Below are 114547 nucleotides of genomic sequence, written 5' to 3' on the forward strand. Positions count from 1 at the left end.
CCGCGATCCACTGCGCCCAGTGCAGCCTCTCCTGGAGCACGACGAGGCCGATGAGGGCCGCCATCGCCGGTTCGAGGCTCATCAGGATGCCGAACACGCGCGGTGGAATCCGGCGTAGTGCTTCCAGGTCCAGCGAGTACGGGATCACCGACGACAGCAACGCCACGCCGAGCCCTGCGACCAGGACCCACGGCTGCATCAGTGCCGTTCCGCTGTCGGCCACACCGAACGGCACCGCCACCAGTGCCGCGACGACCATTCCCAGAGCCAGACCGTTGCCTTCCGTGGTGTGCCGGCCCAGCGCCGCGCCGAGCAGGATGTACACACCCCAGCACGTTCCCGCGCCGAGGGCGAACAGAAAACCGACGGGGTCGAGGTCGCCCCGCCCCTCCATCAGCAGGACCACACCACCTGCCGCGAGCACGGCCCAGAAGGCGTCCAGCCATCGCCTCGACCCCGCCAGGGCCACCGCCAGCGGCCCGAGGAACTCGACGGTGACCGCGATCCCCAACGGGATCCGGGCCAGCGCCAGATAGAAGCACAGGTTCATCAGGCCGAGTACCACGCCGTAGCCGAGCACGACGATCCACGTGCGACGCTTCATGCGCAGGGACGGCCGCCACACCGTCATCAGCACGGCCGCCGCGAAGAACAGCCGCAGCGCGACGGTCCCGAAGCTGCCCACCGCGCTGAACAGATGCTTGGCCAAGGCGGAGCCCAACTGAACGCTGACGATGCCGAGCAGTACCAGTGCCGTCGGCGGGATCGCGCCGAAGGCCCGTCCGGTCAGGGAGGATCGGGCTGACGGGCCGCGTTCGGTCCGGCCGACGTTCGTGGTGGCCACGCGTGGATTATCGACGATCGGGCGCCACGGGTCACATGATTAACCGGCATGGCGTCCACCGCCCGACCCCGAGATGGCCGCACGGCAGGCGCGGCGGTTCCACCACCGTTCCCGGTCCGATTGCCCCACCGGCCGCCCCGCCTCGTGACGTCGGTTCCCGGGCAGGGGTATATCTCGAAGTGCCGTGCGTCGTAAGTGTCGTCGAGAGAAGGGCCGGCTGTGATGGAGCGGACAACGTGCTGCGTGGTGGGCGGCGGTCCCGCGGGCATGATCCTCGGTCTGCTGCTGGCCAGGGCCGGGGTCGCCGTCACCGTCCTGGAGAAGCACGCCGACTTCCTGCGTGACTTCCGCGGCGACACCGTGCATCCGTCGACTCTGGCGCTGCTGGACGACCTGGGACTGGCCGAGCGTTTCGCCGGGCTGCCGCAGCGCCGGGTGACCACGCTCCAACTTCCGCTCGGCGCCGACGATGCGCTGATCACCGTCTCGGACATCGGCGCGCTGCCGGGTCCGTACAACTACGTGGCGATGGTGCCGCAGTGGGATCTGCTCGACCTCCTCGCCGACGAGGCACGGAAGGAGCCGTCCTTCTCGCTGCGGATGAACACCGAGGCCACCTCCTTCCTGGTGGAGCGCGGACGGGTGACCGGGGTGCGGTACCGCACCTCCGACGGCCGTACCGGCGAACTCCGGGCCACGCTCACCGTGGCCTGCGACGGCCGGGGTTCGCTGGCCCGTTCCCGCCCCGAGCTGGGCCTGACGGAGTTCACCTGTCCCATGGACGCCTGGTGGTTCCGGCTGCCACGGCGGGAGGGCGACCCGCACGGGCTGGTGGGGGGCGCGGGCGACCGGTTCATCACCGCCATGATCGACCGCGGGGAGTACTGGCAGTGCGCCGCGCTGATTCCCAAGGGCACGGACGCCGAGCGCCGTGCCGACGGTCTCGACCGGTTCATGGCCGAGTTCTCCGCCGCCGTGCCCTGGCTCGGGGACCGTACCCACGCGCTGCGGTCGTGGGACGAGGTGAAGATGCTCGATGTGCGTCTCGACCGCCTCCGGCGCTGGCACCGACCGGGGCTTTTGTGCATCGGAGACGCTGCGCACGCGATGTCACCGGTCTTCGGTATCGGCATCAACCTCGCGGTCGAGGACGCGGTGGCCGCCGCGCGCTACCTTGTCGAGCCGCTGCTCAGAGGCGAGGTCGGGCTGCGCGACGTGCGCAGCATCCAGCGGCGCCGATGGCCGACCACCGCGCTGACGCAGGCACTGCAGCGGCTCGCTCATGCGCGGGTCATCGCCCCGGTCCTCGCCGGCGACCCGCCGTTCGGCCATGCGCGGCTGGCGGAGCGGGCGAGCGAACTCCTCGCCGGCTCACCCTGGCTCAAGCGCCTGCCGGCGTACTTCATCGGTTACGGCGCCCTGCGCGAGCGTCCGCCGGCGCGGTCGGTGCAGTGACCCGTGGCCGCGGGTCCCCTTCGGTCAGGAGGGCGCACCGGTCAGGACTTCCACCTTGCCGGTGTCGAGGGAGTAGTAGGCGCCGACGACGGCGAGAGAGCCCTTTTCCACGAGCGGGGCCAGGTCCTGGTTGGAGCGCAATGCGTCGGCGGTCAGCCTGACCTGGGCCCGGGCCATGGTCTCGACCGGGTCGGAACCCCCGTCCCGCGCCGCCTGTTCGTAGGCGGGCCGCAACGCCTCGGCGATCGCCTCCAGGTTGCCGGGCAGCGGCTTGCCGTCCCGAATGGACCGGTGAGCCGCCTCGACGGCACCGCAACGCTGGTGTCCGAGCACCACGATGAGCGGAGTGCCGCTCGTCATCGGTCCGTACTCCACTGAACCCGTGACCACCGGGCCGATCGCCTCGCCGCCCGTGCGCATCACGAAGAGGTCGCCCAACCCTGTGTCGAAGAGGAGCTCGGGCGGCACACGGGAGTCGATGCAGGCGAGGACCGACCCGATGGGCTGCTGCTTCCGGGCCACGAACTCGCGTCGGCTGGGGTCCCGGTCGGGGTGCTGAAGGTCCCCCCGCACCCAGCGGTCGTTGCCGTCCATGAGTCTCGCGAAGGCCTGCGCCGGTGTGGCCGACCGCGCGTCCGCCGGAGCACGGGCGGCCAGCGGTGCCGTACGGGTCGACGTACACCCCGCCAGCCCGACGGCGGCGACCGCAAGCCCGCTGCCCAGCAGGGTTCTGCGATCCGGCTGTCCCGTTGTGTCCATCGGGCGTTCCCCTCGGTCTGCTCGACACGTCCTACGACTTGACCAGGGAGATTGTTGAGCGCGCCGGGCGCGCCGGCCGGTAGGCGCAAGCGGGCGCGGAACGCTTTGCCACCAACGGCGCACGACCTCGCCTGTCACCTTTTCGACGACGATGCGCGCGGCTGAGCCGGTCGTCCCGGGTGAGCCCGCTCGCACGCCGTCGCCATGGATCCAGGTCTGTGGCCTCAGGAGTGGGGTGGCGTGTGATGGCGGCGGTAGTGCCGGGCGACACGCATGCGGTTGCCGCAGGTGGGTGAGCACCATTCCCTGCGTGCGTGGTTCTTGACGAAGAAGAGCAGGCAGTTGGGTGCCAGGCAGGGACGCAGCCGGTCGCGGTCGGGGCCGGCGAAGAGTTGGACGGCCTGGTGGGCGAGGAGCTGGACGGCGCGGTCGGCGGCCGTGCCGGGACCTCGGTAGGCCTGTGTGGGGTGCCCGTCGGTGGGCCAGACCAGCTCGGGCCAGGTCTGTGCGAGGCGGTTGAGGGTGCTGATGGCTTCCGGTCGGGCAAGGTCGGGTGCGGTGGCCGGGGGACGCGGATCCTCGCTCGTCTCCGCTGCGAGCCGTCGTAGCGCGTCGCGCAGTGCCCGCAGGGGGCCGGCGACCGCGCACACCGCGTCCTCGTCCAGTTGCTCGGCGGTGATCGGACTGTCGGTTCCCAGCCGGCCGGCGACTGCACGCAGCCAGGCAGCGGCGCCGGCGTCGCTGTCGAGGGCGTCGTGGGTACGGCCGCGGTCGGCGGTGACGGTGTTCATCAGCTCGACCGGCAGTGGTTCACCCAGCAGCGGCGCGCTCGTGATCACACCCTCGCTCCTCATATCCCCAGGGTAACTCCCTGGCTAATGGGTGCGATCGGCGTCATTCATTTGGCGGCGACGGTCCAGCCCGGTACAGGAGGCCGACTTGCCCACGCAGGAACGCCGGGCCCCACTCACCCACCCCCTGGGCTCACCCGCCCTGCCCGGCGATCGCCCGCGCCGTCCGTGCGGCCCTGTCCTCCGTTTCGGCCAGGGCGCTCTCCGTCACCCCGAAGAGGCCCTGGCGGAGGAAGACGGCAAGGCCGTGGGCGGCTCCGGCGACCCGGAGCAGCAGGTCGAAGGCGCTGTCGTGATCCGGCCTGAGGCGCCTGACCATCGGCATCACCGTCTCCGTCACCTCGCGCCCAGCGGCTTCGAGTTCAGAGTGGCGGGACTTGTCGAGCCCCGCATGGAAGGTGATGTCGAACAGGGCCGGCTCGTCCGCCGCGAAGCGCACATAGGCGGCGGCGAAGGCCGCCAGCTGTTCCACGGGGTCGTCGCCGGCGCCCACGGCCGCGGCGAAGCGTCTGCACTGCTCGCGGTAGCCCTGTGCGGCCAGCGCGGCCAACAGCGTGTCGCGGTCGGCGAAGTGCTTGTACGGAGCCGCCACGCTCACCCCGGCCCGGCGGCTCGCCTCGGCGAGGGTGAAGCCGTGCGGCCCGCGCTCGGCCACGAGCTCCAGCGTCGCTCGCAGCAGGGCATTGCGCAGGTCGCCGTGGTGGTGACCGGTGGGGCGCCGCTTGACAGGAGAACTCACGGGCCTAAGGTTAACATCACTCACCAGGTAAAAAGCATTAACCAGGAGGACTCGTGACCATCGCCCCCGCCTACCGTTTCCACCACATCAGCCTCTCCGTCGCCGACCTGCCCGCACAGGAGGGCTGGTACCGAGCCGCCCTGGGTCTTGTTCGGGTGGACGAGCGGCTCGATCTGCCCGACGCAGGTGTGCGTACCGTCGTACTGAGCGACTCCGCCGGCCTGCGCGTGGAGTTCGTCGAGCGATCCGGATCCACACCCGTCGTCCACAGCGACCCCTTCGCCGCCACCGCCACGCAGACCTTCACCCACGTCGCACTCCAGGTGCCCGACCTCGAAGCCGCCTTCGCCCGGCTGGTCGACGAGTGCGGCGCGGGGCGGGTGTCGCCGCCCTCCCCCGGCGTCACCGACGGCATGCGCTACGCCTACGTCCAGGACCCCGAGGGCAATCTCATCGAGCTGATCGAGGTCTCGGCCGCCTGACAACATGACCGTCCGCAGGGCCGGTTGACCCGGAGCGGAGGACGATCCCGGCCCTCACCGTCACCGATGCGGCGTGCCTGCAGCGGAAGTCGGCTTCCGGCGCGCTCAACCCGCCCTTTCCCGTGCGGCCTTCAGGGGCGCCGCATGATGCGCTTGTTCCCGTGCGACCCCGCTGGCAAGGTCATGCCCTGTGCCTTCCTTCTCCGCCCACGACGGACCCGAGCTCGCCTGCCACGTGTTCGGAGACGATCCTCGCCTGGTCCGCCTGCCCGGAGGAACCGTGCAGGACTCGGCGTACCTCGCCGAGCTCGGCGGGCTCTCCGCGCACCGGCGGTCGATCATGCCGGATCTTCGAGGCACAGGACGGTCGGCGGCACGGGAGGACATCGCCTCCTATCACTGTGACCGGCTCGTGGACGACATGGACGCTCTCCGTGAGCACCTCGGCCTCGAGCGGACGGATCTGCTCGCGCACTCCGCCTGTACGAACCTGCCCCTGCTGTACACGGAGCGACACCCGGCACATGTCGGCAGGCTCGGGCCGATCACACCGAGCGTCGTCGCCGTCGGCGTCCGGGGACGTGCGGCGCGAGACGGCACGGCTGCGCAGGGGCGAGGCGTGGTTCCCGGTGGCGTACGCGGCCCTGGAATCGATGGTCTCCGGCCGAGCGACCACCGATTCGCGGCAGGAGATCGCGCCGTTCCGGTACGGCCGCTGGGACGAAGCGGCCCAGACCCATCACGCCGCGGGAAGCGCGCAACGGAACGGCGAAGCCGCGGCCGTCTTCGGCGCAGAGGGCGTTTTCGCTCCGGATGCCACCCGCACGGCACCGGCGGTGTTCGGACAGCCCATGCTCCCGCTCGCCGGGAAGGTCGATCCCACTTCCCCTCCCCCGGCCGCGGCCGAGACGGCTCGGCTCTTCCCTCGTGCCGAGCCGGTCGTGCAGCCCGCGCCGGTCACCTTCCGCGGCTCGACGACGCCGACCGTTTCGCGGCCGCCATTACGGCCTTCCCGGGGTGAACGAGCCCGGCCGTGGAGACCGAGCGCTCCCGGAGGGGGGTGTCCTCCGGGTCCGTCGGCACCGGGCGGATGTACGCACGAAGCGTCCGCAGGGGCCTTCACCGGGCGGAGTCATCGAAGGGCCCGGTACTGCCGCGGGGTGGGGCGGCGGCCGCTTCCGCCGCCTCACACCATCGGTCGAACGAGCACCCGGGAGCTCCGACAAGGTTGACCCGTCACCGCCCCGGGCACCTCCGACGCCTGGAGCGGGCCGACCCGGACACTCGCGAGGACCATGCCGGCGCGGAATTCCCGCGCCCGCAGCGCACTCCCCGCACCGCTCAGGTCGCAATATCACCCAGACATGCAAAGAGTCGGACAAGTACGCATAACGTACGGTGTGTTTCACACGGTGGGCCCAGTCCGCCGTGCCGGAAGCGGCTCTGAAGCCCGCGGCCCCAAGCGGTCCGGGAAGCACCTAGGGCAGGAGAAAGATCGATGACAGCACGTGTCCGGTGGCCGCGGGGCCGCCGCTCAGCAACCCTGCGCACCGCGGTCCCCTTGGTCACTTTGGTGCTGGCCTCGACCGCCTGCGGGGAACCAGCCCTGCACGTGGGCTCCGAGGACTCCCGGCCGCCCGCCACCAGCCAGGGCGCGACCACGCCCCGCACCGCGACACCCCGGACGCTCAGCCCCACGCCCGAGCTCAGCTCCGCGACCGGTGGGGCCCCGTCCGTCACCAGCGCCGCCCCGGCGGCAACCCCCGCCACCTGCACCGACCGCTACTTCAACGGCATGACCACGGCCCAGCGGGTCGGCCAGCTCTTCATGGGTGGCGTCTCCGCGGCCCGCCCCGACCCGGCACAGCTGCGCACCCTGCGGGCCTACCACGTGGGCTCCGTCATGCTGACCGGACGCAGCACCGCCGGAGTGACGGCCACCAGGAAGGTGGTCGACGCCATCCGGAGCCAGGCGGACCAGGTCGCCGGCCGGCGGGTCGGAATGCTGGTCTCCACCGACCAAGAGGGCGGGCGGGTACAGGTGCTCAGCGGCCCCGGCTTCTCGACCATGCCCAGCGGGCTGACCCAGGGCAGCTGGTCGACCACGACTCTGCGCACCCGGGCCGCGGGCTGGGCCAATCAGCTCAAGGCCGCCGGGCTCAACGTCAACCTGGCTCCGGTCGCCGACGTGGTGCCGGCGAGCCTCGGCACCCGCAACCGCCCGATCGGCTTCTTCAATCGGGAGTTCGGTCACACCGCCGACGTCGTCTCCTCGCACAGCAACGCCTTCGCCGCCGGTTTCGCCCAGTCGGGCGTGATGACGACCATCAAGCACTTTCCGGGGCTGGGCCAGGTGATCGGCAACACCGACACCACCGCGAACGTCGTGGACTCCGTGACCACCGCCAACAGCTCGAGCATCACGCCTTTCCGGAACGGAATCCGGGCCGGCTCGCCGTTCGTGATGGTCTCGCTGGCCACCTACAAGAAGATCGACTCCAGGCACCTGGCGGCCTTCTCGCCGACGGTCATCAACCAGATGCTCCGCACCCAGCTCGGCTTCAAGGGCGTGGTCATCTCCGACGACCTCGGCAACGCCGTCGCGGTGCGGTCCTTCACTCCGGCCCAGCGCGCGGTGAACTTCGTGTCGGCGGGCGGCGACATGATCCTCACGGTGAATCCGAGCACCGTCCCGGCCATGGCTCAGGCCGTCCAGACCCGGATGCAGCAGGACGCCTCCTTCCGTGCCAAGGTCAACGCGAGCGTCCACCGCGTACTCGACGCCAAGTACAAGGCCGGCCTGCTCAGCTGCGGCTGAACCGCCGCCGAGGCCCTTCGGCGCCCCGGAACGCCCCTCCCGGAAGGTCGACCGCGCGCGAGAGGCCTGCCCCTGCCGCCGGTGCGGCAAGGTCACACCATCCGCCCGTTCCACCATGGCCCCCAGGCCGTGGCGGAACGGGCGGCCTCGTGTCCCGGCCGCCCAGAGACGAGGCGATCACCCTGTCACGTCGATGATCAAAGAAATAATGCACCTTTTAACGCCTCTTTAAGCGTAAAAGTCATAGAATCCCTATGTAATTGTTGAAATCGAAACGCGAAGGCAGCCACCGAAGGAAGCTGCGCACCCGACCCACCCGTTCCTGCGCACGGGAACCCAGCTCATGCACGAAACAGGTAGCCGACAGAGCCCCGAAGGACTCGCCGAGGCACTGGGAGACGCGGCTCTACTGGTGTTGCGCCACCTGATGACCGTCGGCGACCTCAGTCTGACCAGCGTCTCGACACTGGACAGACTCGGCCGGTACGGGCCTGCCCGGCTCACCGAACTGGCGGCGGCGGAGGGAGTCGCTCAGCCCTCGATGACCCAATTGGTCCACCGCCTGGTACAGCTGGGACTGGTGCGGCGGGTCCGGCACCCCGGCGACCGCCGTGTGGTACTCGTCGCCGTCACCGAGTCCGGCCGGGAACTGCTGTCCGAACGACAGCGGGTCCATCACGCCCGCCTGATGGAGCTGCTGACCACCCTGTCCGGCGAGGACCGGCGCGCTCTGACCGAGGCGATGCAGGCGGCCCGACCCCTGCTGCGGCAGCTGCTCCTCAACGCCACCGCACCACCGCGCCGAGTCGGCACGGCGACCGCCTCGGCGGCCGGCTCATGAACGAACCGACGTCGGACGCCGAGCGCGAGGGCGAAGAACGGAGCGGCGCCTTCCGGCCCGGGATGCGCGACTCGCAGACGGCCCGTGCGAGGCCCACCCCTCACCCGGTGCCCGATCGACGGCGCGGCGACCCCGGCGAAGAGGAGGCGCCCCTGATGGCGAGGCCCTGGCGCGGCCGACGTTCGCAACGGGGTCTTGTCAGCCTCACGGCCGCCGCCGGCGCGCTGCTCACCGTGCTGATCGGCGCCGTCTTCGCCGCTTTCATCTGGTCCGGCAACAGCGTGCGGGAAACCGGGCTGGCCGAACGGCAATCCCACGCCGCACTCAGCCAGAGCCGCTTGGTCGACTCCCTCGTCCTCGACATCGAGACCGGTCAGCGGGGGTTCATCATCACCCGAGACCCGCATTTCCTCGAGCCCTGGAAAGCGGCCCAGGCCCGATTCCCCGCGCAGGCCGCAAAACTCGTCCGGCTCAGCGAGTCCCCTGCCGAACGAAACCTGGCGGTCCAGATCAGCCGGGCGGGCCGGTCCTTCATCGACACCTACTCCACTCCCCTGGTCGACGAGGCACGGCACGGCAACCCCCAGTCGAGAAGCCTGACGGCGACGGTGATGGGTCAGCAGAAGGTCGACGCGCTCAGGCGCATGTTCGACCGCTACACCGCGACAGAGCAGTCCGATGTCGCGGCGCGTGAAGCCGCCGCCGACGCGAGCGCACGAAGGGCGACCGCCGTGGCCTCAGCGGGCTTCGGCGCCTCGGTCCTGCTCATCGGCACGTACTCGGCGTACGTCATCAGGGTGATCGTCTGGCCGGTCCGCACCGCCGCCGCGGTGGCCACGCGGCTCGCCGTCGGCGATCTGACCGCCCGCATGCCGATGACCGGACGGCGGGAGATCGAGCAGTTGGAGACGGCGTTCAACACCATGGCCGAGTCGCTGGCGAGCAGTCTCGCGCAAGCCCGGCGGGCCCACGGTCGCCTGAAACTGCTCTACGACTCCAGTGTGGCCGTCGGTACCACCCTGGACGTCACACGAACCGCCCGGGAACTGGTGGATGTGGCGATACCCCGGTTCGCCGACTTCGCCACCGTCGACCTCGCGATGTCCGCACTGCGCGGCGACGAACCGACTGTCACCGGCGACACCCCCATGCAGCGCGTGGCCGTCGGCGGCATCCGCCACGACTCACCCCTGAAGCCGGAAGGCACCATGGTGGCGTGCGACCGGCCGCCCTTCACAGGGTCCCCGTCCACGCCGCGGCCGTTGCTCGTACGCGATCTGAGTGAGTGCTCCGCGTGGCGGGGCGACAGCCCTCAGCAAGCCGAGCGCCTCCTCGCGTACGGCATGACGTCGTTGATCACGATTCCCTTGGCGACCCAGCACACTCTGCTGGGAACGGTCACCTTCTGGCGCTCCCGGTCCGCACCGTTCGAGAGACAGGACCTCATCGACGCCGAGGGGCTGGCGGTCAAGGCCGCGGCAGCCGTCGACAACGCCCGCCGCTACACCCATGAGCGGGACAGTGCGCTCGCCCTCCAGCACGCTCTGCTGCCGCATCGGCCGGCCGAGCAGCCTGCCGTCGACGTCGCCTACCGCTATCTCCCGGCAGGCACCCGGGCGGGTGTGGGCGGGGACTGGTTCGATGTCATCCCCCTGTCCGGCGTACGGGTGGCCCTGGTCGTGGGCGACGTCGTAGGGCACGGCATCCATGCCTCGGCCGCCATGGGACGTCTGCGCACCGCGGTGCGCACCCTCGCCGACGTCGACCTCCCACCCGATGAGCTCCTCACCCATCTCGATGACCTCGTACTCCACCTGGAGGACGCGCCGGCGAACGGCGAACGGGGTGCCACCTGCATCTACGCCGTGTACGACCCGGTCTCCCGGCACTGCACACTCGCCAGCGCCGGCCACCCCCTGCCCTTCGTCATCACGCCCGACGGCACGGTGGAGGAGATTGCCGGAGAGATCGGCCCTCCGGTCGGGGTGGGCGGTCTTCCCTTCGAGAACATCGAACTGGACCTGACCGAAGGCAGCACCCTTGCCCTGTACAGCGACGGTCTGGTGCACTCCGGGGAGCGCGACTTCGGCGAGGGCCTCGCCATGTTGCGCAGCGCGCTGGCCTCGTCGCCGGGCTCTCTGGAGGCCGCATGTTCCACGATCATGGACACCCTGCTTCCCGGCCCTCCGCAGGACGACGTCGTCCTGCTGCTGGCCCGGACCTGTGTGCTCACCTCGGACCGGGTTGTCACCTGGGACATCCCCGCGGATCCGGAGGAGGTGTCCCGGGCGCGCACGCTGGCCGTCGAACAGCTCGAGGCCTGGCGGCTGGACGAGTTGTCCTTCGTCACGGAACTGGTGGTCAGTGAGCTGGTGACCAACGCGATCCGTTACGGCGCCCCACCGATCCAGCTGCGCCTCATCCGCGACACCGCGCTCATCTGCGAGGTCTCCGACAGCAGCAACACCGCACCCCATCTGAGACGGGCGCGCACCTTCGACGAGGGCGGCCGAGGACTGCTGCTCGTCGCCCAGCTGACCCAGCGCTGGGGCACCCGGCACGCCAAGAGCGGCAAGACGATCTGGTGCGAGCAGGCGCTCACCGCGGCGGACCACGGGTCCCGCACGAGCGAGGAACCGGACGACGGAACGCCCCGCCCACAAGCGTGATCTGTCGCCCTGCCCTCCACCGCACCGGGCGGAGCGGTCACTGGCGTGTGTGTGCCTGCCGCCGCTCCGTCAGCACCGCGATCGCCCGTTCGCACCAGTCACGGTTGCCCTGTTCGAAGGCCAGGCCGCGCATACACGTCAGGTAGGGCCCGATGCGGTGTCCATGACGCAGAAACTCCTCTTCCGTACGCTCGCCCCGCATACCGCGCAGCAGTTGGCCGAACAGGTCGATCTTGGCTGCGGCAATGGATGCGCGTTCGCCCAGTTGTGTGATCAGCGCTCCGAGATCGACGTCGTCGGCGGCCTGCACTTTGACGAGGAGATCGTCGCGGATGAACGGGGGTTTCGCGGCGGCGGCCGTGAAGTCCTCCAGCTCCGCAAGCCCGGACTCGGTCACGCGGAACAGGCGCTTGTTGGGCCGGGCGTCCTGTACGACCTCACGACCCGCGATCAGCCCCTCCCTCTCCAGCCGCGTCAACTCGGCGTAGAGCTGCTGCGGCTGGGCGTACCAGAAGTTGGCCACACCGAGGTCGAACGACTTGGCCAGCTGGTAGCCGCTGAGCTCCACGTCGAGCAGTGCTGCCAGCACCGCGTGCCGTAGCGCCATCGCTCGCCTCCTTCACACCCCTGTCGCCGGTCCCGCCCTCCATGATAGTCATGAAACTGACTAGTCACATTCATGACTATCCAAGAGAGCGAGCCGGGCCATGGCCACCACAGATCGTTTCCGCGACGCCGTCGACAACCGCGACCTCGCGGCCCTGGAGGACCTGTTCACCGAGGACATCCGCCTCTACAGCCCCGTCAAGTTCACGCCTTTCGAGGGCAAGCAGATGGTTTTGGGGCTCTTCGGTGTCCTGTTCCGCACGTTCGAGGACTTCCGCTACATCGGCGACCTGTCCGGTACGGCACAGACCAGCGTCGACGGCACGTCCGCCCCGTCGACGGTCCTCCTCTTCCGCGCCAGGGCAGGAGGCAAGGAGATCCACGGCATCGATCTGCTGCACTTCGACGACGACGGCCGGATCAAGGAGTTCACCGTCATGGTCCGGCCCCAGTCCGCCGTCCACGCCCTGGGTGAAGCCGTTCTGGCCGGACTTGTCTCGGCCGGGCTCGCGCCTGCACCGGCCGGCCAGTAGACGCGCCTTCCCACCCGCGGCGGCGGCGCCACGCCTTCGGGACATCCAACGCCCCGGAACCGGCCGCGGCGCGCGGGCACCGAAGGCGGTCGACGCACCGCCGCCGCGAAGACCGTACGAGGGACTCCGGCGCCGCCTCCCGGCGAATGCGGCGGTGCGGCGGTGCGGCGAACCACCGTTCAGGGGACCGTCCACCGGCTCCCCGGCTCCGTTGCGCCTGCCGCCGTGAAGCCCGTAGCCACTCGCAAGGGCAGCTCACGTCACAAGCGTTCGTACCCCGCCCGGACGCCGCGGGACCAGTCACCCGGACAGAGCCGCCGGGATCGAACGGGAGCCCGCCCCGGTCAGCGGACTGCCGGGGCGAGCGGCGAACGCTGTCCCCCGGAAGTGTGTGCCGAGATGAGTAGGGTGAGCCGCGGCAGTGAAGGCGGGTGGGGATGACACGAAGGCCATCCATGGACGAGGCCGTGGGGCTGCTTGAAGGCGAACTGAGGGCGGGGCAGGGGGCCCTTGTCGGTCTCGGCACGGACGACGCCTGGGAGTCCTTCCTTCGTTTCGGCCGCCAGTTGTTCGACGTCTCGGACGCCCCTGATGCCGATGGCCTCCTCTTTCAGTACGGGACGTACTCGTTCGACGGCCCTCCGACGTTCACGGTGGACCTCACGCGACAGTTCGCGGTCTCCGACCACGATGGTGCTCACGACCATTACGTGCAGGTCCACTGCGAGATCCGATACGGCTCCGAACCTGCCCTGGAAGCCCTGGGCAGCTTCCACTCATGGTTCTTCCACGGTGCCGGTGCCGATCTCGACGAGTGGGCCCGCGAGCTGACCGAGCGATCGGCCTGGACGACCCTCGGAAAGCTCAGACCGACTCGGATCAGGGTGTTCCAGGAACAGGTGTAGTTGCTCAAGCGGCCATTACGACAGGCGGGCCGCCCCATCGGATGTGGCTCTCGCTTCGATGCGGGCGCGTTCGCGTTGCTGGGTTGCGGGGACGTCGGCACCGGCGGCGGATGGGAGACCCGCACCCCACGCGCACAACGAGCACCAGGCTTGCCGTGAAGTGGGTCGGCTCAGGCAGTGAGCGCGCTCACGACGAAGACGTTCGAACGAGATAGACCGCGTAGTCGCGCTTTTCCCCGTCGACAAGGATGTAGCCGCGAGCGTTCTCGTACGCGCCCGTGCCGCCCGTGATAGCCGTTTTCCACGGCGGCGGAGTCCCCTCACGTGTGACCGCGAGCGTGTTCTGCCAGGTGACCTGCCCATTATCGAGGTTGTAAACCCCTGAACACAGCTGAGTGGTCGGGTTCTCCGAGGTGGGTTTCAAGGGCCCTCCGACCTGGGTGCACATGGTTGCGGAGAAACCGTACTTGCTCCCGTTACGAGAGAGCTTTTCCGTGATCAGAACCTTATTGCCCACTCCGGTTTCCGGATCTCCGTCGTTGAGCCTCTTGGTTCCCGTCATATCTCCGTGCAGACGGATCACTTCATAGTGCCCCTGCACTTCATTGGCCATGGGCTGGTACTTCGAGGGTGAAGAGGCATGGCATCCGAGATCTGTCAGTGCGAGCACCGAAGCAGCCATCAAATACCACCGTGAGATGGGCACAACCGTTCCCTTTCTGAGGGCGATTACTTACCGCGATGCGAGCACGCATCACGGTATACGGCAGCATCAACACGTAAACGCAATCAGAGAGGCTGAGATCTTCGTGTCGTAAAGGACCGACAGCCCGGCACCCGGTGCCCTGTCCACAACGATCGGCGCGGCCCGTATATATGCCGCGGCGCCCCGGATCGGGAACGGCGGTCGAACAGATTCTCCGGCACCACAGGGCGAACGCGACGTAGCAGAGCCGCCGGAACCGGAGTCAGCAGGATCAGCAACGCACCCGTGGACCGGGCCCTCCCCGGCGACTGTCCGCCGTCGGCCGTGGAGCGCGCGGAAGAGACCTCGCTACGCCGGGGCCGTGTAGCAGTGGATGGAGACCGACCGGTCCGGACTCCAACGTTGCTCCACCGTGGCCATCAGCTCCCAGCCCAGCCGCTCGTACAGGGCCGCCGCGGAGGTGTCGGACGCCACGACGTCGAGCACCGGGTGCAGGCCACGACCTCGTGCTTCCTCCATGGCCCGGCCCATCAGCAGGGCACCGATGCCGTGCCCCCTGGCCTGCGGGGCGACGAACAGCCGGCTCACCACCGCGGTCAGGTCCTTGCTCACCCCACTGCGCTCACTCCACAGGCCGGGTGCCAGATCTCCCTCGCTGCCGCGCGACAGGCTGACATGACCAACGAGACGGCCGCCATGTTCGGCGACCCAGGCTGCCGACACAGAGGCCTGTGACAACCACTCCTCGGGCCGCTCAGGCCAGTTCACCGGGTAGCCGTCACATCGATGGACGTCCGCGAGAACCCGCACACATCTCTCCACATCGCCGCCGGTCCTCGGTCGGACCCGGGGCTCCGCCCCCTCCACGGCAACCGCTGCGCTCTTGATGGTCACGACGGCATGGAAGCACAGGCAGCGAAGCCACGACCAGCCACTTTCGGCACAGCTCCGAGGCGGTGGGCTTGCCGTTCCGCCGCGTCGCGTGTTCGGATGGCGGCAGCATCGCGTGCCGGTGGCGGACAGCGTCAGGCATGGAGGTGCGGAACCGAAGGGACTGCCATCCGTGGCTTCCCAGGACCGCGACCGTATGGCCGCATGGAGCCTTCAGCTCGCACAAGCACATCAGGAACTGCGTCACCGGATCAACGAGATCAGAACGGGCCTCGGACAGCGCCGGCTGAGCGACGACGCACTCCTCACCCACTGTCTGGCGTTCTGCGCCGCATTGACGACGCACCACCACGGCGAGGACGACGGGATGTTCTCGCAGCTGTTGCTCGCTCGCCCGGATCTCGCAGCGACCGTCGCGAACCTTGCCGAGGATCATGGAATGATCGCCGCGATCCTGGCCCAGGTGAGCGAACTCGCCGACCGGGCCGCCGGATCCGGCGGCGACGCCCTGGAGGCGATCGGGGGTGAGCTTGACGGATTGGCGGCGATCATGGAATCCCACTTCGGCTACGAGGAGCGGACGATCAGCGAGGCGCTCGACGAGGGAGTAGCCGACACCGGATGGTCCGCCGACGTGTTCCGGTTCGGCATGCCATGAACCAGCCGTCTGCGCGCAGGGCGGCACCACCCGAGGCGGGCGACACGCCGTCAACAGGACAGCCTGCGTCGGTCAGTTGAAGGGTCGAGCCTCTCGAGGGCGACAACACCATCAGTCACAGTCGGACGTGAATACCGGAAGTCTGCCGGCCGTAAGGCCCGTTGTCCCGCCCCGGCCGAAATCCGCGGGCACGCTCGGAGGGTACGAGGGATCATGAGGCATGCGCCCGGATGACTGGCACCTCACCGAAGACCTCGACTCCTTTCTCGCCCGAGCCGGAGACTTCCTGCACTCGCGCCCGGCCCTGCACGCCCTCCCCTTGACGGTGACCGAGACGCTTCGCACCCGCGGAGTGGACGCGTACGGCACCGAGGCTCCGGCCTTCGGCTGGCTGGAGCGTGCCGGTGAGGTTCGAGCGACCTTCTTCCGCACCCCGCCCCGTCGTCTGAACCTCACCCCCCTCACCCCCGAGGAGGCCGACGTTCTTGCCGCACACTTGGTCGGCCTCGACCGCTCCCTCCCCGGCATCAGTGCGGACCACAACACCGCCACCGCCTTCGCCGAGGCCTGGCAGCGGCACTCGGGCGCAACACCGACGCTGCACGAGCGGCAGCGCCTGTACCGCCTCGGTACGCTCACACCGCCGGAGGTGCCCCCGGAGGGTCGGGGGCGAGTCGCGGGCGAGCAGGACCGCGAGCAACTCATGCTCTGGCACCGTGAGTTCACCGCCGCCATCGGAGAGCTCACCTCCACCGACGCGGGCTCCTGGGCCGACGCCCGTATCGCCTCCGGACGCGTCACGTTCTGGGAGACCCCGGACGGCACCCCCGTCTCCATGGCGGGCGTGAGCCCGATGGTCGCCGGCCAGATCCGGGTAGCGCCCGTCTACACACCGGCCCACCTGCGCGGCCGCGGTTACGCAGGTGCTGCGACGATCGAGGTGAGCCGGGCCGCGTTGGCCGCGGGCGCGGCACATGTCCTGCTGTTCGCGGACCTGGCCAACCCCACCAGCAACGGTCTCTACCGGCGTCTCGGTTACCGCCCGGTCACCGACTTCGCGATGTATGACTTCCAGTAGGCGCGGATGAGGCCATGTTCGGCGAAGTAGTCCCTCTACGGGCCCCGTCGGGTCGGCGGAGGCTCACTGGGCCGGCGAGAAGCTGCGGACTGCGGCCGGTAGCCGGTGTGCCTGCATCAGAACGGAGGGGGAGACATGACACTGGGGCGCAAGGGATCACGGCGCAAATCCGTCGACGGTACGGATTACCGTTGGCGGCTACGGCGCAGGCCCACCTACAGCCAGGCCCTCTGCTGGTCACCGTGTACCTGTGCCGTGGAGCATGCGGACCGTCCCGGGACGACGCTCGTCGTCACCACGAACCAGCCGCACATGGGCAACTGGTGCGCCCGCGAGGCCACATCGGTACACCCCTCGGATGTCGCAAACGCCATTCGGTGCGCCCTACGACAGGGTTGGGTCCCGGCTCAGGCCGGCTCACCGTTCCACCTCGACCAGTCCGCAGGCTTCTCCCCTCGGCCCTGATCTGGATGGCGAGCGGGCACCGCTCCGCACGTCCGGCATGGAGGGCTCCGGGCCGGCCTCTCAAGTCGGCCTGTGCTGTCCATGAGAACGGTTCCGGCTCGCCTTCCCTTTGAGGGGCGCGGCTATGAGCGATCCGACCCGTCTCGGGAGCGTCTGGGACATCGAAGCAACGACGGCTGGGGTCCTCCTGGCGCTTCTTGAGGCCACACCTGACACTCACAACTCACCATTCCGCACAGCCCGGCAAGTTGCCGGCCGAACTCGGAGACTCCCAGGTCAACCACAAGGATCACCGATCGACCACAGCCTCGTAACGGATTGATCTGTGCGCGTCAAGCGAGCGGTTTCCGGCAACCTTGATCAGGTTCGATGGGCGCACACCGACGCCGTCATCCCTGGGGGGACACTCATGCACTGGATCACCGATGTCTTCAAGAAGTACGCGGTGTTCAGCGGCCGCGCACGCAGGCAGGAATTCTGGGTCTTTTTCCTGTTCAACCTGATCGTGACCAACGTGGTGACGTTCGTGGACCACGCCATCGGTTCGAACATCCCGCTCATCGTCTATACGCTCGCCATCGCGCTGCCGCTCCTCGGTCTTGCCGTGCGCCGCCTGCACGACACCGACCGCTCCGGTTGGTGGTTCCTGCTCACCTTCGTCCCGTTCGGTGTGATCGCCCTGATCGTCTTCTACGCCACCGCGGGCAAGCCGGAGGACAACGAATACGGCCCCGATCCGAAGTTCGCTGCGGCTCGGTGAGCCGACGGCAGCACCGGCAACGGCCCGCCGAATTCGCTCGGCGGGCCCGCGCTTTCGCCCCGCCCTCCCCCGCCGTCGATGCCGTCACCTCGAATCTCGGTCGTCCGCGGCTTCCGCCGCTTTCGCGGTGAGGATGTCTTCCGCCTCGCGCAGGATCCCGCGCAGCAGTTCACCTGCGGGGAGAACGTCATGGACGAGCGCGGCGGACTGGCCGGTGAACGGCAGGTATTCGTCACCGCCGCCTCGGCTGATGGACTCCATCAGCCGAGGAACGACATCCTCTTTCACTTGCTCGGGATGATGACGAAGTGTGTCCACCAGTTCCGTGCGCAGCGCGCGGGGCACGCCGTAACTCTCGGGGCGCGAGTACGGCGGGAGAATCCGTTCACTGTTGAGCACCTTTACGGCGTCCACCGCGTCGGCACCGACAATCCGTTGCTTCCAGTCGTCGGAGATACTCATCTCGGTGGAAGCGAGAAAACGCGTGCCCATCGCCACACCCTGGGCACCCAGTACGAACGCGGCGGCGACCCCGCGCCCGTCGGCTATCCCACCGGCAGCGACGACCGGAGTGTCGCCCGCCAGGTCGACGACCTGCGGAACCAGCACCAGGGTGCTCACGTCACCCCCGTGACCCCCGGCTTCGCCCCCTTGGGCAATGATGACGTCGGCTCCCGCATCGACCGCCTGAGCCGCCTGGCGGGCATCGGTCACCTGCTGGATCCATCTGATCCCCGCCGCGTGCGCCCGATCGATCAGATCCTCCGGAACCGCCAGATGGAAGGAGATGGCAGCGGGACCTTCCTCGATCGTGGCTTCGAAGGCTTCCTCGTTGAACGGCCGCATCGTGTGGTTGATCGCGAAGGGGCGATCGGTCAGTTCACGCAGGCGCGACCACTGATGCCTCAGCTCGTCGACGGTGCGCGAAGCTGTGCCCAGGCTGCCGAGCCCTCCCGCCCCGCAGAGGGAGGCCGCCAGTGCGACTTCGTCCCAGGGTCCGAACGGGGCACCGATCACGGGTGCCCCAATGCCGAGCAGTTCGCACAACGGAGTGTGAAACATGACTACCTCCGCCACGGCAAGCATTCATGTCCATGCACCGGCCATGAGGCCGCTTCGATCTCTCCAGTATGCCTTTCCGCACTGCCCTCGCCACCACACCGACCGCCTCCGCCCACAAGAGGTGAAACGTGTAGCGGTCGAATTCCGTCACCGCTCTCCCGAGTACGGCCCGGTTGTCGAGGCGGGCTTCGGCCCTGTCCCTGCGTCAGCGTGACGGGGGCTTGCCGGTCCGGCCGGGCCGGGACCGGCGACGAGGGCCTGGGCGTAAGTGCGGAAGGCAGCGACCAGACGGTTTCGGTCGCCGGCGCGTGTCGCCAGCACGACGTGACTCGGCTCGACGCCCTGCAGGGGGACCGTGGTGAGATCGGGGCGGAGGCTGTTGATGTGGGTGCCGGCCGCGATGGCCACGGCCTCCCCGGCGGCGATGAGCTCGAACTTGTCCTCGACGGCCTCGATGAAAGGGCCGTCGGGCGCGGGCCTGCCGTCGGGACGGGGGTCGATGCGCCAGAAGGCGCTCCAGGCCGGGTCGGATTGCCGCACCCGTGGGAGGGGTTCGTCGGCGATGTCGTCGAGGGTGACGGATTCCTTGCCGGCCAGCCGGTGGTCGAGCGGGATCACCAGCACCCGGGGCTCGTCGTAGAGGACGGTCACGTGCAGCCGGTCGGTGGGGAGCGGCAGCCGGGTCACCGCCGCGTCCACCCGGTGATCGAGCAGTGCCGCACGCACCTCGTTCCATGCCAGATGCAAAGTGCGCACGTCAGCGTCGGGGCGCCGATGACGCAGCTCGCGCACCGCCGGGGTGACGATGATCCCCCCGGTGTACCCGATGGTGATCCGGCTGGGCTCGGCGGCGGCCCGGGTGTCGGCCGCCGCGCGGGCGGCCGACCGCAGCAGCGCCCTGGCCCGGGGCAGGAACACCTCCCCGGCCTCGGTGAGCCGGGTGCCCTGCGGGGTCCGGTCCAGCAGGCGGGCGCCCAGCTGCTCTTCCAGGCGGCGGATCTGCCGGCTCAGGGACGGCTGCGCGAGATGCAGGGCGGCGGCCGCACGGCCGAAATGCAGGTGTTCGGCGACGACGACGAAGTAGCGCACCAACCGCAGATCGAGGTCTGCCGGAGGCGACGGCAAGTCGGGCATACCCGCATCGTATGCCGACGGCTCGCCCACTGACCCTCCGAGACGGCAGTGACCTGGGGTGATGCCTGATTCGTATGACTCGTTGCGAAACAGGTCTTGGACACGCGCAGCCGGCTGATCCAGCGTGGAGGCACGAGCCCGTCGCCTTCTGGCGCCGGGTCGACTCGGATCACCCAAGGGATATTCACCATGCGCGTATTCGTCACCGGCGCGACCGGATTCATCGGCTCTGCGGTTGTCCGCGAACTCCTCGATGCGGGGCATGAGGTCGTGGGCCTCGCCCGCTCGGACAGGGCCGCCGCGGCTTTGACGGGCGCAGGCGCCGAGGTGCAGCGCGGCTCCCTCGACGACCTCGACAGTCTGCACGACGGTGCCGATGCAGCGGACGGCGTCATCCACCTCGCCTTCAGCCATGACTTCTCGGACTACGTCGCCGCCGGCAAGCAGGACCTGCGTGCCGTCGAGGCCCTCGGGGCGGCACTCGAAGGCACCGGCAAGCCGCTCGTGGTCACCTCGGGAACATTGATGCTCCCGATGATCGCGCCAGGGCGCCTCGGGACCGAGGATGTCGTGCCCGACCCCGGGGCGACGGGACCCCGGTTGGCCTCGGAGAGCGCGGCCCTCTTGATGGCCGCGCGTGGGGTGCGGACGTCGATCGTGCGCCTTTCACCGTCCGTGCATGGCGAGGGCGACAAGGGATTTGTCCCGCGCCTGATCGGCATCGCCCGCGAGAAGGGCGTGTCGGCCTACGTCGGCGACGGGTCGAACCGCTGGCCCGCTGTCCACCGCCTCGACGCGGCGCGCCTGTTCCGGCTGGCGGCGGAAGCCGGCCCGGCCGGCTCGATCCTGCACGGAGCCGGTGAGGAGGGGGTGCCGTTCAGTGACATCGCCGAGGTCATCGGCCGCCGGTTGAACGTACCGGTCGCCGGCATCGCCGCCGAGGACGCGGGCGAGCACTTCGGCTTCCTTTCCGCCGCGGTGGCGCTCGACAACCCCACCTCGAGCGCCCTGACCCGGAAGCGGCTGGGATGGGATCCCGTGCAGCCCGCGCTCGTCCCTGACCTCGAAGAGGGTCACTACTTCAACGACTAGCACTCATCACGCAATGCTGTGATGCCCGTCCCGTGCCAGTGCGGGCCGGCGCGCCAGGGTGGCGCCTGCCCGTACAGCCGGCTGGTCCGACGTGACCCTCGTCGGGCGGCCGCCGCTCATCCTTCGGAGTTCGCGGTGTTCACCGCGGTCTTCGCGGCGTCCAGTTCGCGGAGGATGCGGGTCAGGTCGACCGGGGCCGCGGCGAGGCGCACCGGTCGGCCCTCGTCGTCGAGTTCGGCGATGTGCCAGTTCCTCGGGACGGTGTCGCCGTCGGCGCCCCGGGCGCGCCGAACGTTCTGCACGGTGATCCTCTGCGCCGGTATCCGTTTCGCCGCGAACCGGCCCGGACCGGCGTGAGGTGTCACCGCGGGCGGCCCGTCACCGAGGAGGACGTGGGTGCCGAAGCCGTGCGGGTTGTAGTCGGTGTGCTCCAGGAAGCGGGCGGCGAGGAACATCTCCCCGTCCTTCTGAACGGCTCCATCGATTGCTCGGGTCGCGACAGGTGTGCGGACCCGGGTGGCGCGCCAGGCCAGGGCGAACAGGCCCAGTGAGACAAGCGATCCCGCCGCCGACCACGTGAGCGCGACCGGGGGTTCGAGCAGGGTCGTGGGGTGCAGGTAGCAGAGCGGCAGCAGCCACAGTGCGGTTCCCACCAGCGCGCCCGCGAACGGCAGGACGGACGGGAGGACTTCGTCGTCGGGCAGTCGGCGCCCGCGCAGACGCAGCAGGACCTGGGCGCCCGGGTAGCCGGCGGCCAGGGCGAGCACGGCCGCGACGACGGCGACCTCCCCTCCCCCGGTGACATGCTCGCGCCAGATGTGCCCCTCTCCCATCACCTCCATGACCTGGTGATGCCAGACGGTCAGTGCCACCCGGTCCCCGGCCTCGAACTCCTCAGCGGCCTCCTCCGAGACCTCCAGCCTCTGCACCGGCCGGCTGTCGGTGAAGTACAGCCAGCTTCTCTGCTTGGGCTGGTGCGGTTCGGTCCGCGCGACCACGGCCGGCACGGTGGACAGACAATCACCGCTCTCCTGGACGGCCGTCTGCGTTGTGCAGGGGGCGGCCGCCTGCCACGCCTCCTCGTCGGCGGCGGCGATCGGCACGAAGTACGCGGCCACACCCGCACCAGCCAGGAGCGCCGTGCACAGTGCCAGTGACCCGACCCTGCCGCTCCCGGCGGTGCGGTGCGTGACGACCGGGAGGCGGCCCGGCTCCGCGCCCGAGTGGCGGCGGTGCAGTTCCCACAGTGAGTCGACCGTCGCGTCGAAGTCCGGATCGTTGTACGACCATGCCACCGGTAGCGGCAGGAGGCGCTTGTGTCCGTTACGCCGCGAGAGGCCGACGCGACGCTCGATGCGGGCGTTGCGTGCGGGCTTCTCGAAGATGTACAGGCCGGCGATGTCGCCCCACGGCACACTCTTCCGACGCAACAGGGTACGGACGTGAACGCCGTGCACGTCGGCGCCCACCTGGGCGAAGACATGGTGGAGCGACACCGTGCCCGCCACGATCAGGGTCAGACCGATGGTCGCTCCCACGACGAGGAGCACGCCTCCGTGGGCGACGCTCGCGGCGGTCAGGCAGACACCGAGCGCACCGAGTCCGACGAACAAGCGGAGCGTGCTTCTCCGGGGCGAGCGACAGGTCACTTCCGAGACATCGGTCATGACAGGAATCCTGCCACCGGTCCGGCCACATCTGCCGTTCGGTGTGCGGCGGCCTGCTCGCCCCCAACGCCGGTCACCCGGCGCGGCGTTGCCCTCGCGGTCGATCAGGCGCCGTCGGACACGGATTCTTCCACCGGGACTCAACCGGGCGACGCGACGGGCTCCAGCCTCACGACGGGAAACCTGCGGGACGTCTTGGTCTCGTAGTGCGCGCTTTCGGTCCAGTAGGCGGACCAGATCCCGTACAGGCGCTCCCACTCGGGCGACGGATGCAACACGACGGTGGGCATCGCCTTCATGACGCGGTCCCCCACCTCGATCGTCACCTCTGACATGGCGGCGACGTTGGCCACCCACGCCGGATCGTTCTCCGCGCCACGCGCCGAGCCGCAGACGAGATAGCCGTCACCGTCGGCGGCGTACACGAGGGGGTTCACCCGTTCCCGGCCCGTACGGCAGCCGACCGTGTGCAGGAGCAGGAGCTGGGCGCCCTCGAAGCGGCCCCCCACCGCCCCGTTCCCGCACCGGAACTCGTCGATGATCCGCTCGTTCACGCCCTGCACATCGGCCATGCCCGCCTCACTCCGTACGAAGATCCACTCGGTCCTCAGCTAACCAGCAAGCCGCCTGGCCGCACCGAGCCACGCCGCACCGTGCCCGGGATGCCGAGCAGCTCCACCCGGACCGAGGGCGGGCGCCGGCGGGCTCAGTGGGCGTCGACCCGCTTGCGCCGGAACGGATGGGAACGGCTCGAGGCGGCGGTGCCCCGTGCTGCGGCGCGGGCCGGACCGTCGGGGAGAGTGAAGGAGAAGACCGCCGTCAGCGCGGCGATCACGGCCAGGGCGAGATAGGCGTGCTGGTAGGCGGAGACGGGCGGATCCGCCGCGGCACCCGCCGGGGTACTCAGCACGAGGGCCGTGGTCACCACGGCGGGAGCGAGGGCTCCGCCGGTCTGCCGGACGACGGTGTTCAGGGTGGAGGCCTGGGCCAGGTCCGTCCGGGCGAGGGTGGCCAACGAGGCCACCGTCGTCGGCATGAAGACTCCGCCCATGGCGACGCCGAGCAGGAACATGAGGCCGCGGAACGTCCACAGGCCGGTGTGCTCGTCGCAAGCGGCGAACAGCAGCAGGACCGCACTGACACCGGCCATGCCGCAACCGATGATGACCCGGGGACCGATCCTGGCGTAGAGGGCCCCTGCGATCTGGACGGTCAGCAGGACGCCGAAGGCTTCGGGGAAGGTGCTGGTGCCGGACTCCAGAGCGGTGCGGCCCTGTCCCTGCTGAAGGAAGAGGGGGCCGAGGTACATGGCGCCGAGGATCGGCACCAGGCCCACCAGGCTGATCAGGTTGGTGTCCCGGAAGAGGCGATCCGCGAAAAGACGCAACTTCAGCAGCGGCTCGGCGATGCGCAGTTCGAAGACGACGGCGGCGACGAGCAGGACCGCGCCGAGGACCAGGGAGGTCACCACGGCGACGGAGGACCAGCCTCGGTTCGGCCCTTCGCAGATGCCGAACATCAGGGAGCCGAGGGCCGCCGCGCTCAGCAGAAGCCCCGTGAGGTCGAACCGGCCGGGCCGCGGGCCGCGTTGTTCGGCCAGGAACAGCAGCCCGAACAGCACGGCCGGCAGGCCCACCGGCAGGTTGACGTAGAAGACCCAACGCCAGGACAGGTGGTCCACGAGCAGCCCACCGAGGATCGGGGCGGCGGCAGGGGCGATCTGCTGCGGAATGATCGTGTACCGGGCGATCCGCACCTGCTCCGAGGAGGTGAAGGTGCGGAACAGCAAGGAGGCCGAGGCCGGGAAGAGCACGCCCGCGGACAGCCCCTGGATCGCACGGAAGACCACGAGCTGACCGAGGTCGGCGGCCGCCCCGCACAGCAGCGAGGAGCCGAGGAAGCCGGCGAGGGCGGTGAGCAGGACCCGTTTGCCGCCGAACCGTTCGACCAGCCAGGCCGAGGCGGGGATGGCCATGGCCAGGCAGACCGGATAGACCACCACCACTCCGTCCAGGGCTGCCGTGGTGAGCCGGAACTGGCGGGCGATCGAGGGAAGCGCCACGGTGGTGATCGCCCCGTCGACGATCGCGATGAACGTCACGCACACACACATGGCGGGGACCACGAAACGCTGGCTGAGCTGCACTGGGGGGACGGACACAAAGGGACGACGTCGGAAGGACAGCACATGCTGAGCATACTCACTATGTGCATGGTCATAGAATCGGAGGACCGGCGGGGCAGGGAAGTGACATGGCAGTGCACGGCAGCAGCGACATCCTGGTCGACGAGCTCTACGAGACGACGCACCGGCTGCGCCGCTTTGTGGAGTCCCGGCTGCGAACCCATGGGGCGTCGGTGGCCCGGCTGCGCGCCCTGCGGATGCTCGCACGCTCCGAGCAGCCCCTGCGGATGCGGGACCTGAGCGAGATGACGGGAGTCGCGGCGCGCACCACGACCAGCATCGTCGACGGCCTGGAGCGCGACGGTCTGGTGGAGCGCGTCCGCCACCCCCACGATCGCCGCGCATTTCTGCTGCGCCTCACCGACAAGGGGCTGCGACGCCATCACGAGGCGGAGGAAGTGGACCGCCTCGCCCTCGCCGAGGCGACGGCCGCCCTGGACGCGGACGACCGCGCCCGGCTACGGGCCCTGCTGGCCCGCATCCGCGAGGCCACCGCCTGACGCGTCCCCCGTGGTGGACGAGCGCGCGGCCGACACCGGTTCCGGTGGCCTCGCGCCACCGGAACCGTTCACGTCAGCCGCCCAGCGCCCGCAGAACCACGACCTTCGCCTCGTCCTGCACCTGACGAAGGTGGCCGGACCCGAGGAACGACTCCGCGTAGATCTTGTACACGTCCTCGGTGCCCGACGGACGCGCCGCGAACCAGGCGTTCGCGGTGGCGACCTTGATACCGCCGATGGGTGCGCCGTTGCCCGGCGCCTCGGTGAGGACGGCGGTCACCGGCTCTCCGGCAAGGGTGTCGGCACTGACCTGGGCCGGGGACAACTTCGCCAGACGGGCCTTGTCCTCGCGCGACGCCGGCGCGTCGATACGCGCGTACGCGGGCTCACCGAAGCGCGCCGTGAGCGCCGCGTAGTGCTCGGACGGCGTCCTGTCGGTGACGGCCGTGATCTCGGAGGCGAGCAGGGCCAGAATGATGCCGTCCTTGTCGGTGGTCCAGACCGAACCGTCCCGGCGCAGGAACGACGCCCCGGCGGACTCCTCTCCGCCGAAGCCGAGTGAACCGTCGACCAGCCCGTCCACGAACCACTTGAACCCCACGGGCACTTCCACCAGTCGCCGGCCGAGGTCGGCGGCGACCCTGTCGATCATGCCGGACGAGACCAGCGTCTTGCCCACACCCGCCGCGGCGGGCCACTGCGTGCGATGGGAGTACAGGTAGGAGATGGCGGTGGCGAGGTAGTGGTTGGGGTTCATCAGCCCGCCGTCGGGGGTGACGATGCCGTGCCGGTCGGCGTCGGCGTCGTTGCCCGTCGCGATCCGGAAGCGGTCGCGCTGCTCGATGAGCGAGGCCATCGCGTACGGCGACGAGCAGTCCATGCGGATCTTGCCGTCCCAGTCCAGCGTCATGAATCGCCAGGTGGGGTCGGTCAGCGGATTGACCACCGTCAGGTCCAGGCGATGCTGCTCCGCGATGCGCCCCCAGTAGGCGACCGATGCTCCGCCCAGCGGATCGGCGCCGATGCGTACGCCCCCGGCACGGATCGCATCGAGGTCCAGCACGCTCGGCAGATCGGAGACGTACGCGCCGAGGAAGTCGTGGCGGCCGGTGCCGGGCGCCGCGAGCGCCCGGCTGTAGGTGACACGTCGTACGTCCTTCATCCCACCCGCGATGATCTCGTTCGCCCGGTCCTGGATCCAGGAGGTCGCGTCCGAGCCGGCCGGGCCGCCGCTCGGCGGGTTGTACTTGAACCCGCCGTCCCCGGGCGGGTTGTGCGAAGGCGTCACGACCACACCGTCGGCCGGGCCTGAGGTGCGCTCCCGGTTGTGGGTCAGGATCGCGTGGGAGACCGCCGGAGTGGGGGTGTAGCCGTCGTCCGTGTCGAGGAGCACCCTGACGTCGTTCGCCGCGAACACCTCGAGAGCGGTGATCCTCGCGGGCTCCGACAGCGCATGGGTGTCCGCGCCGAGGAAGAGCGGACCGTCGGTGCCCTGGCTCGCCCGGTACTCGCAGATGGCCTGGCTGGTCGCGGCGATGTGGTCCTCGTTGAACGCCGTCGCGAGCGACGACCCGCGGTGCCCGGAGGTACCGAAGGCCACCCGCTGCCCCGGCTCGGCCGGGTCGGGGTGCAGCGCGTAGTACGCCGTCACCAGCCGCGAAACGTCGATCAGGTCCTCGGGTCCGGCCGGCCTGCCCGCTCGTTCGTGCTGCATCGCACTCACTCCTCCACATCGACCGTGCATCCGCTCGCGCTGTCATCTTGCCCGTTGCCGGGGACGGAGTCTCACATTCCGGCCCGGAGCGCGGAGATGGCCGACGACACCACAACGTTCATGTGGATGAACTTGACTCAGATGGGTGTACGTCTGTGTGACTGCTGTGCAAGACTCCACCAACTCCCTTGTGACGTCGGCTAGTTCGAGAGGTAGGCGCCCGTGAGTGTGTCACGACGTACCGTGCTGGCGACGGCGGCCGGAACTGCTGCCGCATACGCTTCTTCCGGGCAGCAGGCACAGGCGGCTGCCGGCCCGGCCTCGGCCCACACCGTGCGCACTCTTCGCGCGGCGGCCGACTACGCGGTGGACAAGGTCCGCTCCGTCGCGCCGGGCGTGACCGGATTTCCCGTGGGGACGAAGTTCGAGAAGTGGGTGTACTCGCAGAACGGCGACTGGGTCGGCGGGTTCTGGCCCGGAACACTGTGGATGGCCTGGCTCCACAGCGGCGACGGTGCGTTCCGCACGTGGGCGCTGGAATCGGCGCAAAGGCTCGCGCCCCGCCAGAACGACACCGGCACGCACGACCTCGGCTTCCTGTTCTATCCGTCCTGGGTCACGGCCTGGCGCCTGACGGGCGAGGACACCTGGCGTGCGGGCGCGGTTCGCGCGGCCGACTCGCTGATACAGCGATACAACCCCCGCGGGCACTTCATTCGGGCGTGGGGTGCGCTCAACGACCCCAACAACGCGGGCCGGATCATCATCGACACCATGATGAACCTCGACCTGCTGGCGTTCGCGAGCAAGCAGACCGGCGACGACACATATCTGAACATCGCCGTGGAGCACGCGAAGACCGCCCAGCGGGTCTTCGTCCGTCCGGACGGGTCGACCCCGCACGCCTTCGACATCGACCCGGACAGCGGCGCTCCGATAGGCCAGGCCACCGTGCAGGGATACAGCCCCACCTCGTGCTGGTCACGCGGACAGGCATGGGGAGTGTACGGATTCACCACGATCCACCGTCGCACCGGGAACCAGCAGTTCCTGGCCACCGCGCGGAAGCTGGCCGACTTCGCGATCGGCGCGCTGGGCTCGGACCACGTCCCCGTGTGGGACTACCGTGCGCCGCAGCAGCCGTACGACGTCAAGGATGCCTCGGCCGGTGCGATCATGGCATGCGGACTGCTCGACCTGTCCGCTGTCACCGGCAGTCAAAAGTACCGTGACGTGGCACTGCGACTGCTGACCGCTCTGTCGGAGACCTGTCTGACCCGCACCTCCTCCCGCGCCGAGGCCGTGGTGGCCCGCTGCACCCGGAACCGGCCGGCCGAGGACGGCATCGAGATCTCGCTTCCGTACGCCGACTACTACCTGCTCGAGGGGATCCTGCGCGTGCTCCGGCCGAGCGACGTAGACCGCGCGATCGACCTGTCGGCCCTCTGACCCGGCAGGACGGGGCGTGCGCCATGACCGTCGGTGCAGGGCGGCGGCCACGGTGCCCCGGGAATCCTGCGGTCCACCGAGCCCCTCGGGGCCCGGTGGACCGCCTGACGCGGACCCCCGGTCACCGCCGTCGTACGGCGCGGCGGCTCGTCACCGCATGGCGCGCATTCTCATGATCTCGCTCGACTGCTGGGCGATCACGTCGTCGGCCATCTCCTCGATCCGGATGTTGTTGCCCTGCGCCTTCACATCGGTGGCCATGGTGATGGCCCCTTCGTGATGGGCGATCATCAGCGTGAGGAAGAGCTGGTCGAAGGCCTTGCCGTCGGCGGCACGCAGGTTCTTCAGCTGCCCCTCGGTCGCCATACCGGGCATCGCGGCGTGCTCGTGCTCGTGACCGCCGCTCTTCTCCGTCTCCCCGGCTGTCGTGAGCCAGCCCTTCATGGCCTTGATCTCCGGCTCCTGGGCGGCGGCGATCCGCTCGGCCAGTCGCCGGACCTGGGTGGAATCGGCGCGCTGCGGGGCGAGTTCGGTCATCTCCAGAGCCTGCGCGTGATGCACGATCATCATCCGCGCATAGGAGACGTCGGCCGAGTTGGGAGAGTCGTCCTCCGCGCGCTGCTGGGCGGCGTCTTCGGCGGACAGGGTGCGGTTCGCCTCTCCGGGCTCACCGGGCGCGATCACCGAAGGACCGGACCCCGCGGCCGACTTGGCCGCCGGACCGGGGTCGCACCCCCCGGCACCGAGCACGGCCAGAGCGGACAGCGTGATCGCGACGCATGTCGCCCGTGTCGCACGGCGGAACAGCACAACAGCCTCCTGTGGCAGGCGGGTTGAAGGACAGCTCGTGGTACTCGGTCACAGTCCTAGCAGGCTTCCGCGCGTTACCGATCAGAAACCTTCATTACAAGTACATTGCCCTCTGTTGGTCTGTGCATGATGAAGACGATACTGCGGGTTGTGTGAACCGTTCCGAGGCGAACGGAACTAGGGAGGAAACAGTGATCCTGTTGAACGACCCTCGAACACGGCGCAGACGCCTGGGGGTTGCTGCAGCCGCCGCGGGGCTGCTGGCAGCCCTGCTCACGGCCGCACCGGCCACGGCGACACCCGATCCCGGGGACGCCCCGACCGCACGCAAGGAGGTCTCCAACAGCGCACAGGCCGAGGCACGTCAGGCCATAGGGAACGGCGAAATACCCGGCCAGGACGAGATAGTCCACTCCCGCAACATCGAGCACCTCGCCAACATCCCCAAGGACGCACTCCCCGGGACCAATTCGGATCTGGCTTTCCAGGGCAAGTACGCCTTCGCGGGCAACTACGACGGCTTCCGCGTCTTCGACATCAGCAACCCGCGGTCCCCGAAGACGGTCGCGCAGGTCCTGTGTCCGGGATCGCAGAACGACGTGTCCGTCTCCGGCGACCTGCTCTTCCTTTCCACCGACTCCTCGCGCAGCGACAGCAGCTGCAACAGCACCACGCAGCCGACGACCGAGAAGTCCTCGTGGGAGGGCATGAAGGTCTTCGACATCAGCGACAAGACCAACCCGAAGTACGTCGCGGCCGTCGAGACCGCCTGCGGCTCGCACACCCACTCGCTGGTGCCCGAGCGCAAGAACGTCTACATCTACGTCTCCTCGTACTCGCCGAACGCCGCGTTCCCCGACTGCCAGCCGCCGCACGACGGCATCTCCGTCATCAAGGTGCCGCGCAACGCGCCCGAGAAGTCGGCGGTCGTCGACTTCCCGGTGCTGTTCCCGGGTGAGGGCCCGGACGGAGGCGGCAACCCCGGCGCCCCCACGAACCCGGGCGTCTCCAAGACCACCGGCTGCCACGACATCACGGTCCTGCAGTCCCAGGACCTGGCCGCAGGTGCCTGCATGGGTGACGGCATCCTGATGTCCATCAAGGACCCGGAGCACCCGAAGGTCATCGACCGGGTGCAGGACAACGTCAACTTCGCGTTCTGGCACTCCGCGACCTTCAACCAGAAGGCGAACAAGGTCGTCTTCACCGACGAGTTGGGCGGCGGCGTCGGGGCCACCTGCAATGAGGCGACGGGCCCGAACCGCGGAGCCGACGGAATCTACGACATCGTCGGCAAGGGCGACAAGCGCAAGCTCGTCTTCCGCAGCTACTTCAAGATCCCCCGCCACCAGGCGGACACCGAGAACTGCGTGGCCCACAACGGATCGCTGATCCCGGTCAAGGGCAGGGACATCATGGTGCAGGCCTGGTACCAGGGCGGCATTTCCGTCTGGGACTTCACCGACTCCCGCCACCCGAAGGAGATCGGCTACTTCGAGCGAGGTCCTCTCACCACCGACACCCTCACCACCGGCGGCTCCTGGTCGGCGTACTACTACAACGGCTACGTCTACTCGAACGACATCGCCAAGGGCTTCGACGTCCTGAAGATCAGCGACCCGCGTACGGACCCGGCCAAGCGGGTGCGTCTGCCCGAGCTGAATGTGCAGACCCAGCCGGACTACTTCGACTGACGCACAGCGCACCATGACACCGCTCAGGCCCTGACACCCAGGCGGGCCGGCGGTTCGGCAGGTCCGAGCCGCCGGCCCGCTCACGGCAGGGTTCGAGTCGCCGTGAACCCCCGGGGCCGATGTCCCGGGGGCTGCTGGGCGGGGATGCCGTTCCCGGCCGAGGCGCGATGACGGCCGCGCACGCACGTGACCGCTCCGGCGCGTGCCGCTCGGACGGTGCGGGACCTCGACATCCTGACCGGGGTGAACAACACCGGTCGTGCCAACGATCTTTGGCGTGCCCCTCTCCTGACGGCTCCTCCGGTGCGGCGTGCGAGCCGGCGGCGCGCGACCCGGCCGGGTCCGCCGATGGGATCGAGGCGTCCCGGTCACGCCACTTCTTGAACACAAAGACGACGGCGAAGTCCACCGGTGTGGCCATGAGTTGAAAGATTCCCGTGTCCGGGGGCTTGCCTGCCGTGAGGACTCATCAGTTAAATCAAGTCGTGAACTAAGCGAATGCACGGGCCTGTTCAGCTCCCACGTCGATCGGGGCAACCGCAGGTGGGCGTTCCTCGGGCCCGGCCGCACACCTGCAGGGCCGCACCTCAATGCCATCGCTCGTCGTGTCCACCGACCCTTCGCACCCGCAGGGGACCTCACATGAGACTCAGATCCCTGGGTGTCGCGCTGGCCGCCACGGCAGCGCTGATCACCCTGCCGACCACCCATGTCTCGGCCGCCGCGGCCGACACCCCGCTGTCCCAGGGCAGGTCGGCGACCTCGTCGTCCGACGAGAACGCCGGGACACCGGCCCGCAACGCCGTCGACGGCGACGCCGGCACCCGCTGGTCGTCGGCCGCCACCGACACCCAGTGGCTCCAGGTCGACCTCGGCGCCACGGCCTCGATCTCGAAGGTCGTCCTCAACTGGGAGGCCGCCTACGGCAAGGACTACAAGATCCAGGTCTCCCAGGACGGCAGCAACTGGAACGACCTGAAGTCCGTCACCGCCGGCGACGGCGGCGTAGACACGCTCGATGTGTCGGGCCAGGGCCGCTATGTGCGCATGTACGGCGTCCATCGAGCCACCCAGTGGGGCTACTCGCTCTGGGAGTTCCAGGTGTTCGGCACCACCGGTGGCGGCACCGCACCCACCTGCGGCACGGCGAACGCCGCGCAGGGCAGGCCCGCCTCGGCGTCCTCCACGGAGAACGCGGGCACTCCCGCGTCGGCCGCGTTCGACGGCGACGCCGGCACCCGCTGGTCCAGCCAGGCGTCCGACCCCCAGTGGGTACAGGTCGACCTCGGGTCGGTCCAGGACCTGTGCAAGGTCGATCTGACCTGGGAGGCCGCCTACGCCAAGGAGTTCCAGATCCAGGCCTCCTCGGACGGCCAGAACTGGACCACGCTCAAGAGCGTCACCGGCGCGACCGGCGGGACCGCCTCCTACGACGTCAGCGGCTCGGGCCGCTACGTCCGCATCAACGGCACGGTCCGCGGCACGGGCTACGGGTACTCGCTGTGGGAGGTCGCCGTCCACACGGGTTCCTCCACCACTCCCCCTGTGCAGGGCGGCGGTGACCTCGGTCCCAACGTCATCGTGGTGGACCCCTCGACCCCCAACCTCCAGCAGAAGTTCGACCAGGTCTTCGCCCAGCAGGAGTCCAGCCAGTTCGGCACCGGCCGCTACCAGTTCCTCCTGAAGCCGGGCACCTACAACGGCATCAACGCCCAACTCGGCTTCTACACCTCGATCTCCGGACTGGGTCTCAACCCCGACGACACCCAGATCAACGGTGACATCACCGTCGACGCGGGCTGGTTCAACGGCAACGCCACCCAGAACTTCTGGCGTTCGGCGGAGAACCTCGCCATCAGGCCCTCCAACGGCACGGACCGCTGGGCCGTGGCACAGGCCGCTCCGTTCCGCCGGATCCACGTCCAGGGCGGGCTCAACCTCGCCCCGAACGGCTACGGCTGGGCCTCCGGCGGCTACATCGCCGACTCGAAGATCGACGGTACGGTCGGGCCCTACTCGCAGCAGCAGTGGTACACCCGCGACAGCTCGGTCGGCGGCTGGACCAACGGCGTGTGGAACATGACGTTCACCGGGGTCCAGGGCGCGCCGGCGACCAACTTCGACACCGGCCCGTACACCACGCTGGACACCACGCCCGTCTCCCGCGAGAAGCCGTTCCTCTACCTCGACGGCAGCAACTACAAGGTCTTCGTCCCCGCCAAGCGCACCAACGCCCGCGGGGTGTCCTGGCCCGCCAACGCCGGCACCTCGATTCCGCTGGACCAGTTCTACGTGGTCAAGCCGGGCGCGACCGCGGCGACGATCAACGCGGCCCTGGCCCAGGGGCTCAACCTGCTGTTCACTCCGGGTGTCTACCACCTGGATCGGACGCTCGAGGTGACGCGCGCCAACACGGTCGTACTCGGCCTCGGCCTCGCCACCCTCGTCCCGGACAACGGTGTGGACGCGATGCATGTGGCGGACGTCGACGGTGTCAGGCTCGCGGGCTTCCTGATCGACGCCGGAGCCACCAACTCCGACACGCTCCTGCAGATCGGCCCGGCGGGCGCTGCCGCCGATCACTCCGCCAACCCCACCACCATGCAGGACGTGTTCATCCGCATCGGCGGTGCGGGCCCGGGTCTGGCCACCAATTCGGTCGTCGTCAACAGCGACGACGTCGTCATCGACCACACCTGGATCTGGCGCGCGGACCACGGTGACGGTGTCGGCTGGAACACCAACCGCGCCGACTACGGTCTGCGCGTCAACGGCGACGACGTCCTGGCCACCGGTCTGTTCGTGGAGCACTTCAACAAGTACGACGTGCTGTGGAGCGGCGAACGCGGCCGTACGATCTTCTTCCAGAACGAGAAGGCCTACGACGCGCCCAACGCCGCCGCCATCACCCATGACGGCATCGTCGGTTACGCGGCCTACAAGGTCGCCGACACGGTGAACGTCCACGAGGCCTGGGGCCTGGGCAGCTACTGCAACTACACGGCCGACCCCAGCATCGTCCAGGCGCACGGCTTCCAGGTGCCCGTCAAGACAGGCATCAAGTTGCACGACCTCCTGGTCATCTCCCTGGGTGGCAAGGGACAGTACGCCCATGTCGTGAACGACACCGGCGCCCCCACCTCGGGAACGGACACCGTCCCCTCCAAGATCACGCAATTCCCCTGATGCACGGAGCGGTGCGGGTCACCCGCGGGTGACCCGCACCGCCGCACGCTGTTCCGGACCGGCCGGCACACGGTCCGAAAGACTCAGGCCGGTGACAGCCACCGGAAGTCGGCAGGCATGCCAGGCCGCCGGACCCGCCGCCGGCCGCGAGGCGGCCGGGATCCAGCCCTCGCCGGGTCCCGGCCGCCTCGGTCGCTCAAGCCTGCGAACAGGACATGGGTCGCTGCCTCAGGCGCGGCGCTCCGGTACGTTGTCGTGCACGCGCTTGGGGTCGGTGACCGCGACCGGCTCGAGGATCTCCTCGATGCGCGCCATCAGATCGGCCTCGAGCACCACGCCCGACGCCTTCGCGTTCTCCTGGACCTGCTCCGGACGCGACGCGCCGATGATGGCCGCTGACACATTGGAGTTCTGCAGAACCCACGCCACGGCCAACTGCGCCAGCGACAGATCCGCCTCCGCCGCCAGCGGCTTCAACTGCTGGACGGCCGCCAGCACGTCATCGCGCATCCACCGCGCGATCATGCCGGCGCCACCCTTGTCGTCCGTGGCACGCGAACCCGCCGGCGGCTGCTGACCCGGCTCGTACTTGCCCGTCAGCACACCCTGCGCGATCGGCGAGAACACGATCTGGCCCATACCCAGCTCCTCGCAGGTAGGCACCACCTCGCCCTCGATCACCCGCCACAGCGCGTTGTACTGCGGCTGGTTGGAGACCAGAGGAATCCGCAGCTCACGCGCGAGCGCGTGCGCACGCCGGATCTGCTCCGCGGGCCACTCCGACACGCCGATGTAATGAGCCTTCCCGGAGTGCACGACATCGGCGAACGCCTCCATCGTCTCCTCCAACGGCGTCGCCACGTCGTACCGGTGCGCCTGGTACAGATCCACATAGTCGGTCCGCAGCCGCCGCAACGACCCCTCGATCGACTCCATGATGTGCTTGCGCGACAGACCCCGGTCGTTGCGGCCCGGACCCGTCGGCCAGTACACCTTCGTGAAGATCTCCAGACCCTCACGGCGCTCACCCTTCAGCGCATCACCCAGAACCGCCTCGGCCCGCGTCCCGGCATAGACATCCGCGGTGTCGAACGTGGTGATGCCCGTCTCCAGCGCGGCACGCACACACGCGACCGCCGCCTCGGCCTCCACCTGAGAACCATGCGTGAGCCAGTTCCCGTAAGCGATCTCGCTGATGATCAGGCCACTGCGGCCGAGATGACGGTATTCCATAGAGGCAATCCTTCGTTGGCGTGTGCGGGGCTCGCGACATGGCCCTGTGCGCACGCACCGCGGCCCACCGACAGCTCGGCAGCCGGGCAATCGGTCACCACAGGGACGCTTGTCAGCTCATCAGATCATTTCATGCCGCGATGACGACAGCGGATGGCTACCACTGCTGAACGTACTCTGCGCAGGGTCACCCACCGCGTCCGGGCAGGAGCGTATGCGGCCGTCAGTCCTTGACGGTCATCTCCCCCAGCTCCGACCAGTCGTCCTGCTCCAGGACCGTGTTGATGATCCGCGGCGTCTCGACCAGGTGAGCAGGCAGATTCTCCATGGCCGCCCGGAAGTGCTCGGACTGGACGTGCGCGGCGCCCGCGTCGCCGTCCCGGAACGCCTCGACGAGCACGTATTCGGCCGGGTCCTCGAGGCTGCGCGACCAGTCGAACCACAGGCAGCCGGGCTCGTTGCGCGTCGACTCGGTGAACCCGCGCGTGATCTCGGGCCACCGCTCCACGTACTCCGGCTTGACCCGGAACTTGACCGTGATAAAGATCATTTCACGCTCCCTGTTCGCATGTGATCTTCACTCATCGTAGGACGACGTGCGACCGCGGCGCGCAAGGGGCGATGGCCCGAACGCCCGCAGAAGCCTACGGCGGAGGTGACGTTTCCGGCACTCTTTGCGCGGATGACTCCCCCGGGCGCGGCACACGTACCCCCGGCCGTCCCCACCGCACCGTGCCGCCGCGCACCGCCGGGCGTTCCTCGCCCCGGCCCGACCGCACCGTCCCGGGGTCACGACGGCCCGCGGAGGTACCGCGCGGGCCGGGAGCGCAAGGACACGGGAGGACCGGTATGAGACCGTAGAGCCAGGTATCCGCCCGTGGAATGGACCCCCGTATGGGTCGCACGAACATGGCGCATGAACACCGGGGCGATCCGCTCGGGATCACGTCCGCGGCCGTCGTCCTCGTGGACGCCCACGGCCTGATCAAGCACTGGAGCGCGGCGGCCCAGAACCTGCTCGGATATGCGGCGGCCGAGGTACTCCAGCAACCAGCGACATCACTCCTGCTGTCCGAGGACGCGCTGACGTCCGCATGGTTCGGAGCACGGCGGGTGGGAGCAGGCTGGGAGGCCGAGGTCACCGCACGTCACCGCGCGGGTCACCCCCTGGAGGTGGCGCTGCGTGCGTGCCCCGTGCGCACCGGGAACGGGTCCGAGTGGCTGATCACGGCCTGCGACAGCGCCGCGTCGCGCAAGTGGGAGCTGGACCAGGTGGTGGTGCGCACCCTGCTCGAGGAGCAGGCGCTCGCCGGCACCGGACCGGACGAGGAGCCGCGGTCCCTGTGGGTGAACCCCCGGACGGCCGGTATGGAGGAACTGCCGCCGCAGGAAGCGCCCACGCTCCCCCCGTCCGCTCTGTGCGCACGGCGGATGCCGTCGGCCGTGGACGTGCCGGCCGCGCCGAACACCGGGCTCGACCGCGGGCAGCGCTCACGCCGCTCATCACGCCGGCCGGCGGAACCGACGGGGAGGGCGCTCGGACCGCGCTCCACCGCCGTCGCCGTCCCGTCCTCCGACGAAGCGCGCGAACGGCTCACCCTCATCAACGAGGCGGGGCAGCGCATCGGCACGACGCTGGACCTCGACCACACGGTGCGCGAACTGGCCGAGGTACTCGTGCCCGAACTCGCCGATTTCGCCGCGATCGACCTCTTTCAGGGGGGTCTCACGGCGAAGGAGGTCACGGGCGAGCCGGTGACCGGCGGGACCCTGCGAAGGGCGACCAACCTGTCGATCCACGAGGAGCACCCGGAGGTGGTCGTCGCGATCGGGGAGCCCACCAGATATCCGGCACGGTCCCCGCAACGGCGCTGCCTGGAGGCCGGGCGGTCCATCCTCGATCCCGTGCTGGCCCCGACGACCTGGTGGCTCGCCGAGGACCCGCTGCGCCTGGAGAAGCTGCACCGGATCGGTGTGCACACACATCTGACCGTGCCGCTCCGGGCACGGGGCGTGACCATGGGCGTGGTGACGCTGCTGCGCTGGGAGAACCCGGACGCCTTCGACGAGGACGACCAGTTGCTCGTCGAGGAGCTGGTGGCCCGTGCGGCGGTGTGCGTGGACAACGCCCGGCGGTTCGCGCGCGAGCACAACGCGGCGCTCGCCCTTCAGACGAGCCTGCTGCCGCCCGATCTGCCCGACCACAGCGCCGTCGAGCTCGCCTATCGCTATCTGCCGACCGACGCCGAGGCCGGCGTCGGGGGCGACTGGTTCGATGTCATCCCCCTGTCCGGCGCCCGGGTCGCGCTCGTGGTGGGTGATGTCGTGGGCCACGGGATCCACGCCGCGGCCAGCATGGGCCGTCTGCGTGCGGCCGTGCAGACGCTCGCCGATCTCGACCTTCCGCCCGACGAGCTCCTGGCCCACGTCGACGACCTCGTCCTGCGCCTGGCGGACGAGGCGGAAGCGGCCACGGACGACCCGATGGTCATCGGCGCCACATGCGTCTACGCCGTGTACGACCCGATCTCGGGCAAACTCAATGTGGCGCGGGCCGGGCATCCCAGCCCCGCCATCGCCCATCTCTCCGAACCCGTCGAGTTCCCCGACATCCCCGCCGGTCCCCCGCTGGGGCTGGGCGGTCTGCCCTTCGAATCGGCCGAGATCGCGGTGGAGGAGGGAAGCGTCATCGCCCTCTACACCGACGGGCTGATCGAGGCGTCGGACCGGGACGTCGATGTCGGCTTCGAGCGGCTCTGCTTCGCCCTGGCCCATCCCGACCGGCCTCTGGAAGAGATCTGCGACACGATGGTCCGTACGCTGCTGCCGGACCACCCGCACGACGACGTCGCCTTCCTGATCGCTCGGACGCACCGACTCCCTCCGGACCGCGTGGTCTCCTGGGAGGTGCCCTCCGACCCCCGGGCGGTTCACGACGTGCGCTGCGAGGCCGTCCGGCAACTGACGGACTGGGGCCTGGAGGATCTCGCCTTCACCACCGAGCTCATCGTCAGCGAACTGGTCACCAACGCCATCCGGCACGCCGGCGGACCGACCGCCCTCCGGCTGATCCTGGACCGCAGCCTGATCTGCGAGGTGTCGGACGCCAGCAACACCTCCCCGCACATGCGCCGTTCACCCGTCACGGACGAGGGAGGCCGGGGCCTTTTCCTGGTCGCCCAGGTCGCACAGCGCTGGGGCACCCGGTACACCGGCACGGGCAAGACCGTCTGGGCGGAGCAACCGCTGCCGCCCGGTGATATCTCCCCGCGGAGGTGATCGCCTTGGACCCCTCGACCCTTGAGGCCATGAAGGCCGCCCTGCGCGGTCCGGTCATCGGCCCGCGGGACGCCGAGTACTCCCGTGCACGCACGGTCTACAACGCGATGATCGACCGGCGCCCGGCCGCCGTGGTGCGATGCGCGGACACGGCCGATGTAGCGGCCGCGGTCGACTTCATCCGCGACAACGACCTGGAACTCGCGGTCCGCGGGGGCGGACACAGCGGCCCGGGTCTGTGCCTGGTGGAGGACGGCGTCACCGTCGACCTCTCCGCGATGCGCCGGGTACAGGTCGACCCGGTCGCCAGGACCGCGCGGGCCGACGGCGGCTGCCTGCTTCAGGATCTCGACCGCGCCACGCACGAGTTCGCGCTCGCCACGCCCGCCGGCATCGTCTCGACGACCGGAATCGGCGGGCTCACGCTGGGCGGCGGCCATGGCTACCTCACCCGCAAGTACGGCCTCACAGTGGACAATCTGCTCGGCGCGGACGTCGTGCTGGCCGACGGCACCGTCGTTTCGGTGAGCGCGACCGACCACCCGGACCTGTTCTGGGCACTGCGCGGTGGCGGCGGCAACTTCGGTGTCGTGACCTCGTTCACCTACCGGCTCCACCCGGTGGACACCGTCGGGGTCGTGATCACCCTGTGGCCGGTGGACGGGACCCGCGAAGTACTCGCGTGGTACCGCGACTTCCTTCCGCGGGCGCCCGAGGACGTGTACGCCTACTTCGCACTGTTCGTCGTCCCTCCCGTCCCGCCGTTCCCCGAAGAACTCCACGGGCAGAGGATCTGCGGCATCGTGGGGTGCCACACCGGTCAACCCGACCGCGTGGAGGAGGCGTTCACGTCGGTACGGGAGCCGGGTCCGCCGGCCTTCCACTTCACGGCACCGCTGCCCTATCCCGCGTTGCAGAGCATGCTCGACCCCATCATCCCGGCGGGCTACCAATGGTATTGGCGGGGCGACTTCTTCGATCGCATCACGGATGCGGCGCTGGACGTGCATCTCAGGTACGGCGAGCACATCCCGACCCCGCTCTCGCTCATGCATCTCTATCCGGTGGACGGCGCCGCGCACCGGGTGGGCCCGGACGACACCGCCTGGAGCCACCGGGACGCCGTCTGGTCCGCCGTCTTCGCCGGAGTCGACCCCGATCCGGGCAACGCCGGGACGATCAGGCAGTGGTGCGTCGACTACTGGCAGGAGATGCATCCGCACTCCATGGGCGGCTCGTACGTGAACTTCATGGGTGAGGAGGAAGGCCGCGACCGGGTGCGGAACACCTACGGAGACCACTACGACCGGCTCGCACGGGTCAAGCGGACCTACGATCCGGACAACCTCTTCCGTGCGAACCAGAACATCGTGCCCGCCCGGCCCCTGTGACCTGAAGGCCTTGCACGCCCGGGCCTGCTCCGGGGTCGTCTAGCGGGCCGCGTACGGGGGCAGTTGGGCCCGGCTCACCCGCTCGCCCAGCACCTCGGACATGAACTGGACCAACCACCGCTGGGACGGCGTGCGCGAGGACTCGTGCCGTGCGTACAGGGCCACTTCGATCGGCTCGGTGACGAACGGCAGCCGCACGAGGCGTACTCGATGGGAGGCGGTGAAGACCTCCCCGACGTACTCCGGGACGATGGCGATCAGGTCGGTCTGCTCCAGCAGGTACGGCAGCATCGAGAAGCGTGTGGCGTCCACGGCCACCCGGTCCAGGAGCCCGTGCGCGGCGAGCACCGCCCGTGGCACCACGTGCCCGTTGGGGCCGAAGACGGTCGCATGGTGCTCGGCGGCGAGCTCCGGCAGGGAGACCGAGTCGCCCCGCACGCGCGGATGGTCGGCGGCGACCATGCCGACGTATCGCTCGTGGAAGAGCGGTATCCGGACGGTCCGGTGGGAGGTCAGCACAGGGGAGGCGACGAACGCGTCGAGTTCGCCGCGGCGCAGTTGGTGCTCGGCATCGTCGACGTCCAGCGGACGCACGATGAACGACACCCGCGGCGCGCGCTCGCGGGCCGCCGCGAGGAGACGGGGCAGCAGGGTCGCCTCTCCCAGGTCGGACAGGGCGAGCGTGAACCGTCCCGCCATGGTTCCGGGGTCGAACGCGTCGGCCTGGCCCACCGCCCCGTCGATGTCCGCGAGGGCGCGCTGCAGCGGCTCGTACAGCCGGCGGGCACCGGCGGTCGGCGTCAACCCGCGCCCGGTGCGCCGGAACAGCTCGTCGTCGAAGTGCCGGCGCAGTTTGGCCAGGCTGTAGCTGACCGTGGGCTGCGTGAGGTGAAGCGTCTCGGCCGTGACCGTGACACTGCCGGTCTCGTAGAGCAGCACGAACACGCGCGCGAGATTGAGGTCGAAGCTCCTCATATCGAAGGACTCTATATCTCTGCGCCACAACATCTATTGGCGCTCATGTTCCACGACTGCCTAGCGTGATGCACGTCACTCCGGAAAGGAACGTCTGTGCCGTCCGTGCGTCGCGTCTCCCACGAGTTCCTGGAGCGCCAGGGGCTGACCACCGTCTTCGGCAACCCGGGCTCCAACGAGTTGCCCTTCCTCTCCGAACTCCCCGACAGCTTCCGCTACGTCCTCGGTCTGCACGAGGGGGCCGTCGTCGGCATGGCCGACGGCTTCGCGCAGGCGACGGGCCGTCCTGTCCTGGTGAATCTGCACGCCGCCTCCGGCTCCGGGAACGCGATGGGCGCGCTGACCAACGCCGTGGCCTCCCGGACCCCGCTGGTGATCCTGGCCGGTCAGCAACTGCGGTCCGCCGTGGGCCTCGAGGCGAATCTGGCCAATGTCGACGCCCCCGCGCTGATGAAACCCCTCGTCGGCTGGGCCGCGGAGCCGGCCTGCGCCGCGGATGTGCCGCGCGCCCTCGCGCAGGCCGTGTTCGAGGCGCGGCTCCAGCAGCGCCCCACCTATCTGTCCGTCCCCTACGACGACTGGGCGGCCGACTGCGACGACAACGCCCTGGCGGTGCTCGACCGGAACGTCCAACGCGCCTCTCTGCCCGCCGGGGAGCAGGGCCGCCGACTGGTGGAGGACGTGACGTCCGCGCGCCGGCCCGCACTCGTGCTGGGGGGTGACATCGACTCGGCGGGCCTGTTCGACGACGCCGTCCGGCTCGCGGAGCGCCTCGGCGGACCGGTGTGGGCGGCACCATCGCTCTTCCGGCTGCCCTTCCCCAACCGCCACCCGCTCTTCCAAGGCGTGCTGCCGGCCGGGATCGCGCCCGTCTCCGAGGCGTTCGAGGGCCACGACCTCGTACTCGTGCTCGGCGCGCCGGTGTTCCGCTACCACGAGCACCTCCCCGGCCCGTATCTGCCGCGAGGCACCCGGCTCGTCCAGGTGACCGACGACGCGTCCGCGGCCGCGCGGGCGCCCATGGGCGAGGCATTGGTCGCCGACCCCGGGGCGGTCATCGATCTGCTGATGAAGGTCCTCGACGCCCCGGCGGCGGCCGGGGCGGCCTACCGGCCCGCGCCCGAACCGCACACCGCCGACGGTCCGGCGATGCATCCGGAGGAGGTGTTCGCCGCGCTGCGCGACACTCTGCCCGAGGACACCGCCTACGTGGTCGAGTCGACCTCGACGAACTCCTCCTGGTGGCGCCAGATGGATCTGCGCCGACCCGGCTCCTACTACTTCCCGGCGGCAGGCGGACTCGGTTTCGGCCTCCCCGGTGCCGTCGGTGTCGCGATGGCGCAGCCCGGCCGGCCCGTCGTCGGCGTCATCGGGGACGGCTCGGCCAACTACGGGATCACCGCGCTGTGGACGGCCGGACAGCAGCAAGTGCCCCTGACCGTAGTGCTGTTGCGCAACGGCACGTACGGCGCCCTGAGGTGGTTCGGCGGCCTCCTGGGCGTGCCGGACACCCCGGGCCTGGACATCCCGGGCCTGGACTTCACACGTGTCGCGGAGGGCTACGGCGTCGCCTCCCACCAGGTCGACGGTGCCGAGGAGTTGCGTGCGGTCCTCTCCGAGCGCCCCGACCGTCCCCGCCTGATCCAGGTGGACACGGCACTCACCACCCCCTCCTGAAAGAAAGGGAATCGATGACATTCCTGGACAACGGCGTCCGGGGCACGGGACTCCACAGCGACGGCCGGACGGACCCCGCCTCCAAGAACGCGGCGCATATCCCCCTCCGCGCCCGGCACCGGTGGAAACGGGCGCACGGCGTCGTCACCGACCGGACCGGCCCCGGCGATCTCCCCCTCCGCGAGCGGAGTGCCGGGGTCGGGCCTCACCCGCCCGCCGGCCGGGCCGACGGCGGCGGAACCGGATCCGGTCACGGCGGCACCGCGGTCCATGCCGGCGCCCTCGGCGAGACCCGGCGGGTCACGCGACCGGGCATCGCCTCCCACCCGTTGCGACCCCACTCACCCACACCGTCCCCTGGGGGAATGTCACCATGACACCCGTCACCCCGTCCCAGCCGTCGGCCCGCTTCGGCCTCACCGGCCGCGACGCCTGGACGGTGGTCCTGTGCTGGATCACCGTCCTGCTCGAGGGCTACGACCTCGTCGTCCTCGGCGCCATCATCCCGACCCTTCTCAAGACCCACCACCTCGGCATGACCGCGGCCGACGCGACCACGATCGCCACGCTCTCGCTCGTCGGCGTCGCCATCGGCGCGGTGTCCGTCGGCCCGCTCGCCGACCGGCTGGGGCGGCGCCACCTGCTCATAGGCTCGGTGGTGCTGTTCTCGCTCTTCACCGTCCTGGTGCCGCTGGCGGACTCGGTCGCGATGTTCGCCGTGCTGCGTCTCATCGCCGGTGTGGGCCTCGGCGCGTGCATGCCGGTTTCGCTCACGATGATGGCCGAGCACATGCCGGCCCGCCGGCGGGCACGGGCCAGCACACTGACCATGACGGGCTATCACACCGGCGCCGTGATCACATCGCTGCTGGCACTGCAGGTGACCGACAACTGGGAGATCCTCTTCTACGTCCTCGGTGTCGTCGGATTCGTCGTCGCCGTCGTCCAGTGGTTCCGCCTGCCGGAGTCGGAGGCCTTCGTGCAAGCCCGGCAGTCGACCGGCTCCCGGCGTGTTCCCTTCACCGAGCTGCTCAAGCCCGCCTACCTCCGCGCGGGCATCGGCATCTGGGTCGCCTCGTTCATGGGGCTGCTGCTGGTCTACGGCCTCAACACCTGGCTGCCGAAGCTCATGAACGATGCCGGCTATCCCGTGCCGACAGCGGTCACCCAGCTCCTCGTGCTCAACGTCGGAGGCGTGGTCGGCTTGATCATCGGCGGCTTCGTCGCCGACCGGCGGGGCATCAAGGGCACGGCACTGGGCTGGTTCGCGGTCTCCGTGGTCATGCTCGCCTGCCTGAGCGTCAAGATGGGCAGCGACATCCTGCTCGACCTCGTCGTCTTCCTCACCGGCGTGTTCGTCTTCTCGGCCCAGGTGCTCGTCTACGCCTATGTGACGAACTTCTACCCCGCCTCCGTCCGCAGCACGGCTCTCGGCTCGGCCTCGGGCATCGGCCGTATCGGCTCGATCGTCGGCCCGTCGATCACCGGAGCCCTGGTCACGGCCGGCATCGGGCATCCGTGGGGCTTCTACTTCTTCGCCGCGGTCGCGGTCCTCGGCTTCCTCGCCGTGCTCACCCTGCCGCGGCAGACACAGAGCCTCAGGACCCAGGCCGTCGAGGCCGTTGCCTGACGCACGACCCACCGTCTCCCCACCGGTGCGGCGGTGCGGGCGCTCATCGGGGCCCGTACCGCCGTCCGTCCCCGTCGCCGGACCGTCGGCCGGCGGAACGGGACAGAGCCCCGTGGGGACCGCCGCCTTCCCGAGCAGCCGGCGACACACGGCTGTTGACGTCGTTATCCGGTGGCGGACCGGGCCCCCGCTGGTGAAGATCGCTGCATGCCTGTCTTCCTCGAGACCGAGCGGCTCGTGTTGCGCCCGTTCACCGAAGCCGACGCCGAACACCTCTTCGTCCTGGACAACGACCCCGAGGTCATGCGGTTCATCAACGGTGGCAAGCCGGTCGGTCGGGAGTCGATCCGCACACTGACGCTGCCACGGCTCCTCCACGACCACCCGTGCCTCGGCACCCGTGGTCACTGGGCCGCCGAGGAGAAGGCCACCGGGACCTTCCTCGGCTGGTTCGAGTTCCGCCCCCTCGACCAGCACAGCGCCGCCGCGGTGGAACTCGGCTACCGGCTGAACAGGGCGGCCTGGGGCGAGGGACATGCGACGGAAGGCTCGCGGGCGCTGATCGACAAGGGGTTCACGGACCTCGGCGTGCAACGGGTCACCGCGAACGCCATGGCGGTGAACACCCGGTCCCGGCGGGTGATGGAGCGGACCGGTCTGTCGTTCCTCCGCAACTTCACCGAAGACTGGCCGGAGAGGATCGAAGGTTCGGAACACGGCGAAGTCGAGTACGAACTCACCCTGGCCGACTGGGAGAAGCGCCGCTGACGGTTGCCGGCCGGGCTCGCCCCTCGCTGAACTCCCCCGTTCCTCCTGACGCTTGCGTCTCCGTCCGATGCCGTCGGGCAGCCGCGCGACCCTGGGGCGGCACCCCGCCTTCAGGCCAGAGTGCTGCCGCAGTACCGGCACTTGGTGGCCGCCTTGGGCACATCCTCCGAGAGGCAGGCGGGACACGTCCTGGCGGGCTGGGGGTCACCGAAGACCGACAGGCCGCGCCGGGCCTGTGCGCGCTTGTACGGGACGACGATCAGGAAGTACACCACCGCCATGAAGATGATGAAGTAGATCAGCGCGGAGATGAACGCGCCGATGTTCAGGTAGGTCGCGCTGTTGCCCGGCCGGCCGAGCTGCCAGCCGAGTCCGGGCGACACCCCGCCCTGAGCCCTCGCGATGATGGGGTTGATCACGTAGTCGGTGAACGCCTTGATCAGGGTGCTGAAGGCCAGCGCCACGATCAGGCCGATGGCCACGACGATGACGTCGCCGCGCATCAGGAAGTTCTTGAAGCCGCGCAGCATGCATGCTCCTCGCTTCTGGTCACGCCCCTGGTCGCTCACGGTGCCTCGCTCGTCGCTGTCAGTGTCACGTGACGGCCCACCGGCCGCACTCGGGGCACCCCCGATCGAGCACATCGCTCCCGCTTCGGATGCGCACGCCGCTTGCGGGCGGAATAAATAGCAAGCGCATGCAATTATTCTGGACGTCAACGGCACGGGTGTGGGTCACGCACTCGGGCCCCGCTCACCGGCATGCACTAGGAGTCATCGAGTTGACCTCCCTCTTCACCTCGTACACCCTCAGGTCACTGACCGTCCCCAACCGCATCTGGATGGCGGCGATGTGTCAGTACAGTGCGGCGCCGGAGGGCGAAGCGGTCGGCGTCCCGACGGACTGGCACTTCGCCCACCTCGCCGCGCGCGCCTCCGGCGGTACCGGACTGATCATCACCGAGGCCACGGCCGTCAGCCCCGAGGGACGCATCTCCCCCTATGACCTGGGCATCTGGAACGACACCCAGGTCGCCGCCTTCCAGCGCATCACCGCGTTCCTGAAGACGCAGGGCACCGTCCCCGGTATCCAGCTGGCCCACGCCGGGCGCAAGGCCTCCACCGAGCGCACCTGGGTCGACCGCGGGCGCCCGATCAGCCCCGACGAGCCCCACGGCTGGACCCCCGTCGGCCCCAGCGCACTCCCCTTCGGCCCGGCGTCGACGACCCCCGAGGAACTCACCACGGACCGCATCCGCGGCATCGTCCGGGAGTTCGCGGAGGCCGCCGAGCGTGCACGCGCGGCCGGATTCGAGGTCGCCGAGATCCATGGAGCCCACGGCTACCTGATCAACCAGTTCCTGTCCCCCTACAGCAACCAGCGCACGGACGAGTACGGCGGCTCGTTCGAGGGCCGCACACGGTTCGCGCTGGAGGTCGTGGACGCCGTGCGCGCCGTCTGGCCGGACGACCTGCCGGTCTTCTTCCGGATCTCCGCCACGGACTGGCTCACCGAGAACCCCGAGGACGGCCGGGAGGGGTGGACGGCGGACGACACCGTCCGATTCGCCAAGGAGCTCCAGGCCCGCGGAGTGGATCTGATGGACATCTCCACCGGCGGCAACGTCCCGGACGCCAAGATCGTGACCGGCCCCGGCTACCAGGTGCCCTTCGCCGAGCGCGTCCGCACCGAGACGGGGATGCCCGTGGCCGCGGTCGGCATGATCACGGAGCCGGCCCAGGCCCAGGAGATCGTCGCCTCCGGCCGGGCCGATGCCGTACTGCTGGCCCGGGAACTGCTGCGCAACCCGTACTGGGCACGTCACGCCGCCGAGGAGCTCGGCGGCGAGGTCGCCTCGCCCACGCAGTACCACCGCGCGTGATCCTCTCGGGCGGGGTCCCCGACCCCGCCCGAGCCCCGCGCCCGACAGGACAAAAGTCCTCCCCCGCGGCGGTCCCGGCCGCGTCTCCTGAGGCCGCGGTTCGGTCCGCCGTGCCGTCTCCCCCGCAGCTGCCCGGTTCCCGCCTCTGGCCCTTGAGACATACCGGACGGTATACAAGCCCAGTCGAACGCGCGAGGGCCGCTCTCCGAGTGGCCCCGCGCGACGTCACGGCCTCAGGGGGAGGATCGTCATGGCAAAGGACGGACAACCGGGCGGAGCGGCGAGACGCCGTCGATTCCCGGTCACCGCGGGGGCGGCGCTCGGCGCCTGTGCCCTCTTCGCCGTCTCCGCGGTGCCCGCCGCGGCGCACGGCGCGGCACCCGGCCGCGGCACGCATTACACATCGCTCGGGGACTCCTACACCTCGGGACCCCTCATCCCGCAGCAGGTGGACGCGAACTGCGCCCGCTCCGACCACAATTACCCCTCGATCGTCGCAACTGCCCGGAAGACGACGGCGTTCAAGGACGTCAGCTGCGGCGGGGCGACGACCGCCGAGATGTGGACGGCACAGGGCACCAATGGTCCCCAGCTGGACGCGGTGGGGCGGGACACCGATCTGGTGACGCTTCAGATCGGCGGCAACGACATCGGTTTCGGCTCCATCATCTCCACCTGTGTCGGGCTCGCCGCCCAGGACCCGACGGGCGACCCCTGCCGCCGTTACTACGCCTCGTCGGGGGTCGACCGGCTCACGGTGGCCATCGCGCAGACCGCACCGAAGGTCGACCGCGTGCTGCGGGCCGTACACGCGAGGGCGCCGCACGCGCGGGTCCTCGTCGTCGGCTACCCGGACCTCCTGCCCGACGACGGCAGCGGCTGCTCCCCCTCGGTGCCTTTCGCGGCCAAGGACTTCTCCTACCTGCGGGACACCGAGAAGGGGCTCAATCTGATGCTGCGCGTGGTGGCCGCGTGGAACCGCGCGGAGTACGTCGACACCTACGCGCCCACGCGTGGCCACGACATGTGCAAGGCGCCCGGCGACCGGTGGATCGAACCGTTGCAGCCGGCCTCTCCCGCGGCACCCGCCCATCCCAATGCCAAGGGTGAGGAAGCCATGGCGCGTGCCGTGCTGGCGAGCCTGGGCAAGAGGCACGGGCACCACTGAGCGGATCCGTCCGCCCCGGCCGTGCCGGGTCGTCCCCGTGAGGCGCGTCGACGCCCGGGGATCCGGCCGATCTCCGATTCACTCGTCCGCGTCACCGGTCCGGCATCGGACCGGTGACGCGGAACCGTCTCCCGGGCAGGCGCGGCGCGAGCCCGCATCTGCCCGCCCTCGGGATCCCCGGCCGCCGACCACTGGGCCGTTCGGGTGTCCTCCCCCCGTGTGGATGCGGCGGCCGGCGGCCCTCGTCGCCCTGACTGTGATGTTTGCTAGAGAACCGGAATGAAAGGAGAGGAACGGGCAACGTTCCCCTTCATGCTCAGCACGAACGCGCCCAGGCAGGTGAGACGATGACGACGGCGACCAGTGTGGCCAGACGACCGTCGGCCGCACCGACCACCGCCAGAAACCCTCCGGCCGCTTCGACGGCGACGCTGCCCTCGCTCACAGGACTGCGGTGGGCGGCCGCGCTGCTGGTCTTCGGGCTGCACGTGCGCAACTTCGGCTATTTCGCAGGCACCGGCGGCGACATCATGACGTGGGCGTTCGACGCCGGCGCGACAGGGGTGTCCTTCTTCTTCGTGCTGTCCGGGTTCGTCCTGATGTGGTCGGCGCGGCCGAACGACCGGGCACCCGCCTTCTGGCGGCGGCGCATCGCACGCGTCTACCCCGTCCACCTGGCCACCGCCGCGATCGCCCTGGTCATGGCATACACGCTGGACCATCGGGAGATGCCGACGGCGCACCAGGCACTCGCCAATGTCCTTCTGGTGCATTCCTGGTGGCGTCCCTGGTGGCAGACGCTGGACCCGGTCAGCTGGTCGCTGGCCTGCGAGGCCTTCTTCTACGCCCTCTTCCCGCTGCTGGCTCTGCTGCTGCGCCGGCTCGATGTCCGAGGGTCGGCGGCGGTCGCCGGGGCCTCGGTACTGGCGGTGACGGTTCTGGCCTGGGCGGACGCCCACCACTGGCTGGGCCAGACCGTGAACTCCTTCCCCGCCGCTCGACTGCCCGAGTTCGTCCTCGGAGCCGCAGTCGCCCGCCTGGTGCTTCTCGGACGGTGGCGCGGCCCCGGCCTTGAGGCCTCGCTCGCCCTGGCCGTCGTCGGCTACTTCTTCGTCCCCCAGGTCACCCCCGGCTACCCGGCCACGGCCTGCACCATCGTCGGCTTCGCCCTGCTCATCCCGGCGGCCGCCGTCGCGGACCTGCGCGGCCTGCCGTCCCTGTGGCGGCATCGGCGGCTGGTACGGCTCGGGGAGCTGTCGTTCGCCTTCTACATGGTGCATCTTCTCGTGCTGCAGGCCGGCACCCACCTGCTCGGCACCTCACCTCGCTACGGCGTGGTGGGGGGCCTGTGCGCGACGACGCTCGCGTTCACCGTGTCCCTCGGCCTGTCCTGGGTCCTGTACGAGGCGGTGGAGCGGCCCGCACGACGGCTGTTGCTGCGCAGGCGGCGTTCTTCCGGGACACGGCCGAAACCACCGGCGGCCCGCTCCAAGTCCGTTCCCGCCGTGTCCGACTCCACGGCCTCGGCTCGCGACTGAGGCCGGCCGCGGTCCCGGCCGTCGGGGCGGGGCCGCGCGCCGCCCGCGGTCCGGGCGCCGTGCTGCCGGTGCTCCCCGATCGCGGCCGACCGAGGCTCAGTGAGGGATGGAGTCGATCAGTTCCCGCGCTCCCTGGCGCAGGAGCGTGACGGCTACCGATGTGCCCAGGGTGGCCGGGTCCAGACGCCCCGCCCACTCGTGTGCGTTGAGGACGGTCTTGCCGTCGGGTGTGAACACACATGCCCTCAAGGAGAGGTCGCCGTTCGGCGTGGCCCTGGCGTATCCGGCGATCGGCGAGTTGCAGTGGCCCTGCAGGACGTGCAGGAACATGCGCTCGGAGGTGGCCTCGCGATGGGTGTCGGGATCTCCGAGGCCGCTCACGGTGTCGATCAGCTCGGTGTCGTTCTCGCGGCACTGCAGGGCCAGGATGCCCGCGCCGATGGGCGGCATGATCGTCTCGGGCGGCAGCACTTCGCTGATCGCGTCCCGGCGGTCGATGCGGTCCAGGCCGGACACGGCAAGGAGAAGCGCGTCGGCCTCGCCCTCGGCGAGTTTCGCCAGCCGGCGGTTGGCGTTGCCGCGCATCGGCACACACGTCAGGTCCGGCCGGGAGACGGCCAGTTGGGCGATCCGCCGCACCGACGAGGTGCCGATGCGGGTTCCGGCGGGGAGTTCGTCGAGAGTCAGCCCGTCGGGATGGACGAGGGCGTCACGGATGTCGTCCCGCTCGAGGAACGCGGCGAACACGGTCCCGGCCGGCAGCGGCCGGTCGGCCGGCACATCCTTCATGCAGTGCACGGCCAGGTCCGCCTCACCGGCCAGCAGTGCCGCGTCGACCTCCTTGGTGAAGGCGCCCTTGCCCTCGACCTGCGAGAGATCGCCCATCCACTTGTCCCCGGTGGTCCTGACGGGCACGACCTCCGTACGGATGCCCGGGTGCAGTGCGGCGAGTTCCCTGCGCACGCGCTCCACCTGGGCCAGGGCCATGGGCGAGTCGCGGGAGACGATACGGATGAGGTCGTGCGCAGGCATGCCGTACACGATAACCGGTCGGCCACGGCCGCCGAGCGGCATCGAGAAGGCCCACCCCGAGGCCGCGGCGGGCCGGTCGGCACTCGGCGGAGTCCGGGATCGCAGGCGGCGTCGGCGTGCGGCGCAGCGCCCAGGGCGGCCGTACATCTGTTCTTCGAGTGTTCCCTGGGACGTCACTGCCGAGCACGGAAGCCGCTCCGCCGGCCGGTTGTGATCAAGGGGAAGAAGTGGCCGGAAGGGCTCGGCCCGTGCGGTCACTCGCCGTGGGAACGAGAGGATGCCATGGGCCACAAGCACCGGTCTGCCGCGCGCGCACGAGTCCTGCTGGGCGCCGCCACCGTATGCGCCGTCGTCGCCGCGGGAGGCGTCTGGGGGACGGCGGAGGCCGCTCCCCGGTCCGCGGCCGCCGCACCGGCAACGGACGCGATCACGTGGACGACACAGACCATCGCTCCGGGCGTGCAGGTACGCAGCGCCACCATCGAGAACGCCGACGCCGCGCCGGTCTGGACGGTCACCGTCCAGGCCCCGGCGACCGGCCGCCTCAGCGGCGCCGCGACCTGGGCGGCGGTCGGGCCGCGGTCCTGGGCCGACACCACCGCGAGCGGGTTGCGCTCGGGCGGTTTCGAGCCGCGGGTGGAGACGGTGCGCTGGCCCGACTACGCCGACACCCCGCGAGGCGTCATGGGCCTGCGGGTGCGGGTCGGCTCGTACGCCACCCAGGCGGCGGCAGCGAGCGCCGCACAGGCGATCACCGCGGCGGGCTTCCACACCGCCGTCGACTGGACGGGCTACGACGCCGAGCAGCCGGCCGACCGGGAGAACGTGCACGTCGCGGTCGTCGATCCGCGTACGTTCCGGGGCACCGTCGAGGGCACCCATGACGGGAACGTCGCGCGACGCGTGACCACTTCGTCCGTCGCCGCCGGACTGGGCTCCCTGGTAGGCGTCAACGCCGGGTTCTTCATCACCTCCGACGCGGACGGAGTCCAGGGAACGCAGGCGGGCATCAGCGCCGACCACGGTGAGCTCGAGTCGATGGCCGCGGGATCGCGGGCGGCACTGATCCTGGAGGACGGCGGTCGTCACGCCCGCGTGGCGGACCTGACGACGACCGTCACGGTGCGCGCGGGCGGATCCGCCCATCAGGCCCAGGGCATCAACCGTGTTCCCGGTCTCATCCGGGACTGCGGGCGCCCTGGCGCGACCCCGAGCGCGCTGCCCTGGCAGGACGTCACCTGTCACACGGCCGATGATCTGGTGCTGTTCACCGGCGAGTTCGGCGCGCCGCTGCCCACCGGACCCGGCACGCAGGTCGTGCTGGACGACCACGGCCGCGTGGTGTCGGCGGGTTCCCGGGGCGGTGCCGTCCCGGCCCACGGCACGGTGCTCCAGGCCATCGGTTCGGCAGCGGACTGGCTCACCGCTCACGCCCGCCCCGGACAGCGGGTCGGCGTGGACGAGGTCATCCGCGACACGGCGGGCAAGCGCGTCGGGCTCGACAGCGACGACAGCATCGTCAGCGCCGCCCCGACGCTCGTCAGTCGCGGCCGCGTCAACATCGACGCGGCGGCCGAGGGTGTGGTCGACCCGCAGGACCTGTCCTTCGGGTACGCCTGGGCGAACAGCCGTCAGCCGCGCACCATGGCCGGTGTCGACGCCAGGGGCCGGCTGATCCTGGCCACGGTGGACGGCCGGCAGAGCGGTGGCAGCGAAGGCTTCACCCTGCAGGAGGCGGCCTCCTTCATGCGCTCGCTCGGCGCCGTCGACGCCATCAACCTCGACGGAGGCGGCTCCACCGCGATGGCCGTCAACGGTTCCCTCGTCAACCGCCCGTCGGACGCCGCCGGCGAGCGGGCGGTCGGCGGCACCATCCAGATCCTGCCCGGCCGGACCCACTGACACGGCGCGGCGGGCGGCTGCCCTCGACCGGCCGACGGCCGAGGGCAGCCGCCCGCCGCGGGGCACAACACGCGGGCCGGGCCGGTGGGTCACCGAGCGGACAGGGACTCGCGCAACACCCTCGCGGTGACGGCCGGGTCATAGCCCTCGGCGACGCCGGGGACCAGGATGATGTCCCCCTCGATGTGCCGCGAGCGCAGTGGCGCGATCTCGCGGTATGCGGGCGAGTCCCACCAGGCCCGTGCCTCGTCCATGCCCGGAAAGGCGATCACCACGACGTGCCCGGGCCAGTCGCCCTCCATCACCTCGTGCCGGGTGGCGTGCACGAGGAACCGACCGCCGAACGGCTCGAACGTGGCGGTGATGCGCTCGATGTACTCGGCGATCTCCGGGTGCGGGGATGCCTCCTGCAGATGAGCGATCGCGTAGGCGGGCATGGCGTCCTTCCGGTCGGTCGGGCTCCGTACGGCGACGATCGTGGCACGCGGACGCAGCGGGGTCGATGACCTGTCGGGTAAGGAGGCCCACGGCCCCGCCCGTTGGCCGCCCTCGCTTCGAGGGACGTGACCCCGACCCGCCCGCGCTGGAACGTGCACATGCCCCCGCCTTGCGCGCGTTCCCGGGCAGGATGACGGATGCGGCCGGTCCACGGCCGCTGGGCCTCGTCGAGTTGAGCACGCGAGACGCCGCACAGGTCTCCGCCCACGGCATACGGCGCGGTCGGCGACCGGTGCCTGCCTTGCGCCGCGCACCCTGCCGCCGGCCGGCTCCGCGTGGCCCCGTTCGACACCACCGAGGGCGAACTCCACGAACGCAAGCGGACGTTCAGCGCTGCGTCCGCACATGAGCCGGCCCGCGACAGGGGGCGCGGAAGACGGCGAGGGCCCCCGCCGGAAATCATCTGGCGGCGCACGGCGACCGCGGGTACTCTCCAGCCGATGACAACTCATTGTGTTGACGGATGGGGGGTCCCGTCCGCGGAAGGTGAGCGCTGATGCTCACCGAGACCGCGTACGAGGATCCACGCCTTTCTCTCTGGCTGCGTGTGCGCGAGTTCGCCGTGCCGCCCTCCATGATCGAGACTGCCGGCGTCCGCCGGCGCGTCGGGGACTGGGCCGGTGCGTGTGCCGCGGCGCACATCGACGTCGATCTCGATCTGCGTTCCACGGCACGGAGCCACGGCCGGGAACTGACCGCCCGGATCCGGGACGACCTCCGCCATCTGGCACCCGACCTGCTGCGCTGGCATCTGCCGAGGATCGCTCCCGACGGGTTGCTGCGCCCCGGCCTGACCGTCGCGCTGGCTCGGTACGAGCCCGCGACCGAAGGCGGGAAGCCGGTGCACCTCGTGGTCCGGACGCCGCCGGCCTGGGCGGACGCGGGCCAGCGGATCAGCCTCGCGCTGTGGGACGGATCCGCCTCCGAGGCGGCCGACTGCCCACATCCCCATGCCCGTCCCAGTCCGCGCCACCGTCTCGACCTGCACCGCCATCTGTGGGACGCGCGCAGGACCGACGAGTTGCGTCTTCGGTCGGGAGCCGATCGGCCGCCCCTCGACGGCCGCCCCGAGGAGGACCCGGATCCGCTCGGGCTGGTGCCGTCCGGGCAGCGTTGCGCCGTCGGCCGATGGGCGGCCGAGGCCGGGATCCTGCTCCGCGCGGAGGGACGGCGAACCGGTGGCGTCCGGGTCCGGCTGGGAGCCGGGCACCGGCTGGTCCTTCACCTCGCGGCGGACACGGCCGGCGACGGACCGTCCGTGCCCCGCATCGCGGCGGCATCGACGGTCCGGGGCGCATCCGCGTTGCCGGTGCTGCCCGATGCGGCCACCTGGATGCTCCCCGACCTGGAACTGATGCGCGCCGGACTGATCGAGCCCGATCGACTGCACCCGCTGGTCGCCTCGGCACTGGTCCCGGGCTGGTCGCCGCCCGATCCGTCCCGGGTTCCGGACCGGGCGGGGCGACCGCGCCTCGTCGAGTGCCGCGGAGCCCTGCACCGGATCGGGCTGGTGGACGGGAAACTCGCCGCGCTCGACCACGATCCGGACGAGATCCGGCGGGAGGGTCTCCTGGCCGCACTGGCCGGTGCTCCGCTTCCGTGTCTCCGGGCCATCGACGAGGCACACCGTCGTCCAGACTGTCTCACGGACGTCCGCGAACGCCTCGACCACGGCGACGTCTCGGGTGCGCTGGCTGTCGTCGAAGGCCTTCTGGGGCCCGACGCGGTGCTGCGCAGCGGGGCTCTGCGCGACGCGTTGGAGGCCGCAGCGCGCCGGCGGATCACCTATGGACTGTTCAGGGCGGGACTCGCCGGGCCGGGGCCCGGCCGCATCCCCCCGGGGCATCCCCGTCCTCACGACCGCCGCCCGCGCCGGCGCCGGGCGACCTCCCGCTGACCCGGAGGCCTCGGCCCCCGCACGCGCGCATTCCCTCACTCACCACGAACCCATAGGTGATCGAACATGCCCATGCACACCCAAGCCGCTCCGTCCGGCACCTCCACGCACTCCGCCCACGTCTCCCGGCTCGATGTCGCCGACGCCCTGCTGGCCCTGCTGCGGGAGTCGACCACCGAACCGCGTCCCGACACCCAACTGGAGGCCCTCACCCTGGCCGTGGCAGCCGATCTGCCCGTGCTGCTGTGGGGCCAGCCGGGCATCGGCAAGACCGCGGCCCTGACCCAGCTCTCCGCGGCCCTGCGGCTTCCGCTGACCACGGTGATCGCCAGTGTGCACGAGCCGTCCGACTTCTCGGGGCTGCCCGTCGTCGGAGCCGATCCCGCGCTGCAGGGTGTCCCCATGGCTCCGCCCGACTGGGCGGTGCGCCTGGTACGGGCCGGCAAGGGGCTGCTGTTCCTCGACGAGTTGTCCACCGCGCCACCGGCCGTTCAGGCGGCCCTGCTCCGCCTGGTCCTGGAGCGGAGGATCGGTGCACTCCAACTGCCGCCCGGGGTCCGCATCGTGGCTGCGGCGAACCCGCGTTCCTCGGCGGCCGACGGCTGGGAGCTGAGCCCGCCCCTGGCCAACCGGTTCGTCCATCTCCAGTGGACCCACGACCACGATGTGGTGATCCGCGGCCTCGGGGGGACATGGCCCCGGGCCATACTGCCCCGGCTCGACCCGGGCGCGCTGCCGGACGCGGTCGACCTGGCCCGCCGTGCGGTGTGCGGGCTTCTCTCCGCCCGCCCCGGACTCGTGCACCGGCTGCCGAACAGTGAGGCCCGCCGGGGCGGTGCCTGGCCGTCCCCCCGGAGCTGGGAGATGGCCCTGGGTCTCATCGCCTTCGCGACCGCCGCCGGCTCCTCACGGGAAGTCCTCTCGCTGCTGGTCAGGGGCACAGTGGGGGACGGCCCCGGACTGGAGCTGCTGGCTGCCATGGACAGGATGGACCTCCCCGATCCCGAGACGCTCCTCGCCGACCCGGAGGGCGCCGTTCTGCCCGAGCGGGGGGATCTGCGCCAAGCCGTGCTCGACGGTGTCGTCGAGGCGGTCCGCAGCCGCCCGGAGAGGGCTCGTTGGGACGCGGCGTGGGCGTTGCTGGTCCGGGCGACGGAGACCGGAGCCCCGGACCTGGTGGTGGTCCCCGCGAGCACACTCGCCTCGCTGCGCCGCGAGGACTGGGACGTTCCCGCGTCGATCGAGCGGCTCACCGGCGTGGTGTCCCTGTCCCGGCGGGCCGACGAGGCGGCCGCCCGGACCGCGGCCGTCACCAAGGCGGGACGGTGAGTCCGGTCGCATCGAGGGTGCTGGACCTCGACAAGCTCTTCGCCGCCCGGCTGCATGCCGCCCGCGTCCGGCCCTATCTGGCAACCGCGCTGTTCGCCCTGCACACCGTGGAGTCACGGTGGGTGCCGACGATGGCGGTCGACCGGTACTGGCGGTGTTATGTCTCGCCGGCGTTCGTGGACCGCACTCCCGTGGAGGAACTCGCCGGGGTGTGGGTGCACGAGGTGTCGCACCTGCTGCGCGACCATCACGGACGGGGTGACCGGTTCGCCAGGGAGCACGGGCTCACCGGCCCCGGCGAACGGCTGCGGATGAACATCGCCGCGGACTGCGAGATCAACGACGACATCTACGGCGACGGGCTCGCCTCGCCCAAGGGCGCCGTACGGCCCGGGGCGTTGGGGCTGGGCGAGGGCCTGCTCATGGAGGAGTACCTGCGCCGGTTCCGGCTCGGGCCGCGCACGCAGAGCATGGCCTGGCTGGACTGCGGCAGCGGCGCCGACGGACTGGAACGGGACTGGGATCTGGGACCGGACGGCGCGGACGGACTCAGCGACCAGGAACGGGACCTGGTCAGGTTCCGGGTGGCGCAGGGCATCACCGCCCGGCCCGGCAACACCCCCAAGGGATGGCGGCGTTGGGCGGAGGAGGCCTTCCACCCACCGCAGCCGTGGCGCGAGTTGCTGGGAGCGGCGGTCCGCTCGGCGACCTCTGGCGCGGGTGCGGGCGAGGACTACTCCTACGGTCGTCCCTCGCGCCGCTCGCCGGCTGTGCCCGGCGCGGTTCTGCCGAGCCTGCGGCGCAGGCCGCCCCGGGTGTGTGTGGTCATCGACACCTCCGGGTCGGTCAGTGACACCGAGCTGGGCAGCGCTCTCCTGGAGGTGGCCGCCATCTCCCGCGCCGTGGGCGGCCGTCGGGACCTGGTCACCGTGGTGTCGTGCGATGCGGCGGCCCGTGTCGCGCACCTCCTGTGCAGTGCCGAGGGGATACCGCTGGTGGGAGGCGGAGGCACGGACCTCCGCTCGGGCTTCACCAAGGCGCTCCGGACACAGCCCGCACCGGATGTCGTCGTGGTCCTCACCGACGGGCAGACGCCCTGGCCGGACACCAGGCCGCCGTGCCGTACGGTCGTCGGCCTCTTCGCCGGGCGGAAGGCGTCCTCCTGGAACGAGAACGATCCCGACTACGTGCCGGACCCACCACCCGACTGGGCCCGGGTGGTGGCCATCGGCTCGGCCGACGGCTCCCGATGACCCGACTCGGGACGTCAACCCCGCTCGGGACCTCACCGGGGAGGCGGCACCGTTCCGTGCGCCCGCGCTCCCGCCGGCCGCGACGGTGGGGGTGCCGCGTACACCACCGCCGAAGGCGGCATCCACCGGCCATTCGGGGGTCCGAGCCGCCCGTCCCATGTGCCGAGGCGGTCTCAGGGGTACCGGAGCGGTGCACGCACACGAAAGGGCAGTGACGAGATGCAGATCGATCTGACGGGCCGTACGGCGTTGGTCACCGGCTCCACGCAGGGAATCGGCGCGGCGATCGCCGTGGAACTGGCCCGCGCCGGGGCCCGCGTGGGAGTCAACGGACGTGACGCCGGACGCGTGGAGGACAGCGTCGCCCGCATGGTGCGGGAGGTGCCCGGTGCCGATCTGGTGCCGGTCGCCGCGGACGTGAGCACCGAAGAGGGCGCACGGCGAGCCGTCGAACTCCTGCCGCGAGTGGACGTTCTCGTCAACAACCTCGGAATCTTCGAAGCGAAGGCTCCCCTGGAGATCACCGATGCCGAATGGCGGCGCTATTTCGAGGTGAACGTCCTGGCCGCGGTGCGGCTGACCCGGATGTGTCTGCCGGGCATGACGGAACGCGGCTGGGGTCGCGTCCAGTACATCGCCAGCGACTCCGCCGTCGTCATCCCCGCCGAGATGATTCACTACGGCATGTCCAAGACGGCCCTGTTGGCCGTGAGCCGGGGGTTCGCGAAGCAGGCGGCGGGCACCGGCGTCACCGTGAACTCGGTCATCGCGGGCCCCACGCACACGGGAGGCGTCGAGGACTTCGTGTACGAACTGGTCGACCGTGAGCTGCCCTGGGACGAGGCTCAGCGTGCCTTCATGCGCGAGCACCGGCCCCAGTCCCTGCTCCAGCGGCTGATCGAGCCCGAGGAGATCGCCCATATGGTCGTCTACCTCAGCTCCGAGCAGGCCTCGGCCACCACCGGCGGCGCTCTGCGTGTCGACGGAGGTTACGTGGACTCCATCCTGCCGTGACGGCTCCCCCCGTCGGCGGCGCGTCCGCCCGCGAGGGCCGACGCGCCGCCGGGTGTGGGCCGATGCGACGCCGCGGCGGTCACCGGCACGCCGTCGCTAGCGGACCTGGTGGTGGAGGTGGTGGCCGCCCTCGCGGTGGCGCTCGCCGTTCCAGGTGACGGCGTCGATGTACCGGCCACGGTCGTTGCGCAGGACGGCGATGCCGGAGCGGCCCGCCCACAACGCATGCCGGCGGTCCTGGTAGAGGTCGGTCCGGTTGTCCCGGCCGAAGCCTGTGTGGACGCGGACGGCCGCGCGTCCCCTCAGCCGGTAGTGGTGGAAGGTGTAAGTGCGTCCGTCCTCGTCGGACAGCGTCCAGCCGTCCAGGTTCGCCGACCGGCGGCCGGTGTTGGTGATCTCGACCCACTCCCTGTTCGGGGAACGGCCGAAGTGGTCTCCCGGGCCGTGGGCATCGAACTGCACATCGCTGATCTCGACGCGCGGCTCGTACGAACGCGGGCCGTGGTCGGCCGCGGATGCCGGCGGCACGACCGCCCCGGCGACGGCCACCGCCGCGACAGCGGCAGCGGCCAGATGACGAGCGGTCACAGTGGAAACGGACACGGGCTCTCCCTACGGGATGCGCGCACGCCCGCTGCACGGCCCTCGGGCCGCGCAGCGGAGTCGTGCGAGGTGGTGAGGTGCGACCGGCCGGCCGCACACGCACACCTTGATCGCATATGCAGGGGATGCGGTGAACCCATAAGCTGTGTTACGAATCATGCATATTCCTGTGACTCTCGGATGCATGGTTCACATACACGGCAGAGGTGGCGACTTGACGGCATTTCACCGGCGACTGCCAGGACACCACCCCCGTACCGTCGCGGCCATCACCCGAAAGTGAGTAACAACAGCCCGGGTCCTCGACTCTTCGTGGAGTACCTCACTCGGGAGGCGACTGTTCGGGGACAGTGGCCTCCGGTGAGCGTGGCTCGGGCGGTGGGAACAAGGCGTTCTCCAGTGCATCCAGCCCGAACATCATCAACAGAAGCACCACCGGGACGAGCAGGGCTATCACGATCATGGTGCCTCCCGACGGAGCAGCGCTCACAGCTGCGGCGCATCGGCAACGGCTTCACACTCAGCGTGCGTCCGAACGGGGTACATCGCACGCCAGGGCCCCCGAGCATGTAGGCCGAACGGGTGGCATCCCTTTGGCCACAAGCCCGTCCGGGCAGGCGGCGCCACGATGGCGACGGCCCCCCGCGCTGAGCAGGGCCGGACCAGGGACGGCGTGCACTACGGAGCGTCGATCACGAAGGTCCGATCGTCACCGAGCGCAACCTTCGACGCCGACTTTCCGCCGAGCACAGGCAAGCCGGTACCGCACGACGGATGCCGCGAACGCCACCACGCGGATCTCCCCGAACGGCGCGCGCGGAAGCCGGCTGTGACCCGTCTTCGACCACGGGTCCGCGATCCGGCGCCGGCTGTGGCGGACCTACCGGCGGCCCTGTTTCCCGGCGCTGCAATTCCCGGTTGCCGACCCCGACGCCGTACAGCAGGATGCGGGGATGCGCTTCTCGGTCAACATGCCCAACTTCGGTGACTTCGCCGATCCCAGAACCGTGGCGAAGGTGGCCGTGGCGGCGGAACAGGCAGGGTGGGACGGACTGTTCGTGTGGGATCACGTGGTGCACCGCAGGCACGGGGACAGGCCTTTCGCGGATCCCTGGATGCTGCTGACCGCCGCGGCGGTGGCCACCTCCCGGATCAAACTGGGGACACTGGTCACCCCGGTGGCCCGACGACGCCCACAGGAACTCGCCCGCCAGGTGGCCACATTGGACGCCGTGAGCGGTGGTCGGGTTGTCTTCGGCGCGGGGCTGGGCGGGCCCATCAAGGACGAGTACGCGAGTTTTGGTGACACCACGGACCCGAAGGTGCTCGCCGAGCGGCTGGACGAGGGCCTGGGCCTGCTGGAGCGCTACTGGTCGGGCGAGACGGTGAACCACGACGGACGCCATTACCGGGTCCGGGATGTGACGCTGCTGCCCGCCACGGTGCAGCGGCCCCGGCCGCCGGTCTGGATCGCAGGCTTCTGGCCGAACCGCGCGCCGATGCGCCGGGCGGCCCGCTGGGACGGCGCGGTCCCCCTGTTCACCGACGCCAGGCACGGCCAGGTCCCACCTCTCGACCAGGTCCGCGAGCTGGTTGCGTACGTCCACAAGGAGCGTGAGAGCCGGCCCGGCACTCCTTTCGACATCGTGCTCGGCGGCGCCACGCCTGGCGGGGAGGCCGCCAGGACCCGTGATGTCGTCGGCCCGTTGGCCGAGGCGGGGGCCACTTGGTGGGATGAACGGCAGATCCAGACCAGTGAGGCGCTCGACCGGCTCACACCCGTGCTGCGCCGGGTCGAGCAGGGTCCACCCGTCCTGTGATGCAGACCGATCGCACCACAAGAACCCGCCGCGGCAGGAGCGTCACCCACAGCCCGACGCACACTTCATCTTTACAAGCCGGATGACGGATTGGACGCATGGGGCATATTCACAACCTCGCTATAATTGAGACATGAAACGTCGGTACTTCGGGCAGTACTGCGGCCTCGCTCGTGCTCTGGAGCTGGTGGGCGAACGCTGGGGACTGTTGATCATCCGCGATCTCACGGTACGACCGCAGCGGTACACCGACCTGTTCGAGGGGTTGCCCGGCATTCCCACGAACGTTCTCTCCACACGCCTCAAGGAACTCGAGGAGGCGGGCATCGTCGAGCGCCGCATCGCGCCCGCGCCGCAGCGTGGCGTCCTCTACGCCCTGACACCCGCCGGGCACGACCTCGAACCGGCCGTCAGCGCCCTCGGCCGCTGGGGGACCACCCAGCTCGGTGAGCCCCGGCCCGGGGAGATCGTGACGCCCTCGGCCGTGGTCATGGCGCTGCGAGCCGCCTTCGACCCGCACGCGGCGGCCGGGCTGGCCGCGTCCTGGGAGATCCACGCCGGCGATATCGAGGTGCACGCCGCCGTCGCCGAAGGGCAGCTCACCGCCGGCATCGGACCGGCTGCGGACAAGCCGGACCTCGTCATCGACTTCCAGCCGGACGATCTCCCCTCCTACCTGGCGCTGATGCAGGCCGCCAAGTGCGGGCTGGTCAAGCTGGACGGGCCGCGTGAACTCCTGGACACGTTCATCCGCGTGTTCGGTCCTTCCAAGGCAACGCCGGCCGACGCGCCCGCCGATCGATCGCCCGCCCTCGACGATTGAGACCGCGGGGGCAGGACGACAAGGGGCGTCCGCCGACGCGGAGTCCGCGGTGCCGCATCCTCGTCCGGTCGGCCATCCGAGCGGATCGTGAGCGAGACGACCGACCACGGGAGACGGGTGCCCGTCGGGGAACGGGCGACCGCTCCCCCGTCCGAGCCGTCCAACCCAGACGGACCGCCAGTGCCTTCGGCCGCAGCGCCGGCACCAGCAGGGCCGGGTGCCGCTCGGCCGGCCTCCGTGCCCTCGCCGGCGCCGAGGCGGCGCGAGACTGCGCAGCCTCGAAACTGATCACGCGGTGACGTCCCGTCCCGACCGCGCCTGCAGTCGTCGGCCCTCGGCCGTGCGTCACAGGACCATGCGGTGGCCGTCGAGCTTGATCTCGTACCACCAGGCCGGCCCCGTCGGCAGCCGCGGCACGAGCTGAGCGAGGGCCACCGCCACGGGAAACTCGAGGCACGTCGCCGCGTTGGTGATCGCCTGGGGCGCCACGGGAGAAGGCGCGCGACGCCCGTCGGGCAGATCACGGATCTCGAGGATCTCGGAATTCTCACACTCCCCGTCCCACTGCAGCTCGATGCGCAGCCTGAGGTTGATGCGGCTGCGTCCAGCTGCTGCCGGCCGCTCAGCGTTCGATGATCGGGCAGTACGGTTCGTCGGATGCGGCGTCGCTGGATGCGGTGGCCTCACGGGCGGTGACCAAGGTGGCGCGCAGGGCCGTCAGCTCGGTGATGGCCCGGTCGATCTCGGCCAGGCGCGCGTCCAGCAGGTCGCGCACGACGGAGCAGGGGCGTATGCCGCTCTGACGCAGGGCGAGGATTTCGCGGATGTCGTCGAGGCTGAGGTCGAGGGCGCGCGCACGGCGGATGAAGGTGAGCGTGTCGATGTGGTCCTGGCCGTACAGGCGGTAGCCGGCTGCCGTGCGGGTCGTGGGCGGCAGCAGGCCGCGGGACTCGTACATGCGCACCGCCTTGCGGGTCAGGCCCGCCGCTTCGGCTGCCTGCCCCACGGTCATCGTCGTGGTCATCACCCACCTCCGTGCGGTTCACCTGGTCGCTTGACCTTGCCCCTGGGGGATGGTTCTAGCGTCGCACCCATCAGCAGATCGAGGGAAAGGCGGCTGATCATGCCCCTTGTCGTGGGTGAGAGGTACCGGTGCCCGGACGCGGACTGCGGCTGTGAGATCACCGTGACCCGGGGCGCGGCGTCCGGCCGCTGTGGGGACCGCAACCCCATCTGCTGCTGCGGTCGCACGATGGTGAAGCTCCGCTGAACAGGGACGGGCCGGGGCGGGAGCGGATCGGCTTGCGCCAGGCGCTCTTCCGCCCCGGCTACCGCAGGCTGTGGGCGGCGCGGACCGCCTCGGCGTGGGGCGGCATGTCCGCCGCGGTCGCCCTCGCTGGGGTCGTCCACGAGCTGCGACCCCGCCGGGCAGCGGCCGACACGTGGGCTATTCCGAGGCGAGCGCCGGGTAGAGGGCGGTGACGGGCTGGGACAGGGCACCGTGCACACGCCTGGTCATCTCGTCCGGGAGCAGCTCGAACTCGCCCGCTTCGATGCGTCGAACGTGGCGGCGGCGATGTCGGACGGCTTGCTCATGCCCGCACGATCGTCACCCGGCTGCATGGGCGTGTCGATCGGCCCGGGATAGACCCCGAGGACGTGCACACCCTGCGGCGCGAGTTCGAGTCGCAAGGCGTTCGTGGCCATCCAGAGTCCCGCCTTGGAAACGCTGTGGGCCTTGCCCACCGCCAGCCAGCTGAGCACCGAACCGACATTGACGACGGCCCCCTCGGCCGAGCGGAGCACGGGTGCGAACGCGCGCGTGGTGAGGATCGGGCCCAGCAGGTTGGCGTCGATCGTCGCTCGAACGTCGTCGATCGGGGCGTCCAGCAGATCTCCGCGCGGGAAGACGGCGGCATTGTTCACCAGGATCGTGGTGTCACCGGCCTGAGCACGGGCCCGCTCGACGGAGGCCGGATCGGCCACATCCAGCTCCAGGGGCTCGACCCGACCGTCGTCCCACTTCCTGGGGTTGCGCGCGGCCGCGTAGACGCGGCGGGCGCCGCGCTCGAGGGCGACGTCGACGTATGCGGTCCCGAGACCGCCGTTGGCACCTGTGACGAGAACGGTTGCGTCTTTCAGTGAAGTCATGACTCCAGCATATGGAGCTACTGCATTTTTGCAAGTTCGATCCATTATTCGAAGCACACACCTGCTGACGGAGTGGGGTGGCGGCCGAAAACTGCCGACCTCGGCGTATCGCTCATGAGTGCGACCCGGGCCGCACCGACTGCCCGGAAAGGCGCGGAAACGGTGGGCAACGTGACGATCGAGCCGGGCTTGCGGCCAGTCGGGCGTAGGAGGGCCCCATGGTCGCCATACTTCTCTTATGGAGACGCAAGCCGTCGAAAGGGCGCGGCGATGGCTCGGCGAGCGGGGCATCGTCGAGACGGGTCAGGGATGGATCGACGCCGAGGAGCCGGGCCGACCGCGTACCGCCGGCGAGATCGCACACGCCTGGGCCGGCCAAGCGTTCACGGACGGACCCCTGGACGTGGCCGAGCGGGTGCGGCTGGCCTTCGGACTGCTGGATCTCCTCGACGACTACTGGGTGACATGCGAGATCAGGTTCGCGGACCGCGGCACGGAGGGGCCCCTCCCCGCCGACGTCCTGTGGGACGGCTATCGCCGCCGGCTCGAAGCGGAGCGCGACGCCGAGCCCGTCACCTACTCGCTCTGGGTCGACTGGTTCGAGGATCACGACACCTCGGCGACGGCCTTCACCGAGGTGCTCGGGGACGACATCGACAACGTCGTCAGGGAGGGGTCGGCCGACCTGCTCCGACGGGCCGGCCGTGTTCTGACCTGCTCAGCCCCCGTGCCCTGGGCGGTGAAGGAGCGGGCGTACGAAGCCGCCGCCCGGCTCCCCCGGTTGCATGCGCCGCTGTACATGGGCCTGCTCGCCGGATACCACGATGTCTACGGCCAACTGGAACCCAAGGCGGCACTCCGACTCCTGGCGCGGCTGCGGCTCCCGGCGGACACCCCGTATCTCGCAGGGCTCAAGTCCGTGCTCGGCGCAGGCCACAGGAACCACGGTCGCAGCCCGCACGCCTGGGACGAAGCGGTGGGCGCCTCGACAGGGTGAGCATCGGCATGGGGCCGCGCCCGCCGGTCCCGGGAGACCGTGTCTCCGGACGACCGCGCCTCCGGCTCAGGCAGGGCTGCCGGCGCGCAACCGCGCGAAGGACGCGTTCAGCCCCTTCTTCATCAGCCGGGCCAGCGGCCGCTCCACAAAGCGGTGGACCAGATAGCTGAGCACCAGGAAGCCGGAGAGGACGACGACGATCAGCAGCCGGGCGTCCATGCTGTCGTGCAGGCGGTTGATCACCGTCGTACCGGCCGCGTAGTGCATCAGATAGAGCGGATACGTCATCGTTCCGGCCGTGACCAGCCACTGCCAGCCGATGCGATCCGTCAGGCCCAGCGCGACGGCGACCATGACCAGCAGGAACACGGTGAAGACCAGCACGCTGCCCCGCCAGCTGGACACATGCTCGACCTCGTCGATCCGCTGACCCAGCTCCAGCTGCCCCATCAGCCAGGCCATGGCGAGGATGCCCCACAGCAGCAGGTCCGGACCGAACCGGTGCATGAGATAGAGCGCGAGTCCGGCGATGAAGTACCAGGCCCCGTCCGGGTTCGCGACCAGCTCCAGCAGCGGGAAGCCGGACACGGGGGCCAGCATTGCGACCGCGCCCCACGCACAGCAGAACAGGACGACCTTCCGATAGGTCAGCCCGGTGGCGACGACGGCCAGGAAGAGCAGGTAGAAACGCAGCTCGGACCAGAGCGTCCAGTACACGCCGTCGACGTTGGCCACGCCCGAACCCGACTGCAGCATCGTGAAGTTGAGCAGGATCTCGCGAGGCCGCAGACGGTCCCACACACCGGGCAGCGCGATCAGCACCCCGGTCGTGAACAGGATGGCGAACCAGTAAGCGGGATAGAGCCGGATCACCCGGGAGACGAAGAACTGCCGCGGGCTGCGCCCCCAGCAGGACATGCAGATGACGAACCCGCTGATGACGAAGAAGATCTCGACACCGATCCACCCGTAGGAGGCGAACCGGAAGACGGTCGGCATGATCTCCGAGACCGGCCGGCCCCAGTACCGGTTGCCCTCGTGGTTCATCCGGTTCGTACCGGCGTAGTGATGCACGGCCACCATCAGTGCCGCGACCAGACGGATCCCGTCGATGGCGTAGAGGCGGCTGCCGGCACGCGAGGAACGGGCGGCGCGCTCGGGCTCCGACGCCGTCAGCGCTTGCGCTGCGGCGTCAGGTGGGGAGAGCGGAGGCAACGGCTGCTGCAACCCGCTCCCGGTCCTTGGCCTGGGTATGAACGAGCCCCCACGAGCCGTCGACATCTTCTCGTCCCCATCCCGCATCGACACCTACTCATCCTCACAAGCCAGTCTTGGCCGGTCGGCAAGCATGCGGTTTACGGACGACTGCCTGACAGTGAACAGACGTGAACATTCCTCAGGGGGTCGGCATGCGTTCACCGCGACTACCGCCGCACGGCGCACGGCGTTCCCCTACGGCACCGTCTGCCGCGCGGCGGGCGAGCCCGCCTCCCCGTCGCCACCCTGCCGACCGGAACCGCGCCGCTCGAACGTCCGGCGGGCCGAACCTATCGACGATCAACCTCCGGTGACAATGTTCGACGTTCAAGGGGCCGGGACGCGGCCGACGGGTTGAACACGCCGATCCCCGGCGATCCCCACGGCCGCATCCGCACCCACGATCGGACGACACCACAAGGTAAAGCGATCGTAAAAACAACATAAATGGGCGCAAACGGGCGTCAAACGGTTAATAATGGACACCACCTGCTGCAGGTACCCACCACCGGGACCGCTTCACCACCAGGAGAGTCACATGATCCACGGAGCGACGCCCGCTCCCGATCCCACCCCCCGCGCCGACACGGCACTGGCCGCCGACTGCGCCATGTGCAACGGCTGGGGCAGTGTGGTCACCTCTCAGGGGCTGCATGAACTGTGCCCGATCTGCCAGCACGAGACCGAGGCCGTACACCATGAAGGAGACCGCGCGCCCCAGGCGGACTGACCACGTCAGGGCCGCTCCTTGCGGCGCACTTCTTCCAGCCGGGCGGCCGCGCTGTCGAGCAGCATGTCCAGCGCCGTCGGATAGGCGCTGGTGACCATGCGGGTGGCGAGGAGCGGGGCGGCCTCGGCGATGCGCGGGTGCGTCGCCGCCGGCAGTCGGGCGTATGTGGAGCCCCACATCTCCTCGTCCGCGCGCAGTGCCGCGCTGGGCAGGGCCAGTGAAGCCGCGTCGAGCGCGGCGAAGGCGAGCGTCTGGTCGATGAAGGCGTGGTAGATCCGTACCGTGTCGGGAACCGGGAAGCCCGCCGTGCGCAAGATCTCCAGGACGGCCTCGTCCGCCGCCAGTTCGTGTGCACGTCCGGTGACACGGCCCGCGGTCAGCTGTGCCGCTTGCGGATGGGCGACGTAGGCGGTGTGGACGCGCAGACCGACCGACCGTAGATCGGCCTGCCACTCCCCCGTCGGTTCCCAGCCTCCCAGCGCCTGGCCCATCAGGGCGTCACCGATCGCAAGAGTGAGGTCGTCCATGCCGCGGAAGTAGCGGTACAGCGTGCTCGGATCGCAGTCGAGCGCCGCGCCCAGTCGTCGCGCGGTGAGCCCGGTGCTGCCGTGCTCCCGGAGCATCCGTAGCGCGGTGTGGACGATCAGACTCTCGGAGAGCACGGTGCCGCTCTTCGTGGGACGGCGCCGTCGCCGCCGTTCCTCGGACACCACCTGCTTCGCCATCACGACCTCCCCGGTCACCTTATGCCAACGCCATTGACCTTACGACGGCACCAGGCGTTGTATCTGCGGCCAAGGGCGCGCCCCGTCCTGTTCCGACAGATCGAGAGACCGACAGGGAGTTCTTGCCATGCGTGTACTGCTCGTGGGTGCCGGCGGTGTGGGTACGGCGATCACCAGGATCGCGGCCCGGCGTGCGTTCTTCGAGGCGATGGTGGTGGCCGACTACGACCCGGCCCGGGCCGAGACCGCGGTGGCGGCCCTCGGCGACGACGGCAGGTTCGTCGCCGCGGCCGTGGACGCGGGCGACGAGACGGCGGTGACCGCCCTGCTGGCACGGCACCGATGCGACGTGCTGCTGAACGCCACCGATCCGCGGTTCGTCATGCCCTTGTTCCGGGCGGCCCGCGCCGCAGGGGCCACCTACCTCGACATGGCGATGTCGCTGTCCCACCCGCACCCGGACCGGCCGCACGAGGAATGCGGGGTCAAGCTCGGCGACGAGCAGTTCGCCCAGGCCGCCGCATGGCAGAGCGAGGGCGCGCTGGCGCTCGTCGGCATGGGCGTGGAGCCGGGCCTGTCCGACGTGTTCGCCCGGTACGCGGCGGACGAACTCTTCGACGAGATCGAGGAGATCGGCGTCCGCGACGGGGCGAACCTCACCGTGGACGGTTATGACTTCGCACCGTCCTTCAGCATCTGGACGACCATCGAGGAATGCCTCAACCCGCCCGTCGTCTACGAGGCCGGGCGCGGCTGGTTCACCACGGCGCCCTTCAGCGAACCCGAGGTGTTCGACTTCCCGGAGGGCATCGGGGAGGTCGAGTGCGTGAACGTGGAGCACGAGGAGGTGCTGCTCGTTCCGCGCTGGATCGACGCCCGCCGCGTCACCTTCAAGTACGGTCTCGGGCGGGAGTTCATCGAGACGCTCAAGACGCTCCGCCTCCTGGGACTGGATCGCACCGAGCCGGTGACCGTGCCCAGTGCCGGCGGACCGGTCGCCGTCTCGCCGCGGGACGTCGTCGCCGCCTGCCTGCCGGACCCCGCGACCCTGGGTGAGCGCATGCACGGCAAGACCTGTGCGGGCACATGGGTGCGGGGCAGCAGGGAAGGGGCCCCGCGCGAGGTGTACCTCTACCACGTGGTGGACAACCAGTGGTCCATGACGGAGTACGGCTGCCAGGCCGTCGTGTGGCAGACGGCCGTCAATCCTGTCGTGGCCCTCGAACTCCTGGCCGCGGGCACCTGGTCCGGAGCGGGCGTCCTTGGCCCGGAGGCCTTCCCGGCGCGGCCCTTCCTGGACCTGCTGACCGCCTACGGTTCCCCCTGGGGCATGCGCGAGCAGTGACCCATGTGCCGTCCCGGCCACGGATGCGGACCGGGATGCGATCCGCCGGTACGGGGGCCCGGCGGATCACGGGGCCGCGGTGAACGGCGTACGGGACAGGCGGTTCGGGCGCGCGAGGGCGTCGCGCCGCTCGGGTGCCGGTCCTGACGCACGGTGTGCCCGGCCGTGCCGGGATCGGCGCCCCGGCCCTCGGGCACGAGGACGCCGATCCCGTCCCGGCGCGCCTCTCACCTGCCGGTGTTCTGGAAGTAGTGCCCCTTCTCCAGGTCCTCGATCAGCGCGGGGTGGGTGGGCTCCCATCCCATGAGCTCGCGGGTCAGGGTGCTCGAGGCCGGGCTGTCGGCTCCGACGAAGCCGGCCAGCCAGCCGAAGTGTGCGGCCGCGTCCTCCGGTGCCACCGCGGCGACGGGGAGATCAAGACGGCGGCCGATCACCTCTGCGACGGTGCGGATCGGGACACCTTCGTCGGCGACGGCGTGCAGCACCGATCCGGCCGGAGCCTTCTCGACCGCCAGCCGGATGAGGTGCGCCGCATCGAGCCGGTGCGCGGCGGGCCAGCGGTTGGCGCCGTCACCGACATGACCGGAGACACCGTGGGTGCGTGCCACGCCGACCAGTGCCGCCATGAAGCCGGGGTCCCCCTCACCGTGCACGGTCGGAGGAAGGCGGACCACCGAGGACCGGACCTGGTCGGTGGCGAGAGAGAGCGCCAGCTGAGCGGTGGCCAGGCGAGTCCGCTCCGCACCGTCGGCACGCGTCCCGGCCGGGTCCGGCCGGCCGTCCTCCTCGGTGGCGACCCGCCCCGGTGCGAGTCCGAGCGTCCCGGAGGCGATGACGAAGGGACGGCCGGAACCGGCGAGCGCCTCGCCCATCGTCTCCACCGCGCGGCGGTCCGCGTCGGTGGCGCCCTGGAAATCCCCCGAGAAGGCGATGTCGTGCTTGAACGCGAGGTGGATCACGCCGTCCGCCGCGGCAGCCGCACTGCGCAGGACGTCGAGATCGTCGAGGGTGCCGCGACGCGCCTCGGCGCCTGCCGCGGTGAGGGCGGCGGCCGAGGCCTCGGAACGGGCGAGCCCGACGACCTGGTGGCCGGTGCCGATGAGTTCGGGAACGACGGCGGAGCCGATCCAGCCGGATGCGCCGGTGACGAAAACACGCATGAAAGACCTCCGGATACAAATCGACCGTCCTCTCGCCGAACACGGTGGAGGCACCGATCGATGTCAGTCACTGTCATCGAAAGTAGCACCAATGTCAGGGACTGTCATCACGTAGGATCATGGCCATGGGTCGATGGGAGCCGAACGCGCGCGAGCGACTCCAGCAGGCAGCACTGGAGCTCTACAGCGAGCGCGGGTTCGAGCAGACGACGGTGGCCGAGATCGCCAAGCGGGCGGGGCTCACCGAGCGCACGTTCTTCCGGCACTTCGCCGACAAGCGCGAGGTGCTGTTCGCGGGCTCCGACACGCTGCAGGCGCTCTTCGTGAGCACCGCCGCGACCGCGCCGGAGTCGGCGGCGCCGATCGACGCGATCGCCGCGGCCCTGGATGCCGTGGCCGCCGCGTTCCGGGACCGCCACGCCCACTCCCGCCGGCGCCAGACGGTCATCGTCGCCAACGCGGAACTGCGGGAGCGTGAACTGATCAAGCTCGCGTCGCTGTCCGCGGCGCTCGCCGACACCCTGCGTCAGCGCGGCGTCGCGGAACCGGCCGCGAGCCTGACCGCCGAGGCGGGGATCGCCGTCTTCAAGGTCGCCTTCGAGCGCTGGGTCGGCGAAACCGATGGGCGCGACCTGGGATTCTTCGTACGGGAGTCACTCGACGAACTCAAGGGCGTGACTGCCGGCGACTGATCGCCTGCCACCGCCCGCGGGCATCACGCGCCGTTCACACGGCGTCCCGCCGGCAGTGCAGGAACAGGTGGGGCTCGGGGACGGCCTCGGGGTGGGCGGGGGTGAACATCAGCGCCTGCCGCGCGACGACACCGAGTCCCGCCCCGGTGACCATGTCGGCGAACTGCTGGGCGGCGAAACTGGTCACGCGCACGGCCTGTCCCATGAAGACGCCTTCGACACCCTCCAGATCGAGCGGCACCGTGGCCAGGACCACACTCCCACCCGGTTTCACCGCCTCCGCCAGCCGCCGCACAACGGCGGCCTGCTCGACGCGGGACATCTGGAGCAGGGCGAAGTACACGCACACCGCATCGAACGAGGCGTCCTCGAGCGGCATTTCACGGATGTCCGCGCGCCGGAAGGTCGCCTCGGTCACCTGACGGGTCGCCAGGTCGACCATCACCGGGGAGACATCAACACCGAGCACATCGTGGCCCGCCGCGGCGAGAACCGCCGCGGTGGGCCGACCCGTACCACTGCCCACGTCCAACACGCGGCTATGCGGCTGAAGTTGCCGGAGCAGCCAGGTCAGCGACGCTCGGTGGGCCTCGGAGTCGGCGAACGCCTTTTCGTACTCGACACCCAACGCGTCGAAGACCGCGGCCGCCGCCGACTCATCGTGCCGGTCACCCACAGCGTCTCTCCCCCTTCGTCGCCGCGACGTCGTGGGGGCATCGTCGCATCGCTCGCGGCGACTCACAACGGGGCCGCAGGGTCACGTGCCCGAGCGCCATGGCCGTCAGAAGCCCGCACCGGTCACGGGGACCGCGCATGCCGATCGGCAGAGCGGACATCACACGAGCGGAATACCACCGGACCGCCCTCTGCCGCGCCCCGCCCGACCGTGCCGCCATGAACGAACTCACACTGAGGATAATAGGTAAAAGCCGTATAGTTCTGTTGCAAGCTGCGCCATTACGTCGACCAGGGGAAGTGATCCGGATGAGCCCGTCGGCCACGGTTCGCTTTGCCGTCGACCCGGCCCCGGACGGGCTCGCCTTCGTACAGGACCTCATGAACACGGTCTCCGCGGGCAGGCCGCGCGCACGCGACCTCCTCGCGGACCCGGATGAGGCCCGGGCCTGGCTCGATCAGGCGCTGGCCCGGTGGAGCAGGACCACCGGCGCACACATGGCGCACATCGAACTCGGCCACCGGGACGTGGAGGAGCTGCGCTCCTTCCGCGACGATCTGCGCCGGGCGGCGGCTCACGGCCGCGACGGCGCACTTCCCCCGCGGCACACCGCTGCCGTCGCGATGCGTTTCGACGGCAGCGGAGAGGTCCGGCCGGAACCGCGCGGAACCGGATGGCGGCGGGTGGCGGCGCCGGCTCTGATCGAGGTCTTCCAGGCCCAGCGGGCGGGGACCTGGCAGCGACTGAAGCTGTGCCGCAACGACCGGTGCGAGACGGCGTTCTTCGACCGGTCCCGCAACAACAGCGGGGTCTGGCACGACGTCAGGGTCTGCGGCAACGCGGCGAATCTGCGGGCCTACCGGGCGAGGCAGCGCGCCGTGAACGCGCCGTAGACGCCGCGACCCTCCGACGGCACGAGCGGCAGCGATACATTCGATCCGTATTGGCGAAATGTGAGATATGCCCTGTCGTTTTTGTTGTTCGACGTACGCAAAATACATACGCTTATTTCGTTCGTCGGGCGGCGAACGCCCGGGTGTCACGATGCTCCGCCATCGCGGCCCTCATCGACGGGCCGGGACCCGAGTCGCGCCCGGCCCTCCCCCACCGCATGCACGCAAGGAACCCACGTGAACGAGTTGCTCACGCAGGCCGACGAAGCCCGTGGCGGCATCGCCCGCCGGCAGGAGCTGACCGAGCGGCGGGCCACGCTCGTCAGCGGCGGCGACCTCTTCTCCGTCAAAGGGCTGCCGCAGGAACCCGCACCCCGCGAGATGAGCGTCCGGCTGCACGAGGAGCACGCTTCGGTCACGCCTTTCGGCGCACCCGACCAGAGAACCGACTTCACGCCCGGGCGGGTGAGCATCAAAAAGCTCGACGGGCGAGTGGTGGCCGTGCGCGAGAACCCGCGGACGTCGTTCTCCGGACACACTCTTCAGTCCCCGTGGGACCCGCTGGACCGCGCGTACTTCAACGGCTACGCGCTGTGGACCTACCTCATGGACTTCTCTTTCGGTCCCGACCACCTGCTGCGTCGGCACGACCACCACGTCGACGTGGCCGGCGGGTTCGCCGCCGCGCAGTACGTCCACGACTTCGTGGAAGCGGACGGCATCGTGCTGCCGACCAGGCGCCGGGCCTACCGCCGCGACGCCGACGACCGGCCGCTGGTGCATCAGGTCATGGTCTCGATCGATCTGAGCGACGTCCGCTTCCGCTGACCGGAGCACCGTCCGACACCGGCGCCCCTTTGCCGCCCACCCACTTCCGTCCTGCCGCGCGGACCCCGGTCCGCCAACGATCATGGAGAGATCCCACCCGTGCACCCCCAGCTCCCCCAGGCCTCGCACGCCGCACGCCGACCGCCCGTCCGCGTCTGGCTGCAGCCCTTTCTCATAGGCCTGGTCATCGTCTCCGCGTTCGTCAGCTGCTACATCGGCCTCCAACGGGACCCGCAACCCCACCGGCTGCCGGTGGCGGTCGCCGGGCACCGGCTGGCCGGCCAGGTCCAGACGGCCCTGGGGGACGCGATCGACGTACGGCCCACCGGCTCCACCGATCAGGCACGCGACGCGGTCCGTCATCGCGACGTGGTGGCCGCGCTCAGCGCGGAGCGTCACGGCAAGGACCTGAGGCTCGATGTCGCGAGCGCCAACGGTGTGTCGACGACGACGGCGGTCAGGACGATCGTCACGGCCTACGCGCACGGTGCCGGTCGGCATGTCGCCGTGTCCGACGTCGTGCCCCTCGACCGCTACGACTCACGCGGGCTGGCCGGGTTCTACGTCTCCTTCGGAGTGACCCTCTCCGGGTTCGTCCTGGCACAGAACGTGCTCGGGCTGAGCAAGCTGCTGCATCTGCGGCATCGCTTCACCCTCGTGACCGTCTTCTCCGCCGCCTCGGGGCTGGTCGCCGCCGCGATCGCCGGACCGGTGCTCGGTGCCGTACCCGCGCCGTACCTGCCCCTCGCCTTCGTGCTGGCCCTCCTGGCGGCGGCCGCGGCGTTCACCACGAAGCTGCTCGGCACGTACTTCGGTCCGGTGGGCGTCCCGATGGCCACCCTGCTCCTGTTGACCGTGGGCAACTCCACCAGCGGCGCGACCGTCGGCCCCGACCTGCTGCCCGGTGTCGCACGCTCCGTCTCCGCACTGCTCCCACCCGGCGCCGCCGTCCGTGCCGTCGCCGACGTCAGCTACTTCGACGGCGCGCATGTGCTCGCCCCTCTGGCGACGCTCACCCTGTGGGCCGTCGGGGCCGCACTCCTCCTGGCGGCCCGTACCCACCGCGCGGCGCGGGACGGCCTGCCGACGGCGGGAGCGGCCGCCTCCTCCACCTGACCGAACCCCCAGGACAGCGCCAGGCACCGTGGTAGCGTCCGCGTGGAAGCGGTTCGTCGCCTGCCCCGGCGCGAGATGTGCGCCGTGATCCCTCTCCGGGCGGTTCCGCCAGGACGACGCACCGGAGGATTCCGCATGGCCGCAGGCGACGCCCTGATCGATTTCGACGGGGGGACTCCCCGGCCGCGCACACTCGACGTCCGGTGGATCCACGGCTCGCCGTCGGCCAAGCACAACACCGATCCGGACATCCAGGTCCACGGCTACGACGAGCACACCTTCATTCTGCGGCAGAACATGGCCGTCGACTATGAAGCGCCGTTCCTGTTCCTGCTGTTCGGCAACACCCGGGCGGTGTTGATCGACACGGGCGCCACCACGTCCGCGGAGTTCTTCCCCCTGCGCCGTACGGTCGACGAACTCATGGCGGACTGGCTCGAGCGGCATCCCCGCGACGGGTACCGCCTGCTCGTCCTGCACACCCATCCGCACGGCGACCACACCGCGGGCGACGCCCAGTTCACCGACCGTCCCGACACGACGGTGGTGGGCGCGCAACCGGCCGAGGCCTGGGACCACTTCGGATTCACGGACGACCCCGACGCCGTCGCACCCGTCGACCTCGGCGGCCGGGTGCTGGAGTGCCTGGCCACGCCCGGCCATCACAAGGCGGCGGTGACGTTCTACGACCCGTGGACCGGGATTCTGTTCACCGGCGACACGGTCTATCCCGGCCGTCTCTACATCGAGGACTGGCCGGCCTTCACCCGTACCGTGGACCGACTGATCGAGTTCTCCGACCGCCGCCCCGTGACACATGTGCTCGGCTGCCACATCGAGATGACCCGGCAGCCCGGCGTGGACTATCCGATCCGGACCACCTACCAGCCCGACGAACCGCCGCTGCAGATGACCACGCGCCACCTGCACGACATCCGCGCGGCGATCGAGGAGATCGGCGACCGGCCCGTCCGGCGCGCCTTCCCCGACTTCATCCTCTGGCCGAACGACTGAACCGGGGCCGCCGGATCAGCGGACGCCGGCCACCCACGTCAGGTGAGGGCCTCGTCGGCGACAAAGGGCCGGGAGAGGCAGGGATCCCTGACCGCGTCCGGAGTGCTCCCCCAGCGGATCGCCACCATCGCGAGGTCGTCGTCGAGATAACCGCCCGTGTAGGTGTCCAGGTCCCGGCTGATGTGCCGCAGGAGGCGATCGGGGCTCTCCCAGGTCCAGGCGGCGGCCCGGTCGAGGATCGGGTAGAAGCCGCCCTCGGCGTCCCTGGCCTCGATGACGCCGTCGGTGTACAGCAGCAGGGTGTCCCCGGGGGCGAACGGAACGGACTCCAGGTGGTACGCACCCGCATCGGTGTGGGCCAGACCCAGCGGCGGCGCCGGACGGAGAGTCTCCAGCACCCGCACACGCCCGTCGTGCCTCAGCAGGGGCGGGGGATGCCCACAACTGACGACACGTGCGACTCCGCCCCGATCCGGGATCTCGACCACAAGCGCGGTGACGAACCGCTCGCCGGCATCGGGGTCGCAGGCGGCGAGTTCGGCCAGGTGCCTGCGCACACTGCGCTCCAGCGACGCGGCCAGTTCGGGCAGGGTGGCGCGCTCGGGCGCGGCCTCGCGAAACGCACCGAGGACGGTGGCGGTGTCCTCGATGGCCGCGAGACCCTTGCCGCGCACGTCGCCGATGAGGATGCGGGTGCCCGTGCCGGTGCGCGCTGCGGCGTAGAGGTCGCCGCCCACCATGGCGTGCTCGGCCGCAGCCCGGTACTCGCAGGCGATGGACACCGGGCCCAGTCGGCTCGGGATCGGTCGCAGCAGAACCTGCTGCGCGGCCTGGGACACCACCCGCACCTGGGTCAGCTCTCTCAGATCGCGGTCGTGCAGGGCTCGTGCCGCGACCACGAAGCAGGAGACCGCCAGTAGGGCGCCGATGTGGACGGCCAGGATCGGTGACCGCAGCAAGGTGTCGTGCGTGTCGATGACGACGGTCGCCGCACAGGCCAGCAGCGCGATACCGACCGTGAAACGGACGCGCGCGAACGCCGCGGTGAAGGTGGGGGCCGCCACCAGCAGAGGCGAGAGATGGACGACCATGGGCACGAACGAGGCGGCCAGCGTGATCGCAACGATCAGGGAGACCGCCGTGCCGCCCGTATACAGCCGACCGGCCGTCGACGTCGGGCCGCGGGCGCGGAATCTGCGTCGAGGATGCCGTCCCTGTATACCGGGAATCCCAGCCCGGTGCTGTGCGAGCCCGGCGCCTGTGCGGTTCGGCGTCCGGTTGAAGGTCGAGTCGAGGTCCATGGGCGGTCCTGCGGGTCGTACGAACCCCCCGTGCACGGTGTGGGGGCGAGACCTGCTGCCGTACGAGGCAACGCGGCTCGGCATACCGCTGCGCGTCGGGCGCAGCCCCACCACCTCTTTACCGAATCGTGGAATTCACCTCCCACTATGCGGTCCACTCTGCGACTCGGATCCGGCTGCGTCAAGAACGGGAACGATCGTTCTCGAAGCCGGGTCACCGAACGTGAACCCCTGGTCGCGCCGGGCGAGACGGTGCCCCGGCGGCGGCGCTCACGGTCTTTCGGATACGTCATTCGTCGCGACGTACGGCGCGGGGTCATGTGCCGAACGGCGGCGGAGCAGTCCCACCAGGGGAACGAGGGCGATGAGGATCGCGAGGGCCATGTACCCGTACGTGAGGGTGGCGAGCGTCGCGACCCCGGCGACCAGCAGTGGGCCGCCCGCATCCCCCGACTCGCGCCCGAGCTCGGCCGCGCCCATGGTTTGGCCCAGGCGCTCCTCGGGGGTCGACGAGGACAGGGCGGCGAAGCCGAGCGGGGTGATCACACCGCTGCCCGCACCGATCAGTACGGCTCCGACGAGGACACCCGTGAGGCCGGGCAGCATGGCGCCGGCCAGTCCGGCGGCGGTGAGCAGCAGACCGGCGGTCATTCCTCCGCCTGTGGTGATCCGGCCTTCGTCCCGGGCGCGGCCGGCGAGGGGCTGGACGACGGCGGTGCAGGCGGCCAGCACCGAGACGGCGGCGCCGGTGACGACCGTACCCAGCCCGACCGCCCGGCCGGAGACCGGCAGGAAGCCCACACCGGCCGAGAGAGCGGCGGTGGCCGCGGCCAGTGCCGCCGTCGGGGCGAGGAAGGCGGGGTCGGTCAATCGGCGCACGAGTGCGAGCACCGTCTGCCGGTCCTTGGGCAGGGGCGGTACGACGGGCACCGCGACCGCGGCCCATACGGCGACCGCCGCACCGAGCGCAGCCAGTACCGCGAACAACAGCCACAGTCCCCCTGCCCGGACCAGGACACCGCCGAGCAGCGGACCGAGGGTGTAGCCGATCGACTTGTAGAAGCCGTAGCTGCCGAAGGCGCGTCCGCGTCCGGCGGCGGGATTGAGCCGGGCGACGAGGGCGGAGGCCGACGGTGAGAAGGCGGAGGCGGCGGCGCCCTGCCCCAGACGGGCGGCCCAGAGCCAGCCCGGGCTCGGCGCGACGAGGTACAGGGCGGACGCCGCGGCGAACCCCACGAGACCGCAAAGGAGTACCGGGCGCGCGCCGATCCGGTCGGCGAGGGTGCCGAAGACCGGCTTGAGAACGACCTCGGCACCGTCGTACAGGGCGAGCAGTCCGCCGAGCACCAGCAGGGAGGTCACACCGTCCTCGGAGAAGCCGCCGAGGTTGGCCGCGATGCCGTGGGCTCCGAAGGCCGTGGTGAATCCGGCCGCGTAGAGCGGCCACATCCGGCGGGGCGGTGCCGACCGCATCACGGCGCCCGGACTCATGGACCCTCGTCCATCGCCAGGTGCAGCGCGCGGAACACGCGCTCCGCGTAGTCCTCGCAGGCGGCGGCGCACTCCTTGAGCCGCTTCGAGGCCGCTGCCGACTCCGGTGCGCCGAAGACGTCGCGCGCCATGAGATCGCGGTGCCAGCGGCGCAGTCGTTCCAAGGACTGCTCTTCCTCCTCCAACTCGGCGAGGGTGAACTTGGCGATGCGGATCTCCTTGGCCAGTTCCTCCTCGAACTTGCCGCAGTCGGCCAGGAATTCGCGCCAGTCGTCGGACCGGGCGGCGGTGAACATCGCTGCGAAGCGGTCCGCGTCCTCGGGACCGCGGCCGGATGCGCTGAGGGTCAGCGCCTGCCCCTCGGCCTGTTCGGTCAGTGTGATCGCGCGAGCGATGCCGTCGGCGAAGACCGGTACATCGGGCACGGCCCACACCCCCTGTCCGAGGGACAGGGCGCCGATCCTGCGCAGCTCGCGCCACACCGCCACCCGGTGGCGGCTGGGCTCCGCGGGCACTTTGATCACGAGGACGACCCAGCGGCTTGCCGGCTCAGTGGTAGTCACGAATCCGAATGTAGCAGGCGTTACATCGTACGACGTGCTCTCCGTCCGGTCAGGCGCCGAGCACACCGCCGGCGAGCAGCCCCAACAGCGCCACCCCGACGACGATCCGGTAGACCACGAACGCGTTGAAGGAGTGCCGGGCGACGTACTTCAGCAGCCAGGCGATGGAGGCGTAGGCGACCGCGAAGGAGACCGCGGTGCCCACCGCGAGCGGCGCGACACCGACGCCGGCGCCCACGGCGTCCTTCAACTCGTACAGGCCGGCACCGGTCAGGGCCGGAATGCCGAGGAAGAACGACAGACGGGTCGCCGCCACCCGGTCAAGATCCAGGATGAGCGCCGTGGACATCGTGGCGCCGGAGCGGGAGAAGCCCGGGAAGAGCAGCGCGAGGATCTGCGAGCCGCCCACCAGCATCGCGTCCTTCAGCGAGGTGTCGTCCTCACCGCGCTTGTGCCGGCCCATCCGGTCCGCGCACCACATCACCCCACTGCCGACGATCAGCGAGCCCGCCACCACCCACAGCGAACCCAGCGGCCCCTCGACGAGCTTCTGGGCGGCCAGGCCGACCACGACGATCGGGATCGTGGCGTAGATGATCCACCAGGCGAACCTGTAGTCGTGGCGGTGGCGTTCCTCGCGATCGACGAGACCGCGCCCCCAGGCGGAGACGATCCGCACGATGTCCTTGAAGAAGTAGAGCAGCACCGCCGCGATGGCGCCGACCTGGATGACGGCCGTGAAGCCGACGACGGAGGTCTCGTCCACCTGGACGCCCATCAGCCCCTCGGCGATCTTCAGATGACCGGTCGAGGAGACGGGCAGGAACTCGGTCACCCCCTCGATGACACCGAGGACGGCGGCCTGGCCGATGCTGATAGCGCTCATGGGCGATCCAATGGCACACTCGGGGGCGTAAGCTTTTACACGCCCGTAGAAGTTTTACACGACTGTAGATGACGGACCGGAGAACGACAAAACCCATGGGAGCCGATACACACGGGCGGGGCCCGAAGCGGGCGAACGGCGCTCGCGAGACCCAGATCCTCGATCTGCTCCAGCGGGCCGACACCGCGCTGACGCCGGGCGAGGTCACCGACCTCATCGGCGGCGAGCTGACGTACAGCAGCGTGGTGACGATCCTGACCCGGATGCAGACCAAGGGCCTGCTCACCCGCAGTCCGCGCGGCAGGGCGTACGCCTATGCCCCGGTGACCGACGACGCCGGCTTCGCCGCCCGCCGCATGCGCACCGTTCTGGAGGAGCGACCCGACCGCGAAGCGGTCCTCTCACGCTTCGCCGACGAACTGTCCGACACGGACGCCGAACTGCTCCGCCAACTGCTCGGCCCCGAGGCGGACCCCGGCCGACAGGAAGGACCGGCCTGATGCGCGTCGCCGTCTATGTGCCGCTGCTGCTGTCGCTCCTCGCCCCGCTGGGCGCACGGCCGTTGGCCGAGCGGTGCGAACCCCGCCTGGCCACCTGGCTGCTCACCACCGCGTCCCTGGTGCTGGGCGCGGCGAGCACCGTCTCCCTGGGTCTGCTGGCCGTCACGGGGCTGGTCCGCATCCCCCAACTCGCCGACCTGGGTCACTGGTCGGCCCTCACCGCGCAGCGCGACGACCCCACCCGGCTCCCCGTAGCGCTCGCGGCCGGACTGCTGCTCGGCTGCGCCCTGCTCGCAGCGTGCCGTATGGTCTGGCGCCGCGGGCGCACCCTGGCGTCCGCCGCACTGGACGCCGCGTGCATGCCGACCCGCGACGACCTGGTCGTCGTCGACGACGAGGCACCGGACGCGTACGCGCTCCCGGGGCTCCCCGGGCGCGTCGTGGTCTCCACCGGCATGTTGCGCACCCTGGACCGGGTGGAGCACACCGTCCTGCTCGCTCACGAACGGGCCCACCTGGGCTCTCACCACTACGCCTTCGTCGCGGTCGCGCAACTCGGTGCCGCCGCGAACCCGCTCATGCGTCCGTTGGCCAACGCTGTCACCTACACGATCGAGCGCTGGGCCGACGAGAACGCGGCCGCCGCGACCGGTGACCGGAAACAGGTCGCCCGCACCGTCGGCAAGGCCGCGCTGGCGGCCCGCCGCGCTCCGGCCCTCGCCCGTACCGCGAGCGCCGCCCTGGGCATTCTCGGCCGCCGGAGCCCGCTCGCCACGGCAGGCCCGGTGCCGCGCCGCGTCGCCGCGCTCCTCTCACCCCCACAGAGGCGTCATCCCGCACTCACGGTCGCGACCGGGGTTGTCCTCACCGCGGCGGCACTGGCCACGGCCGAGGCGGCTCACGACCTCCACGTCCTGCTGGCGGGCATCGGCGCCTGGTGACTCCGTCGCCCGCCCTACGGTCGTGGACGTTCGCTCGGCCCGAGCACGTACTGCCGGAAGGCCTGCCGCCGTGACCGTCGTCGCGGACGGGGGGTCGCCGAGCCCAACCGCACGGGTGGAGCGGCCCGAGTCACGGGCACCGGCCAGGCCGGGAGATGATTCCCCCATGCGCATGCGCCGGGAGGTCCGTTGGGGGCTGTGGGGGTTGTGGCTTGCCTGCCTGGCCTTCTCCATCTGGTTCCTGGTGGAGGTGGTCACGTTGTTCCTGCAGGCCGAATCATGGTGACCGGCCGCGCAGCCGGCGGACGGTCCCGGACGTGGGGAGAACGGCCCGGTCGGCTCGTCGCATCGGGTCAGACCCAGGTGTCCAGCCACATCCGGTCGCGCCACGAGTCGGTCGGGATCATGTTCCCCGAATAGATGGGGAAGAAGTAGACGAAGTTCCACAGGATCAGCAGCATGAGTGCGCCGACGCCCACCACCCCCCACAACCGGCGGCGCTCGGTGGCTCCCGCCGGCCCGAGGACAGCGCCGGCCGTCATCGCCACGGCCAGGCACAGGTACGGCAGGAAGACGACCGCATAGAAGGAGAAGATGGTGCGGTCCTGATACAGGAACCACGGGAGCCAGCCCGCCGCCACCGCGCACAGAACGGCGCCGGCGCGCCAGTCCCGCCTCAACGCCCACCGGTACAGCAGATAGGCGAGGGCGAAACACGCGGACCACCACAGCAGCGGCGTGCCGAGAGCAATGATCTCGCGAGCGCAGCCGCCCGCTTCCCTGCAGCCGTCCTGCCCATAGGACGAGGACTGGAAGTGGAACGGCACGGGGCGCCCGAGCACCGTCCAACTCCACGGGTTCGACTGGTACCTGTGCGGTGTGTGCAGTCCGATGTTGAACTGGTAGACCTGGTACTCGTAGTGCCACAGGCTGCGCAGCGGCGCGGGGACCCACGCCCAGGAGCCGCCCCGGCCGTCGGCCCAGTGCCGGCCGTATCCGTCGGACGACATGAACCAGCCGGACCAGGTCGCCAGATACGTCACCACGGCGACAGGCACCAGGGAGGCGACGGACCAGCCGAGGTCCTTTCCGAGCACCGCACGGTAGGGCTGACGCGCGCCCGCCACGCGCCGGGCGGCGACGTCCCACAGCAGGGTCATCGCCCCGAAGAACACCAGGAAGTACAGACCGTTCCACTTGGTCGCGGCCGCCAGGCCCAGAAGGACTCCCGCGGCGAGCCGCCAGGACCGCCACCCCATGCCGCCCCGCGCGCCGACGTCCTCGTCCGGCCGTACCTCACCGGTGTCGCTTCTCGGCAGCAGCCGTACCAGCCGCTCCCTGGACCGGTCGCGGTCGATCAGGAGGCAGCCGAAGGCGCACAGGACGAAGAACATCACGACGAGGTCCAGCAGCGCGCTGCGGCTGAGCACATAGTGCAGCCCGTCCACGGCCATCAGCAGTCCGGCCAGGCACCCGAGGAAGGTCGAGCGGAACAGCCGGCGACCGATACGGCAGAGCAGCAGAACGGACAGCGTGCCGAGGACGGCGGTCATGAAGCGCCAGCCGAACGGATCCAGGCCGAACAACCACTCGCCGACGGCTATGACCCACTTGCCCATGGGTGGATGGGCCACGAACGCCCCCCGGCCCGAAAGGGGGATGACCTGGGGGTCGGCGAGTACCTGAGGGTCGGCGATCTTGCGGTCCGGCCACACCCCTTCGTAACCGAGGTGCAGTTGGGCCCAGGCGTCCTTGGCGTAGTACGTCTCGTCGAACATGAGGTCGTGCGGCCGGCCGAGACGCCAGAAGCGGATCACCCCCGCGAGAACGGCCACGAGCACCGGGCCCAGCCATCCGGTCGCCCGGGCGGCGCGGTGGGCGAGAACCGGCGGACAGCCGAGGACACGCCACAGATGGGTGGGCGGCGCAGGGAAGCCGGGGACCAGCCGTTCCGCCGTACCGGTACGCGCCATCGGCACATACCGGAAGCGGAGTCGCAGACGGTCGAGCCACCGCAGGTCCGCGTCCGCCGTGCCCGGTGCACCCGAACTGCCGCCGTACGTCGAGCCGACAGGGTCACGTCCGTCCTGCAACGTGGCCGCGAGCCCCGTGGCACGGCCCGAGTCGAGCGATCCATGAGGCGCCCTGCGGTCCCCCACCTGCCACACCTCTCATCGACGGCCCGGGAACCGAGACGCGCCGGATTCATTCGACGGGCCGATGCGAACGCCGTCCCCGATGCGGCGAGATCCTAGCGTCAACCCACGGCCGCTGACGCTACGGGCCCGCACAGCGCGGGCCGTCTCGGCTTCACCGGCGCACGGCTCGGCGGCCCCGGGCACCGCACGGTGCAGGGGTCGCTCAGAACGCGACCGTAGCCGGTCCCCGGAGCGCCTTTTCGTGCTGCATGCGGGTCAGCCGCAGCACCACGAGGATCGCGAGCACGGCGGCCGCGGCGTCGACGACGTCCGCGACCAGCACCTGACGGACGGCGCCGCGGATCTCCTCGGCCGTGTCGGCACTGCGGTAGGCGAAGGAGCCCGAGCGATTCGTCAGCACGGAGAGGAGCCACAGCGTCCACCAGGCGTCCACCAGGCCGTGTGACCGCGGTGTGTCCCACGGGCTGCTGGCGTCCCAGATGTCGAGTGTGATGCGGCGCGGGAACCAGAGGTTCACGATCGGCACGAACCATGCCCCGATCGCCCAACCACGCTTCTTGGCGTGCCCGAACGGGCTGAACACCTCCGCGTTGACGCGTACTCGATGGAACCAGCACAGGAACACGACGACACACGTGAGCAGCACGGACGTCTGGAGGAGACCGACCGAGGAGTACAGCGAGTCCGCGCGCTCCGCCCGCTCCCCCACGCCGCTCGCGCCGCCGTTCGCGAGGTCGCCCGCGACGTCGTACACGACCATGGCGGCCCAGAACGCGAACAGGTCGAGGACGACGACAAGTCCCAGCAGCGTGGCCGCCGTCCGTCCGAGACCCACCGGCGAGCGCAGCCAGGCGACCGGCGCGGCGGCGAACTCCGGGGCCTCCGGCTCCGGCGCGACAGCGCACCTGGTGCACAGGGTGCCGCCCGGTGCCGCTTCGAAGTGCTGGCAACGAGCACAGATCATCGTGCATTCCCCCGACGTGCCGTCGAATCTCGGGACGCCGCTCCGGCCAAGACCGACGTGCGGACACGCAACATAGGATCCGGGCGGTCCCCGCGTCCACTCGAACGCGCCTCGGCCCGGCCTGGCGTGATCCGGGTGCCGTGGGCGACTTACGACGGTACGGGCCGGACCAGGCCGAGTCCGGCCGCACGGCACTCGCCGTCGTGCGTGTCCGCTCGCCCACTCCGATGGCCCACGCGCCGTCGGCGATCGAGGCCGGCTGAGCCAGGTGGTCCGACCTTGGCCGGGGGAGCCCGGACGGTCGAGGCGGCGGACGGCAGGCCGTACGCGCACGGAACGGTCACCTGCGCCGCCTTCGCGCTGCCCGACGCGACGCGAAGGGCGGCGGGGGTCGAGCGCCGGCGCCGACGGACGCGGCACACGGAGCGGCCACCGGACGTGTCGGCTCTTCTTCCTCGCGCCCGCGCCTGCCCGCGACGGCGGTTCACGACGTCCCCGTCACGTATCGCTCGGCGACGGCCAGGGCGGCCGCCATGATGCTCAGCTGCGGATTCACCTCCGGGCAGCTGGGCAGCACGGAGCCGTCGCCGACCAGCACCCCGTGCACACCGCGCAGGCGACCGTCCGGGTCAGCCGGCGACAGCTCGGGGTCGGCTCCGCCGGCCGCCGTTCCGGTGGGGTGGAACGCGGAGACATGCAGATGCCGCGCGGTCACCGTGTCCAGCGCCGCCTCCAGCTGAGCCGGGGTGCGGGCGCGCGGTGCCTGCGGTACGCCGGTGAGCACCTCTTCGGCGCCTGCCGCGAACAGCAGGCGTCCCATGGCCCGTTGGGCGCGGAGCAGGCGGCCGGCGTCGCGCGGCGCCAGGTCGTAGCGCAGCAGGGTGCGGTTCCGTCCGAGGACGCGTCCCGAGGGGCGGTCGGCGATCATGGCCCCGAGCGTCGCCAGGTGTTCCGTCTCCTCCAGTTCGCGGCGGAGTTCGCGTCCGACGCCCGGCAGCACGAACGAACTCATGCCCGGGGGCGCCGCGGTCGCCTCGATCAGGATGCCGTCCTCGCGCAGGTGCTCCACCCCGACGCTCTGCAGGACGCCCTTCCAACTCGTCACGGGGCGGCGGAAGCGGCCCGCGACACTGGTCGCCGGATGCACGCTGAGGTTGCGGCCCAGCCGCGGGTGTCCACCGAGGCCGGAGCGGCGCAGCAGTGGCGGGGTCTGAAGGGCTCCGGCAGCGGCCACGACCAGCGGGCTGAGGATCTCCAGCTCGCTGCCGTCCGGACGGCGCACCAGCACCCCTGCGGCCCGTGGGCCGCCCGGCCGGTCGCCGTCGACGAGGATGCGCCGGACGTGGGCGCCTGTCACGATACGGGCGCCGGCCGCGCAGGCCTCGGGGAGCACGGACAGCTGGACACTCTGTTTGGCCCCGGAGGGACAGCCGACGACACACTGGCACGAGCCCCTGCAGCCGGGGGCGTTGCGGCGCAGGGGCGCGGCTGCCCAGCCGAGCTCCTTGGCCCCGAAGAGTGCGAGCAGCCCGTTGTCGCCGAGCACGTCCAACGGCTGGGGCGCCACCCGCAGGGTCCGTTCGACGTCGTCGAGGTGGGCCTCGAGGTCCTCGACGGCCGCGAATCCGTGACGGTCCAGCCAGCGGGTGCGGACATGTGCCGGAGTGCGATAGCACGTACCGGAGTTGACGACGGTGGTGCCACCGACCGCGCGGCCCACGGGGAGGACCAGCGGAGGGTTGCCGAGGGCGATCGTCGCGCCGCCGTCCCGGTACAGGTCGGTGAAGCGGTCGAGCGGAGCCCGGCGCCCGAACGACGCGGTGGTGTGGTGCTCGCCCTCCTCGATGACGACGACACGCAGGCCGGCGCGGGCGAGTGCCCGGGCGGCCATGGCCCCGCCGGCCCCGGATCCGACGACGACGGCGTCGGCCCGCGACCGTGTGGGCCACTCGTGGGAGGGCGTGCAGTCGAGCGGCGGGTCGTCGGGGGCGGGCGTCGAGGTCGTGGGGCTGTGGTGCAGCGTCCGTTCGGTACCGGCCGCCAGCAGCAGCGGTACCTTGACCGCGTCCAGGAGCGGCAGCAGGGCCCGGCGGGAGGCCAGCGACGCCACCACCCGCTCGCGTTCGGCGGGGCCGAGGGCGGACAGCCGTCTGCCCGTCCGGACCACGGCGTAGGCGTCGACGGCGGCCGCGGCGCCGCGCACCGCGGTCCGGGCCGGCGCGGGCATGGTGTCGAGCAGCTTCTCCACCCTGCGTGGCACGGACCGGGTCCACGCGGTGGTGCCGTCGTCAGCCAGCAGCGCGGCGACAAGTCCCGTCAGAGCGGGGGCGCTTCGCGAGTTCATCGGTCGCCGACCTCCGCGTGCGCGGTGCCCGACAGCTGCCATCCGGCCTCCTGCCGCCAGGTGCCCCACCAGCGCTCCAGGGTGACCACCGCGTCCGCTCTCTCGGTGTTGCGGCAGACCGCGGCGGAGCCGTCGGGGTCGGTGTAGTCCAACGTCAGGGTCTGCTCCGGTGGTTGGGTCACCGTCACCGTGATGCGGCTCAGGCCTGCCCTGCCCTCGACCCTCCACTCGGGCAGACCGATGTCCGCGCGGAACCTGCCGATTCCCGCCCAGCCCACGGCGGAACGTTCCGCGCGCCGTGGCCAGGTCCGGCCGTTTCGGTACAGGCGCAGGAAGACCAGGGGCGGCAGTCTGTCGAGACCGCGCCGCATGGACACCGCCGCGACGATCTCGAGTACGTCGCCGCCGCCCAGATCGGCGTGGAGCCAGGCCCAACGGCGGGCGTTGCCGTGGCCGTAGATGCGCGCACCGGCTCCCGGAGCACCGTCGAGCCGCAGCTCGTCGGTGCCGTGGCGCACGGTCCCGCTGTAGCGGGCGCGGACGGCGGGGAGCATATGGGAGGCCGGCAGCCACGGGCGCCGCCAGGACCAGCGGGGGAAGGTGTGGAGCGGCGGACCCTCGGCCTGCTCGGTGAGCGCCCAGCTGAACGTCCCCGCGGAACCGGCGAGTCGGCCGGTTCCGGCGCTGATGCCCCCGGCGCAGAAGCCCTCCGGATGCCCCGTCCAGGGAACGGGGCCGAAGCGTGCGTGTTCGGCCGGGCCGTCCTTGGGGAAGACGGCGGCCCAGCCGTGCGCATAGGCGGGGGAACCGTCGGAGGGCGCCACCACTTCGTGGTGCAACCAGATCCCGCTGCCCGTCGCGGGATCGGTCAGAGTCGTGTACCAGACCTCCGTCCGCCCCGGAGCGCCGTCCCAGCGCGACGCCGGATGCGGGTCGGCGCGGGATCGCGCCGCGCGGGGGAACCGGAAACTCGCGAGGAACGGCAGGAGGCCGGTGGTCAGAGGGAAGCGCAGGGTGCCCTCGCCGACACGGTGGCCGTCCTCGTAGAGGGTGTACGGCAGTACGGTCATCGAGGTGAGCGGACGCCTGGGCGTCACCGACTTCCAGCCGTCCAGGGTGAGGCGCCGGCCTTCCATGGTGAAGGCGATCCGGTACTGGATCCTGCGGCGTGCCAGGGGCGAGATCTCCAACTCGCCCACGGCTTCGGCGTCGTCCGCCCGTCCCGCTATCCGTATCCGTCCGGTCACCCGTGCCGCCGTCGTCCGGTGGGGCAGCAGTACGGCGTCGGCGCGGGCCAGCAGATCGAGTCGCACAGGGCGGTCGCCGTCCTCGTCGGCCATGCGCACACGGCCCAGCATGGTCTCCTTGAACACCGTTCCGCGTGAGGTCATCGGGCACCGTCCCGGCGTCCCCTTGCGTGAGCGAGGCCCTCGAGCATGATCCGTTCGGTGGCGGCCAGATAGTCGCCCGCGGCGATGTGCGCCGCGCGTTGGTCCCCGGTCGCCACCGCCTCGACGACGGGTGCCAGCCGGTCATGGGCTGCCCTCGGATCCTCGAAAGGCCCGGCCAGCGCTGCGCGTACCGGGAGGTAGGCGTTGAAGAGGGTGTTGGTCAGCAGTACGTACACCCGGTTGCCGGTGGCCCGGGCGAGCGCCCGGTGCACCTCCACGTCCGCCAGCTGTACGGGCTCGCCGCCCGCCGCGTCCTCGACGGCCGCCAGCAGGTGGCGGAGTTCGGCGATCTGCGCCGCCGTGGCCCGGGACGCCGCGCGCTCCGCTATCAACGCGCCGATGCTGCGGCGCACTTCGAAGATCTCGCCGATCCAGTCAGGGCTGTGACGCACGAGCATCGGCAGCAGGTCCGCACCGCCAAGCCGCAGGAAGTCCCGTACCCGGGTGCCCACTCCGTGCCGCGTCTCCAGCAGTCCCGCGTGCACCAGACGGCCGAAAGCGTGCTTGAGGGTGGTGCGGGTCACCCCGAATCCGTCGGCGAGTTCACGCTCGGGAGGCAGATAGGTCCCGGCCGGATGACGCCCGGCGAGGATCTCCTCACGCAGCCGTTTCTCCAGAACGTCGACGATCGTCTCACGCGGCAGTGCTTCCACCCCGGCTCCCAACGATTCAGTGGTTCAGTGGATGAGCCACTGAACCACCGTCTTTGACATGGCGTCAATAGAGCGGAGGGCTACGAGCAGCAGGCATCACCGGCACGGGCCCCTGCCCATCCCCCTTGCGGCCGACTGGTGCCTGGCCGACGGCGCACGGCCGGGCAGCCGGCGTGCGCGACCGTCCCGGTGTGCGGTCACGGTTCGAAGCGGTAGCCCATGCCGGGTTCGGTGAGCAGGTGCCGGGGACTGGCCGGATCGGGTTCCAACTTCCGGCGCAGACTGGCGAAGTAGATGCGCAGGTAGTGCGTCTTGTTCTCGGTCCCCGGCCCCCAGACGTGCCGGAGGATCTGCCGGCTCGTCACCAGTTCGCCCGGGGGGTGACGGAGCAGCATCTCGAGGATGCTCCATTCGGTCGGGGTGAGCCGCAGCCGGTCGCCGTCGGCGCCCGCGCGGCGCACGGTGGAGCTGTTGAGGTCGATCGTCCACTCCCCGATGTGCACGACCGTGCGGGAGGGCTCCTCCGTGGGACGCCGGCGCAGCACCGCCCGCAGACGGGCGAGGAGTTCCTTCATCGCGAAGGGCTTGGTGACGTAGTCGTCGGCGCCCGCGTCGAGAACGGCCACCTTGTCGTCGGCGTCGGACCGAGTGGAGAGGACGATGATCGGCACCTGGCTCCAGGCGCGCAGTGCCTGGATCACCCGGTGGCCTTCGATCTGCGGCATCCCGAGGTCGAGGATGACGGCGTCGGGCGGGTTGCCGATGGCCTCGACCAGCGCCTGACGGCCGTCCGCCGCGATGTCCACGGTGTAGCGGTCGGCCTGGAGGTTGAACTGCAGGTCCTTGACTGTTTGCGGTTCGTCGTCGACGACCAGGATGCGGGTCATTGTGGCGTCATTTCGTCTGTGGGCTCCGTCGGCGGCTTCCCGGGGGGTTCCCGGTTCACCGGCGGCGGGAAGGGCGAGGACCATGTCGATCCACCTCCGGAGGTGTCCTCAGGGCTGGTTGAGCGTTCCGCTCCTGGTCCCGGCGAGGCCGGGGCCGCTCCGTACGGGCGTGCCGGCCGCCCGGCCGAAAACGGCACGCGACGCCTGCCGGCCCCGCGGCACCCGGGCCGGTGGCCGCTCCGCTCCCGGGCCCGGCTCGCCCGCACAGTCGCGCTGCCGTGCGGGTCGTGGACGCCGGACGACGGCGGGTGAACGGGGGCGTCAGCCGGACGTGGCAGCGGGTTCGACGGTGAGCCGGTAGCCGACCGAGGGGTCGTTCTGCAGGAACCGACCGGCCTCGTCGTGCAGTTTCTTGCGGATGCGGTAGGCGTAGACCTTCAGATAGTGCTGTTCGTCGGCGTAGGCCGGGCCCCAGACGTTCTCCAGGATCATGCGGCGAGTGCACACCTTGCCGACGTGCCGGGCGAGGTAGGCGAGGAAGTCGAATTCCTTCGGTGTGAGATCGAGCGGCTGACCGTGGTAGGTGGCCTGGTAGTGGACCAGGTCGAGGGTGAGCGGACCGGCGGTGAGCTCGGTCAGGTGGTCGGTATCGGCGTCGGCCGCATGGTGGCGCAGGGATACGCGGAGCCGGGCGTCGAGTTCACGCATGCCGAAGGGCTTGGTCATGTAGTCGTCGGCGCCGTTGTCGAGGGCGTCGACCTTGCGGTCTTCGGAGCTGTCGGCGGACAGGATGATGATGGGCCGGTCGGTCCAGGTGCGGATGCGGGTGCAGACGTCGAGTCCGTCGAGGTCGGGCAGTCCGAGGTCGAGCACGATGACGTCGGGGGCGTGGACGGCGGCTGCGGCGAGGCCGTCCTGGCCGGTTTCGGCGGTGCGGACCTGGTGGCCCAGGGCTTCGAGGCCGACTCGGCAGGCGGCGAGCAGCGCGATGTCGTCATCGACGATGAGGACGGTGGCCACGGTGTGTTCTCCTCGGACAGGCCGGTCGCGACCGGCAGGGTGAAGGTGAAGCGGGCGCCGCCGCCGGGGTTCCGGTCGGCCCAGATGCTCTGGTGGTGGGCTTCGATGAAGACCTTGGCGATCGCGAGTCCGAGTCCGGTCCCGGTGTCGTTCTGCCGCCGGAAGAAGAAACCGAAGACCTCGTCCCGCCGGCCCGGCGGGATGCCGGGGCCGCGGTCGGCGACCGAGACGGTCACGGTGGCCGGGTTGTCCTGGAAGGCGCGGATGGTGATGGGCGTGCCGGGTGGGGCGTACCGGGCGGCGTTGTCGAGAAGGTTGGTGAGCACCCGGCCGATGAGAACGGTGTCGACGTCGAGGAGCGGCAGGTCCGCGTCGATGTCGGTGATGATCCGCCGTGCCGGGGCGCCGGGCAGGTCCCGCAGGACGGTGGTGACGAGATCGCTCGCGTTGGCCAGGCTGGTGCGCGGATGAAGGACACCGGCTTGGACCCGGCTCATGTCGAGAAGGTTCGTGACCAGGGCCGCAAGCCGGTCCGTCTGTGTGTCGATCAGCCGGGCCAGCTCCCCCCGGGCGGTGTCGTTCAGGGCCGGGGCGAGGGCGGCGTCGGCGAGCACCGAGGAGGACGCCTTGATCGACGCCAGTGGGCTGCGCAGGTCGTGGGAGACGGCCGCCACCAGCGTGCGCGCGAGCTGCTCGACCTCGTGGGTCAGCTGCGCGCGCAGCGCCTCTTCCCGCAGCTGGGCGCGTTCGACGGCGAGAGCGATCTGGTTGGCGAACAGCAGCAGCGGTTCGCGCTGCTGCTCGGTGATCGTGACGCCGGTGATCGCCAGCATTCCGATGGGGCGCCCGGCGGCCACGAGTGCCAGTTGCACCGGTTCGCCCTTGCGTCCCTGGCCGGTCGGTGCGGCGAGCAGATCGAGGTTGGTGACCTGTCCGGGCTTCGGGTGCAGTCGCTGGAGTTCGGCCGGGTCGAGGTCGTCGCCGGCGGTGGCGGCGACACGGAGATCGTCGCCGACGGGCAGGAGCAGCGCGACATGGCCGGCGTCGAGGACATCGGCCAGTGCGTTGACGATGACGTGCAGCAGCTCGGGCAGCGGCCGGTCCTGGACGAGCTGGGTGGACAGATCGAACAGCCGTCTGACCAGTAGGCCGCGTTGCCTGGCCGCGGCCCTGGCCACGTTCATGCCCGCCACCACCCGGGCTACCGGCAGCATGACGACCACGTAGATGCCCAGAGCGGTCCAGTTCTCGCTCGCGCCCACGTCCAGGGTCAGATAGGGCGGGATGAAGAAGAAGTCGTAGACCAGGAAGCCGCAGACGGTACTGAGCGCACCCGCGAAGAAACCGCCTGTGGTGACGCCGACGACGACCGGCACGACCAGCACCAGGGCTGTGGTCGCGATGCTCATGTGCGGCCGCAGCGGCAGCATGGCGAGGGTGAGCACGGCCATACAGGCCAGGGCGGCCAGCGACCCTGCCAGTTTGCGGCGTGCGGTCTCGGTCGTGAGGGCTCCTCTCGTGTGCTGGATTCGGCGGCCGGTCATCGACATTTTGTCCTCCAGCCATCCTGCCACCGGATCGTCCCCGCCGGTTTTCCCTGGTCGGACGCGGTCGTCGGGACGACGCCCCCCTCCGGCGACGCGTGGCCGACGTGCGACCCGCCCACTGCCGGGGTCGTGGCGCGGGCGATGATGTGCACGTCGATACCGGCGTCGCCCGCAAGTCGCGTAAGGCGCCGGACGGTGGAGCCTCCGGCGAGCAGATGCAGCCAGCGGCTGCGGCGGCTGGGTCCGAGCACGATGTGCGTGGCGCCGTGCTCGGCGGCGGCTCGCACGATCGCCCGGGCCGGATCGTCGTCCTCGATCTCGATCCAGGTGCCGCCGGACTGTTCGGTCAGTTGCCTGATCGGCTGGAGCGCCACCGTCCGCTGCCGTCCGAGGACCTCGCTCGGGTGGACGTGCACCACGTACAGATCGGCCGCGAGGCCGGCGGCGATACGGCCGGCCCGGCGCCACACCGTCTCCGTGCCGGGGTCGTCGGTGACCCCGACCAGGACCCGTTCCGCCGCGTCACGGGAACGGCCGGCCGCGGTGCGGCGCAGTTGAGCGAGCGTCTTGTCATCGGTCTCACCGGCCAGGAAGCGCAGGGTGAGATCGCGCAGCGCGGTCAGGTTCTCGGTCCGGAAGAAGCCGTTGAGGGCCGGGTGAATGCGTTCGGCCGGGTAGATGTTGCCGTGCAGCATCCGCCTGCGCAGTTGTTCGGGCGACGAATCGACCAACTCGATCTGGTCGGCCCGGGCCAGCACCGCGTCGGGGATGCGTTCGCGTACCCGGGTGCCGGTGATCGCCTCGACGGCGTCGGCCAGGCTCTCGATGTGCTGGGTGTTGAGGGTGCCGATCACGCTGATGTCGGCGTCGAGCAGTTCGAGGACGTCCTGCCAGCGCTTCTCGTGTCGCCCGGAGCCGGGCACGTTCGAATGGGCGAGCTCGTCGACGAGCACCAGCTCGGGCCTGCGGGCGAGGATCGCGTCGAGGTCCATCTCGGCGAACCGGGCGCCCCGGTAGGCGACCGTCTTCGGCGGGACCACCTCCAGGCCGGCGAGCCCGGCCGTCGTGGCCGGGCGGTCGTGGGTCTCCACGATCCCGGCCACGACGTCACATCCGCGGGCAGCCCGGCGGGCGGCCTCGTCGAGCATCGCGTAGGTCTTGCCGACCCCGGACGCCATGCCCAGATAGACGCGGAACCGTCCCGTGGCGGCGACCGGCACGTCACTGCCTCGCTGCGGCGTCGACGCTTCAGCCGGCTGGGACATGTGGTCTCCGGAGGGTGCGGCCCGTTGCGGGCTGTCTGCGGACATGGGCATGCGGCTTACCGCAGCCCGGCCAGCGCCTCGTTGAGTTCGAGGACGTTGACGTGGGACGCGCCGAGGAAGCCCCACTGGGGCCCCTGGACATGCGCGGCGACCAGAGCGTGCACCTGGTCATCGGACAGGTGGCGAGCCGCCGCGACCGAATTCACCTGGGCGTAGGCGGCCTCGGGGCTGATGTCGGGGTCGATCCCGCTGCCCGACGCGGCGACCAGGTGAGCCGAGGGCGTGACGCCCTGCTTCTCCAGGGCGTCGGCCCGCTTCTTGTAGGTGTCGACCAGTTCCTTCGAGCGGGGGCCGAGGTTGGACCCTCCGGTCGCGGTCGGGTCGTCACCGTCGGGACGGCCCTGGAACCACTGCGCGCCCTTCCACTGCTGGCCGACCAGGGCCGATCCGTTCCTGCCGAGCGAGCCGTCGGCCTGGTCGTGGAACAGCGCCTGTCCGACGCCGGTCGTGGCCAGTGGGTAGGCCAGCCCGAGCAGGACGAAGAAGATGGCCGAGACGATCAGGCCCCGCCGCAAGTTCACCCACAGCATGACAACTCCATGACGAATCCCATCCGGTGCCGCGCTGCGCGCGACTTGGGCAATGCAGTTCTTGAGGTGCGGTTGTTGGTAGGCATACGGGTCTCAGTAGGCATGCAGGGCGGTCAGGATCAGGTCGATGAGCTTGATCCCGATGAACGGGACGATCAGCCCGCCGACGCCGTAGATCAGTACGTTGCGACGGAGGATCGCCGTCGCGCCGGTCGCCCGGAACCGCACGCCGCGCAGGGCCAGCGGGATCAGCGCGACGATCACCAGCGCGTTGAAGATGACCGCGGACAGCACCGCCGAGGTCGGGCTGTGCAGACCCATGACGTTGTACGCGTGCAGTTGCGGGAACGTCGTGAGGAACAGCGCCGGGATGATCGCGAAGTACTTCGCGATGTCGTTGGCGATGGAGAACGTCGTCAGGGCACCGCGAGTGATCAGCAGCTGCTTGCCGATCTCGACGACCTCGATGAGCTTGGTCGGGTTGGAATCGAGGTCGACCATGTTGCCGGCCTCCTTCGCGGCCGTGGTGCCCGTGTTCATCGCCACGCCGACGTCGGCCTGTGCGAGGGCGGGGGCGTCGTTGGTGCCGTCGCCGGTCATCGCGACCAGCTTCCCGCCTTCCTGCTCGGCCTTTATCAGCTCCATCTTCCTGTCCGGGGTCGCCTCGGCCAGGTAGTCGTCCACGCCCGCCTCCTGGGCGATCGCGGCCGCGGTGAGCGGGTTGTCACCCGTGATCATCACGGTGCGGATGCCGATGGCGCGCAACTCGGCGAACCGTTCCGCGATGCCCTGCTTGACCACGTCCTTGAGCTCGATCACGCCGAGCACCTCGGGGCCGTCGGCGACCACCAGGGGGGTGGCACCGGCCTTGGCGACCCGTTCGACGATCGGGTCCAGTTCCGGCGGCAGGGTTCCGCCCTGCTCGCCGACCCAGCGCTTGACGGCGTCCGCGGCTCCCTTGCGGATGCGCCGGTCGGCGATGTCCAGCCCGGACATCCGGGTGGTCGCGGTGAACGGGACGAACGTGTGGGACGGGCCCAGGTCACGCTCGCGCAGCCCGCAGCGCTCCTTCGCGAGGACGACGATCGATCGTCCTTCCGGTGTCTCGTCGGCCAGCGAGGCCAGCTGTGCCGCCTCGGCCAGATCGGCCTCGTTGTGGTCGCCGACCGGGTGGAACGCGGACGCCATCCGGTTGCCGAGGGTGATGGTGCCGGTCTTGTCCAGCAGCAGGGTCTGTACATCACCTGCGGCCTCGACGGCGCGGCCGCTCATCGCGAGCACGTTGCGCTGCACGAGCCGGTCCATGCCGGCGATGCCGATCGCGGACAGCAGCGCACCGATGGTGGTCGGGATCAGGCAGACCAGCAGTGCGACGAGGATGACCACCGACACCTGTGTGCCGAAGAAACTGGCCATCGGCTGCAGGGTGACCACGACCGGGATGAAGATGATCGTGAGCGCGGCGAGCAGGATCGCCAGCGCGATCTCGTTCGGGGTCTTCTGCCGCTTGGCCCCCTCGACCAGATGGATCATGCGGTCCAGGAACGTCTGTCCCGGTTCGGCGGTGATGCGCACGACGATCCGGTCCGAGAGCACCCGGGTTCCACCGGTGACCGCGGAGCGGTCGCCGCCGGACTCACGGATCGTGGGTGCGGACTCGCCGGTGATCGCCGACTCGTCGACCGACGCCGCGCCCTCGATGATCTCGCCGTCGGAGGGGATGACGTCCCCGGCCTCGCACACCACGACATCACCGGTGGTCAGATCTCCGGCCGCGACACGCTCCTCGGTACCGTCGGCCGCCAGCCGGCGGGCGTCGGTCTCGGTTCGGGTGCGGCGCAGGGTGTCGGCCTGTGCCTTGCCGCGGCCCTCGGCCATCGCCTCGGCGAAGTTGGCGAACAGCACCGTCAGCGCCAGCCATACGGTCACCAGCCAGGTGAACACGCCGGGGTGAGCGATCGATTCGATCAGGGTGACCACGGTGCCGATCAGCACCACGAACATGACCGGGTTCTTGATCTGCACGCGTGGGTCGAGCTTGCGGACCGAGTCCACCGCGGCCTGCCGCAGGATCTGCCGGTCGAACAGGCTGCGCCGGTTCACCACGCCGCGCGGCCCGTCGGGTGCACCTGGCCCCGCGGCCGACTTGTCAAGGACATGAACGTCCTGCATCACAGCATTCCTTTCCACACGCGCAATGACCGCGGTGACAGGGGGATTACGCATTCAGCACGCACCGGATCCACACGCCTCAGAAGAGTCCGTGGCTGACCTGCTCGACCAGCGGGCCGAGTGCCAGGGCCGGGAGGAAGGTCAGCGCGCCCACGATGAGGACCACACCGGTGAGCAGGCCCACGAACATCGGCTTGTCGGTGCGGAAGGTCCCGAGCCCTGCAGCGACCGGTTTCTTCGCGGCCAGGCTGCCGGCCAGCGCCAGCACCGGGATGATCATCCCGAACCTGCCCAGCAGCAGACCGACGGTGCCGGTGATGTTGTAGAAGGGGGTGTTGGCGCTGAGACCGCCGAACCCGGAACCGTTGTTGTTCGTCTGCGACGTGTAGGCGTAGAGGATCTCGGAGAAACCATGCGGCCCGGCATTGAGCGGCCCGGCCCGTCCGACACCGATCGCGGCGGCGATCGCGGTCAGCACCAGCACCGTGATCGGCATGACCAGCACACCGAGGGCGGCGAGTTTCACTTCCTTGCCCTGGATCTTCTTGCCCAGGTACTCCGGTGTCCGTCCGACCATCAGGCCGCCGATGAACACGGTGATCACCGCGAACAGCAGGATGCCGTACAGACCGGTCCCGACACCGCCGGGGCTGACCTCGCCGAGCATCATGCCGGTCAGCATCGCGAACCCGCCGATCGGTGTGTACGAGTCCGCCGCCGAGTCCACCGATCCCGTGGAGGTCTGCGTCGAGGTCACGTTGTAGAGCGACGAGGACAGCACCCCGAACCGGGTCTCCTTGCCCTCCATGTTTCCGATGCCGGCGTCACTGAGACCGGCGGCGGCCATGGCGGGGCTGCCCTGGTGCTCGGCCACCGCGGCCATCGTCAGCCAGCCGGCGAACAGCACCGTCATGACGGCAAGGATCGCCAGTCCCTGGCGGGTGCTGAACACCATCTTGCCGAACACGTAGGTGAACGCGACCGGGATGCACAGGATCAGCAGCACCGACATCAGGTTCGTCAGACCGGTCGGGTTCTCCAGCGGGTTGGCACCGTTGGCGTTGAAGAAGCCACCGCCGTTCGTGCCGAGCTGCTTGATGACCTCCTGCGAGGCCATCGGGCCGCGCCCCAGCACCTGGCTGACACCGTTCAGTTCGTTGTGGATCGGCGCCGCACCGGCCAGCGTCTCCACCGCGCCCTGTCCGATGAACACGAGCGCCGCCACGAACGCGATCGGCAGCAGCACATAGACCGTGCCGCGGACGAGGTCGACCCAGAAGTTGCCGATCGTCGGCGATCCCTTGCGGGCGAACCCGCGCACCAGCGCGATCGCGACCGCCATTCCGACCGCGGCGGACAGGAAGTTCTGTACCGCCAGTGATCCCATCTGCGACAGATAGGACATGGTCGTCTCACCCGAGTACGACTGCCAGTTCGTGTTGGTCACGAACGACACGGACGTGTTCCACGCCGTGTCCGCCCGCACCGCGCCGAAGTGCTGCGGGTTGAACGGCAAAGACCCCTGAAGCCGGAAGATGCCGTAGGTGACGAGCAGCGCCACGGCCGTGAAGCCGACCACGGACGCGGCATAGCGCTGCCACGTCTGCTCCGACTCCGGTGACACCTTCAGCGCACGGTAGATCGGCCGCTCCAGCCACGAGAGCCAGCGCGAACGCCCCTCGTACACCGCGACCATGTACGACCCCAGGAACCGCCAGCACAGCCCCAGGACGACGACCATCACGACGATGGTCCATGCGAACGCCATCAGAATCGCTCCGCCTTGAACAGCGCCACGCCCAAATAGATGAACATGACGAACGACAAAACCAACAGCAGGACGTCAGTCGCGCTCACACTCGCTCCAAGCACCGAATCAGGCCGAGCATTGCGGCCAGGAAACCGACGATTCCGATCACAACCCAGATATCTGCCACGGATGCAGCGTGGCTCCGCCACCGGTAGCAGCGCGGTGAAAGCACCGGCCCGCCCGGTGGAAAAAGGGTGAACGGGCTGAAGAACCCGCCGGAGGCGGTCGGATCGGCGTGGCCCGAGACGGCCGCGGGCCCCCGCGGCCCGCGGCTACGAGTGCGGCGGCGAAGCCGTCGAGCAGGCGGGAGCCGGCCTGCCGGACCGCGGCGAGGGCGGAACCGGCGGCCGGCTCGATCGGTGGTGCGCGATGCGAAGGACGGGCGGCGGACCCGGGCCGCCCTTCCCCGCGTTCGTCAGGGGCTCACCGCCACGCCGTAGGGGCTGTTGCCGACGGTGATCCTGGCGACGACCTTGCGGGTCCGGGGGTCGATGACGGTGAGCGCATCCGCTCCCGGCTGTGTGACGTACACCGCGTGGTCGGTGACCTCGATATCGAACGGATCGGTGCCGGGGGTGCCCACGGCGACGGTCGTCTCGACGCGGTGGCCGCCGATGTCGACGACGGAGATGCTGCCCGGGCCGATATCGGCCGTGTAGGCGGTCCGGCCGTCCGGGGCGACCGCCACGTCGAAGGGGGCACCGCCCACCGGCACCGCGGTCATCTCCTCCGTCCTGATGTTGATCGCGAGCACCTTCGCCGCCGTCTCGTCGGCGACGTAGGCCGACTCACCGTCGGGGGTGAGGGCGACACCCGCCGGTGTACGGCCCGCGGGGACGTTGCGGGTGACCCGGACCGTACGGGTGTCGATGACGGACAGGTTCCCCGAACCGAGGTTCGCCACATAGGCGGTTGCTCCGTCCCGGCTGAAGGCCACGCTCGCCGGGGAACTGCCGACCGCGACGGTCGCCGTCACCTGATCGGTCCGGGTGTCCAGCACGGAGACGCTGTTCGAGCCCCCGTTGGTGACATAGACGAACCGGCCGTCAGGGCTCACGCCGACATCGGTCGGGTTGTTTCCCACCGGAACGGTGCCGGTCAGTTTGTTGGTTCGGGTGTCGAGTTTCGAGATCCGCGCCGCGCCGTTGTCGGCGATGTACACCCGCGAACCGTCGGGGCTGACCGCGATGCCTTCGGGCGCCATCCCCGCGTCCACGGTGGCGACGACCTTGTTGCTGCGGGCGTCGATCACCGACAGCGTGTTGTCGAAATGGTTGGTGACGTACACGCGGCCGCCTGCCGCCCGGTCCGCGGCCGCGTGTGGCCCGGACTCCGATACCGCACCACCGGGGGCGGCCGATGTGCAGGAGGTGAGCAGGACGGCCGCGCCGACCGCGAGGGCCGGCCGGCGTCCTCCGCGGCCCCTTCCGGGGGCGCGGCGGGCTCGGGTCCGCAGGGCAGGGAACATCGCGCCTCCTGTGCGTGTCGCTGGTGGTTCGGCCGTGCCCGTGCCGGGCGGTCCCGGTTCGGCCGTGCGGTGACATCCGTCAGGTCAGCAGACCGCTGGCGAAGTAGTCGTGTTCGTCGCGCACACCCGGTACCGCGAAGAAGTAGCCGCCGCCGCGGGGGCTGATGTAGGGCACCAGCGCCTCCGCCTCCAGCCGGGTCTGCATCGCGATGTAGGTGCCGAGTTCGCGTTGGAAGGAGACGAAGGCATGTCCCAGGTCGAGTTCGCGCGCGTCGAGGCTGCGGTCGTAGTCGTAGCCCCGCCGCAGGAGGGCGCTCGTGGACGCGGTCTCGGGCGTCTGCGGATTGGCCAGCCTGATATGCGAGTTGATCGGTGTGAGCAGGCCCTGCGGGTCATTGGTGTACACGGGAACCATGCGGTCCGAGGCGTCGTCGGACGCGGCGTACACGGGCGCACCGCTCACCTTGCGCCGCCCGAAGATCCGCTCCTGCTGGGCGACGGGCACCCTCTGCCACGCGTCGATGAAGAAATGGACGATGCGCACGACGTGGTACGTGCCGCCCACCGCCCACGCCGGTTCCGCCGACTTCGGTTGCGTCCAGACCACTTGGTCCATCCGGCCGGCGTTCGCGGTGTCCGGATTGGTGATGCCGTGCTTGAAACCGAACCAGTCCCGGCGGAACCGGTCGTGGCGTGGCGGATTGCGCCGGCCGTCGAGACGCCAACGCAGCTTCATGGCGCCCTTGGTGCTGTTCAGGATGTCGACCAGCGCGTGCACGGTGGTGTCGCGGTGGTCGGCGCATATCTGGATCAGCAGGTCGCCATGGCAGATCGAGGGGCTCAGTTCGTCGTGGAGGAAGGGTTCCATGGTGACGAGCTGGACCGGCTTGCGCGAGGCGAGTCCGTAGCGGTCGTCGAAGAGGGAAGCGCCCAGTGACAACGTGAGGGTGAGGTTGTCCGCCTCGACCGTCGGTCCCACGATCCCGTTGTCCGAGGGCACCGAGTCGGGCGGCACCTTCGGCGGTGTTCCGCCTGTCGTGAGGAAGCGGGCCCGGTCGGTCAGCGTGCGGAACAGATCGGTGAGCCCGTCGCTGTCGTCGGCGGTCACGTCGCAGGAGAGGAATATCGCGTCCTGCTGGGGTGGGGTGGCTATGCCCGCCTGGTGGTGACCTTCGAAGGGAACCGCACCTGCCCGCGCCGCGACCGCGCCCGGCGTGTCCGCCTGTGCCTCCCGGTCACCGAGGACGGTTCCCGCCGTCGCTCCCGCGACACCTGCCGCGGTGGCGTGGAGGAACGACCGCCGGGCGAAGACGTCTGCCGGGCACCCGTCGCCGCTCCGCTCCTGCTCAACGGACGGGGAACTTTCCTCAGTCATGGTGGTCCTCATGGGTAGGGGCGGACGGCGGACCGCGCCGATGACCCGGTGGATGTAGCGGAGTCGGCCGGACAGCGGGCGGCGCAACGGTTCACGGTTGCACCGATCAGGGCCTGACCTGCGGATTCGATCGCGCGGGTGCTCGCTAGTCGAAACATATCGGCGCCGTGCACCCGGGCCACTCGGGAGGCGCCCATGCGGGTGAGGGCGCCCACCTGTCCCGAAGAGCGCGCCGGCCACCCGGCCCGTCCCGGTGCCGTCCGCCGTCCGCGTCGTTCTGCGGGCCCTGCCGAGGACGACGCGACCGGGGGCCGCCCGCCGGACCGCCCAGCGACGGGGACGGGCGGGTCCGGAGTCCGTGGACGATGATGATGCCGGACCGTCTCCCGCGGCGTGTGCGGCGGACATCGTGCACGCCGCGCGCGTGGTAGCCCGCGACCCGCGTCCGCGGGCGGGTGTCGTGGGTCCTTCGGCGGTGCGCCCGCCCGGTGGAGAGACCGTGGCACCGGGTGGCTCTCCGACAGGGTCGGCGCCGCGGCGATGGAGTGGTGCCGGACGGGGCGCAGAGCACCCCTGCCGGACGACGCCGGCCGTGGCCACACACGACGGAGGAGGATCATGACCGCTCAGGTCCCGAAGGCGGGTCGCCCACGCAGCGAGCCGGCGCGGCGGGCCGTCCTCACCGCGTGCGGCGAACTGCTGCAGCAAGGTGGACTGCGCGCGGCGACGACCGACCGGATCGCCGCCCTGAGCGGAGTCAGCAAGGCGACGATCTACAAGTGGTGGCCGAACAAGTACGCGGTCGCCCTCGAAGCCTTCCTGTCGCAGATGGATGCCGAGTCACCGGACCCGGACACCGGCTCGGCGGCCGAGGACTTCCGACTCACGGTGCGCGGCACGGCACGGTTCTACGCGAGCCCGATCGGGCGGATCTTCGCACAGTTGCTGGCGGAGGCTCAGAGTGATCCGACGGAGGCTTCGGATCTGCTCGGGCGGCTCGTCACCTCCCGGCGGGGCGTGGTGCGGGCCATCTGGGATCGCGGCGTCCTACGGGGCGAACTGCGTGACGACGTCGACCCGGACGTCGCTCTCGATCTCTTCTTCGGGCCGTTGGTGTACCGGATGCTGGCCGGCCACGCACCCCTGGACGAGCGGGCGGCTGACGAGGTCGTCCGCGTCGCACTGAGCGGACTGAACCGGATGAACCCACACGAAACTACATAAAAATTAAATTAGACACCCTAACGGGAATTGTGCCCGTCTCCCGAACGTTGACAGGGATGGAAAACGAAACGTTCAGTTTCAGAAGGAGGGTGGGCAGCACCGCACCTGAGGTCTCCCCCATGATCCGCCGGGGACGGAACCGCGCGAGCGAGGACGCCTCACCGCCGCTAGGCCGAGCCCACGCCGTGGGCGGCACTGCCGCCCACGGAGGCGCTGCCCGGCCCCTCGGACGAAGTGATCGCAGCAGGCCACGGCAAGGACGCCGGCGCCGTGGCCGTCGCTGTCACCGCAGGGCGGCCCGTCCCACGCACGCCACCGTTCCGGTGGCGGCCGGGCGACCGCGGCGGGCCTGCCGGCACCACCACCACGAAAGGAGATCGACGTCATGACCCTGGCGGTCTACGAGGTCGACGTCCCGACGACCAACGGCGACGGACTCCGCGGAGTGCACGTCTTCACAGGCCGAGCCCACAGCCCCGCAAACGCGCTGCGCCTCGCGCAGGAGGTCTACGCCGCCGCCGTCGCCGCGCGGCGGGCCGGACTCGAGATCCCGCGCATGCGGCCGGACGGCTGGGTGGCACGCGGGATACGTCCCGGCTGGGAGCCCGACTGGTCGGCCGCGACCGCCGGACGCTGGAACGACCCGCACAGCTTCGTCCGCACCTACGACCTGGACCCGTGATCCTGCCGTGCGCGAGACGGCCGTCCGTGCACCAGGGCTCCGCACCACGCGCACGCAACCGGTGCCGCGCCGGGACCGGGCGGCGGGGCCGCATGCCGGGTGACGCCGGTGCGGCCCGCGGCCCGTGCCCGTAGCGGACGGCCGGGGCGAGGAACCTCCGGCCGTCACCGGCCGCCGACGGCCGCCTCACGACGCGAGGACGACGGCGGAGGCGGTGTCACCGATTCCGAGGGCGCGCCGGCCCAGTCGCCCTCGCCCCACCGGAAGAACCGGTCCAGAGCCGTCGCGGCCTGGACCGGTCGCGGCGATCGCCAGGGCGGCAACGGCGATGCAGACGCTGCACTCGATCCCGTCGCCCCACCGTCGACCATGAATGCGCGCCTTTTCGGGCAGGGTTCGGTCGACGTCTCCGCGTCGTGGGCGAAGCATTGAAATGGCGCGTCTGCACGCCGTGACAGAACGCGGGCCACCTCTATTCGGCCTTACCCGAAAGCCGGAACTCCGCACGATTCCGCTCTCGCGACCGGGATTCCTGAAGAGTCAGGTCCGGGCGCAGTCCGGACCCGGGGTATTCCATCTGCATAAGGCAAACCGGCGTCACCCGGGTTCACACCGCGGTGCGACCGCCGTCGACGGGAAGCACGACGCCGTGCACAAAACCGGCCGCGTCACCCACGAGGTAGACGATGCTCGCGGCGATCTCCTCGGGGGAAGCCGGCCGACCGGCCGGGGCCTGCGCCGCGAGGCCCGCCAGGTCGTCCCCCATCGACTCGGTTCCCTCCGTCCTCGTCGGGCCGACGAGGATCGCGTTGACCCGCACCCCGCTGGGCCCGTACTCGGCCGCCCACGACTTGGTCAGAAGGTTCACCGCGGCCTTGCTCGAGCCGTACAGGGCCATTCCCGGCACGCCGTACTCGGACACCATGGTGCTCACGTTGACGATCGCGCCCTTGCCGCGCTCGGCCATACGCGGTGCGAGTTCGGCGACCAGGAAGAACTTCGCCTTGACGTTCAGCGAGTAGACGGCGTCGAACTCCTCCTCGGTGAACCGGTCGGTGGGCTTGAAGGGGTAGATCCCCGCGTTGTTCACCAGGATGTCCACCCGGCCGCCGCCCAGCTCGGTGGCGCGGCGGGCGAGTTGCCGCGCCGACTCGGCGCCGCGGAGGTCCGCCTTGACGAAGTCCGCCTTGCCGCCCCGCTCCCGGACGGTCTCCACGACGGCCTCACCGCGCAGCTCGTCGCGGCCCGCGACCAGCACATGGGCTCCCTGCTCGGCCAATGCGAGCGCGGTCGCGGCCCCGATGCCACTGGTCGCGCCGGTCACCAGCGCGACGTTTCCCGCGAGGGGCAACGAATTCATGACGACGCCTTTCGTTGTTCCGGATCCCCGAGCCGTGATTTCCCGGCCCGGCAAAACCGCCTGATTTGCGATGGGCCCATGCCATCACACAGCACGGATTCCCGACCACTTGCGGCCAGAGGGATCGGTTATGGCGGCCAAAGAGAAAGGTTCTGCCCTCGCGGATTCCGCGACTTCCCCGGCAGGACAGCCGGTATTCCCCGGGTCCGATCCGCACGGTGACGACGGCCCCCGCGCCGGCACTGCGGCGATGCGACCGCGCCGCCGGGGGCCGTCAGCTCGGCGACGGCTGCTCGAACGCGGCGATCAGGCGCCCCAGATCCTGGCGGCGGGAGGCGGCCGGCCACACGGCCCACGTCCGGCGGACGATGGGATGGCCGGCCAGCGGCGACCACGCCACGTTGTCGGGAATCGGGTGCGGCCAGTCCGGCGGAGCGAGCGCGAAGGCCCGTCCCGCGCTCACGGCCGCGAGTTTCACCTCCGCGATGAGCCGCTGCCCTTCCGGCGCCTGCGCCCCCGGGTCCAGGCCGTGGCTGCGCAGGATCGCGGTCAGCTCGTCGTACCAGGCGGGACTGTCCGCCCGGGGAAAGGCCAGCCACTCCAGACCCGCCAGCGCATCGAGCGCGATCCCTTCCGGTCCGGACAGTTCGGCCGCCTGCGGCGCGGCCAGCAGTACGCCGAGTTCTTCTCTGTTGACCAGCATCGCGTCGAACTCCTGCCCGATCGGCCGCTCCCGCAGCAGACCCACATCGAGTTCGCCGTCGTGCAACGCGGACAGCTGCTCCGTCGTGGACAGATGCCGGACCTGCACACGGGTGTCAGGACAGGCCTCCGCCAGCTCGCCGAGCGCGGGAGTCAGCAGTCGCGAAGGAAACTCCAGCGGAATACCGATCCGCAGCACACCGCCGCCCCCGCCGGCGAACCGTGCCATCCTGCGCAACGCCTGATCGTGCCGGGCCAGCACCGCACGCGCCTCCCCCAGCAAGGCGGCCCCCGCGTCGGTGGCACGTACGCCGGTACTGCTGCGCACCAGCAGCTTCACCCGGAGCTGACGCTCCAGACCGCTGACCGTCTGGGACAGTGCCGGCTGACTGACGTGCAACCGTCGGGCCGCCGCCGAGAAGCCGCCTTCCTCGACCACGGCCACGAAGGCGTGCAACTCCCGCAACTCCATGCAGCCATCGCACCACGGGAGCGGTCACTCGAGCCACCACGGCCAGAAGCTCCCCTTATATGCCGTATCGGCACAATGAATAACCCTCTAGCCATGAATTTTCGGATTCTAGAGGTTATAGGGAGCACCAGGCGGGGTAACCAGCCGCCCCGCAGTGGTCACTCGCGGTCCGTCGACGTCGGCGGGCCGTCCCGCGGGGCAGTCCGCCCGTCGGGTGCACCCACGAAGGAGCAGGATGCAGCGCCGGCCGCCGTTGGCGACGAACAGTCCCACCACCCTCAGCCGGGGGTACAGGTGGGTTGCCCTGTGGTCCGTCCCCATCGTGGCCGTCCCCGTGGCCGACTTGTTCCTTCCGCCGGACATCCATCTCGCCTACCTCCTCGTGGTCCCGCTCGCGCTCTCCACGGCCTTCGCGGACACGCGCCGGACGGCCGCCCTCGCCGCACTCGCCGTGGCGGCACTCATCGCCGCGGGTGCCGAGCGGCATGCACTGACCACCGAGAACGTTCTGGTGCAGTTGCTCTCCCTGGTGCTGTTCTCGCTTCTGCTCCTGATCGTCACCCGGGTGAGAGAGCAGCAGCAGCGCCAACTGGCCGGAGCCCGCCGGGTCTCGGAGGCCACACAGGCCGTACTGATGCGCCCGCTGCCACGGCGCTCAGGACCGGTGTATCTGGCCTCCACCTATGTGGCCGCGGAGGCCGAGGCCCGTATCGGAGGCGATCTCTATGCGCTGGTCCGCACGGCCGGGGCCACCAGATTGATCATCGGCGACGCGCGCGGGAAGGGGCTCGACGCCATCGGCGACATCCAGGCGGTCCTCGGCGCGTTCCGCTTCGGTGCGAACCAGTACTCCACCCTGTCCGACCTGGTCGCCGCCCTGGACCGCAGTGTGCGGTGGGACCTGGCGCAGACGTCCGGCCCCGAGACGGCGGAGTGGCCCGGGGAGCGCTTCGTGACGGCCGCCGTCCTCGAGATCCCGGACCATGAGCCCCGGGCCCGCCTGTTCAGTTTCGGCCACGTGCCTCCGCTCCTGCTGCACGACGGCACCGTCGTGCCCATCGACGTCCGTGATCCCGCTCCCCCGCTGGGGCTCGGAGCTCTGGCCGAGTCCTCCCACACGCCCGTCACCTTCCGCTTCACCCCGGGTGACCGGCTGCTTCTGTACACCGACGGAGTCAGCGAGACGCGAAACGAACAAGGCGCCTTCTACCCGCTGGCGGAGCGACTGACCGCCTGGACCGAACAGCGGCCGGAGAGGCTCGTACAGACTATCCGCGAGGACCTCAGGGAGTTCTCGGGCGGGTACCACGCGGACGACATGGCCCTCATCGTGCTGGAGCGGGACGAGTCGCCGGTGCGACCCCGCGTCCTTCCCACGTCACGGCGCCTGTGACGTGCGGCGAACACCTCGAATGCGCGGGAGTGAGCGGGGCCGCGGGCTGCCGGGGATCCGCCCGCCGTGGGCGAACGACCCCGCAGACCCCTCGGGCGGGACCCGTCAGTCCTGGGCGCGCTGGTAGGCGGCGAGCAGGAACAGCCAGATCTCGCTGACGGTCGGGAAACACGCCACCGCGTGCCGCAGCCGCTTGAGCGGGATCTCCCCGGCCACCGCGACGGTCGCGGAGTGCAGCAGCTCGCTGACTCCAGGACCGACGAACGTCACCCCGAGCAGGATCTCCCGGTCGGCATCGACCACCATCCGGGCATGCCCCCGGTAGCCGTCGGCGTAGAGATTGGCTCCCTGGGCGGCGTTGAAGTCGAGGTCGATGATCTTGATGCGGTGGCCGGCCGCGGCCGCCTGCTCGGCGGTCACCCCCACCGCGGCTGCCTCCGGGTCGGTGAAGAACACCTGGGGAACGGCATGCTGGTCGGCCGTGGTCGCATGGTCGCCCCACGGTGCGTCGTCCACTGCGAGGCCCCCCGCCCTCGCCCCGATGACGTCACCCGCGGTGCGGGCCTGATATTTGCCCTGGTGGGTCAGCAGAGCCCGGTGATTGACGTCCCCGAGCGCATACAGCCAATGTCCCTCCACCCCGCGGACCAGGCACGTCGTGTCCACGTCCAGCCACGCCCCCGGGGTCAGTCCCACCGTCTCCAGACCGATGTCCTCGGTCGCGGGGATGCGTCCCGTGGCGCACATGACCTCGTCCGCCTCCAGTTCACTGCCGTCGTCCAGAGTGACCGTGACCGGCCCGCCGGGGTCCGGGCGGCGCAGCGCGGTGACCTGCACCCCGGTCCGTACGTCAGCGCCCGCCTCGGTCAGACCACGCTCCAGCAGTTCCCCCGCGAAGGACTCCATCCGGGGCAGCAGCCCGCGGCGGGCGAGCAGGGTGACCTGCGAGCCCAGTCCCTGCCACAAGGTCGCCATCTCGACCCCGACTCCGCCGCCGCCCACGATCACGAGCCGCCCGGGCACCGTGCTGGAGTCGGTCCCGTGCCGGTTCGTCCAGGGCCTGGCCTCCCGGATGCCGGGGATCTCCGGCAGGAGGGGCAGGCTGCCGGTGGCGACGGCCACCGCATGCCGCGCGCTGAGGGTGTGCCGGGTGCCGTCGTCCCGGGTCACCGTGACCCGGCGCGGGCCGTCGATGCGCGCATGACCCCGGAACAGGTCGGCGCCGAGGGACTTGACCCTCTCCACCTGCTTCGCGTCGTCCCAGTCCGACACATAGTGATTGCGGCGGGCGAACACCTGAACAGTGTCCAGATCGCCGGCGACCGCCTGCCGGGCACCGTCCACACGGCGGGCATCGGCGACCGCGATGACCGGCCTCAGCAGTGCCTTGCTGGGCACACACGCCCAGTACGAGCACTCGCCGCCCACGAGTTCCCGCTCCGCGACAGCCACGGTGAGACCGGCCGCCAAGGCCCGGTCGGCGATGTTCTGGCCGACCGGACCGGCACCCAGCACGATGACGTCATAGGTGTCGCCTGCCTGGTTCTCGGCTGTTTCACTCATCGTTCCCTCGCCTCGTGATCACGGCGGAGCAACTGCGGTCCATGGACCCGGGGCGGCTGTTCTGACGGGCCGTTCCGGGGCTGGAAATGCGTCGCTGCGCTTTCGGCCCATGTAACCGCGCCGAGTCCGGCGGTCACCACAGCCGGGCCATGGGTCTCACGAACAGCGGCCACAAGCGCCCCTTTTGGACGCACGGGGGAAAACGGCCGCGCCGGTCATCCGGCCCGGACGGCGCGACCAGCCCGTGTGCGAGCCACTCGCCTGCCGCACACATCCGTGCGGCAGGATGGGGCCATGAGCGTAGTCAAGATCCAAAAATGAGATTGTCCAGCTACGCACATGACCCTGAGCTGCGGAAACGTTGCACTTGCCTTCCTCGCTGGAGCGAGAGCGGTAGCCGTCACGTCCAGCCGGTCAGCTCGAGCGGACGGTTGCGCGGCGTCAGTGCGCGTGTACTCGGCTTCCGTGTCATCCAGGTCCAGCTCTTCAATAGAGATCATCAGGCGCTCTACTTCCTGCCTCAGCCGTTCAGCGCGCTTGGGATCGGGCGCACGGTCGTCAAAGACGCAAGAGCGAAGCACCTCCGCGAGGCCGGCCAGCCACTTACCCATCCCGCTGCGAATGAGCGGGAGATCACGCCGCTCACCTGATGGGGTCGTCCACGCGGAACCATCCCGGAGGAACGGCAAGGGTTCGGGAGCCATGTCGGCGTGCTGTGTGACGACGGCAAGCGCGGGATGGGCGCGAGCGTTATCTATGTACATGGGCAACCCCATAACTCCTTGTCGTTGTGGCTGGTCTGCGCCGTCTTGCAGGTGAGCAGCCGATTTGGTGACTTGCCGGGGGCCGAACGCTCCTCGGAGGGGTGATCAACCTGCCTCATTCCCGCAGGCCAGAAGCCGATTAGGTGATTAGAGAGGCGCAAAACCATCCACCGCTGCAGCGCAATGCCGAAGTGACGCCCGAACGTCACCTTCGTCATTCCCGCAGGTCAGCGCGGTGATGGGTAAAGCCGTTTCGTCACCTCGGTCGCCCGCGCCGACGCACTACGCTTTTCTAGGAGCGCAACGGCCTCCAAGGCGCTGTACGACTGTCTGCGGGCACGAGAAAGCCCCGCACGATTCCCACCAGGGACGCTCGAACGGGGCTCAGAGGGGCGCTCAGGCGCCTACATGGCTGGCGCCTCCACCCAGTGCACGGCCACCCGCTCCGCCGTGTTCGCGTTCCGGCCTCTGCCTACGCTGCGTGCCACGCTCACACGGTCAACGAACAGCGCAAGGAACTCCCGCCGTTCAGAAAGGTCCCAGCCGGCCCACGTCGACTCCGGGCCAAGCGGGTCCCCCTCCGGTGCAGTCCACTCTGACGGGACAGCTACCTTGCCAGCCTCAGCGGTTCCCAGCTCGTCCACGCGTCCGGCCGTACGTTCCTCATGGGCTGTCAGCCGTTCCACTGACTCACGGAACATCTGGTCACCCACGGCACCCGCGTACAAGCCTGCCTGCCGGTCGACATACAGCGTGCGAAGCGCTTCTCGCACGTGCTCCAACTCGACCCGTGCGGCGGCTAGTTCAGCCCGTCGCTCGCCCGTGTCCCCTTGCGCTGCAAACCGGCGTGCGGCCTCCGCGAGCCATTCGAGATCTTCGGGGTCTTCGGGGTCCAGCGCTGTCAGGCGGGACCACACGGTACGGGCCACCACGTCATCAGCTGCGTCCATGTTGATGGCCAGACCACCGTGTCCCGGTACGGCGCCGGACTGGGCCCGATTGCAGCGATAGAGCGGCTTGCCGTTGCGCTTGTCCGTGACCATGGAGCTACCGCAGACCTCGCAGAACAGCATCCCGGCGGAACCGAGCAGGGACGGCACGGAACGGCCACCCTGGCGAACCACCTGGGGCGTACGGCCGTCGAGTACGTCCTGAAGCCGCCACCAATCATCGGCGGGAACGATGCCCTCATGCGCCACCAGCGGGGCCCCTGAGTTGTCGCGCAGGATGACGCGCTTGGTCCCATGGCGTTCGGCGGCGTAGCCAGCAAGGCGCGGGTCACGGAGGATGCGGAGCACAGTGGACGACACCCACGTCGTACGCTCCAGCGGCCGGCTTACGCCTCGGGCCTGGCGGGCGGTCACACGCGCTGGCATGTCCGCTGCTTTGGTCGGTACGCCGTCAGTGTTCAACTTGCGAGCCATGGCCGATGCGGTCATGCCGCCCAGCGCCCAGGACACCATGTCGCGCACGTACGGGGCCTCAGCGGGATCGGGGACGAGCTTGACCACCACCAGTTCCCCGCGCGTCTCACGCGTCGGCTGGAAGCCGTAGGGGGCCATGCCGGATACGTGGCTACCCGCTGCCCTCAGCGTCTCTTTCGTCGCCGTGATGTACGCCGACTTCATGTCGGACTCTTGCTGGGCCAGCGCAGCGATAAGGCCGAAGATCGCGACGCCCATGGGGGTGGACGTGTCCAGGTAGGGCTCTTCGACGCTGACGAGCAGTACGCCGTGTTTGGCCAACTCCTCATTGATCAGCATGGCCTCAAGAGCACCCTGTCGAGTGAGGCGGGACAGCGACAACACGACCACTGCATCTACGCGCCCGGCGCGAACGGCCGACATCATCTCCTCGAACTCCGGCCGGACGACCTTGGGGTCCCAGCCGGATTTACCGACGTCGGCGAAGTGGCCCGCGTTGTCCCAGCCTTTGGCTGTGATCAGCGCCTCGCACTTGATCCGCTGTGCTTCGGGGGACGACGCGGAGTCGTCCTCACGCTTCCTTGACTGTCGGATGTAGGACACTGCGCGCACATGGTCCAGGTTAGGGGTCCAGCCGAGGCCCCGTTTGACGAGAGGTGTCATGTGCCTAGCGTAGTAAAAATCAACGTACTGACCGTCCCGGCCGAGCAGCGTGAAACGCTGGAGAAGCGCTTCGCCTCACGTGCCCACGCGGTCGAGAGCTCCGACGGGTTCGAGTGGTTCGAGCTCCTGCGGCCGGTCGAGGGCACCGACGACTACCTCGTCTACACCCGGTGGCGTGACGAGGAGTCCTTCCAGGCGTGGTTGGAGGGGCCCATGAAGGCAGCCCACCAGGGCGCCGGCGGGGAGGGCGGCGAGCGGCCGAAGCCGGCGGCCAGTGGGTCGACGCTGTGGTCCTTCGAGGTCGTCCAGCAGGCGGCACCGAAGAACGCGTAGGCGGTCCGCCGTCGTCCCTGCACCACGGCCGTCGGAGCGGGTGCCGTACAGCAGGAACCGGCCCTGAGCGTCACGTTCGCGCGGCTGCCCGACCACCCCGTGCCGCGGGCCACACGGCACAGACCCCGGCCGACCCGGCCTGAGCCGGTGGAGCCGATGTGCTTCACCGGCACCACGGCACCGGGCACCGAAAACACCGGAACGATCACCCGGTTGGGCCAATCCTCCACGGACGGAACAACGCGAGGCACGGCACGCGCCGGGGAACGTCGGCGGACCGGCCGTTTCACGCTGTCGGACGAACCCCCGGGCGATGGGGGCGGCGTGTGTCCTCCCCTGGACCACGCCGCCCCGCTCCCGCCCTCGCGGCGTGGCGTCTACCCACGGCGAGCCCCTTCACTCCACGCCCTGTCGGTGGACGAGCACCGGTGGGATGGCGGGTCCGTGAAGCGGCGGCGCCGCGATGGGACCGGGCTGCTCGCAGTCGACATGCACACAGCGGCGAAGAGCGGGCAGACGGCAGAAGAGGGGCCGCTGCGGCGTGAGGGGGCCTCATGGGTCCCGGCAGGACATGCCGGGCCGTCGCTGCGAGGGTGGGAAGGGCGAGGGGTGGACCGTGGAAGTCTCGGCCGAGGCGGGGCGTTCCGGCGCGTCATCGTGCGGCGGGACGCGGCTGCAGGTGTATCCGCTGACGGGCCGCCCCGGTGTGCGCGCGATCGGGGAGATCGGCCTCGTCACCCGAACCGCCTGGCGGGAGGCGCTCACCCGGCTGCTGCGGAGCAGTGCGGACCGCCTTCATGTGGACATGTCCCGGGTGGCCTTCATCGACGTGGCGGGAGTGACGGATCTGGCGGTGGCCGCGCAGTCTCTGTCCGGGGGGCGGAGGATTGTGCTTCACCGACCGCCGCCGCAGGTGGCGCGCGTACTCGCAGTCTGCTGGCCCGAGCTGGGTGGGATCGAGGTGGCACCGTGACCAACGCAGTGACCACGGACGAGATGTTCGTGCATCCGGCGCTGTTCTATCGCGGCGAGCAGGAGTTCCTGGAGGGCACGGTTCCTTTCGTCCTTGCCGGTCTGGCCGCGGCGGAACCGGTCGCCGTCGCCACCCCACCCGAGCATCTCGAACTGATCAGGCACCACCTCGCCGATCGCGCCGACGAGGTGCAGTTCGTGGACATGACCAGGGCCGGCCGCAACCCGGGGTGGATCATTCCGGGGGTGCTGCGCAGGTTCGCCGACGCCCACGACACCGGCCGCGTGCGCATCATCGGTGAGCCCGTCTGGGCCGGTCGCAGCCGTCTGGAGTATCCGGCGTGCGCGCAGCACGAGGCCCTGATCAACGCCGCGTTCGTCGAGCGTGAGGTGACGATTCTGTGCCCCTACGACACCGTCCGACTCGACCGGCGTGTGCTCGACGACGCCTGGGCCACACACCCGCTGGTGATCGACGGCTCCGGTGAGACCGCCTCGGCCGCCTACGGCCCCGAACTCGTCGTCGCCCGCTACAACGAGGTCCTTCCCGTTCCGCCGGACGCCGAGACGTACCGCTTCGACAGCAGCCGTCAGCTCGCCGGCGCACGCGAGTTCGCCGTCCGGTACGGCGGACGGGCGGGCCTCGACGGACGGCTGCTGAACGATCTGGCCCTCGCCGTGGCCGAGTTGACGACGAACAGCGTCATCCACGGTGCCGGCTCCGGAACGCTGCGGATCTGGACGGAAGGCGAACGCATCGTCTGCGAGGTGCACGACGCGGGGCGCCTCGTCGATCCGCTGGCCGGCCGGCGCCCTCAAGTGCCCAGCGAGCCCGGTGGCAGAGGGCTGCTTCTCGTCAATCACATCGCCGACCTGGTGCGTGTCCACACCGGTGACGCGGGGACCACCATCCGGTTCTACCTCGGCTCCTGACCGCCGGTGAGGTCGGTCGGATCGGGGTCGCGCCCCTGGCCCCGGCGACGGGATCCGCAGGAGCCGGAGGACGGTTCGCCTCCGTCCGGCAAGCGGTCCCCTGCCCGACCGGCGCCGCCCGGCGGACGCCCCCGGCGGGCGGTGGGCAACTCCGCTGCGGGCCGCGGCCGAACGGCGGCGACACCCCTGGCCGGCGGCCGGGTGACGACATGCCGAACCCCGGTACCCGGCTTAGGCTGGCCAGGTCCGCCACCGAGACCCCTGTCCGGGTGACTCGAGTCGATTCGGTACCTACGGGAGCGATCATGGTCGACAACCCCCTGATTCTCGTGACCGGGGCGGCCGGAAGCGTGGGGGCGGTGGGACACCGTGTGGTGAAGAACCTGCGGCGACGGGACCTGAGGGTGCGCGCCCTCGTCCACCGGGAGGACGAACGCGCGGACGCCCTGCGCTCCACGGGTGCCGAGGTGGTGGTGGGCGACCTCGCACGAGCGGAGGACGTCGTCCGGGCCCTGGAGAACTGCGACCGCATGTATTTCGGCATGGGGGTCTCGTCGCAGTACCTCGAGGCGGCACTGGTCACCGCCGCCGCGGCACGTGCCCAGGGACGGCTGCGGATGTTCGTCAACATGTCGCAGATGACCGTCTCCCAGATGGATCTCACCAGCACGGCCGAATCGACGCAGCAGCGTGAGCACTGGCTCATCGAGCAGGTCCTCGACTGGTCGGGCCTTCCGGTCGCCCACATCCGCCCGACGGTCTTCTTGGAGAACCCGATGTTCTCCCTGTTCTGCTTCGCCACGATCGCGCAGGACGGCACCATCCG

Annotated in this window: 99 protein-coding genes and 2 pseudogenes (2 of these 101 running past the window's edge); 48 read left to right on the forward strand and 53 right to left on the reverse strand. The window is 70.3% G+C overall.

The features are described from left to right. Positions 1–844, reverse strand: partial view of an EamA family transporter gene (locus ACSHXN_RS04355; RefSeq protein ID WP_355134723.1) — the 5' portion only. The gene continues 89 nt to the left of window position 1, outside the view; only the first 844 of its 933 coding nucleotides appear in the window; it begins with the start codon at positions 842–844; its stop codon lies off the left edge, out of view. A 222-nt stretch (positions 845–1066) separates the two neighbouring features. Here ACSHXN_RS04355 and ACSHXN_RS04360 point away from each other — a divergent pair, with 222 nt between their 5' ends. Beyond that, the gene (locus tag ACSHXN_RS04360; RefSeq protein WP_438302675.1) at positions 1067–2299 is read left to right on the forward strand and encodes an FAD-dependent oxidoreductase; all 1233 of its coding nucleotides are present in this window, start codon (positions 1067–1069) and stop codon (positions 2297–2299) included. 24 nt (positions 2300–2323) lie between these two features. On the opposite strand, the gene ACSHXN_RS04365 is transcribed toward ACSHXN_RS04360, so the two are convergent. The 3 genes from ACSHXN_RS04365 to ACSHXN_RS04375 form a co-directional block, all read right to left on the reverse strand. Next, the gene (locus ACSHXN_RS04365; protein ID WP_383355680.1) at positions 2324–3058 is read right to left on the reverse strand and encodes a carbonic anhydrase; all 735 of its coding nucleotides are present in this window, start codon (positions 3056–3058) and stop codon (positions 2324–2326) included. A 224-nt stretch (positions 3059–3282) separates the two neighbouring features. After that, positions 3283–3912: a CGNR zinc finger domain-containing protein gene (locus ACSHXN_RS04370; protein ID WP_355134717.1), complete on the reverse strand. Its 630-nt coding sequence runs from the start codon at positions 3910–3912 to the stop codon at positions 3283–3285. 130 nt (positions 3913–4042) lie between these two features. Further along, positions 4043–4648, reverse strand: coding sequence for a TetR/AcrR family transcriptional regulator (locus tag ACSHXN_RS04375; RefSeq protein WP_355134715.1), 606 nt, complete (start codon positions 4646–4648; stop codon positions 4043–4045). Positions 4649–4701: 53 nt separating this feature from the next. On the opposite strand from ACSHXN_RS04375, the gene ACSHXN_RS04380 reads away from it, so the two are divergent. The 5 genes from ACSHXN_RS04380 to ACSHXN_RS04400 all read left to right on the forward strand — a co-directional run bounded on the left by ACSHXN_RS04380 (position 4702) and on the right by ACSHXN_RS04400 (position 11458). Next, entirely contained in the window at positions 4702–5130 is a 429-nt protein-coding gene (locus ACSHXN_RS04380; RefSeq protein WP_438302676.1) for a VOC family protein, read from the forward strand. A gap of 280 nt (positions 5131–5410) precedes the next feature. Next, the gene (locus ACSHXN_RS04385; protein ID WP_438306425.1) at positions 5411–6151 is read left to right on the forward strand and encodes an alpha/beta fold hydrolase; all 741 of its coding nucleotides are present in this window, start codon (positions 5411–5413) and stop codon (positions 6149–6151) included. 477 nt (positions 6152–6628) lie between these two features. Beyond that, positions 6629–7948 (forward strand): glycoside hydrolase family 3 N-terminal domain-containing protein, encoded by a 1320-nt coding sequence (locus ACSHXN_RS04390; RefSeq protein ID WP_355134711.1) that lies wholly within the window; start codon positions 6629–6631, stop codon positions 7946–7948. Positions 7949–8291: 343 nt separating this feature from the next. Next, positions 8292–8789 carry a MarR family transcriptional regulator gene (locus ACSHXN_RS04395; protein WP_355134709.1) on the forward strand — a complete coding sequence of 166 codons (498 nt, stop codon included), beginning with the start codon at positions 8292–8294 and terminating at the stop codon, positions 8787–8789. Further along, entirely contained in the window at positions 8786–11458 is a 2673-nt protein-coding gene (locus ACSHXN_RS04400) for a SpoIIE family protein phosphatase (RefSeq protein WP_438302677.1), read from the forward strand. The genes ACSHXN_RS04395 and ACSHXN_RS04400 overlap by 4 nt, the downstream gene beginning before the upstream one ends. Positions 11459–11495: 37 nt before the next feature. Here the strand turns inward: ACSHXN_RS04400 and ACSHXN_RS04405 are convergent, their stop codons facing one another. Further along, positions 11496–12065, reverse strand: coding sequence for a PadR family transcriptional regulator (locus tag ACSHXN_RS04405; RefSeq protein ID WP_355134705.1), 570 nt, complete (start codon positions 12063–12065; stop codon positions 11496–11498). A gap of 100 nt (positions 12066–12165) precedes the next feature. On the opposite strand from ACSHXN_RS04405, the gene ACSHXN_RS04410 reads away from it, so the two are divergent. Together ACSHXN_RS04410 and ACSHXN_RS04415 are read left to right on the forward strand one after the other, a co-directional pair. Further along, complete coding sequence (locus ACSHXN_RS04410; RefSeq protein WP_355134703.1) at positions 12166–12597, forward strand: nuclear transport factor 2 family protein; 432 nt, start codon at positions 12166–12168, stop codon at positions 12595–12597. Between the two features lie 455 nt (positions 12598–13052). Next, complete coding sequence (locus ACSHXN_RS04415) at positions 13053–13502, forward strand: hypothetical protein (protein WP_438302678.1); 450 nt, start codon at positions 13053–13055, stop codon at positions 13500–13502. A gap of 187 nt (positions 13503–13689) precedes the next feature. Here ACSHXN_RS04415 and ACSHXN_RS04420 read toward each other — a convergent pair whose 3' ends face one another. Together ACSHXN_RS04420 and ACSHXN_RS04425 are read right to left on the reverse strand one after the other, a co-directional pair. Then, complete coding sequence (locus ACSHXN_RS04420) at positions 13690–14184, reverse strand: hypothetical protein (protein ID WP_356293532.1); 495 nt, start codon at positions 14182–14184, stop codon at positions 13690–13692. A 372-nt stretch (positions 14185–14556) separates the two neighbouring features. After that, positions 14557–15018 carry a GNAT family N-acetyltransferase gene (locus ACSHXN_RS04425; RefSeq protein ID WP_355134878.1) on the reverse strand — a complete coding sequence of 154 codons (462 nt, stop codon included), beginning with the start codon at positions 15016–15018 and terminating at the stop codon, positions 14557–14559. Positions 15019–15271: 253 nt separating this feature from the next. Between ACSHXN_RS04425 and ACSHXN_RS04430 the strand changes: the two genes are divergently transcribed. From ACSHXN_RS04430 to ACSHXN_RS04440, 3 genes are all read left to right on the forward strand, one after another. After that, positions 15272–15757: a hemerythrin domain-containing protein gene (locus ACSHXN_RS04430; protein WP_355134697.1), complete on the forward strand. Its 486-nt coding sequence runs from the start codon at positions 15272–15274 to the stop codon at positions 15755–15757. Between the two features lie 220 nt (positions 15758–15977). Next, positions 15978–16835 carry a GNAT family N-acetyltransferase gene (locus ACSHXN_RS04435; RefSeq protein WP_438302679.1) on the forward strand — a complete coding sequence of 286 codons (858 nt, stop codon included), beginning with the start codon at positions 15978–15980 and terminating at the stop codon, positions 16833–16835. Between the two features lie 874 nt (positions 16836–17709). Next, complete coding sequence (locus ACSHXN_RS04440) at positions 17710–18060, forward strand: DUF805 domain-containing protein (protein ID WP_356114303.1); 351 nt, start codon at positions 17710–17712, stop codon at positions 18058–18060. An 84-nt stretch (positions 18061–18144) separates the two neighbouring features. Here ACSHXN_RS04440 and ACSHXN_RS04445 read toward each other — a convergent pair whose 3' ends face one another. Next, complete coding sequence (locus ACSHXN_RS04445; RefSeq protein WP_438302680.1) at positions 18145–19122, reverse strand: NAD(P)H-dependent flavin oxidoreductase; 978 nt, start codon at positions 19120–19122, stop codon at positions 18145–18147. A 147-nt stretch (positions 19123–19269) separates the two neighbouring features. Beyond that, the gene (locus ACSHXN_RS04450; protein WP_438302681.1) at positions 19270–20256 is read right to left on the reverse strand and encodes a LysR family transcriptional regulator; all 987 of its coding nucleotides are present in this window, start codon (positions 20254–20256) and stop codon (positions 19270–19272) included. A 189-nt stretch (positions 20257–20445) separates the two neighbouring features. Between ACSHXN_RS04450 and ACSHXN_RS04455 the strand changes: the two genes are divergently transcribed. After that, entirely contained in the window at positions 20446–21348 is a 903-nt protein-coding gene (locus ACSHXN_RS04455) for an SDR family oxidoreductase (protein ID WP_438302682.1), read from the forward strand. A gap of 116 nt (positions 21349–21464) precedes the next feature. Here the strand turns inward: ACSHXN_RS04455 and ACSHXN_RS04460 are convergent, their stop codons facing one another. The 3 genes from ACSHXN_RS04460 to ACSHXN_RS04470 all read right to left on the reverse strand — a co-directional run bounded on the left by ACSHXN_RS04460 (position 21465) and on the right by ACSHXN_RS04470 (position 25176). Beyond that, positions 21465–23015 (reverse strand): PH domain-containing protein, encoded by a 1551-nt coding sequence (locus ACSHXN_RS04460; RefSeq protein ID WP_438302683.1) that lies wholly within the window; start codon positions 23013–23015, stop codon positions 21465–21467. A 140-nt stretch (positions 23016–23155) separates the two neighbouring features. Continuing rightward, entirely contained in the window at positions 23156–23587 is a 432-nt protein-coding gene (locus ACSHXN_RS04465) for a nitroreductase/quinone reductase family protein (RefSeq protein WP_355134683.1), read from the reverse strand. Positions 23588–23721: 134 nt separating this feature from the next. Beyond that, positions 23722–25176, reverse strand: a complete 1455-nt coding sequence (locus ACSHXN_RS04470) for a DHA2 family efflux MFS transporter permease subunit (RefSeq protein ID WP_355134681.1) — start codon at positions 25174–25176, stop codon at positions 23722–23724. A gap of 92 nt (positions 25177–25268) precedes the next feature. On the opposite strand from ACSHXN_RS04470, the gene ACSHXN_RS04475 reads away from it, so the two are divergent. Then, entirely contained in the window at positions 25269–25700 is a 432-nt protein-coding gene (locus tag ACSHXN_RS04475) for a MarR family winged helix-turn-helix transcriptional regulator (protein ID WP_438302684.1), read from the forward strand. A gap of 73 nt (positions 25701–25773) precedes the next feature. Here ACSHXN_RS04475 and pgm read toward each other — a convergent pair whose 3' ends face one another. Further along, positions 25774–27414: a phosphoglucomutase (alpha-D-glucose-1,6-bisphosphate-dependent) gene (gene pgm / locus ACSHXN_RS04480; protein ID WP_355803186.1), complete on the reverse strand. Its 1641-nt coding sequence runs from the start codon at positions 27412–27414 to the stop codon at positions 25774–25776. A 222-nt stretch (positions 27415–27636) separates the two neighbouring features. Here pgm and ACSHXN_RS04485 point away from each other — a divergent pair, with 222 nt between their 5' ends. Next, positions 27637–28863, forward strand: a complete 1227-nt coding sequence (locus ACSHXN_RS04485) for a glucuronyl hydrolase (protein WP_356293519.1) — start codon at positions 27637–27639, stop codon at positions 28861–28863. Between the two features lie 150 nt (positions 28864–29013). Here the strand turns inward: ACSHXN_RS04485 and ACSHXN_RS04490 are convergent, their stop codons facing one another. After that, a complete protein-coding gene (locus tag ACSHXN_RS04490) occupies positions 29014–29673 on the reverse strand; it encodes a DUF305 domain-containing protein (protein WP_355134673.1) in 660 nt (219 codons plus the stop codon). 191 nt (positions 29674–29864) lie between these two features. On the opposite strand from ACSHXN_RS04490, the gene ACSHXN_RS04495 reads away from it, so the two are divergent. Together ACSHXN_RS04495 and ACSHXN_RS04500 are read left to right on the forward strand one after the other, a co-directional pair. Continuing rightward, positions 29865–31367, forward strand: coding sequence for an LVIVD repeat-containing protein (locus ACSHXN_RS04495; RefSeq protein WP_355134671.1), 1503 nt, complete (start codon positions 29865–29867; stop codon positions 31365–31367). 642 nt (positions 31368–32009) lie between these two features. After that, positions 32010–34553, forward strand: a complete 2544-nt coding sequence (locus ACSHXN_RS04500; RefSeq protein WP_355134669.1) for a discoidin domain-containing protein — start codon at positions 32010–32012, stop codon at positions 34551–34553. Positions 34554–34781: 228 nt separating this feature from the next. Here the strand turns inward: ACSHXN_RS04500 and ACSHXN_RS04505 are convergent, their stop codons facing one another. Both ACSHXN_RS04505 and ACSHXN_RS04510 read right to left on the reverse strand, forming a co-directional pair. Next, on the reverse strand, positions 34782–35786 hold the full coding sequence (locus tag ACSHXN_RS04505) for an aldo/keto reductase family protein (RefSeq protein WP_355142120.1): 1005 nt from the start codon (positions 35784–35786) through the stop codon (positions 34782–34784). Between the two features lie 223 nt (positions 35787–36009). Then, positions 36010–36336, reverse strand: a complete 327-nt coding sequence (locus ACSHXN_RS04510; protein WP_355142122.1) for a putative quinol monooxygenase — start codon at positions 36334–36336, stop codon at positions 36010–36012. A gap of 344 nt (positions 36337–36680) precedes the next feature. Between ACSHXN_RS04510 and ACSHXN_RS04515 the strand changes: the two genes are divergently transcribed. Further along, the gene (locus tag ACSHXN_RS04515; RefSeq protein ID WP_438302685.1) at positions 36681–39065 is read left to right on the forward strand and encodes a SpoIIE family protein phosphatase; all 2385 of its coding nucleotides are present in this window, start codon (positions 36681–36683) and stop codon (positions 39063–39065) included. Between the two features lie 5 nt (positions 39066–39070). Beyond that, positions 39071–40456, forward strand: a complete 1386-nt coding sequence (locus ACSHXN_RS04520) for an FAD-binding oxidoreductase (RefSeq protein ID WP_438302686.1) — start codon at positions 39071–39073, stop codon at positions 40454–40456. A 39-nt stretch (positions 40457–40495) separates the two neighbouring features. Here the strand turns inward: ACSHXN_RS04520 and ACSHXN_RS04525 are convergent, their stop codons facing one another. Continuing rightward, positions 40496–41431 (reverse strand): LysR substrate-binding domain-containing protein, encoded by a 936-nt coding sequence (locus ACSHXN_RS04525; RefSeq protein ID WP_438302687.1) that lies wholly within the window; start codon positions 41429–41431, stop codon positions 40496–40498. Positions 41432–41527: 96 nt separating this feature from the next. Here ACSHXN_RS04525 and mdlC point away from each other — a divergent pair, with 96 nt between their 5' ends. The 3 genes from mdlC (at position 41528) to ACSHXN_RS04540 (ending at position 45506) form a co-directional block, all read left to right on the forward strand. Next, positions 41528–43108 carry a benzoylformate decarboxylase gene (mdlC, locus tag ACSHXN_RS04530; RefSeq protein ID WP_438302688.1) on the forward strand — a complete coding sequence of 527 codons (1581 nt, stop codon included), beginning with the start codon at positions 41528–41530 and terminating at the stop codon, positions 43106–43108. A gap of 373 nt (positions 43109–43481) precedes the next feature. After that, entirely contained in the window at positions 43482–44738 is a 1257-nt protein-coding gene (locus ACSHXN_RS04535) for an MFS transporter (RefSeq protein ID WP_356292370.1), read from the forward strand. Between the two features lie 207 nt (positions 44739–44945). Further along, positions 44946–45506 (forward strand): GNAT family N-acetyltransferase, encoded by a 561-nt coding sequence (locus ACSHXN_RS04540; RefSeq protein WP_438302689.1) that lies wholly within the window; start codon positions 44946–44948, stop codon positions 45504–45506. Positions 45507–45616: 110 nt separating this feature from the next. On the opposite strand, the gene ACSHXN_RS04545 is transcribed toward ACSHXN_RS04540, so the two are convergent. Next, positions 45617–46036 carry a large conductance mechanosensitive channel protein MscL gene (locus tag ACSHXN_RS04545; protein WP_355805863.1) on the reverse strand — a complete coding sequence of 140 codons (420 nt, stop codon included), beginning with the start codon at positions 46034–46036 and terminating at the stop codon, positions 45617–45619. A 251-nt stretch (positions 46037–46287) separates the two neighbouring features. Here ACSHXN_RS04545 and ACSHXN_RS04550 point away from each other — a divergent pair, with 251 nt between their 5' ends. From ACSHXN_RS04550 to ACSHXN_RS04560, 3 genes are all read left to right on the forward strand, one after another. Next, on the forward strand, positions 46288–47388 hold the full coding sequence (locus ACSHXN_RS04550; RefSeq protein ID WP_356110196.1) for an NADH:flavin oxidoreductase/NADH oxidase: 1101 nt from the start codon (positions 46288–46290) through the stop codon (positions 47386–47388). A 250-nt stretch (positions 47389–47638) separates the two neighbouring features. After that, positions 47639–48556: an SGNH/GDSL hydrolase family protein gene (locus ACSHXN_RS04555; RefSeq protein ID WP_355805857.1), complete on the forward strand. Its 918-nt coding sequence runs from the start codon at positions 47639–47641 to the stop codon at positions 48554–48556. 347 nt (positions 48557–48903) lie between these two features. Beyond that, the gene (locus ACSHXN_RS04560) at positions 48904–50094 is read left to right on the forward strand and encodes an acyltransferase family protein (protein WP_356110199.1); all 1191 of its coding nucleotides are present in this window, start codon (positions 48904–48906) and stop codon (positions 50092–50094) included. 96 nt (positions 50095–50190) lie between these two features. On the opposite strand, the gene hemC is transcribed toward ACSHXN_RS04560, so the two are convergent. Next, positions 50191–51126 carry a hydroxymethylbilane synthase gene (hemC, locus tag ACSHXN_RS04565; RefSeq protein ID WP_356110201.1) on the reverse strand — a complete coding sequence of 312 codons (936 nt, stop codon included), beginning with the start codon at positions 51124–51126 and terminating at the stop codon, positions 50191–50193. 282 nt (positions 51127–51408) lie between these two features. On the opposite strand from hemC, the gene ACSHXN_RS04570 reads away from it, so the two are divergent. Then, positions 51409–53028, forward strand: coding sequence for a phosphodiester glycosidase family protein (locus ACSHXN_RS04570; RefSeq protein ID WP_355142140.1), 1620 nt, complete (start codon positions 51409–51411; stop codon positions 53026–53028). A gap of 89 nt (positions 53029–53117) precedes the next feature. Here ACSHXN_RS04570 and ACSHXN_RS04575 read toward each other — a convergent pair whose 3' ends face one another. Further along, on the reverse strand, positions 53118–53465 hold the full coding sequence (locus ACSHXN_RS04575; protein ID WP_355142450.1) for a DUF1330 domain-containing protein: 348 nt from the start codon (positions 53463–53465) through the stop codon (positions 53118–53120). Positions 53466–54022: 557 nt separating this feature from the next. Between ACSHXN_RS04575 and ACSHXN_RS04580 the strand changes: the two genes are divergently transcribed. The 4 genes from ACSHXN_RS04580 (at position 54023) to ACSHXN_RS04595 (ending at position 59019) form a co-directional block, all read left to right on the forward strand. Then, positions 54023–55423, forward strand: a complete 1401-nt coding sequence (locus ACSHXN_RS04580; RefSeq protein ID WP_355142452.1) for a hypothetical protein — start codon at positions 54023–54025, stop codon at positions 55421–55423. 72 nt (positions 55424–55495) lie between these two features. Then, the gene (locus ACSHXN_RS04585; RefSeq protein ID WP_356292454.1) at positions 55496–56752 is read left to right on the forward strand and encodes an AAA family ATPase; all 1257 of its coding nucleotides are present in this window, start codon (positions 55496–55498) and stop codon (positions 56750–56752) included. Then, positions 56749–58005: a vWA domain-containing protein gene (locus tag ACSHXN_RS04590; RefSeq protein WP_438302690.1), complete on the forward strand. Its 1257-nt coding sequence runs from the start codon at positions 56749–56751 to the stop codon at positions 58003–58005. Before ACSHXN_RS04585 ends, ACSHXN_RS04590 begins: the two co-directional genes overlap by 4 nt. A 219-nt stretch (positions 58006–58224) precedes the next feature. Next, the gene (locus ACSHXN_RS04595) at positions 58225–59019 is read left to right on the forward strand and encodes an SDR family NAD(P)-dependent oxidoreductase (RefSeq protein WP_355800054.1); all 795 of its coding nucleotides are present in this window, start codon (positions 58225–58227) and stop codon (positions 59017–59019) included. A gap of 96 nt (positions 59020–59115) precedes the next feature. Here the strand turns inward: ACSHXN_RS04595 and ACSHXN_RS04600 are convergent, their stop codons facing one another. Together ACSHXN_RS04600 and ACSHXN_RS04605 are read right to left on the reverse strand one after the other, a co-directional pair. Then, a complete protein-coding gene (locus tag ACSHXN_RS04600; RefSeq protein ID WP_355800055.1) occupies positions 59116–59622 on the reverse strand; it encodes a lamin tail domain-containing protein in 507 nt (168 codons plus the stop codon). A 322-nt stretch (positions 59623–59944) separates the two neighbouring features. Continuing rightward, positions 59945–60085, reverse strand: a complete 141-nt coding sequence (locus ACSHXN_RS04605) for a hypothetical protein (RefSeq protein WP_355137861.1) — start codon at positions 60083–60085, stop codon at positions 59945–59947. Positions 60086–60575: 490 nt separating this feature from the next. Between ACSHXN_RS04605 and ACSHXN_RS04610 the strand changes: the two genes are divergently transcribed. Both ACSHXN_RS04610 and ACSHXN_RS04615 read left to right on the forward strand, forming a co-directional pair. Beyond that, a complete protein-coding gene (locus ACSHXN_RS04610) occupies positions 60576–61442 on the forward strand; it encodes an LLM class flavin-dependent oxidoreductase (protein WP_438302691.1) in 867 nt (288 codons plus the stop codon). Positions 61443–61575: 133 nt separating this feature from the next. Continuing rightward, a complete protein-coding gene (locus ACSHXN_RS04615; RefSeq protein ID WP_438302692.1) occupies positions 61576–62265 on the forward strand; it encodes a winged helix-turn-helix transcriptional regulator in 690 nt (229 codons plus the stop codon). 345 nt (positions 62266–62610) lie between these two features. Here ACSHXN_RS04615 and ACSHXN_RS04620 read toward each other — a convergent pair whose 3' ends face one another. From ACSHXN_RS04620 to ACSHXN_RS04630, 3 genes are all read right to left on the reverse strand, one after another. Further along, positions 62611–62754, reverse strand: a complete 144-nt coding sequence (locus ACSHXN_RS04620; protein ID WP_438302693.1) for a hypothetical protein — start codon at positions 62752–62754, stop codon at positions 62611–62613. 133 nt (positions 62755–62887) lie between these two features. Beyond that, positions 62888–63289 carry a heavy metal-responsive transcriptional regulator gene (locus ACSHXN_RS04625; protein ID WP_355137869.1) on the reverse strand — a complete coding sequence of 134 codons (402 nt, stop codon included), beginning with the start codon at positions 63287–63289 and terminating at the stop codon, positions 62888–62890. 491 nt (positions 63290–63780) lie between these two features. Further along, on the reverse strand, positions 63781–64416 hold the full coding sequence (locus tag ACSHXN_RS04630) for an SDR family NAD(P)-dependent oxidoreductase (protein ID WP_438302694.1): 636 nt from the start codon (positions 64414–64416) through the stop codon (positions 63781–63783). A gap of 238 nt (positions 64417–64654) precedes the next feature. On the opposite strand from ACSHXN_RS04630, the gene ACSHXN_RS04635 reads away from it, so the two are divergent. Continuing rightward, positions 64655–65413 carry a hypothetical protein gene (locus ACSHXN_RS04635; RefSeq protein ID WP_438302695.1) on the forward strand — a complete coding sequence of 253 codons (759 nt, stop codon included), beginning with the start codon at positions 64655–64657 and terminating at the stop codon, positions 65411–65413. A gap of 66 nt (positions 65414–65479) precedes the next feature. Here the strand turns inward: ACSHXN_RS04635 and ACSHXN_RS04640 are convergent, their stop codons facing one another. Next, complete coding sequence (locus ACSHXN_RS04640) at positions 65480–66694, reverse strand: acyltransferase family protein (protein ID WP_438306426.1); 1215 nt, start codon at positions 66692–66694, stop codon at positions 65480–65482. Between the two features lie 514 nt (positions 66695–67208). Here ACSHXN_RS04640 and ACSHXN_RS04645 point away from each other — a divergent pair. Then, on the forward strand, positions 67209–67400 hold the full coding sequence (locus ACSHXN_RS04645) for a hypothetical protein (protein WP_355137875.1): 192 nt from the start codon (positions 67209–67211) through the stop codon (positions 67398–67400). Positions 67401–67405: 5 nt separating this feature from the next. Here the strand turns inward: ACSHXN_RS04645 and ACSHXN_RS04650 are convergent, their stop codons facing one another. Beyond that, entirely contained in the window at positions 67406–68125 is a 720-nt protein-coding gene (locus ACSHXN_RS04650) for a TetR/AcrR family transcriptional regulator (RefSeq protein ID WP_356110218.1), read from the reverse strand. Positions 68126–68252: 127 nt separating this feature from the next. Between ACSHXN_RS04650 and ACSHXN_RS04655 the strand changes: the two genes are divergently transcribed. After that, positions 68253–69470, forward strand: a complete 1218-nt coding sequence (locus ACSHXN_RS04655) for a saccharopine dehydrogenase family protein (RefSeq protein ID WP_356292379.1) — start codon at positions 68253–68255, stop codon at positions 69468–69470. A 227-nt stretch (positions 69471–69697) separates the two neighbouring features. Here the strand turns inward: ACSHXN_RS04655 and ACSHXN_RS04660 are convergent, their stop codons facing one another. Further along, complete coding sequence (locus tag ACSHXN_RS04660) at positions 69698–70630, reverse strand: SDR family oxidoreductase (protein WP_355137881.1); 933 nt, start codon at positions 70628–70630, stop codon at positions 69698–69700. A gap of 125 nt (positions 70631–70755) precedes the next feature. Here ACSHXN_RS04660 and ACSHXN_RS04665 point away from each other — a divergent pair, with 125 nt between their 5' ends. Further along, entirely contained in the window at positions 70756–71322 is a 567-nt protein-coding gene (locus ACSHXN_RS04665) for a TetR family transcriptional regulator (RefSeq protein ID WP_355137883.1), read from the forward strand. 34 nt (positions 71323–71356) lie between these two features. On the opposite strand, the gene ACSHXN_RS04670 is transcribed toward ACSHXN_RS04665, so the two are convergent. Then, positions 71357–71998 (reverse strand): class I SAM-dependent methyltransferase, encoded by a 642-nt coding sequence (locus ACSHXN_RS04670; RefSeq protein ID WP_355137885.1) that lies wholly within the window; start codon positions 71996–71998, stop codon positions 71357–71359. A 308-nt stretch (positions 71999–72306) separates the two neighbouring features. Here ACSHXN_RS04670 and ACSHXN_RS04675 point away from each other — a divergent pair, with 308 nt between their 5' ends. The 4 genes from ACSHXN_RS04675 to ACSHXN_RS04690 all read left to right on the forward strand — a co-directional run bounded on the left by ACSHXN_RS04675 (position 72307) and on the right by ACSHXN_RS04690 (position 75849). Next, positions 72307–72891, forward strand: coding sequence for a CGNR zinc finger domain-containing protein (locus tag ACSHXN_RS04675; RefSeq protein ID WP_355137887.1), 585 nt, complete (start codon positions 72307–72309; stop codon positions 72889–72891). 237 nt (positions 72892–73128) lie between these two features. After that, the gene (locus tag ACSHXN_RS04680) at positions 73129–73719 is read left to right on the forward strand and encodes a hypothetical protein (RefSeq protein ID WP_438302696.1); all 591 of its coding nucleotides are present in this window, start codon (positions 73129–73131) and stop codon (positions 73717–73719) included. A 99-nt stretch (positions 73720–73818) separates the two neighbouring features. Further along, a complete protein-coding gene (locus ACSHXN_RS04685; protein WP_355137891.1) occupies positions 73819–74835 on the forward strand; it encodes a hypothetical protein in 1017 nt (338 codons plus the stop codon). 135 nt (positions 74836–74970) lie between these two features. After that, positions 74971–75849: an MBL fold metallo-hydrolase gene (locus tag ACSHXN_RS04690; RefSeq protein WP_438302697.1), complete on the forward strand. Its 879-nt coding sequence runs from the start codon at positions 74971–74973 to the stop codon at positions 75847–75849. A 38-nt stretch (positions 75850–75887) separates the two neighbouring features. Here ACSHXN_RS04690 and ACSHXN_RS04695 read toward each other — a convergent pair whose 3' ends face one another. From ACSHXN_RS04695 to ACSHXN_RS04710, 4 genes are all read right to left on the reverse strand, one after another. Further along, the gene (locus ACSHXN_RS04695; protein ID WP_355137895.1) at positions 75888–77150 is read right to left on the reverse strand and encodes a PP2C family protein-serine/threonine phosphatase; all 1263 of its coding nucleotides are present in this window, start codon (positions 77148–77150) and stop codon (positions 75888–75890) included. 270 nt (positions 77151–77420) lie between these two features. Beyond that, positions 77421–78641 carry an MFS transporter gene (locus ACSHXN_RS04700; protein WP_438302698.1) on the reverse strand — a complete coding sequence of 407 codons (1221 nt, stop codon included), beginning with the start codon at positions 78639–78641 and terminating at the stop codon, positions 77421–77423. Continuing rightward, entirely contained in the window at positions 78638–79204 is a 567-nt protein-coding gene (locus tag ACSHXN_RS04705; protein WP_355137897.1) for a Chromate resistance protein ChrB, read from the reverse strand. The genes ACSHXN_RS04700 and ACSHXN_RS04705 overlap by 4 nt, the downstream gene beginning before the upstream one ends. A 49-nt stretch (positions 79205–79253) precedes the next feature. Further along, the gene (locus ACSHXN_RS04710; RefSeq protein ID WP_438302699.1) at positions 79254–80090 is read right to left on the reverse strand and encodes an undecaprenyl-diphosphate phosphatase; all 837 of its coding nucleotides are present in this window, start codon (positions 80088–80090) and stop codon (positions 79254–79256) included. A gap of 95 nt (positions 80091–80185) precedes the next feature. Here ACSHXN_RS04710 and ACSHXN_RS04715 point away from each other — a divergent pair, with 95 nt between their 5' ends. After that, entirely contained in the window at positions 80186–80590 is a 405-nt protein-coding gene (locus ACSHXN_RS04715) for a BlaI/MecI/CopY family transcriptional regulator (protein WP_355137901.1), read from the forward strand. After that, positions 80590–81531, forward strand: a complete 942-nt coding sequence (locus tag ACSHXN_RS04720) for a M56 family metallopeptidase (RefSeq protein ID WP_355137903.1) — start codon at positions 80590–80592, stop codon at positions 81529–81531. The genes ACSHXN_RS04715 and ACSHXN_RS04720 overlap by 1 nt, the downstream gene beginning before the upstream one ends. Positions 81532–81884: 353 nt before the next feature. Here the strand turns inward: ACSHXN_RS04720 and ACSHXN_RS04725 are convergent, their stop codons facing one another. The 16 genes and pseudogenes from ACSHXN_RS04725 to ACSHXN_RS04800 all read right to left on the reverse strand — a co-directional run bounded on the left by ACSHXN_RS04725 (position 81885) and on the right by ACSHXN_RS04800 (position 101236). Then, the gene (locus tag ACSHXN_RS04725) at positions 81885–83504 is read right to left on the reverse strand and encodes a dolichyl-phosphate-mannose--protein mannosyltransferase (RefSeq protein ID WP_438306427.1); all 1620 of its coding nucleotides are present in this window, start codon (positions 83502–83504) and stop codon (positions 81885–81887) included. 388 nt (positions 83505–83892) lie between these two features. After that, positions 83893–84654, reverse strand: a complete 762-nt coding sequence (locus tag ACSHXN_RS04730; RefSeq protein WP_438302700.1) for a DUF4328 domain-containing protein — start codon at positions 84652–84654, stop codon at positions 83893–83895. A 484-nt stretch (positions 84655–85138) separates the two neighbouring features. Next, a complete protein-coding gene (locus ACSHXN_RS04735) occupies positions 85139–86998 on the reverse strand; it encodes a GMC family oxidoreductase N-terminal domain-containing protein (protein WP_438302701.1) in 1860 nt (619 codons plus the stop codon). Continuing rightward, entirely contained in the window at positions 86995–88389 is a 1395-nt protein-coding gene (locus ACSHXN_RS04740) for a hypothetical protein (protein ID WP_438302702.1), read from the reverse strand. Before ACSHXN_RS04740 ends, ACSHXN_RS04735 begins: the two co-directional genes overlap by 4 nt. Then, positions 88386–89102, reverse strand: a complete 717-nt coding sequence (locus ACSHXN_RS04745) for a FadR/GntR family transcriptional regulator (RefSeq protein WP_356110247.1) — start codon at positions 89100–89102, stop codon at positions 88386–88388. The genes ACSHXN_RS04740 and ACSHXN_RS04745 overlap by 4 nt, the downstream gene beginning before the upstream one ends. A gap of 197 nt (positions 89103–89299) precedes the next feature. Beyond that, positions 89300–89989: a response regulator gene (locus ACSHXN_RS04750; protein ID WP_438302703.1), complete on the reverse strand. Its 690-nt coding sequence runs from the start codon at positions 89987–89989 to the stop codon at positions 89300–89302. A gap of 321 nt (positions 89990–90310) precedes the next feature. Beyond that, positions 90311–90715 carry a response regulator transcription factor gene (locus tag ACSHXN_RS04755; RefSeq protein WP_356110416.1) on the reverse strand — a complete coding sequence of 135 codons (405 nt, stop codon included), beginning with the start codon at positions 90713–90715 and terminating at the stop codon, positions 90311–90313. 18 nt (positions 90716–90733) lie between these two features. After that, a pseudogene (locus ACSHXN_RS04760) lies at positions 90734–91009 on the reverse strand (response regulator); the annotation flags it as partial. A 38-nt stretch (positions 91010–91047) separates the two neighbouring features. Continuing rightward, a pseudogene (locus tag ACSHXN_RS04765) lies at positions 91048–92559 on the reverse strand (ATP-binding protein); the annotation flags it as partial. Beyond that, a complete protein-coding gene (locus ACSHXN_RS04770) occupies positions 92550–93821 on the reverse strand; it encodes a universal stress protein (protein ID WP_355137915.1) in 1272 nt (423 codons plus the stop codon). The gene ACSHXN_RS04770 and the pseudogene ACSHXN_RS04765, both read right to left, overlap by 10 nt. Before the next feature lie 56 nt (positions 93822–93877). Then, positions 93878–94411, reverse strand: a complete 534-nt coding sequence (locus ACSHXN_RS04775) for a potassium-transporting ATPase subunit C (RefSeq protein ID WP_355800090.1) — start codon at positions 94409–94411, stop codon at positions 93878–93880. Between the two features lie 93 nt (positions 94412–94504). After that, a complete protein-coding gene (kdpB, locus tag ACSHXN_RS04780) occupies positions 94505–96583 on the reverse strand; it encodes a potassium-transporting ATPase subunit KdpB (protein WP_355137919.1) in 2079 nt (692 codons plus the stop codon). 79 nt (positions 96584–96662) lie between these two features. Then, positions 96663–98351, reverse strand: a complete 1689-nt coding sequence (gene kdpA / locus ACSHXN_RS04785) for a potassium-transporting ATPase subunit KdpA (RefSeq protein ID WP_355137921.1) — start codon at positions 98349–98351, stop codon at positions 96663–96665. Next, entirely contained in the window at positions 98351–98440 is a 90-nt protein-coding gene (locus ACSHXN_RS04790) for a potassium-transporting ATPase subunit F (RefSeq protein WP_189308987.1), read from the reverse strand. Before ACSHXN_RS04790 ends, kdpA begins: the two co-directional genes overlap by 1 nt. 368 nt (positions 98441–98808) lie before the next feature. Next, a complete protein-coding gene (locus ACSHXN_RS04795) occupies positions 98809–99861 on the reverse strand; it encodes a beta-propeller fold lactonase family protein (protein ID WP_438302704.1) in 1053 nt (350 codons plus the stop codon). A gap of 79 nt (positions 99862–99940) precedes the next feature. Continuing rightward, a complete protein-coding gene (locus tag ACSHXN_RS04800; protein ID WP_356110259.1) occupies positions 99941–101236 on the reverse strand; it encodes a Dyp-type peroxidase in 1296 nt (431 codons plus the stop codon). Positions 101237–101854: 618 nt separating this feature from the next. On the opposite strand from ACSHXN_RS04800, the gene ACSHXN_RS04805 reads away from it, so the two are divergent. Further along, the gene (locus ACSHXN_RS04805) at positions 101855–102460 is read left to right on the forward strand and encodes a TetR/AcrR family transcriptional regulator (protein WP_355137927.1); all 606 of its coding nucleotides are present in this window, start codon (positions 101855–101857) and stop codon (positions 102458–102460) included. Positions 102461–102845: 385 nt separating this feature from the next. Next, positions 102846–103142, forward strand: a complete 297-nt coding sequence (locus ACSHXN_RS04810; RefSeq protein ID WP_355137929.1) for a hypothetical protein — start codon at positions 102846–102848, stop codon at positions 103140–103142. Positions 103143–103749: 607 nt separating this feature from the next. Here ACSHXN_RS04810 and ACSHXN_RS04815 read toward each other — a convergent pair. Beyond that, complete coding sequence (locus tag ACSHXN_RS04815) at positions 103750–104502, reverse strand: SDR family NAD(P)-dependent oxidoreductase (RefSeq protein ID WP_355137931.1); 753 nt, start codon at positions 104500–104502, stop codon at positions 103750–103752. 274 nt (positions 104503–104776) lie between these two features. Beyond that, the gene (locus ACSHXN_RS04820; RefSeq protein WP_355137933.1) at positions 104777–105676 is read right to left on the reverse strand and encodes a LysR family transcriptional regulator; all 900 of its coding nucleotides are present in this window, start codon (positions 105674–105676) and stop codon (positions 104777–104779) included. Positions 105677–106010: 334 nt separating this feature from the next. Here ACSHXN_RS04820 and ACSHXN_RS04825 point away from each other — a divergent pair, with 334 nt between their 5' ends. After that, the gene (locus ACSHXN_RS04825; RefSeq protein WP_356292388.1) at positions 106011–107069 is read left to right on the forward strand and encodes a PP2C family protein-serine/threonine phosphatase; all 1059 of its coding nucleotides are present in this window, start codon (positions 106011–106013) and stop codon (positions 107067–107069) included. Between the two features lie 105 nt (positions 107070–107174). Here ACSHXN_RS04825 and ACSHXN_RS04830 read toward each other — a convergent pair whose 3' ends face one another. After that, positions 107175–108632, reverse strand: coding sequence for a dihydrolipoyl dehydrogenase family protein (locus ACSHXN_RS04830; RefSeq protein WP_356292389.1), 1458 nt, complete (start codon positions 108630–108632; stop codon positions 107175–107177). Positions 108633–109800: 1168 nt separating this feature from the next. Next, the gene (locus ACSHXN_RS04835; RefSeq protein WP_438302705.1) at positions 109801–111483 is read right to left on the reverse strand and encodes a recombinase family protein; all 1683 of its coding nucleotides are present in this window, start codon (positions 111481–111483) and stop codon (positions 109801–109803) included. Between ACSHXN_RS04835 and ACSHXN_RS04840 the strand changes: the two genes are divergently transcribed. The 4 genes from ACSHXN_RS04840 to ACSHXN_RS04855 all read left to right on the forward strand — a co-directional run. After that, a complete protein-coding gene (locus tag ACSHXN_RS04840) occupies positions 111484–111816 on the forward strand; it encodes an antibiotic biosynthesis monooxygenase family protein (RefSeq protein ID WP_355137941.1) in 333 nt (110 codons plus the stop codon). Positions 111817–112432: 616 nt separating this feature from the next. After that, entirely contained in the window at positions 112433–112789 is a 357-nt protein-coding gene (locus ACSHXN_RS04845) for an STAS domain-containing protein (protein ID WP_355137943.1), read from the forward strand. Between the two features lie 23 nt (positions 112790–112812). Then, positions 112813–113721: a sensor histidine kinase gene (locus ACSHXN_RS04850; protein ID WP_355138027.1), complete on the forward strand. Its 909-nt coding sequence runs from the start codon at positions 112813–112815 to the stop codon at positions 113719–113721. Between the two features lie 305 nt (positions 113722–114026). After that, positions 114027–114547, forward strand: the 5' portion of a protein-coding gene (locus ACSHXN_RS04855; protein ID WP_355137945.1) for an NmrA family NAD(P)-binding protein. The gene runs 400 nt beyond the window's last position; only the first 521 of its 921 coding nucleotides appear in the window; its start codon is at positions 114027–114029; the stop codon falls past the right edge of the window.

This window comes from Streptomyces sp. HUAS TT11, from assembly GCF_051553595.1.
GTDB lineage: Bacteria > Actinomycetota > Actinomycetes > Streptomycetales > Streptomycetaceae > Streptomyces.

Excerpts from the sequence above, each read along its gene's own strand:
- ACSHXN_RS04740 (WP_438302702.1), bottom strand. The coding sequence starts at position 88,389 with ATGACCTCACGCGGAACGGTGTTCAAGGAGACCATGCTGGGCCGTGTG.
- ACSHXN_RS04615 (WP_438302692.1), top strand. The coding sequence starts at position 61,576 with ATGAAACGTCGGTACTTCGGGCAGTACTGCGGCCTCGCTCGTGCTCTG.
- ACSHXN_RS04555 (WP_355805857.1), top strand. The coding sequence starts at position 47,639 with ATGGCAAAGGACGGACAACCGGGCGGAGCGGCGAGACGCCGTCGATTC.
- ACSHXN_RS04465 (WP_355134683.1), bottom strand. The coding sequence starts at position 23,587 with ATGGCCGATGTGCAGGGCGTGAACGAGCGGATCATCGACGAGTTCCGG.
- ACSHXN_RS04690 (WP_438302697.1), top strand. The coding sequence starts at position 74,971 with ATGGCCGCAGGCGACGCCCTGATCGATTTCGACGGGGGGACTCCCCGG.
- ACSHXN_RS04585 (WP_356292454.1), top strand. The coding sequence starts at position 55,496 with ATGCACACCCAAGCCGCTCCGTCCGGCACCTCCACGCACTCCGCCCAC.
- ACSHXN_RS04665 (WP_355137883.1), top strand. The coding sequence starts at position 70,756 with ATGGGTCGATGGGAGCCGAACGCGCGCGAGCGACTCCAGCAGGCAGCA.
- ACSHXN_RS04625 (WP_355137869.1), bottom strand. The coding sequence starts at position 63,289 with ATGACCACGACGATGACCGTGGGGCAGGCAGCCGAAGCGGCGGGCCTG.
- ACSHXN_RS04830 (WP_356292389.1), bottom strand. The coding sequence starts at position 108,632 with ATGAGTGAAACAGCCGAGAACCAGGCAGGCGACACCTATGACGTCATC.
- ACSHXN_RS04515 (WP_438302685.1), top strand. The coding sequence starts at position 36,681 with ATGGGTCGCACGAACATGGCGCATGAACACCGGGGCGATCCGCTCGGG.
- ACSHXN_RS04410 (WP_355134703.1), top strand. The coding sequence starts at position 12,166 with ATGGCCACCACAGATCGTTTCCGCGACGCCGTCGACAACCGCGACCTC.
- ACSHXN_RS04440 (WP_356114303.1), top strand. The coding sequence starts at position 17,710 with ATGCACTGGATCACCGATGTCTTCAAGAAGTACGCGGTGTTCAGCGGC.
- ACSHXN_RS04545 (WP_355805863.1), bottom strand. The coding sequence starts at position 46,036 with ATGCTGCGCGGCTTCAAGAACTTCCTGATGCGCGGCGACGTCATCGTC.
- ACSHXN_RS04735 (WP_438302701.1), bottom strand. The coding sequence starts at position 86,998 with ATGAACTCGCGAAGCGCCCCCGCTCTGACGGGACTTGTCGCCGCGCTG.
- ACSHXN_RS04360 (WP_438302675.1), top strand. The coding sequence starts at position 1,067 with ATGGAGCGGACAACGTGCTGCGTGGTGGGCGGCGGTCCCGCGGGCATG.
- ACSHXN_RS04655 (WP_356292379.1), top strand. The coding sequence starts at position 68,253 with ATGCGTGTACTGCTCGTGGGTGCCGGCGGTGTGGGTACGGCGATCACC.
- ACSHXN_RS04455 (WP_438302682.1), top strand. The coding sequence starts at position 20,446 with ATGCGCGTATTCGTCACCGGCGCGACCGGATTCATCGGCTCTGCGGTT.
- ACSHXN_RS04535 (WP_356292370.1), top strand. The coding sequence starts at position 43,482 with ATGACACCCGTCACCCCGTCCCAGCCGTCGGCCCGCTTCGGCCTCACC.
- ACSHXN_RS04575 (WP_355142450.1), bottom strand. The coding sequence starts at position 53,465 with ATGCCCGCCTACGCGATCGCTCATCTGCAGGAGGCATCCCCGCACCCG.
- ACSHXN_RS04660 (WP_355137881.1), bottom strand. The coding sequence starts at position 70,630 with ATGCGTGTTTTCGTCACCGGCGCATCCGGCTGGATCGGCTCCGCCGTC.
- ACSHXN_RS04820 (WP_355137933.1), bottom strand. The coding sequence starts at position 105,676 with ATGGAGTTGCGGGAGTTGCACGCCTTCGTGGCCGTGGTCGAGGAAGGC.
- ACSHXN_RS04630 (WP_438302694.1), bottom strand. The coding sequence starts at position 64,416 with ATGACTTCACTGAAAGACGCAACCGTTCTCGTCACAGGTGCCAACGGC.
- ACSHXN_RS04420 (WP_356293532.1), bottom strand. The coding sequence starts at position 14,184 with ATGGCTGCTTCGGTGCTCGCACTGACAGATCTCGGATGCCATGCCTCT.
- ACSHXN_RS04540 (WP_438302689.1), top strand. The coding sequence starts at position 44,946 with ATGCCTGTCTTCCTCGAGACCGAGCGGCTCGTGTTGCGCCCGTTCACC.
- ACSHXN_RS04460 (WP_438302683.1), bottom strand. The coding sequence starts at position 23,015 with ATGACCGATGTCTCGGAAGTGACCTGTCGCTCGCCCCGGAGAAGCACG.
- pgm (WP_355803186.1), bottom strand. The coding sequence starts at position 27,414 with ATGCAGCACGAACGAGCGGGCAGGCCGGCCGGACCCGAGGACCTGATC.
- ACSHXN_RS04505 (WP_355142120.1), bottom strand. The coding sequence starts at position 35,786 with ATGGAATACCGTCATCTCGGCCGCAGTGGCCTGATCATCAGCGAGATC.
- ACSHXN_RS04810 (WP_355137929.1), top strand. The coding sequence starts at position 102,846 with ATGACCCTGGCGGTCTACGAGGTCGACGTCCCGACGACCAACGGCGAC.
- ACSHXN_RS04805 (WP_355137927.1), top strand. The coding sequence starts at position 101,855 with ATGACCGCTCAGGTCCCGAAGGCGGGTCGCCCACGCAGCGAGCCGGCG.
- ACSHXN_RS04395 (WP_355134709.1), top strand. The coding sequence starts at position 8,292 with ATGCACGAAACAGGTAGCCGACAGAGCCCCGAAGGACTCGCCGAGGCA.
- ACSHXN_RS04610 (WP_438302691.1), top strand. The coding sequence starts at position 60,576 with ATGCGCTTCTCGGTCAACATGCCCAACTTCGGTGACTTCGCCGATCCC.
- ACSHXN_RS04525 (WP_438302687.1), bottom strand. The coding sequence starts at position 41,431 with ATGAGGAGCTTCGACCTCAATCTCGCGCGCGTGTTCGTGCTGCTCTAC.
- ACSHXN_RS04750 (WP_438302703.1), bottom strand. The coding sequence starts at position 89,989 with ATGACCCGCATCCTGGTCGTCGACGACGAACCGCAAACAGTCAAGGAC.
- ACSHXN_RS04715 (WP_355137901.1), top strand. The coding sequence starts at position 80,186 with ATGGGAGCCGATACACACGGGCGGGGCCCGAAGCGGGCGAACGGCGCT.
- ACSHXN_RS04640 (WP_438306426.1), bottom strand. The coding sequence starts at position 66,694 with ATGTCGACGGCTCGTGGGGGCTCGTTCATACCCAGGCCAAGGACCGGG.
- ACSHXN_RS04390 (WP_355134711.1), top strand. The coding sequence starts at position 6,629 with ATGACAGCACGTGTCCGGTGGCCGCGGGGCCGCCGCTCAGCAACCCTG.
- ACSHXN_RS04510 (WP_355142122.1), bottom strand. The coding sequence starts at position 36,336 with ATGATCTTTATCACGGTCAAGTTCCGGGTCAAGCCGGAGTACGTGGAG.
- ACSHXN_RS04570 (WP_355142140.1), top strand. The coding sequence starts at position 51,409 with ATGGGCCACAAGCACCGGTCTGCCGCGCGCGCACGAGTCCTGCTGGGC.
- ACSHXN_RS04700 (WP_438302698.1), bottom strand. The coding sequence starts at position 78,641 with ATGAGTCCGGGCGCCGTGATGCGGTCGGCACCGCCCCGCCGGATGTGG.
- kdpB (WP_355137919.1), bottom strand. The coding sequence starts at position 96,583 with ATGCAGGACGTTCATGTCCTTGACAAGTCGGCCGCGGGGCCAGGTGCA.
- ACSHXN_RS04435 (WP_438302679.1), top strand. The coding sequence starts at position 15,978 with ATGCGCCCGGATGACTGGCACCTCACCGAAGACCTCGACTCCTTTCTC.
- ACSHXN_RS04770 (WP_355137915.1), bottom strand. The coding sequence starts at position 93,821 with ATGTCCCAGCCGGCTGAAGCGTCGACGCCGCAGCGAGGCAGTGACGTG.
- ACSHXN_RS04580 (WP_355142452.1), top strand. The coding sequence starts at position 54,023 with ATGCTCACCGAGACCGCGTACGAGGATCCACGCCTTTCTCTCTGGCTG.
- ACSHXN_RS04650 (WP_356110218.1), bottom strand. The coding sequence starts at position 68,125 with ATGGCGAAGCAGGTGGTGTCCGAGGAACGGCGGCGACGGCGCCGTCCC.
- ACSHXN_RS04595 (WP_355800054.1), top strand. The coding sequence starts at position 58,225 with ATGCAGATCGATCTGACGGGCCGTACGGCGTTGGTCACCGGCTCCACG.
- ACSHXN_RS04645 (WP_355137875.1), top strand. The coding sequence starts at position 67,209 with ATGATCCACGGAGCGACGCCCGCTCCCGATCCCACCCCCCGCGCCGAC.
- hemC (WP_356110201.1), bottom strand. The coding sequence starts at position 51,126 with ATGCCTGCGCACGACCTCATCCGTATCGTCTCCCGCGACTCGCCCATG.
- ACSHXN_RS04365 (WP_383355680.1), bottom strand. The coding sequence starts at position 3,058 with ATGGACACAACGGGACAGCCGGATCGCAGAACCCTGCTGGGCAGCGGG.
- ACSHXN_RS04675 (WP_355137887.1), top strand. The coding sequence starts at position 72,307 with ATGAGCCCGTCGGCCACGGTTCGCTTTGCCGTCGACCCGGCCCCGGAC.
- kdpA (WP_355137921.1), bottom strand. The coding sequence starts at position 98,351 with ATGGCGTTCGCATGGACCATCGTCGTGATGGTCGTCGTCCTGGGGCTG.
- ACSHXN_RS04795 (WP_438302704.1), bottom strand. The coding sequence starts at position 99,861 with ATGTTCCCTGCCCTGCGGACCCGAGCCCGCCGCGCCCCCGGAAGGGGC.
- ACSHXN_RS04500 (WP_355134669.1), top strand. The coding sequence starts at position 32,010 with ATGAGACTCAGATCCCTGGGTGTCGCGCTGGCCGCCACGGCAGCGCTG.
- ACSHXN_RS04710 (WP_438302699.1), bottom strand. The coding sequence starts at position 80,090 with ATGAGCGCTATCAGCATCGGCCAGGCCGCCGTCCTCGGTGTCATCGAG.
- ACSHXN_RS04720 (WP_355137903.1), top strand. The coding sequence starts at position 80,590 with ATGCGCGTCGCCGTCTATGTGCCGCTGCTGCTGTCGCTCCTCGCCCCG.
- ACSHXN_RS04560 (WP_356110199.1), top strand. The coding sequence starts at position 48,904 with ATGACGACGGCGACCAGTGTGGCCAGACGACCGTCGGCCGCACCGACC.
- ACSHXN_RS04850 (WP_355138027.1), top strand. The coding sequence starts at position 112,813 with ATGTTCGTGCATCCGGCGCTGTTCTATCGCGGCGAGCAGGAGTTCCTG.
- ACSHXN_RS04815 (WP_355137931.1), bottom strand. The coding sequence starts at position 104,502 with ATGAATTCGTTGCCCCTCGCGGGAAACGTCGCGCTGGTGACCGGCGCG.
- ACSHXN_RS04800 (WP_356110259.1), bottom strand. The coding sequence starts at position 101,236 with ATGACTGAGGAAAGTTCCCCGTCCGTTGAGCAGGAGCGGAGCGGCGAC.
- ACSHXN_RS04755 (WP_356110416.1), bottom strand. The coding sequence starts at position 90,715 with ATGACCAAGCCCTTCGGCATGCGTGAACTCGACGCCCGGCTCCGCGTA.
- ACSHXN_RS04415 (WP_438302678.1), top strand. The coding sequence starts at position 13,053 with ATGGACGAGGCCGTGGGGCTGCTTGAAGGCGAACTGAGGGCGGGGCAG.
- ACSHXN_RS04635 (WP_438302695.1), top strand. The coding sequence starts at position 64,655 with ATGGAGACGCAAGCCGTCGAAAGGGCGCGGCGATGGCTCGGCGAGCGG.
- ACSHXN_RS04400 (WP_438302677.1), top strand. The coding sequence starts at position 8,786 with ATGAACGAACCGACGTCGGACGCCGAGCGCGAGGGCGAAGAACGGAGC.
- ACSHXN_RS04370 (WP_355134717.1), bottom strand. The coding sequence starts at position 3,912 with ATGAGGAGCGAGGGTGTGATCACGAGCGCGCCGCTGCTGGGTGAACCA.
- ACSHXN_RS04835 (WP_438302705.1), bottom strand. The coding sequence starts at position 111,483 with ATGACACCTCTCGTCAAACGGGGCCTCGGCTGGACCCCTAACCTGGAC.
- ACSHXN_RS04475 (WP_438302684.1), top strand. The coding sequence starts at position 25,269 with ATGGCAGTGCACGGCAGCAGCGACATCCTGGTCGACGAGCTCTACGAG.
- ACSHXN_RS04450 (WP_438302681.1), bottom strand. The coding sequence starts at position 20,256 with ATGCCCGACTTGCCGTCGCCTCCGGCAGACCTCGATCTGCGGTTGGTG.
- ACSHXN_RS04695 (WP_355137895.1), bottom strand. The coding sequence starts at position 77,150 with ATGGACCTCGACTCGACCTTCAACCGGACGCCGAACCGCACAGGCGCC.
- ACSHXN_RS04730 (WP_438302700.1), bottom strand. The coding sequence starts at position 84,654 with ATGATCTGTGCTCGTTGCCAGCACTTCGAAGCGGCACCGGGCGGCACC.
- ACSHXN_RS04725 (WP_438306427.1), bottom strand. The coding sequence starts at position 83,504 with ATGGCGCGTACCGGTACGGCGGAACGGCTGGTCCCCGGCTTCCCTGCG.
- ACSHXN_RS04445 (WP_438302680.1), bottom strand. The coding sequence starts at position 19,122 with ATGTTTCACACTCCGTTGTGCGAACTGCTCGGCATTGGGGCACCCGTG.
- ACSHXN_RS04775 (WP_355800090.1), bottom strand. The coding sequence starts at position 94,411 with ATGCTGTGGGTGAACTTGCGGCGGGGCCTGATCGTCTCGGCCATCTTC.
- ACSHXN_RS04405 (WP_355134705.1), bottom strand. The coding sequence starts at position 12,065 with ATGGCGCTACGGCACGCGGTGCTGGCAGCACTGCTCGACGTGGAGCTC.
- ACSHXN_RS04605 (WP_355137861.1), bottom strand. The coding sequence starts at position 60,085 with ATGATCGTGATAGCCCTGCTCGTCCCGGTGGTGCTTCTGTTGATGATG.